The organism is Pseudoalteromonas sp. FUC4, from assembly GCF_008370255.1.
Classification (GTDB): domain Bacteria; phylum Pseudomonadota; class Gammaproteobacteria; order Enterobacterales; family Alteromonadaceae; genus Pseudoalteromonas.
The window spans coordinates 115,343-230,685 of the sequence record NZ_SEUI01000001.1 but is presented as its reverse complement, the minus strand read 5'-3'; the positions used below and the strand labels follow the sequence as shown (position 1 = coordinate 230,685).

Annotated in this window: 91 protein-coding genes, 5 tRNA genes, 1 other RNA gene and 1 pseudogene (2 of these 98 running past the window's edge); 34 read left to right on the top strand and 64 right to left on the bottom strand. The window is 39.8% G+C overall.

Annotation, left to right across the window (positions count from 1 at the left end; genetic code table 11):
- The 3 genes in view from EU510_RS01050 to EU510_RS01040 are tightly spaced (at most 9 nt apart) and all read left to right on the top strand, a layout consistent with a single transcriptional unit that may run on beyond the window.
- Window positions 1-962, top strand: the 3' portion of a protein-coding gene (locus EU510_RS01050) for an ester cyclase (protein ID WP_149591882.1). 1 nt of this gene lie to the left of the window's left edge; the window shows 962 of its 963 coding nt (coding positions 2-963); its start codon straddles the left edge of the window (only 2 of its three bases are visible, at window positions 1-2); its stop codon occupies window positions 960-962.
- A 9-nt stretch (window positions 963-971) separates the two neighbouring features.
- Window positions 972-2,075 carry a nuclear transport factor 2 family protein gene (locus EU510_RS01045; RefSeq protein WP_149591881.1) on the top strand — a complete coding sequence of 368 codons (1,104 nt, stop codon included), beginning with the start codon at window positions 972-974 and terminating at the stop codon, window positions 2,073-2,075.
- Complete coding sequence (locus EU510_RS01040; protein WP_149591880.1) at window positions 2,072-2,926, top strand: nuclear transport factor 2 family protein; 855 nt, start codon at window positions 2,072-2,074, stop codon at window positions 2,924-2,926. Before EU510_RS01045 ends, EU510_RS01040 begins: the two co-directional genes overlap by 4 nt.
- Before the next feature lie 573 nt (window positions 2,927-3,499).
- Here the strand turns inward: EU510_RS01040 and EU510_RS01035 are convergent.
- From EU510_RS01035 to EU510_RS01025, 3 genes are all read right to left on the bottom strand, one after another.
- Entirely contained in the window at window positions 3,500-5,902 is a 2,403-nt protein-coding gene (locus tag EU510_RS01035; protein ID WP_149591879.1) for a TonB-dependent receptor, read from the bottom strand.
- Between the two features lie 339 nt (window positions 5,903-6,241).
- Window positions 6,242-8,596 (bottom strand): TonB-dependent receptor, encoded by a 2,355-nt coding sequence (locus tag EU510_RS01030; protein ID WP_188085385.1) that lies wholly within the window; start codon window positions 8,594-8,596, stop codon window positions 6,242-6,244.
- Window positions 8,597-9,064: 468 nt separating this feature from the next.
- Window positions 9,065-11,263, bottom strand: a complete 2,199-nt coding sequence (locus tag EU510_RS01025) for an exonuclease domain-containing protein (RefSeq protein WP_149591877.1) — start codon at window positions 11,261-11,263, stop codon at window positions 9,065-9,067.
- A gap of 90 nt (window positions 11,264-11,353) precedes the next feature.
- Here EU510_RS01025 and EU510_RS01020 point away from each other — a divergent pair.
- Window positions 11,354-11,563 (top strand): annotated as a pseudogene (locus tag EU510_RS01020) (tyrosine-protein phosphatase); the annotation flags it as partial.
- Window positions 11,564-12,051: 488 nt separating this feature from the next.
- On the opposite strand, the gene EU510_RS01015 reads toward EU510_RS01020, so the two are convergent.
- Window positions 12,052-13,251 (bottom strand): DUF3644 domain-containing protein, encoded by a 1,200-nt coding sequence (locus EU510_RS01015; RefSeq protein WP_188085384.1) that lies wholly within the window; start codon window positions 13,249-13,251, stop codon window positions 12,052-12,054.
- 441 nt (window positions 13,252-13,692) lie between these two features.
- Here EU510_RS01015 and EU510_RS01010 point away from each other — a divergent pair, with 441 nt between their 5' ends.
- The 4 genes from EU510_RS01010 to EU510_RS00995 all read left to right on the top strand — a co-directional run bounded on the left by EU510_RS01010 (window position 13,693) and on the right by EU510_RS00995 (window position 17,259).
- Complete coding sequence (locus tag EU510_RS01010) at window positions 13,693-15,117, top strand: sugar porter family MFS transporter (protein ID WP_149591876.1); 1,425 nt, start codon at window positions 13,693-13,695, stop codon at window positions 15,115-15,117.
- A gap of 131 nt (window positions 15,118-15,248) precedes the next feature.
- Window positions 15,249-15,662 (top strand): YeeE/YedE family protein, encoded by a 414-nt coding sequence (locus EU510_RS01005; RefSeq protein WP_149591875.1) that lies wholly within the window; start codon window positions 15,249-15,251, stop codon window positions 15,660-15,662.
- A 3-nt stretch (window positions 15,663-15,665) separates the two neighbouring features.
- Window positions 15,666-16,067, top strand: coding sequence for a DUF6691 family protein (locus EU510_RS01000; RefSeq protein WP_149591874.1), 402 nt, complete (start codon window positions 15,666-15,668; stop codon window positions 16,065-16,067).
- A 97-nt stretch (window positions 16,068-16,164) separates the two neighbouring features.
- Window positions 16,165-17,259 carry a mechanosensitive ion channel family protein gene (locus EU510_RS00995; protein ID WP_149591873.1) on the top strand — a complete coding sequence of 365 codons (1,095 nt, stop codon included), beginning with the start codon at window positions 16,165-16,167 and terminating at the stop codon, window positions 17,257-17,259.
- Window positions 17,260-17,292: 33 nt separating this feature from the next.
- Here EU510_RS00995 and EU510_RS00990 read toward each other — a convergent pair whose 3' ends face one another.
- Window positions 17,293-19,428, bottom strand: a complete 2,136-nt coding sequence (locus EU510_RS00990) for a TonB-dependent siderophore receptor (RefSeq protein ID WP_149591872.1) — start codon at window positions 19,426-19,428, stop codon at window positions 17,293-17,295.
- A 233-nt stretch (window positions 19,429-19,661) separates the two neighbouring features.
- On the opposite strand from EU510_RS00990, the gene zigA reads away from it, so the two are divergent.
- Together zigA and EU510_RS00980 are read left to right on the top strand one after the other, a co-directional pair.
- Window positions 19,662-20,861 carry a zinc metallochaperone GTPase ZigA gene (gene zigA / locus EU510_RS00985; protein ID WP_149591871.1) on the top strand — a complete coding sequence of 400 codons (1,200 nt, stop codon included), beginning with the start codon at window positions 19,662-19,664 and terminating at the stop codon, window positions 20,859-20,861.
- Entirely contained in the window at window positions 20,861-21,550 is a 690-nt protein-coding gene (locus tag EU510_RS00980; RefSeq protein WP_149591870.1) for a DUF1826 domain-containing protein, read from the top strand. The genes zigA and EU510_RS00980 overlap by 1 nt, the downstream gene beginning before the upstream one ends.
- Window positions 21,551-21,678: 128 nt before the next feature.
- Here EU510_RS00980 and EU510_RS00975 read toward each other — a convergent pair whose 3' ends face one another.
- Window positions 21,679-23,205 (bottom strand): acetyl-CoA hydrolase/transferase family protein, encoded by a 1,527-nt coding sequence (locus EU510_RS00975; RefSeq protein ID WP_149591869.1) that lies wholly within the window; start codon window positions 23,203-23,205, stop codon window positions 21,679-21,681.
- Window positions 23,206-23,757: 552 nt separating this feature from the next.
- Here EU510_RS00975 and EU510_RS00970 point away from each other — a divergent pair.
- Window positions 23,758-23,982 (top strand): hypothetical protein, encoded by a 225-nt coding sequence (locus EU510_RS00970; RefSeq protein ID WP_231614084.1) that lies wholly within the window; start codon window positions 23,758-23,760, stop codon window positions 23,980-23,982.
- A gap of 543 nt (window positions 23,983-24,525) precedes the next feature.
- Here the strand turns inward: EU510_RS00970 and EU510_RS00965 are convergent.
- The 6 genes from EU510_RS00965 to EU510_RS00935 form a co-directional block, all read right to left on the bottom strand.
- The gene (locus EU510_RS00965; protein ID WP_149591868.1) at window positions 24,526-25,296 is read right to left on the bottom strand and encodes an RHS repeat-associated core domain-containing protein; all 771 of its coding nucleotides are present in this window, start codon (window positions 25,294-25,296) and stop codon (window positions 24,526-24,528) included.
- A gap of 158 nt (window positions 25,297-25,454) precedes the next feature.
- Entirely contained in the window at window positions 25,455-25,850 is a 396-nt protein-coding gene (locus EU510_RS00960) for an Imm44 family immunity protein (protein ID WP_149591867.1), read from the bottom strand.
- 8 nt (window positions 25,851-25,858) lie between these two features.
- A complete protein-coding gene (locus EU510_RS00955; protein ID WP_149591866.1) occupies window positions 25,859-29,863 on the bottom strand; it encodes an RHS repeat domain-containing protein in 4,005 nt (1,334 codons plus the stop codon).
- Window positions 29,850-30,380 carry an RHS repeat domain-containing protein gene (locus EU510_RS00950; protein WP_149591865.1) on the bottom strand — a complete coding sequence of 177 codons (531 nt, stop codon included), beginning with the start codon at window positions 30,378-30,380 and terminating at the stop codon, window positions 29,850-29,852. The genes EU510_RS00955 and EU510_RS00950 overlap by 14 nt, the downstream gene beginning before the upstream one ends.
- A gap of 714 nt (window positions 30,381-31,094) precedes the next feature.
- Window positions 31,095-31,191: signal recognition particle sRNA small type (gene ffs, locus EU510_RS00940), an RNA gene on the bottom strand.
- A 139-nt stretch (window positions 31,192-31,330) separates the two neighbouring features.
- Window positions 31,331-32,206: a DUF3014 domain-containing protein gene (locus EU510_RS00935; protein ID WP_149591864.1), complete on the bottom strand. Its 876-nt coding sequence runs from the start codon at window positions 32,204-32,206 to the stop codon at window positions 31,331-31,333.
- Window positions 32,207-32,425: 219 nt separating this feature from the next.
- Here EU510_RS00935 and EU510_RS00930 point away from each other — a divergent pair, with 219 nt between their 5' ends.
- Window positions 32,426-33,571, top strand: coding sequence for a patatin-like phospholipase family protein (locus EU510_RS00930; RefSeq protein WP_149591863.1), 1,146 nt, complete (start codon window positions 32,426-32,428; stop codon window positions 33,569-33,571).
- Between the two features lie 15 nt (window positions 33,572-33,586).
- Here EU510_RS00930 and EU510_RS00925 read toward each other — a convergent pair whose 3' ends face one another.
- A complete protein-coding gene (locus tag EU510_RS00925; RefSeq protein ID WP_149591862.1) occupies window positions 33,587-35,560 on the bottom strand; it encodes a monovalent cation:proton antiporter-2 (CPA2) family protein in 1,974 nt (657 codons plus the stop codon).
- 133 nt (window positions 35,561-35,693) lie between these two features.
- Between EU510_RS00925 and EU510_RS00920 the strand changes: the two genes are divergently transcribed.
- The gene (locus EU510_RS00920) at window positions 35,694-36,590 is read left to right on the top strand and encodes a GGDEF domain-containing protein (RefSeq protein ID WP_149591861.1); all 897 of its coding nucleotides are present in this window, start codon (window positions 35,694-35,696) and stop codon (window positions 36,588-36,590) included.
- Window positions 36,591-36,663: 73 nt separating this feature from the next.
- Here EU510_RS00920 and EU510_RS00915 read toward each other — a convergent pair whose 3' ends face one another.
- The 6 genes from EU510_RS00915 to lpxB all read right to left on the bottom strand — a co-directional run bounded on the left by EU510_RS00915 (window position 36,664) and on the right by lpxB (window position 44,665).
- Window positions 36,664-37,005, bottom strand: coding sequence for a hypothetical protein (locus EU510_RS00915; protein ID WP_149591860.1), 342 nt, complete (start codon window positions 37,003-37,005; stop codon window positions 36,664-36,666).
- Window positions 37,006-38,310 carry a tRNA lysidine(34) synthetase TilS gene (tilS, locus tag EU510_RS00910; RefSeq protein ID WP_149591859.1) on the bottom strand — a complete coding sequence of 435 codons (1,305 nt, stop codon included), beginning with the start codon at window positions 38,308-38,310 and terminating at the stop codon, window positions 37,006-37,008.
- A 138-nt stretch (window positions 38,311-38,448) separates the two neighbouring features.
- Window positions 38,449-39,405: an acetyl-CoA carboxylase carboxyl transferase subunit alpha gene (gene accA, locus EU510_RS00905; protein WP_149591858.1), complete on the bottom strand. Its 957-nt coding sequence runs from the start codon at window positions 39,403-39,405 to the stop codon at window positions 38,449-38,451.
- Between the two features lie 16 nt (window positions 39,406-39,421).
- Window positions 39,422-42,913 carry a DNA polymerase III subunit alpha gene (gene dnaE / locus EU510_RS00900; RefSeq protein ID WP_149591857.1) on the bottom strand — a complete coding sequence of 1,164 codons (3,492 nt, stop codon included), beginning with the start codon at window positions 42,911-42,913 and terminating at the stop codon, window positions 39,422-39,424.
- 2 nt (window positions 42,914-42,915) lie between these two features.
- Window positions 42,916-43,518, bottom strand: a complete 603-nt coding sequence (rnhB, locus tag EU510_RS00895; protein ID WP_149591856.1) for a ribonuclease HII — start codon at window positions 43,516-43,518, stop codon at window positions 42,916-42,918.
- Window positions 43,508-44,665: a lipid-A-disaccharide synthase gene (gene lpxB / locus EU510_RS00890; protein ID WP_149591855.1), complete on the bottom strand. Its 1,158-nt coding sequence runs from the start codon at window positions 44,663-44,665 to the stop codon at window positions 43,508-43,510. Before lpxB ends, rnhB begins: the two co-directional genes overlap by 11 nt.
- A gap of 301 nt (window positions 44,666-44,966) precedes the next feature.
- On the opposite strand from lpxB, the gene EU510_RS00885 reads away from it, so the two are divergent.
- From EU510_RS00885 to cydC, 5 genes are read left to right on the top strand one after another with little or no spacing between them, the layout of a single operon-like run.
- On the top strand, window positions 44,967-46,550 hold the full coding sequence (locus EU510_RS00885; RefSeq protein ID WP_149591854.1) for a cytochrome ubiquinol oxidase subunit I: 1,584 nt from the start codon (window positions 44,967-44,969) through the stop codon (window positions 46,548-46,550).
- The gene (gene cydB / locus EU510_RS00880) at window positions 46,547-47,686 is read left to right on the top strand and encodes a cytochrome d ubiquinol oxidase subunit II (RefSeq protein WP_149591853.1); all 1,140 of its coding nucleotides are present in this window, start codon (window positions 46,547-46,549) and stop codon (window positions 47,684-47,686) included. Before EU510_RS00885 ends, cydB begins: the two co-directional genes overlap by 4 nt.
- 12 nt (window positions 47,687-47,698) lie before the next feature.
- Window positions 47,699-47,863: a cytochrome bd-I oxidase subunit CydX gene (gene cydX / locus EU510_RS00875; protein WP_008133888.1), complete on the top strand. Its 165-nt coding sequence runs from the start codon at window positions 47,699-47,701 to the stop codon at window positions 47,861-47,863.
- On the top strand, window positions 47,853-49,646 hold the full coding sequence (cydD, locus tag EU510_RS00870) for a thiol reductant ABC exporter subunit CydD (RefSeq protein ID WP_149591852.1): 1,794 nt from the start codon (window positions 47,853-47,855) through the stop codon (window positions 49,644-49,646). The genes cydX and cydD overlap by 11 nt, the downstream gene beginning before the upstream one ends.
- Complete coding sequence (gene cydC / locus EU510_RS00865) at window positions 49,639-51,384, top strand: thiol reductant ABC exporter subunit CydC (RefSeq protein WP_149591851.1); 1,746 nt, start codon at window positions 49,639-49,641, stop codon at window positions 51,382-51,384. The genes cydD and cydC overlap by 8 nt, the downstream gene beginning before the upstream one ends.
- Here the strand turns inward: cydC and EU510_RS00860 are convergent.
- The 14 genes from EU510_RS00860 to rpsB all read right to left on the bottom strand — a co-directional run bounded on the left by EU510_RS00860 (window position 51,367) and on the right by rpsB (window position 64,729).
- A complete protein-coding gene (locus EU510_RS00860) occupies window positions 51,367-51,759 on the bottom strand; it encodes a septal ring lytic transglycosylase RlpA family protein (protein WP_149591850.1) in 393 nt (130 codons plus the stop codon). The genes cydC and EU510_RS00860 overlap by 18 nt on opposite strands.
- Before the next feature lie 146 nt (window positions 51,760-51,905).
- On the bottom strand, window positions 51,906-52,676 hold the full coding sequence (gene lpxA, locus EU510_RS00855; RefSeq protein ID WP_149591849.1) for an acyl-ACP--UDP-N-acetylglucosamine O-acyltransferase: 771 nt from the start codon (window positions 52,674-52,676) through the stop codon (window positions 51,906-51,908).
- A 2-nt stretch (window positions 52,677-52,678) separates the two neighbouring features.
- Window positions 52,679-53,131 (bottom strand): 3-hydroxyacyl-ACP dehydratase FabZ, encoded by a 453-nt coding sequence (gene fabZ / locus EU510_RS00850; RefSeq protein WP_002958310.1) that lies wholly within the window; start codon window positions 53,129-53,131, stop codon window positions 52,679-52,681.
- 26 nt (window positions 53,132-53,157) lie between these two features.
- Window positions 53,158-54,180 carry a UDP-3-O-(3-hydroxymyristoyl)glucosamine N-acyltransferase gene (gene lpxD, locus EU510_RS00845; protein WP_149591848.1) on the bottom strand — a complete coding sequence of 341 codons (1,023 nt, stop codon included), beginning with the start codon at window positions 54,178-54,180 and terminating at the stop codon, window positions 53,158-53,160.
- Between the two features lie 7 nt (window positions 54,181-54,187).
- Window positions 54,188-54,706, bottom strand: coding sequence for an OmpH family outer membrane protein (locus EU510_RS00840; protein WP_149591847.1), 519 nt, complete (start codon window positions 54,704-54,706; stop codon window positions 54,188-54,190).
- A gap of 11 nt (window positions 54,707-54,717) precedes the next feature.
- Window positions 54,718-57,189, bottom strand: a complete 2,472-nt coding sequence (bamA, locus tag EU510_RS00835; protein ID WP_149591846.1) for an outer membrane protein assembly factor BamA — start codon at window positions 57,187-57,189, stop codon at window positions 54,718-54,720.
- A gap of 96 nt (window positions 57,190-57,285) precedes the next feature.
- Window positions 57,286-58,638, bottom strand: coding sequence for a sigma E protease regulator RseP (gene rseP / locus EU510_RS00830; protein WP_149591845.1), 1,353 nt, complete (start codon window positions 58,636-58,638; stop codon window positions 57,286-57,288).
- Window position 58,639: 1 nt separating this feature from the next.
- Window positions 58,640-59,845 carry a 1-deoxy-D-xylulose-5-phosphate reductoisomerase gene (ispC, locus tag EU510_RS00825; protein ID WP_149591844.1) on the bottom strand — a complete coding sequence of 402 codons (1,206 nt, stop codon included), beginning with the start codon at window positions 59,843-59,845 and terminating at the stop codon, window positions 58,640-58,642.
- Window positions 59,842-60,708: a phosphatidate cytidylyltransferase gene (locus tag EU510_RS00820; RefSeq protein ID WP_149591843.1), complete on the bottom strand. Its 867-nt coding sequence runs from the start codon at window positions 60,706-60,708 to the stop codon at window positions 59,842-59,844. Before EU510_RS00820 ends, ispC begins: the two co-directional genes overlap by 4 nt.
- 19 nt (window positions 60,709-60,727) lie before the next feature.
- Window positions 60,728-61,489, bottom strand: coding sequence for an isoprenyl transferase (locus tag EU510_RS00815; protein WP_149591842.1), 762 nt, complete (start codon window positions 61,487-61,489; stop codon window positions 60,728-60,730).
- Window positions 61,490-61,565: 76 nt separating this feature from the next.
- Entirely contained in the window at window positions 61,566-62,087 is a 522-nt protein-coding gene (frr, locus tag EU510_RS00810; RefSeq protein WP_410477402.1) for a ribosome recycling factor, read from the bottom strand.
- 49 nt (window positions 62,088-62,136) lie between these two features.
- Entirely contained in the window at window positions 62,137-62,886 is a 750-nt protein-coding gene (gene pyrH, locus EU510_RS00805) for a UMP kinase (RefSeq protein ID WP_024596498.1), read from the bottom strand.
- Window positions 62,887-63,044: 158 nt separating this feature from the next.
- Complete coding sequence (gene tsf / locus EU510_RS00800; RefSeq protein WP_002958320.1) at window positions 63,045-63,896, bottom strand: translation elongation factor Ts; 852 nt, start codon at window positions 63,894-63,896, stop codon at window positions 63,045-63,047.
- A gap of 104 nt (window positions 63,897-64,000) precedes the next feature.
- Window positions 64,001-64,729 carry a 30S ribosomal protein S2 gene (rpsB, locus tag EU510_RS00795; protein ID WP_002958321.1) on the bottom strand — a complete coding sequence of 243 codons (729 nt, stop codon included), beginning with the start codon at window positions 64,727-64,729 and terminating at the stop codon, window positions 64,001-64,003.
- 271 nt (window positions 64,730-65,000) lie between these two features.
- On the opposite strand from rpsB, the gene map reads away from it, so the two are divergent.
- From map to EU510_RS00775, 4 genes are all read left to right on the top strand, one after another.
- Window positions 65,001-65,786 carry a type I methionyl aminopeptidase gene (gene map / locus EU510_RS00790; protein ID WP_149591840.1) on the top strand — a complete coding sequence of 262 codons (786 nt, stop codon included), beginning with the start codon at window positions 65,001-65,003 and terminating at the stop codon, window positions 65,784-65,786.
- A gap of 30 nt (window positions 65,787-65,816) precedes the next feature.
- Window positions 65,817-68,435: a [protein-PII] uridylyltransferase gene (gene glnD / locus EU510_RS00785; protein WP_149591839.1), complete on the top strand. Its 2,619-nt coding sequence runs from the start codon at window positions 65,817-65,819 to the stop codon at window positions 68,433-68,435.
- Window positions 68,436-68,444: 9 nt separating this feature from the next.
- A complete protein-coding gene (gene dapD, locus EU510_RS00780; protein WP_149591838.1) occupies window positions 68,445-69,272 on the top strand; it encodes a 2,3,4,5-tetrahydropyridine-2,6-dicarboxylate N-succinyltransferase in 828 nt (275 codons plus the stop codon).
- Between the two features lie 194 nt (window positions 69,273-69,466).
- Window positions 69,467-70,099, top strand: coding sequence for a hypothetical protein (locus EU510_RS00775; protein WP_149591837.1), 633 nt, complete (start codon window positions 69,467-69,469; stop codon window positions 70,097-70,099).
- Between the two features lie 234 nt (window positions 70,100-70,333).
- On the opposite strand, the gene EU510_RS00770 is transcribed toward EU510_RS00775, so the two are convergent.
- From EU510_RS00770 to pspA, 8 genes are all read right to left on the bottom strand, one after another.
- Window positions 70,334-70,678: a 4a-hydroxytetrahydrobiopterin dehydratase gene (locus EU510_RS00770; protein ID WP_002958326.1), complete on the bottom strand. Its 345-nt coding sequence runs from the start codon at window positions 70,676-70,678 to the stop codon at window positions 70,334-70,336.
- 37 nt (window positions 70,679-70,715) lie between these two features.
- Window positions 70,716-71,513 carry a phenylalanine 4-monooxygenase gene (phhA, locus tag EU510_RS00765; protein ID WP_149591836.1) on the bottom strand — a complete coding sequence of 266 codons (798 nt, stop codon included), beginning with the start codon at window positions 71,511-71,513 and terminating at the stop codon, window positions 70,716-70,718.
- 237 nt (window positions 71,514-71,750) lie between these two features.
- Entirely contained in the window at window positions 71,751-72,932 is a 1,182-nt protein-coding gene (gene megL / locus EU510_RS00760) for a methionine gamma-lyase (protein WP_149591835.1), read from the bottom strand.
- A 417-nt stretch (window positions 72,933-73,349) separates the two neighbouring features.
- Window positions 73,350-74,375 (bottom strand): TIGR01620 family protein, encoded by a 1,026-nt coding sequence (locus tag EU510_RS00755; protein WP_149591834.1) that lies wholly within the window; start codon window positions 74,373-74,375, stop codon window positions 73,350-73,352.
- Window positions 74,372-75,790 carry a YcjX family protein gene (locus EU510_RS00750; protein ID WP_149591833.1) on the bottom strand — a complete coding sequence of 473 codons (1,419 nt, stop codon included), beginning with the start codon at window positions 75,788-75,790 and terminating at the stop codon, window positions 74,372-74,374. The genes EU510_RS00755 and EU510_RS00750 overlap by 4 nt, the downstream gene beginning before the upstream one ends.
- Before the next feature lie 63 nt (window positions 75,791-75,853).
- Window positions 75,854-76,255, bottom strand: a complete 402-nt coding sequence (gene pspC / locus EU510_RS00745) for an envelope stress response membrane protein PspC (protein ID WP_149591832.1) — start codon at window positions 76,253-76,255, stop codon at window positions 75,854-75,856.
- Window positions 76,252-76,485: an envelope stress response membrane protein PspB gene (gene pspB, locus EU510_RS00740; RefSeq protein ID WP_024590985.1), complete on the bottom strand. Its 234-nt coding sequence runs from the start codon at window positions 76,483-76,485 to the stop codon at window positions 76,252-76,254. Before pspB ends, pspC begins: the two co-directional genes overlap by 4 nt.
- Before the next feature lie 72 nt (window positions 76,486-76,557).
- A complete protein-coding gene (gene pspA, locus EU510_RS00735; RefSeq protein ID WP_007376832.1) occupies window positions 76,558-77,217 on the bottom strand; it encodes a phage shock protein PspA in 660 nt (219 codons plus the stop codon).
- A 186-nt stretch (window positions 77,218-77,403) separates the two neighbouring features.
- Between pspA and pspF the strand changes: the two genes are divergently transcribed.
- The 7 genes from pspF (at window position 77,404) to EU510_RS00700 (ending at window position 84,333) form a co-directional block, all read left to right on the top strand.
- Window positions 77,404-78,468, top strand: coding sequence for a phage shock protein operon transcriptional activator (pspF, locus tag EU510_RS00730; RefSeq protein WP_149591831.1), 1,065 nt, complete (start codon window positions 77,404-77,406; stop codon window positions 78,466-78,468).
- A 15-nt stretch (window positions 78,469-78,483) separates the two neighbouring features.
- A complete protein-coding gene (locus EU510_RS00725) occupies window positions 78,484-80,091 on the top strand; it encodes an ABC transporter substrate-binding protein (protein ID WP_149591830.1) in 1,608 nt (535 codons plus the stop codon).
- Window positions 80,091-81,125 carry an ABC transporter permease gene (locus EU510_RS00720; RefSeq protein ID WP_149591829.1) on the top strand — a complete coding sequence of 345 codons (1,035 nt, stop codon included), beginning with the start codon at window positions 80,091-80,093 and terminating at the stop codon, window positions 81,123-81,125. Before EU510_RS00725 ends, EU510_RS00720 begins: the two co-directional genes overlap by 1 nt.
- Window positions 81,112-82,005, top strand: a complete 894-nt coding sequence (locus tag EU510_RS00715) for an ABC transporter permease subunit (protein ID WP_002958337.1) — start codon at window positions 81,112-81,114, stop codon at window positions 82,003-82,005. The genes EU510_RS00720 and EU510_RS00715 overlap by 14 nt, the downstream gene beginning before the upstream one ends.
- Window positions 82,006-82,998, top strand: coding sequence for an oligopeptide/dipeptide ABC transporter ATP-binding protein (locus tag EU510_RS00710; protein ID WP_149591828.1), 993 nt, complete (start codon window positions 82,006-82,008; stop codon window positions 82,996-82,998).
- A complete protein-coding gene (locus EU510_RS00705) occupies window positions 82,998-83,759 on the top strand; it encodes an ATP-binding cassette domain-containing protein (protein ID WP_149591827.1) in 762 nt (253 codons plus the stop codon). The genes EU510_RS00710 and EU510_RS00705 overlap by 1 nt, the downstream gene beginning before the upstream one ends.
- A gap of 88 nt (window positions 83,760-83,847) precedes the next feature.
- On the top strand, window positions 83,848-84,333 hold the full coding sequence (locus tag EU510_RS00700) for a VOC family protein (protein WP_149591826.1): 486 nt from the start codon (window positions 83,848-83,850) through the stop codon (window positions 84,331-84,333).
- Between the two features lie 228 nt (window positions 84,334-84,561).
- On the opposite strand, the gene EU510_RS00695 is transcribed toward EU510_RS00700, so the two are convergent.
- From EU510_RS00695 to EU510_RS00645, 11 genes are all read right to left on the bottom strand, one after another.
- Window positions 84,562-86,463, bottom strand: coding sequence for a SurA N-terminal domain-containing protein (locus EU510_RS00695; RefSeq protein ID WP_149591825.1), 1,902 nt, complete (start codon window positions 86,461-86,463; stop codon window positions 84,562-84,564).
- Between the two features lie 171 nt (window positions 86,464-86,634).
- On the bottom strand, window positions 86,635-86,925 hold the full coding sequence (locus EU510_RS00690) for an HU family DNA-binding protein (protein WP_158000827.1): 291 nt from the start codon (window positions 86,923-86,925) through the stop codon (window positions 86,635-86,637).
- A gap of 183 nt (window positions 86,926-87,108) precedes the next feature.
- A complete protein-coding gene (gene lon / locus EU510_RS00685; RefSeq protein WP_149591824.1) occupies window positions 87,109-89,478 on the bottom strand; it encodes an endopeptidase La in 2,370 nt (789 codons plus the stop codon).
- A gap of 151 nt (window positions 89,479-89,629) precedes the next feature.
- The gene (gene clpX, locus EU510_RS00680) at window positions 89,630-90,913 is read right to left on the bottom strand and encodes an ATP-dependent protease ATP-binding subunit ClpX (RefSeq protein WP_039484425.1); all 1,284 of its coding nucleotides are present in this window, start codon (window positions 90,911-90,913) and stop codon (window positions 89,630-89,632) included.
- Window positions 90,914-91,048: 135 nt separating this feature from the next.
- Entirely contained in the window at window positions 91,049-91,666 is a 618-nt protein-coding gene (gene clpP / locus EU510_RS00675) for an ATP-dependent Clp endopeptidase proteolytic subunit ClpP (protein ID WP_002958346.1), read from the bottom strand.
- A 164-nt stretch (window positions 91,667-91,830) separates the two neighbouring features.
- A complete protein-coding gene (tig, locus tag EU510_RS00670; RefSeq protein ID WP_149591823.1) occupies window positions 91,831-93,135 on the bottom strand; it encodes a trigger factor in 1,305 nt (434 codons plus the stop codon).
- 378 nt (window positions 93,136-93,513) lie between these two features.
- A tRNA-Pro gene (locus EU510_RS00665) sits at window positions 93,514-93,590 on the bottom strand.
- Window positions 93,591-93,660: 70 nt separating this feature from the next.
- Window positions 93,661-93,737 (bottom strand) — tRNA-Pro (locus EU510_RS00660).
- Between the two features lie 14 nt (window positions 93,738-93,751).
- Window positions 93,752-93,827: transfer RNA gene (locus EU510_RS00655), tRNA-His, on the bottom strand.
- Between the two features lie 23 nt (window positions 93,828-93,850).
- Window positions 93,851-93,927: transfer RNA gene (locus EU510_RS00650), tRNA-Arg, on the bottom strand.
- 57 nt (window positions 93,928-93,984) lie between these two features.
- Window positions 93,985-94,061: transfer RNA gene (locus EU510_RS00645), tRNA-Pro, on the bottom strand.
- Between the two features lie 352 nt (window positions 94,062-94,413).
- Between EU510_RS00645 and folD the strand changes: the two genes are divergently transcribed.
- Window positions 94,414-95,268 carry a bifunctional methylenetetrahydrofolate dehydrogenase/methenyltetrahydrofolate cyclohydrolase FolD gene (gene folD / locus EU510_RS00640; RefSeq protein WP_002958348.1) on the top strand — a complete coding sequence of 285 codons (855 nt, stop codon included), beginning with the start codon at window positions 94,414-94,416 and terminating at the stop codon, window positions 95,266-95,268.
- A 72-nt stretch (window positions 95,269-95,340) separates the two neighbouring features.
- Here folD and cysS read toward each other — a convergent pair whose 3' ends face one another.
- Window positions 95,341-96,720, bottom strand: a complete 1,380-nt coding sequence (cysS, locus tag EU510_RS00635) for a cysteine--tRNA ligase (protein WP_149591822.1) — start codon at window positions 96,718-96,720, stop codon at window positions 95,341-95,343.
- Window positions 96,721-96,875: 155 nt separating this feature from the next.
- On the opposite strand from cysS, the gene EU510_RS00630 reads away from it, so the two are divergent.
- The 3 genes from EU510_RS00630 to EU510_RS00620 all read left to right on the top strand — a co-directional run bounded on the left by EU510_RS00630 (window position 96,876) and on the right by EU510_RS00620 (window position 99,034).
- Window positions 96,876-97,367, top strand: coding sequence for a peptidylprolyl isomerase (locus EU510_RS00630; RefSeq protein WP_002958350.1), 492 nt, complete (start codon window positions 96,876-96,878; stop codon window positions 97,365-97,367).
- Between the two features lie 89 nt (window positions 97,368-97,456).
- Window positions 97,457-98,194, top strand: coding sequence for a UDP-2,3-diacylglucosamine diphosphatase (locus EU510_RS00625; protein WP_149591821.1), 738 nt, complete (start codon window positions 97,457-97,459; stop codon window positions 98,192-98,194).
- Between the two features lie 54 nt (window positions 98,195-98,248).
- Window positions 98,249-99,034 carry a transporter substrate-binding domain-containing protein gene (locus EU510_RS00620; RefSeq protein ID WP_149591820.1) on the top strand — a complete coding sequence of 262 codons (786 nt, stop codon included), beginning with the start codon at window positions 98,249-98,251 and terminating at the stop codon, window positions 99,032-99,034.
- Here EU510_RS00620 and miaE read toward each other — a convergent pair.
- Window positions 99,031-99,798, bottom strand: coding sequence for a tRNA isopentenyl-2-thiomethyl-A-37 hydroxylase MiaE (gene miaE, locus EU510_RS00615; RefSeq protein WP_149591819.1), 768 nt, complete (start codon window positions 99,796-99,798; stop codon window positions 99,031-99,033). The two genes, EU510_RS00620 and miaE, sit on opposite strands and share 4 nt — an antisense overlap.
- Window positions 99,799-100,004: 206 nt before the next feature.
- Between miaE and EU510_RS00610 the strand changes: the two genes are divergently transcribed.
- Window positions 100,005-100,604 carry a Yip1 family protein gene (locus tag EU510_RS00610; RefSeq protein WP_149591818.1) on the top strand — a complete coding sequence of 200 codons (600 nt, stop codon included), beginning with the start codon at window positions 100,005-100,007 and terminating at the stop codon, window positions 100,602-100,604.
- Between the two features lie 113 nt (window positions 100,605-100,717).
- Here the strand turns inward: EU510_RS00610 and purF are convergent, their stop codons facing one another.
- From purF to EU510_RS00560, 10 genes are all read right to left on the bottom strand, one after another.
- On the bottom strand, window positions 100,718-102,244 hold the full coding sequence (purF, locus tag EU510_RS00605) for an amidophosphoribosyltransferase (protein WP_024596369.1): 1,527 nt from the start codon (window positions 102,242-102,244) through the stop codon (window positions 100,718-100,720).
- An 18-nt stretch (window positions 102,245-102,262) separates the two neighbouring features.
- Entirely contained in the window at window positions 102,263-102,757 is a 495-nt protein-coding gene (locus tag EU510_RS00600) for a CvpA family protein (protein ID WP_002958356.1), read from the bottom strand.
- 194 nt (window positions 102,758-102,951) lie between these two features.
- The gene (locus EU510_RS00595; RefSeq protein WP_149591817.1) at window positions 102,952-103,593 is read right to left on the bottom strand and encodes an SPOR domain-containing protein; all 642 of its coding nucleotides are present in this window, start codon (window positions 103,591-103,593) and stop codon (window positions 102,952-102,954) included.
- Between the two features lie 11 nt (window positions 103,594-103,604).
- Complete coding sequence (folC, locus tag EU510_RS00590) at window positions 103,605-104,870, bottom strand: bifunctional tetrahydrofolate synthase/dihydrofolate synthase (protein WP_149591816.1); 1,266 nt, start codon at window positions 104,868-104,870, stop codon at window positions 103,605-103,607.
- A gap of 25 nt (window positions 104,871-104,895) precedes the next feature.
- The gene (gene accD / locus EU510_RS00585; RefSeq protein WP_149591815.1) at window positions 104,896-105,771 is read right to left on the bottom strand and encodes an acetyl-CoA carboxylase, carboxyltransferase subunit beta; all 876 of its coding nucleotides are present in this window, start codon (window positions 105,769-105,771) and stop codon (window positions 104,896-104,898) included.
- Window positions 105,772-105,926: 155 nt separating this feature from the next.
- On the bottom strand, window positions 105,927-106,721 hold the full coding sequence (truA, locus tag EU510_RS00580) for a tRNA pseudouridine(38-40) synthase TruA (RefSeq protein WP_149591814.1): 795 nt from the start codon (window positions 106,719-106,721) through the stop codon (window positions 105,927-105,929).
- 279 nt (window positions 106,722-107,000) lie between these two features.
- The gene (locus EU510_RS00575) at window positions 107,001-111,434 is read right to left on the bottom strand and encodes a FimV/HubP family polar landmark protein (RefSeq protein WP_149591813.1); all 4,434 of its coding nucleotides are present in this window, start codon (window positions 111,432-111,434) and stop codon (window positions 107,001-107,003) included.
- Window positions 111,435-111,753: 319 nt separating this feature from the next.
- Complete coding sequence (locus tag EU510_RS00570; protein WP_007586655.1) at window positions 111,754-112,770, bottom strand: aspartate-semialdehyde dehydrogenase; 1,017 nt, start codon at window positions 112,768-112,770, stop codon at window positions 111,754-111,756.
- A 48-nt stretch (window positions 112,771-112,818) separates the two neighbouring features.
- Complete coding sequence (locus EU510_RS00565) at window positions 112,819-113,940, bottom strand: 4-phosphoerythronate dehydrogenase (RefSeq protein ID WP_149591812.1); 1,122 nt, start codon at window positions 113,938-113,940, stop codon at window positions 112,819-112,821.
- 265 nt (window positions 113,941-114,205) lie between these two features.
- Window positions 114,206-115,343: the 3' portion of a TonB-dependent receptor gene (locus EU510_RS00560; RefSeq protein WP_149591811.1), read on the bottom strand. The gene runs 1,085 nt beyond the window's last position; the window shows 1,138 of its 2,223 coding nt (coding positions 1,086-2,223); the start codon falls outside the window, past its right edge; it ends in the stop codon at window positions 114,206-114,208.

The window sequence follows — 115,343 nt, the reverse complement described above, 5'->3', positions numbered from 1 at the left end:
TGAATATTTTAGAACAACTTTTTGAAAACTTCAGCGCTGCAAAATTACCAAACCAAGCATTGCTTGCTGATACCGTTCAATGGCAGGTAAGCCACCCTTTTGAACCAATTACATCTAAACAAAATGTAATTAATAATTACTTTGGTGTGCTTAAAAACTCATTACCCGATATAGAACGTAAACCCTTTATTTCTATTGAGGGCGACTACAAAGGCGAGCAATGGATATGCGCAACAGGCTACTTTACCGGCACATTTACAAAACCGTTATTAGGTATTCCAGCCAGCGGTAAAAGTATTTTTATCCGCTATAGCGAAATGGCTCAAATAGAAAACAATAAAGTAATTAACGTTTATACCTTTTTAGATTTAATCGATGTAATGAACCAAGTGGGTGTAAATCCACTGCGTCCAAGCTTAGGTTATCCGGGTTTAATAATGCCCCCCACTACACTTGATGGTGTGCCTGATACAGCTAAAAACGACAAACTAAGTAAAACCAACGAACAGCTCGTAATTGATATGCTTACTGAGCTTGGCCGCTACGATGGTAAAGACTTGTATAGCATTAATTTAGAAAAATATTGGCACCCAGATTTTATTTGGTATGGCCCAGCCGGTATAGGAACAACCCGAGGCATTAGTGGTTTTAGAGAGCACCACCAAGCTCCATTTTTAAAAGGGTTCCCTGATCGTGGGATCAATAAAACACTCTGTTTAGTAAGCCACGACAATTTTGTAGCCACCGGTGGCTGGCCGCACATGTATGGCACCCATACCGGTGAAGACTGGTTAGGATTGCCGCCTTCTGGCAATAAGCTGTTCCCGCGTGTTATGGATTTTTGGCGCTGTGAAAACGGAGTTTTAAAAGAAAACTGGGTCGCTATCGATATTCCTCACTTATTAGAGGGAATGGGTATTGATATATTCGAACAAATGCAAAATAAAATAGCAGCAAACTAAGAGATACTTATGAGCACACAAAACACAATTACCCAACCTTACTGGCTGCCTTTATCGAGCGTATTAAATCCGCAAAGTAAAAAACAGCAAGCGCTTGTAGGGTTTGACGAAGAGTTTGTTGATATTGTTGATTACATTTTACGTATTACGCACCGCATTTGGGAGCAAAAAAACATTGGTTTATGTTATCGCTATTACGCTGATGTATGTCCTGTTTTTACACTTGGTGCTTACGGCGAAAATATTGAAGATGTTATTCAAGGAACACTTAAAACCATTGCAGCCTTCCCTGATAGAAGCCTAATTGGCGAAAATGTTATTTTTTCAGAAGACGGCAACGAGCATTACTACTCATCACACTTAATTAGCAGTGTAATGAGTAATACCGGTAACTCAGAATTTGGCCCTGCTACAAATAAAACAGGCCGAGTAACCACCATTGCCGACTGCGTTTGTTTTGAAAATAAAATAGTAAAAGAATGGCTAGTACGCGACAACGGCTTTTTAGTTAAGCAACTTGGCCTAAGTATTATCAATGTAGCCAAACACATGGCCAAAGTACCAAGTAAAGAAAAGCATACCCTATGGCTTAATGAAGAGTTTACTCGAGTACAAGCAATTGATCACCGCACGCCAAGCACTCCAATTTTAGACGGTGAACTGGCCGCATTTGCGCATAACTGGCTAGATACATTATTTAACCAAAAGCAATTTGCTAAAATACACGAGTTTTATAGCTTAACGGCCACACAACAATGGCCAAGCGGCAGAATGGCAACCGGCCTTGCACAAATAAATGGCGTATTTATACAATTTTTTGCCAACTGCCCTGATGCCAAATTAACGATTGATCATATAGCTATTACCCCATTTGACGGGACCACGACAGATGTAGCGATACGCTGGTCGCTAGCCGGCCACTTTAATCCGCAAAATAGCGAGCTAAGTGAGCTTAAACAGCAGCCTTACTTCATTTTAGGCGCATCGCATTTGCGTATTAAAAACAAAAAAATCATCGAAGAAATCACCGTTTTTGATGAAGTAGCACTTTATGCAAACTTATTTAAAGCACATGCATTAGTTAACAAATCACAGTTGGAGGAAAATGCATGATCAACGCTATTATCGATTTATACACTAAAGCCGATATTGAAACGCTAAGCAGTAAATTGCTTCGTAGTAGCCGCTGGCAACAGCACCATTTTACAGCCATGGGCGCTTTGCAAGCGCAGCCTTTATGGCTTAGTTTTTTAGCTCAGCATGGTGTGTCTGAGTGTGTATCGCACACACATAATGTTGGCGCAGAACGTGAAACCCTACAGCTGGTTTTACAGCCTAAAAAGCTTAAAAACCCAGTGCGTTTAACGTTTGTAATAAAACACAACGGGACTTTTATTAAGTCAGTAAAATGTGTGGTTGATACGTTGTCGCTAACGAATAACGAGTATGTAAATACAACGGTAAATAACAGCTCGGTTATTCCTAAACTACCAAAAAGTGACCCTATTATTGTTAGCGATTTAGATAACCAACTGCACCCTACTACTTTTCATGCAACCCCCAGCGCTATTTGCGAGCTGCCCTCTCACACTGCTCGTACTTTAGATAACTGGTGGCAAATTTGGCAAAGCAACAACCTGGCTCACTTTAATACCCTTTATACTCCAAGCGCTACAGCCATTCTTGCAGGTAATACAGAGCCACAACCTATCAGCGCACTGCTTGATTGCCACTTAGACTTTACACAGTCATTAAGCAGACGTTACGCCCAGCTAGAAACCGTTGAGTATGACAGCACGCAAAACCAAGCCACCGTATGCTGGACCCTCGATGGCAGCTTTAACGCTAAAAATGTACGTGTACGTCAGCAAATAATTAGCGTTATTAGTATTACCGATAACCAAATAACCCACGAAGTAATGCAATACGACACGCTGGCACTTAACCAGCAATTTGCACTATAGGGTAACCTTTTCCACTTCCCTTCAAGCGCTCACTGAGCGCTTATTTTATAAATGGCCTTTGTACCAATCTGCAATAATACTTAATCAATTTTTGCCTTGTTATCAACAAGGCATTTTACCTAAATATAAATCACTTAATTAAACGAGTTGGTATTACTTATATAAAGAAATAACGATTTAAAATAGTTAAAGGCAGTAAATAAAGTATCAGCCTCGCCTTACAAACCCCGAGTATGCAACCAACAGCCAAGCGCCCAACTTTGCAAGTTACACACTTATGGCTTTTATACACTTAAAGCTTTTATACACTTATATACACTTATGTATTTAGCTAATTTAAATTAAAGGCAGGTAACGAGGTATTTGCATTAGGAAACACGACAAAATAGCAGCCATTTCTATGAGAGGGTTAAGCTTACAATCTAAAGCGAATGAAAACGCACTTAATGAATGAGAGCACAGACTTATTAAGTACGATAGTAACGCTAACGGCGAGCTAATTAACAAGCTAAAAAAGCCAGCTAATAAATAGCTGGCTGAAAGTGATGACCATAGCGGCCATTTTAGGAAACTCTAAAACTGATATTTTAAGCTCGCACCCCACGTACGCGGGTTGCTCCAGTTTGCTTGTACTGAGTTAGCTGGCAAACCATCAACAATTTGTGAATGCACCACGCCACGCGTTAATATGGCTTTATCACCAATGTTTTTAACATACGCTTCTACTTGTACACTGTCGTTTATGTACCACGTTAAGCGTGCATCAGCCATTAAATGTGCATCTACTCTTACCTCTGGAATGTTTGTATCAAACGCGTAGTAATCGTCTAAGTAATTCATTTGAATATACGGTACTAAGTACGAGTCGCCCCCTAAACTAAATTCATAACGCGCCGAAAGCCCCATGCTGTACTCTGGCGCCATTGCAGGTCGCCAGCCTTCAAAACTAAATTGGCTTGAATTATCGTTTATATCTTGACGCCCGCCTTGGTTACCAAGCGCTAGCAACGGGCGAAGTTGCTCGTTACCCACAGCGTAACCATCAGCAAATTCGCTATCCAATAACGATAACGTACCGGTAAGCGTTAAATTCTCAATTGGTACCCACTGAAGGTCGGCTTCAAGGCCTTTTGTTTCTACGTCACCGCCATTTTCGTAATACTCAAATGTTGTGGCTGTACCTGCAGACACACATTCTAAAACGGTATCACCCGTTGTTGTATCGTTACATGACGTTGCAAACAACTGTGCTTTTACGTCTTCGTACTTATTCATAAATACCGACACATTTAAACGCATTGCACCATCTAGCAAGTAGCTTTTCATACCCATTTCGTACGAAATAACATCTTCGTTATCATAAAGTGGGTCTGCACCACGTGCTACCACGCGCGAGTCGTTTGCACCACCCGTTCTGTAACCCGTGGCTACGCTTGCATACACCATTATGTCTTTGTTTATGTCGTACTCTGCAGCCGCTTTATATAACATTGCAGAATCATCCCAATCGGGAATGGTATCACCAGTAAACGCTTTATCGTCTTGGTTAACACGCAAGCCACCTACAACACGTAAGTCTTCACTAATTTGATAACGTAACTGCCCATACGCTGCGATAGATTTAGCCGTATGTGGGTCGTAATCTGGATTCCCCCACGAAGGCACAACAACAGAGTCTGAAACACCGTCGCCTGTTGTATCTGCATGCGATAACCAGCTCCAATCAGCTTCTTGGTCAAAGTAGTAAAGTCCACCAATCCACGAAAAATCACCGTCATCGTTAGATGCAAACTGTAACTCAGACGATAGAGTTTTTTGGTCATCCTCACGGCCAAAACCACCTACAAAATCAATACCGCCATCGCTATAGTCGTTGTCGTAGTATTGCTTGCCGCTAAGGGTTGAATAGTTAGTCGTCCACTTAATATCAGCAAAATCGGTATACCACTCAAGTGCTACCGTGGTCGAAAAGCTTTCTTGTTTATCAAGCGAAAAACTATTGCGATAAACATCATATGGACCAAGATCTTCGTGCTGCGCATCACTTGGCTGATAAATATGCCCAGCTGTAATTGTAGGGTTAGGATCAAATATACCGGAGCCAGGTGACGTTTCGCTTATTTGGTAACCCGCAATTTGCTGATAACCCCAAATAGCTTCTGAGTTTGAGTTTTTACGCGAGTAGTCAAAACGTACCGTTGCGTTAAACTTATCGTTTGGTTGCCACTTAGTGACATTACGCATATAAAACTGATTTTTTTCGCGTAAATCATCCGAAGGTCCTGGAATCACTAAATTATTAATATAGCCATCATGGCGATCAGAGGCCACTACAAAACGAGTCGCGATTGTATCGCTTACAGGAATATTTATAATACCCTCGTAAGCACTGCGGTTATAACTCCCTGTTTCAACTTTTATACTCCCCAGTAAATCGTCAAAAACAGGTTGATTAGTAATTATATTAATACTGCCAGCAAAGGTGTTGCGCCCGTATAGAGTACCTTGTGGGCCACGCAGCACTTCTATGCGCTGCACATCCACCAATGCTCCTAAACCAGATGAGGTAGTAGGTACGTAAATGCCATCTTGAAATATGCCTACAATTTGCTCGGCAATACCGGTACCTGCTACACCCACTTCATTAGTACGTGCGCCGCGCATGGCAGGACGAACCTCACCACCAGATGACCCCATACGCAAACCCGGTACAACCTGCTCAAGACCCGTAACATCAATAATACCGGCACGGGCAATATCAGCCTCCCCGAGTGCAGTGATTGATGATGATACTTCCTGTAGATCTTGTGAGCGACGGTTTGCAGTAACGGCTATGCGTTCAATGGCTGGCTCTTTAATTTGCTGCTGAGTTTGTGTTGATGTTGCTTCTTCGGCGCTGTGAGCATTCATTGTGGTTGCTGCAATAGCAGTTGTTACAGCAAAATGAACGAGAGTCCGAGTAAATTTAGCTTTCATTATAATTATTCTCCCGAGTTTAAAACGTGTCTACTTCTCCCCAACTCTACATTTTCAATTATTACAGTAAACAAATTGTATCAATTGAAAATGCATTGATACAAAATAGACTTCGAAGTCAAAAAGATCAACAACTTTCTGGCCAATAATTAACCTTAATTAATAAAAACTACAAATAACAACAGCTTAAAATTAATACAATCATAATTTCGAAATCTAAAAAATAAAAAGGCCAGCAATACAATATTGCTGGCCTTTTAAATAATATCCAATTTTATTAATAACTTAACTTCAGCTAAACCCTAACTGAGTATAAGGCAGTTAAAAGCAATAACAGTCTTAAAAGTTGTAACCTATTCTTACACCATAAGTGCGAGGATTAGCATAGTCAGCAGCCGCTACGTTACCGCCAAAGCGAACCGTTCTAAGTAAAATAAGCTCATCACCTGCATTTTGAACATATGCGCGTATGGCCCACTCATTATCGGCCGAATACCATGCAATGCTGGCATCGTATTTTTGATAGCTATCTTGCGTACCAAACGAAAAAGGGAGATCGTTGGTCGTATACGAATCCGATAATTGAATACTGGTAGCAGGCACAACACGGCCTTTATCACCTAAATCAAACTCGTAACTCGCCAATAAAGTAATGTTATATTTTGGGCTTAACTGCACTTCGTTACCGTCAAGTTGCAGTAAGTTATCTACGCCATTAATGGTCTCTCCGCCTTCTTCAAATACATTTGGCGTAACAAAGTCGCCATAAGTCGAGTCTGTAAACGCGGCACGTGCCCCTAGGCGCAATGCATCACTTGCCTGCCAATCAATTTCTAACTCAAGACCAGCTGCATCAATTTCGCCCGCATTACCAAAAAACGATACCGCCGTACCGCCTACGTTTTGAAAACGAGTAGAAAGTAAGTCCTCGTATTGGTTGTAATATAAAGAAGCGTTAAATCTTAATGAATTATCAAGCAGCATGCTTTTAAAGCCAACCTCGTAAGCCGTTACTGTTTGCTCGTCGTAGCTATTTTCGCCATTAAAAGCGCCCTGTGCATTACCCGCTAAAAATCCTGTAGAAACAGTAATATAAAGCAATTTAGAATTTGTTAAGTCATGTTCTACGCCTAACTTCCACGTTACTTTACTCCAATCGCCATCTGCGTCTTTAACTTCTAATTCTGAAAAATCTAGCGTGCTTAAATCATTAGTATTTTGACCGTAAATATCCCACTCACGGCTATCATTTGTATACCTTATGCCGGCTATACCGCGTGTATCATCACTAAATGCGTAATTACCTTGAAAGTAAGCCGCCGCTGATCGCGTTTCTAACTGAATTTGGTTTAACCAAGGTGCATATTGAAGCGCTTGAGGCTGCGTTGTATCGGGTACATTATCAACCACGGCTCCATAGCTCGCATTTAAAAAAGCGTTATCTAGGTCCTCTGAAAATAAGTAAATACCAGCCACCCACTCAAAATCACTTTCGTATGTAGAGCTAACTTGTACTTCTAACGAGTTAGTTTTAGATTCAATTGCATTACCATCTACAGTGGCTGCATAAGTCGAAAAATCACCATCGGTAAGGCGCGTTTCTTCGTAATCCATTGAGGCTGCAATTACTTTTAAATCAACCGACTCAAGCGACCAGTTTAACTCGGCGCTAATACTTACATCGCTTACATCGCGTGATGGCTGATAATCAAACTGCTGATTAAATGGGTCTGACGACACACCTTGTGCAGTATCAAGCCCAGGCGTTGCTGTATTATCTAAGCCTGCACCAAAGCGACCACAATCACTGCCACACACATCATCGCGGCCAATTCGCTCAGTTAATGGTGCCGACAAGCTTGTTTTACCTGTCGCTGGGTTTATAGGAACGCCTAAAATATGATAGCCAAATGCACCGCCGCCATTTGACTCGTCCTGCCATGTTTCTACTTTTACATTCAAATTTACATCATCGTTAAACTCAGTAAATATTTGGCCACGTAAAAAATACATATCAGCATCTTTTAATCCTGCTGATTCATTAAACGAATTCTCTACATATGGGTCGCGTATTTCTCGCACCCCAGTAAAGCGTACTGCGGTATCATCGGTTAAGGCGGCATTAAAAAAGCCTTCACCGCGTAAATGACCATAATTACCAAATGTTGTAGCCATACCGCCTTCGGTAATATCAAGCTCTGGCTTTTTAGCTATTACATCAATTGCACCACCAAATGAATTACGACCAAACAGCGTACCTTGAGGCCCGCGAAGTACTTCTACACGCTCTAAATCTACAAAACCAGCAAGTGCTTGTCCATGACGAGGGCGATAAACGCCATTAGAATAAAACGCAATGGCAACATCGTTAGCTTCTACTTGCTCTGTTCTGGCACCGCGCATGGCGGGGCGAGCATCACTGCCCGACACACCCGACTTTAAACCTGGCGCTAGGCTATCAAGGCTTAAAATATCGGTAACGCCATTTTCTAGTAAGTCTTTAGCCGACACAGCAGTAACTGCCAAAGGCACCGATTGAATACTTTTAACCCGCTTAGTAGAGGTAACAGAAATAACCTCCAACTCTTTGTTAGGGTTTAATTTTGCTTCTTGTGAAAATACAGATGCTGAGCCTAATAACGCCGTATTTACAGCAGCAAAAATAAGTGTTTTACGTAAAATATTCGTCGTCATGAGATAAATTCTCCACCTGTTGAAATGAATTTTATTAAGCATCTGTGGGCACTATGCCCCACCATCACATTCTTATTATTTATAATTATTAAAAATGCGACATTTAAATGACTATTTTTTCGACTCATAAAAACTACCGCCTTTTGCATTCGAATGCAATAGAGGTTAATGCAGATTTTACATGTAACTAACATACGCTATAAAAACAAACGCATGAAACACACTCAGGTAACTAATAATAAACAAATTTAATTTTTACAGCTGATTTAAAGCTACTGGTTTGATCAGTTTAATATAGTGGATTTAAACAAAGAAAGGAGGGGAAATACAAACAAAGCGCACCACTTAGACTTCGAAGTCTAAGTGGTATTAAAGACCTACTTTAAACATCAGCACATAATTAATTTTCAATTAAGTGCTGACTATTCATAGCATAACTAGTTAGTGGCTTTTAGTTAACCTGAGGATCTATTCACTACTTTGGGATTCCTGAATAAGTAATAGTAACTCGGCAGTGGCAGTGGCATCAGCCAATGCGCGGTGATGGCTGGTTAAATTTAAATTAAAATGCGATGAGAGATTCCCCAGCGAATACGACTTTAAGCCTTTAAACGCTTTGCGCGATTCAACCACGGTGCACATTTTTGGCATTTTAAAAAAGTGCCCTGCAACCTCACACTCTTTTTTAATAAAGCCGTAGTCAAAGTTCACGTTATGGGCTACAAAAATACTGCCTGCGAGTTTATCTAATAGCGGCTTGGCTATATCGGCAAATACAGGCGCGTTGTAAACCATACTATCGCTAATACCGGTTAATGACGTAATAAAGCCAGGTATATGGCGCTCGGGGTTAACTAAGCTAGTCCAAGTATCAATTACTTTACCGTGCTGTACTTTTACAAGGCCAATTTCGGTAATACGGTTACCGCCTTTTAAGCCGCCTGTGGTTTCTATATCGACCACACTGTAAATACGGTTAGGGTCTACAAACCACTTAACCGCAGCAATATATACCGTTAAGCCCACATTTTTTAAATTATCAATGGTGGTTAATTGGTTGCGCCTAAGCTTATCGCCAGGGGCTTTTACCTCTTCAAAATGTACTTTGCCATTATTTATTACCATTAAGTCGGGGTAGCCGTCTTTTAGCTGTAAATAATGTTTGCTCATAGCCGTTAAATGAGTAATTAATGCCTTAAGTGGGCTGTTTAAAATAAGCGCTTCTAGTGGCTCTAATAAATTGCTGCGCCATCTAAACAAACCGTTAGGTTGCTCAAAGTATTGCGCTGCATTTTTGCATACTAAGTTAAGTAATGCTTGCGACGTTTGGCACTGTGCTAAGCGTTCATTTATCTGCGTTTGCTGCGCTTCATAAAAATTACCAAGCCTTAATACTTGCGGATAAATATCAAACTCATTGCATGGCGGATAAGGCGACTCCACAAATAACTCATGCCAAAATACTAAACCAAACAAACTTTGCCAAAGCGTGTTTTCGGTATTAAATACAGCCATACCTTGGCGAGTATAATAATCGTTTACGCCCTGCTCTACTTCACCTCGGTATAGTTCATCTATTTCTAGCACGCACTGAGTGTCGGCAAGCATGGCACTTAAACGCGAACGTGTTTTTTTATTAAACTTACGCATTAAAAAATCGTCAGCAAAATACAGTAAATCATCAGTAAGGGGATTTTCGATAATGGCTTCTAATCGTGCTTTTACCCACTCTTTATTGCCAAGCCTGTATTGCTCTCTTATTTGAATTTCTTGTGCTTCGCTATCATCCACGCACCCTTCAAGTAAACTAAAAGCAAGTTCGCTATCAACTGTTTTTAGCTGCCTATAAAGCCTAACTAATAGTTTGTTTTTTAATACAACGGCAATTGCACCATGTGCAGCTTGCACTAAAACCTGCGACGCTAAATCGACGTAATCGCTCTCATCTGTAATATTTTTAAATGCTAACCGGTAACGGTTTAATAAATAGTTTGATTGTGCTTCGTCAAGTGTTTCAAAGCGCGACAAGCTCTCGCTGTGGCCTTCGCGCGTAGCGGTTAAGCCTAAGTCTCGCATTACAAAACGGTTTTGATGATTCACATCACCACCACTTAGTTTGCCTGCAAATAAAAACTCAAAATATTCGTAGTAATCACTACGGTTGTTAATTACATACTGGCTATAAAGTGGCGCAAGCTCTTGTGGGCATGCTTTAAAAAACTCTCGCGCAATATCCACCAGCGCGCCTTTAGCGGCGCTTTTTTTAAAGCTTATTTGCTCACTGTAATTACTTAGCAACTCAACCAGAGAAGGCTTAGTTAAGTGCGCTAAAAGCTGCGAATAATGCTGCTCATTTGGCTCAAATAAAATGCCTGCTTTTTTTAGCGTATAAATAGCCTGATGCGGCGATGTTATTTCTTCATAATTAAGCGATTGCGCCTGCACCAAATAAGGCTTGCGCGAGTACACACGCGCCAACATGCACTGGCTTTGCTCATCTAGCTGATTAATTTTACTAATAAATTCACTATGCTTGGGCTCAAGTAAATGCATACATTTACTTGTTACAAACTCAATAAGCTCTTTAAAATGCGCTAAATAGTATTTTGCTGGTAATTCTTTTTTCATAATATCGCCATAACTGTATATAAAAACAGTATCTAGCATTTATGCTTATTATTCAATCTTAAACTTGTAATCAGTAATGCTTATAGTTGCCATATAAAAATAATGTAGAGTCAATAAGCACTAAATGTAAAAAGCGACATATTACAAGCCATACAACACAAACAAACCATTGCCATACATTGCAAAGGCGGCACTGGCCGCACAGGGTTGGTTGCTGCGCTTATTTTAAACTCGGCAGGTTACACAAAAGAAGAGGTATACGACCTAGTACAAGGCATTCGCCCTAAAGCACTGACTATAGAATTGCAAAAAGAGTATTTTAATAACTCTGAAGCGTGAAGCAGGAACTGAGCAAGATTTAGCACTATAAATAGTGCTAAAAATACTTTTAAGCTAGCTATGGATTAGCGATTGATAACGCTTAACTATTTGTTATGTGTTATATCAATAATATTTATCTAGACTTATCGGGTTTTATTAGCAAAGTAACAAATAACGTTGAAAATATAAAAAATATCGAAAAAATACTATAAACAATGTCGAACACATCAGTCTCAATGTCGATTAAAATATAAGCACAAAAATACGTTAAACCAGAAAATACGTAAACTAAAAAATTGTTCCACTTATCACCGGCTTTGATTTGAGCGTAGTAAGTAAGAATCAAAGTTACTATACCAATACATATAAAAGTCAAATTTCACTCCTAAACACGTAAAGCCCGCTTATGGGCAACCAAAACTTAGCGCCAATTTGGTTATAGTTTGGCGAAGCACCAAAACTAAATCGCCACGCAGTTTTGGGGTTCCAGCGAGAAACGAGCAACTTCACCGTTTCTTATATGAATCAACAGCACTCTTTAACCAGTTGTTTTGTTTAACTAGATTATTTACAAACCAGTTTACAAATTTAGCAGAATATCGATGGATATCTGTGTAGTTGTGATATTCAGAGTTGTTATTTGCCTTAATTTTATGCTTAAAAAGTACTGCTTGAAACGAGTAAGACGTAACTTTTAACTCTGACTGATCTCGGTTGATTTGCTCGATTGCAGAATTAGTAGTATACGGGTGAGTAGCATTCAGGTCTTTTGCTGTAGTGATTATCACTGCCTGTTGCCCGTCTACACCTGTACTCAAAGTGAGATCAGCTTCATCCGTTTTTTTAGATAACTTAAGCTTATAATCGATTGATATTGTATATTTATCAGAATCAACATCTTTACTAGTTTCTTCAAACTGTTTTAAAAAAGTTAAAACTTCTTTGGCCGTTAATTCACCATATGATTCTTTTATAACGCCTATTTCAGGTTCTGGTCCATCAATGACTAAACTCAACATTCCCACACTTTGTCCTGATAGTGGGGAATTGCCCATTTGATTTTTATAACGTTCTTGGTAATTTAAAACATTAGCTTGGAAAAGTCGTGATAGTTGAGGTTGTAATTCAGGTATAAGAAGATGAGTAGCATGATCTCTTAGCTGAATTAATGTTTCAATGTTCTTTTTTACGGGGTCATTATTTTGTAATCGCAGCGGTAAAGCATCTGAGATACTAATACTTTTACCATTGGAATAAAAAACCTTCTCATGACCTAAAGAATCTAAAACTTCAGCTTTTAAAAATAACTCCCAAGAATTAACCATCATAATAGCAAAAGCTTCAACTCGATTACTTAAGCTTGGGCGATTATAAACTTCTAAAGCAAGTGTAAATGCATCAAGGCTACGTTTTATTAGCTTTTGATAAATTTTCTCATCTGGCGTTAGTACTTTTGCAGCCGTACTTTGTGACATTAAACGGACAAAATCGTCATTTGATAGCTGAGAACATCCCTCAGAAACCCAGCCACCTTTTTCAGATTTAAATATAAATTTTCCTTTTAGCTTTTCGGATATATATTTATTAACGCTCTTAGGACTATAACCTGTTTTTTCAGCTGCATCTTGAAAAGTAAAAGATCTTCCATCTTTCTCTTTCTCTCGGAAGAAATCTAATAATAGGACCCTTTTATCAACTCTAGGCATTTACACTCCATGTACAATTGCTTACTAACAACTTTATCTACGATATCTGTCGTTTTATAAACCGACAATGTTCCTATATTCAATGCATTTACCTTAACCACCAAATAATCACTTGTAAACAATTACCTAACTTCCTATCAATTTATGTAATTGCAAAAGCACACTTAAAGGTACAGAACAGTAATATTGTTCCAACAGGCACTTCCTATACAAAGCATATTATTTATTAAAATTCAGTCTGTGTTATCTAAAAAGGCAGTAACTTAATTTTAAAGTAACGCCGGTAAGCTAATACCTTTAAATTAAAGCCATTAAGTTGAAACCTTTAAAAACAACATAATTTATACTCGCCAAACCCTTTATACCCGCACAAGCATATTCAACTAGAACGCTTTACGATATTATGCTCCTTTGAATTTAATTTAACTTTCAGGGCATATAATGACAACGCACACACCGCCTTCCCATTCAGCCAACACAGCTGAAAACACCTCTCTTATTTACGTAATATTTATATCGGCCGTTGCTGCTATTGGTGGCTTTTTATTTGGTTTTGATTCGGGCGTTATTAACGGCACAGTGTCGGCGCTCGGTAATGCATTTAATTCTAGCAGTGTGGCTACGGGGTTTAACGTAGCGTCTGTGTTATTAGGGTGCGCCCTAGGTGCGCTTGCTGCGGGGCCGCTGGCTGATAAGTTTGGTCGCCGTTCAATTATGATCGTCACTGCGATTATTTTTGCCATTAGTGCCTTTGGTTCGGGCATTAGCGAAAGCTCTGCGGAGTTTATTTTTTACCGTTTATTTGGTGGTTTAGGTATTGGTGCTGCATCGGTATTAGCGCCAGCTTACATTGCTGAAGTTGCGCCACCAGCACTACGTGGTCGTTTAGCTACATTGCAACAACTCGCTATTGTATTGGGTTTATTTGCTGCTTTTTTAAGTAACTATTTAATAGCTGATGCAGCAGGTAGCGCGCAAAATATTTTAATGCTTGATATAGCCGCTTGGCGCTGGATGTTTTGGGCTGAGCTTGTGCCTGCTGTACTGTTTTTAGTGGGTGTGTTGTTTATTCCTGAGTCGCCTCGTTATTTAGTGGCGCAAGGTAAAGTGGATGATGCAAAAACGGTATTTAGTAAAATTTCGAACGACAACGTTGATGCGCAAATAAGCGATGTTAAACGCTCATTGCATAGCGATAAAAAGCCAAGTATTCGCGATTTATTTATTGATAACAGTAAAAAAGTACACCCAATTGTTTGGGCGGGTGTGGTGCTGAGTGTGTTTCAGCAATTTGTGGGTATTAACGTGGTGTTTTATTACGGCTCTGAGCTGTGGCAAGCAGCTGGATTTGACGAGTCGCAATCGCTATTTATAAATGTACTCGCAGGTACTACTAATATTGTATCGACCTTTATTGCCATTGCCCTAGTTGACAAAATTGGCCGTAAACCACTGCTATTAGTAGGCAGTATTGGTATGTTTATCAGCTTAAGCGCGCTTACTTATATATTTGGCAGTGCAGGCCTTGATGAAGCAGGCAAACTTGCCCTTAGCGATAATATGGGTACATTTGCGCTTATTATGGCTAACTTATTTGTGGTATTTTTTGGCTTAAGTTGGGGCCCTGTTGTATGGGTATTATTAGGCGAGATGTTTAATAACCGCATTCGCGGCGCAGCGCTTGCTGTTGCGGCTAGCGCACAATGGATTGCTAACTTTGCCATTACCATGACCTTCCCTATTATGCTTGCCAATATAGGCCTTGCCGGTGCTTATGGCTTTTATGCGTTATCGGCACTTATAAGCATATTCTTTGTTGTTAAATACATAAAAGAAACACGCGGTAAAACGCTCGAATCTATGTGATTTTTAAAAGCGGTGCTATTAATCGCCAGCAAAAAAGTAACGGGTGCTAACTACTTAGCGCCTAATCAACAATTATCAATAGAAATGAAACAAACCGGTGTAGGCGTTTCTATTGTTTGGGAAATTTAAAAATGGTAACAGAATTCACCCCAGTATCGGCTGCAATAGGCGGGGCATTAATAGGTATAGCGTGTACGTTACTACTGGTTTTATACGGAAAAATTGCGGGCATATCGGGCATTGTTAAGTCTGTATTTGCTAAAGCAAATTCGGGCTCGCGTTGGCAGTTATACTTTATTTTAGGGTTGTTGTTGGCAGGAGTGGCAGTAAAGGTATTTTCGCCCTCTTTATTAGAAGGCGAATTACAGTTGCCGCCTTGGCTTATTGTTGTTGCAGGGCTTTTAGTTGGTGCAGGTACAACGTTAGCTAATGGGTGTACAAGTGGCCATGGCGTGTGTGGCATGTCGCGATTTTCTACTCGCTCTTGGGTTGCAACATGCACATTTATGCTTGTCGCCTTCATTACAGCAAACCTTGTAGGATAAATAATGAAAGCAATTATGATGGTTGTTATAGGCTTTATATTTGGCTTAGGACTTATTATTAGCGGGATGACAAACCCTGCTAAAGTGATTAACTTTCTTACCTATGGAAACCAATGGGACCCAAGCTTAATTATAGTGATGGCTGTTGCCATGCTAATAATGATGCTTACATGGTTATGGGTTGCAAAAAAAGAGAAGCCACTTATTTCAGGAACGTTTAATTTAAGTAATTTAAAAAATATTGATGCGCGCTTAATTATCGGCTCAGTACTTTTTGGTTTAGGCTGGGGTTTAAGTGGTATATGCCCAGGGCCTGGTTTGGTTCAATTGGTGTCTCTTAAAATGGAGTTTTTATTATTTTTTGCAGCCGTGTTAGGCGGTATGTGGTTAGCCAAAAAAGTATAATATTTGCTGCCGACTAAACTCGGCAGCTACTTTTAACCAAACAAAGGTACATAACTTGCTGCAATATATATAAAACTATATTGAACAGGTTTAAGTTATGCTAAATAAAGCGCTGGAATTTTCTAACAGCACACCTTGGTTAAGCGCAGCGTCCTCTCTTTTACTTATAGCTATACTACTGTTTTTAATTCGTTTTTTTGTAATGTACTGGCTAAAAAAATGGACTTCAAAAACCACGTTTATATTCGATACATTACTAATAGAGTCAATATCTAAACCGCTAACACTGTGCACAATTATTGTGCTGCTCACCATTTTAGAGCACGACACCTTCATTATTAGTACTTCTATTTCTCAGCAGATCCCTTTTAATAGCATTAATATTGTATTAGCGCTGCTTGCACTTATTATGTTTTTAGACCGTTTTATTATTGGCACTATTAATTACTATGGTAAACAATCTGCCGTGGTTTTTAATTCAAAAAGCATAATTAAAGGCGTGATACGCGTCACATTATCGTCAGTGGGATTACTGGTATTAATGGGCACGTTAGGTATTTCTATCACACCCATTATTGCCTCGCTAGGTATTACATCACTGGCTGTTGCTCTTGCCTTGCAACCTACCCTTGAAAACTTTTTTTCTGGCGTACAGCTAGTAATAGATAAACCTATAAGGGTGGGTGATTTTATTGAACTTGAATCTAAGGAGCAAGGCTTTGTTGATCATATAGGCTGGCGATCTACATGGGTTAAAATGCTGCCCAACAATATGATTATTATACCAAATAGCCAATTATCTAAATCGCGTATTATTAACTACTTTTACCCTGAAAAAGAGCTAAGCGTGCCTGTTGATATAAGCGTGCATTACGATTCAGATTTAGAATTTGTTGAGCAAGTAACACTTGAGGTAGCTCGTGAAATACTTATTTCACACGAATGGGGCGTTGATGATTACAATACCTTTGTGGTTTTTCATACCTTTGATAGATCAAGCATTAACTTTACGGTAATGCTTAGAGCTAAAGAATACTTTAATCGTTTTTGGGTTAAATCTGCTTTTATAAAAGCCCTGCATAAACGCTATAAAAAAGAAGGTATTGTAATCCCCTTCCCTATTACGGCTATTAACACTACTCAAGAATCCGCTAAATTTAATAATGATAAAAAGGTGCAAGGCGATACTTAAAAAAGCGCGAGTAATTCTCGCGCTAAATAAGTATTAAAACTTGTAGGTTATTTGCCCCACAATTTCACGAGGGCTGCCAGGAAAGTGGCCGTTTCGCTCACTAAATCCACTAACCGCGTATTCTTTATCAAACAGGTTATTAATATTTACACTCAATAACACGTCGTCAAAGCGACTCGTCCAGCTCATATCAAATACGGTAAATGGTTTTACTTTTTGACCACTGGTACTCAGTTGCTCACTTACGTAATTTGCACCAAATGCAATTGATGAGTCAATTGAATCAATAGCGTAGCGAGTCCATAAACCTGCCTGGTGGCGTGGTGCATTAGCAAAGCGCGAACCGTCTCCAAATGTATTTGAAAGCGTATCACCCGTTACGCCGTCTACCACTTGCGTATCGTTGTATGCGTAGTTAGCCGTTACCGTCCAGTGCGCTGATAAATCGCCGACTAAAGTTGTTTCAAAGCCTCGGCTTTCTACTTCACCTATATTTAAAAGTGCAGCAATGCCATCCCCCGCGCCAGTATCATCAGGGTTACTCATTACCACGTTTTCTTTATTAATTTGGTAAACTGCAAAGGTGCTCATTATTTTGCCGTCGAGCCATTGGTTTTTCATACCCAGTTCGGTTTGCTTACCGGTTTCTGGTGCTAAATTACCTTCGCCTTCAACATCTTCTTGGTCGGTTGATGATGTAGGGTTGAAACTCTCTGAGTAGTTAATATATACCGATGTGTTTTCTACTGGTTGATAGGTAACAGCAACGCGCGGCGTTATGTCGTTATCTGAGTAACTAAAACCAGTTTCTTGATTAAACTCTTTAAAATGGTCATAGCGCAAACCTGCAATTATTGTCCACTGCTCGCCTATGCTAATTACGTCTTGTGCGTATACACCAAATCGGTCGGTATCAACACCATCGCGATTCATGTCAGTTAAATTGTATGTACTTGGATCGGTTTCACCGTAGTTTAAATTAAAAATATTTAAATTAGCGACGCCATCAGCCTCATATCGGGCACGAAAGTAGTCATATTCGGTATCAACGGTGTGGTAATCACCACCAAATAAAAACTGATGGGTTAATTGTCCTTGTCCAAAGTTATAAACAAAGTCGGTGGTTAAGCTTGTTTCTTCATTAGCGCGATATTGCTTGCGGTATTCACGCTTAATCGTTTCGTCGTCAATATTAGCAACGCCATCACCGTTTACATCTACCCAGCTTTGCGACTCATGGTAGCCTTGATCGCGTTCGTTATCCATGTAACGCAGTGTGCTACTTACAGAAAAATCATCACTAAAGTAATGACTTATCTCGGCTTGAAGCACCAACGCTTCCATATCTTGATAATCAACCGCTTCATTAGCGTTATAACTTGGGTCAACTAAAAAATTGCCGTTGTCATCTACCGGTACGCCACGTAGGCGATTTCCGCCTAGGTCTTGTTTAATGTAGTCAACACTTGTGGTTAGAGTTGTTGAATCACTTAAATCAAATAACAATCCACCTGTCAGCTCGGTGTTTTTTGAGTCTGCATTGTTACGAAAGCTATCTTGCTCCTCATAGTAACCACCTAATCTATAAGCCATTGTATCGCTTAAACCACCGGTCATGTCGAGTGATGCACCTCGGGTGTTATAGTTACCCAAAGTAAGCTTTAATTCACGCTTTTGTGTGTAGCTTGGCTTTTTGGTTACGTAATTAATCATCCCACCTGGTTCGCCACCACCATACAAAGCAGAGGCAGGCCCCTTTAATACTTCAACACGTTCTACATTAAATAATTGTGGTACACCAAAGCCCGAATATGGGTCGCCGCGCACGCCATCATAAAATACATTGGCATCGTCTCTAAAACCACGAAAAGTTACGCCTGAGTAGCTATATTCACTCACACCCGCAATTGAGCGGTATAAGTCGGTAATGTCACGCGCAGCTTGGTCAATTATAAGTTGTTCGGTTAAAACCTGAGCCGATTGCGGTAGCTTAATAAGGTCTAAATTAGTTTTAGTTCCAATTTTACTTTCTGTTTCTAGATAAAATTGCTGGGCACGGCCAGTTACTTCTATTTTTTCAATATCGTTATTTTGTTCAGCAAGTGCCACATTAGAAAAGGCAGAAAGAGATGCAGCAATACTGAGCGCCAAATTAGTTCGGTTAAACATAAAAGTCCCTAGGAGAATGCAAGAAGACAACAACCAAAATGATAACTCTTATCATTTGCAAAATCAATGGAATCGCTCTGCAATAACCTTCTAAGTTTTAGAACGAATAGCATTTAAAACAATGAGATACTTTATTCTCATCTATTTAGCAGTTAATAAACGGCTAGCATTACTAGAATATAAAATTGATATAATATAACATACCGACAAATGTAATTTAGTAAGATTTAAAAATGATAAATAAACTGCCCGTCACAGTGTTATCAGGTTTTTTAGGGGCTGGTAAAACCACCGTACTTAGTCATATTCTTAACAACAGAGAAGGCAAAAAAGTAGCCGTTATAGTTAACGATATGAGCGATATAAATATTGATGCAGCCACAATTAAAAGTGATGTATCGCTCAGTCACAGCGATGAAAAGCTAGTTGAAATGAGTAACGGCTGTATTTGCTGCACCCTTCGAGAGGACTTGCTTATTGAAGTTGGTAAGCTAGCTAAAGATGGTCAATTTGATTACCTGGTTATTGAATCAACAGGAATATCGGAACCCCTACCGGTTGCCGAAACTTTTACCTTTGCCGATGAAAGCGGTGTTTCACTTGGTGATGTTGCCACCCTTGATACGATGGTAACGGTAGTTGATGCGGTTAACTTTTTAAACGATTACGAGCAAGCAAACGATTTACAAGATACTGGCGAGTCACTTGGTGAAGACGACGAGCGAAGCGTAACCGACTTACTTGTAGACCAAGTTGAATTTGCTGATGTAATTTTAATTAGTAAAATCGATTTAGTAACCGAGGAGCAGTTAAATAAACTCTCTGCCATTTTAAATACACTTAATACTCAAGCCAAAATTATTCCTATATCAAATGGCAGTATTAATATTAATGAAGTACTAAACACCGGTCTGTTTGATTTTGAACGCGCACAACAAGCCCCTGGTTGGCTTAAAGAAATGCGCGGAGAACATATTCCCGAGACCGAAGAGTATGGTATTAGCAGCTTTAACTATACGGCGCGCCGTCCGTTTGATCCTGAAAAGTTTTATAACTTTCTTCACAATACCGAGCAATTTGGCAAACTCATTCGCTCTAAAGGTTATTTTTGGCTGGCTACTCGCCCTTTATTTTGCGCGCAATGGAGCCAAGCTGGTGGCATAGCTCATTACGGATTTGCTGGCATGTTTTATAAAGCAATTCCTAAAAAAGACTGGCCCACAGAGCCCGAACTACTTGCTGATATAAACAGTAAATGGGTAGAGCCCTTTGGTGATATGCGCCAAGAACTGGTGTTTATTGGTCAGTCTTTGAATCAACAAGCGATGATTGAGGCTCTTGATGACTGCCTACTCCCAGAAGATGCCGTACTTAAAGGTAAAGATTTTTGGAGAACCTATAACGACCCATTTCCTATTTGGGAGGAAGAGTAATGAATGCCCTAGCCGCGTTAACAGCGCAAATAAAGCCAGCAGAACCACTTTACCGAAGAGCCGCTAAAGAGTGTGATGCCAATGTATTGCCTCAAATTTATAACCAAGACACTAACATTGTTATTTGGCAAAGAAGCCTTGAGCAAACATTAACAAGTGCAGTTAATACACTCCTTGCCACCAGCGCGTTAAAATCATTAGAACTTGCTGTATCGCCCGATGATGCGTTTGATCAATTAATAAAAGCACTTAAGCCAGAAGATAATAATCGCGATGAAGTTAAAGCGCTGTGTGAAGATATCGCACTGTTGGTTGAAATGTTTTGCTGCCTATTTGATTTAAAACGCGCCGGTTTAAGGCTAAAAATATTAGATAAGCCTATGTGCCCACGCTTTCATGTAGACAAAATTCCGTGCCGATTAGTTACCACTTACCAAGGCGTTGCAACGCAGTGGTTAAATCACAGTGATGTAAATCGCTCAAAACTAGGTACTGGTAATTTAGGTAAATCCGATGAAGAGTCTGGATTATTTAAAAGCTTAAGTAATATTAACCAGCTAACAGAAGGTGATGTTGCCCTGCTTAAAGGCGAGTACTGGGATGACAACGAAGGAGCAGGTTTAGTGCATCGCTCACCACCGGTAGCTGCAAACGAGCAACGCTTATTACTAACCCTCGATTTTATTTAAACGCTTTAGCATCAGGCTTAATCGTCCAATTGATAAAGCCTAATTAATAATTAATATTATTTATTTTCTAAATAAAAACGCTCCTAAATGGAGCGTTTAAAGTATCTATCAGTTAGCCAAAATAAAGCTTAAGCTGATAGCGGTATTTGGGTATCTGTTGCAGATACTTTTTTCATACTGCCTTCTTGCTCCAAGCGAACATGCCAACTAAATGCTTCTTCAAGTAAATGAGGAGTATGCCCGCCACGCTCACAAGCGCGATTGTAATAGTCTAACAATGCTTCGCGATACTCTGGATGCACACAGTGCTTAATAACTTGTACAGCACGCTCACGCGGCGCTAAACCACGTAAATCAGCTAAGCCTTGCTCGGTTACTAAAATATCAACATCGTGTTCGTTATGATCAACATGACTCGCCATAGGCACTACGCTTGAAATAGCCCCATCTTTAGCAATCGATTTAGTTACAAATATTGCTAAATGAGCATTACGTGCAAAATCACCCGAGCCGCCTATACCATTCATCATCCGTGTGCCACACACATGTGTTGAATTTACATTGCCGTACATATCAAACTCAAGCGCAGTATTAATGGCAATAATACCTAAACGGCGTACTATTTCAGGGTGGTTCGAAATTTCTTGAGGGCGTAGCACTAGCTTGTCTTTGTATTTTTCTAAATTATTAAATACTTGCGCGTTACAACGCTCAGACAAAACAATTGAACTGCCTGATGCAAAGCTCATCTTACCTGCATCAATTAAGTCAAACGTCGAATCTTGTAGTACTTCAGAGTACATTGTTAGGTCTTTAAAGTCAGAGTCGAGTAATCCCATCATTACCGCATTTGCAATGTTACCAATGCCAGCTTGTAGCGGACCTAAATTAGCTGGCAATTTATTTTGAACCACTTCTTCTTTAAAAAAGTTAACTAAATGGCGCGCAATTGATGCGGTGTCTTCATCAGGGTCGGTAACGGTCGAAAACGAATCGCTTTGGTTAGTAAAAACAATACCAACAATTTTTGCAGGGTCGATAGGAATAGCAGTGCTACCAATACGGTCGTCTACTTTAACTAACGGCATTGGTTGGCGAGTAGGACGATACGATGGAATGTATATATCGTGCAAACCTTCAAGATTCGGGTTATGCAGCATATTAATTTCAACAATGACTTCTTTTGCAAAAATAGCAAAACTCGCTGAATTACCAACCGATGTAGTAGGCACAATATGCCCTTCTTCGGTAATAGCTACTGCTTCAATAACAGCTACATCAGGCATGGTTAATTGATGATTACGTAAATGCTCAACTGTTTCAGATAAATGCTGATCAATAAACATTACTTCGCCGTTATTAATCGCTTTACGCAAGGTGCTATCTACTTGAAAAGGCATACGACGCGCTAAAATACCCGCTTCCGTTAATAGCTTGTCGAGATCATTACCTAGTGAAGCGCCCGTCATTAAATTTATTTTGATAGGATTTTTTTTGACTTGCTCAATTAATGCCCTGGGTACTGCTTTAGCTTCTCCGGCACGAGTGAAGCCACTCATCCCTACAGTCATTCCATCTTTAATAAACAGACTTGCCTGCTCAGCAGACATAACTTTATTGTGTAGATTACTATTGCGAATACGTTCCAAGTTCATTTTGAGCCCCTTTCTAAATTTCACATTATTCTAATCCTAACTTCGTACTAAACAATCTAGACTTAAGTCGCATTTACGAAGTGGGGATAAGCAATATGCTAAAAAGAGAAACAACCTTACAACTTGTTAATATTAAGACGTGGTTGTTATTAATACTTTCAACAAAAATAAAACAATAACTTGTACTGTAATCCATAAATTAATTGCATTATTTTATGAGATGAAATGTTTTTGAAGAATTAAGCTTATTAATTTAAACACCCAATGTTGTTTGAAGTGTAAGTTGACATAAGAACATATACTTTTACTGAGCTACAGCGTCGTAAGTGAAGCGTAAGTTGACATAGAGTTGAATCATAAAATGGCATAAAGTGACTGGTTTTCTTAAATTAAAAGCTCCTGATACCAAAGCCAGTTTTTTAATGCTAAAAAATTCCGATTAATTTAGTAGAAATAGATATTTCTCATTAAGACTTAAACACCGTTAAGTTTCAATTTTTGATGGTGAAGAAAATGATTGGATAAATTTTATGGGGTATCTGTGTCGATGACATGACGTACCGATTCGCACCAAACGATTACATTAGCACATCAAGAATAGTAGAAATATCACCTAACAATCAGTTAATCAAAACCGCTAGCGGTAGCCTTTATCAAGTTATTGGCGAAGGAAAAAAAGCCGAAGTGCAGATGAGAGATTTCCAACTCCTTCGCCACGGATTCAGTCCTGAGCAAATCACCCAATTGAATTTAGCACCAGACGACTATTTTCATTGAACCCCAAAAAACAAAACCAGCTTCCGCTGGCTTTGGGTTGAGAGCAAATAGATTGGTGGGTTGAACCCTAGCCCCGGCTAGCGAGGCTTTGGATTCAAATAAATCCGAATAAATTTAAGTTGGCCTCTAAGGTTTTAAAGTGCGCTTTACAACTAGCAACAAAATAAAAATCAACACTGGGTAGAAAAATAAATCTACAAAGACACCTATGGGATAAATATCAATATTGCTCGCTAGCCCACTTAAAGTCGCGTGTTTGTTAGTAATTAAATCGAATATTCTTGGTACCTCAGTTTCAAATGGCATGTACCCCAAAACAAATGAAAAACATATTAACAACCATATACCACTTAGTTTTAACGAATGGCAGAGGTAAACAAAATATGTAAATAATACAGAGAAACATATTACATAAACCCACCATATTGGTTTTCATTAAAATAGTAAATCGTTTTGATACTGAATAGCATTAGAACAACAAAATAAACTAATACAGGAACTAAAACTTTTAAGCCTTTATTCAATTTATCCATTTTTTAATTCCTAGCCCCAGATATTATTTTTTTTAGCATTCCTTGTCCAAAACCTTTTTGCCATGCCATCAGCCCCCGGAACTAATTGCTTTAATGAATTACCTTCACCGTAAGTTACTATTTTAAAGCCGCCTTTTCCATTAGGTACAATTTTACGCATTACAAAACCTGACCCTACAGTATGATTTGCTTCTGTAACATTCATTATCCCCTCACCTTTAGTGTAAGATGTCACATTATCGACACCTGAAAATGGTGCAAGAGGGCCTACGTCATTTAAAGCGCCAGATTCAGTTGCAGCATTGCTATCATTAGTAGGACTATTCACTAACTCACTTTTTAATGCTGAGCCATATCCATCTCCACCATTTCCTGCGTCATCTTCAAATGTATAGTCGTGATAATCATTGTCGCCACTGCCAAAATCTTCCCAACCTTCTGGTGTAGGGAAGGTAAAAGGTTCGAAGTCTGAATTTTCAGGTGTACAGGTAGTACTACCATCAGCAGATTCACATTTTTGGCCAGTAGGATCGATACTGTTTATTGGATCATTCCCAACATAAGCATACATGTTCATGCCATCGTCATAACCAATAGGGTCAGTTTGTAAGAAACGACCTAGCTTTGGATGATAAATCCGTGCTTTGTAGTAGTACAGCTCAGTGCCCGGAATTAAGATTTGCCCTGTATATCGAAAACGCGATGAGCTGGTATTAATCGGCTCTCCAAATGGGCCGTATTTATGTGTTGCTATTATTGAACCAGAGCCATTTTTTAACAAATTAAACTAGACAGCCACTCTAATTGAACAAATAAAACTGTGCCTAACTGCAAAAAATTAGGGTGGATGTCTAGTTTATTTTAATTTGAGAGCAAAGTTATTTGATCTCGACATTTTAATCCTAGCCCCGACTAGCGAGGCTCTAGATTCAAAATTGACTAAGAAAGCCACCCATGTAGCTTTCCAATTTTACTTACATCTTTAATAAGGTTACTTAAGTCTGTCGAGCTTCCTATAAATTCTTGAAGTTTCCTAAGGCTACGTAAGCAGATTTCAAATACTTGTTGTTCTTGCTCATTACTATTACCTACTAAAAATCTTTGATAATCAACTCTCAACCGAAAGTCCATATCGTTGTTACGGCTATCGTATGCAAACAACTCTTCAAGCTGCTCATCATCTCGTACTATGGCGATACAATCCCAGCTTTCAACAGGAATATTGTATGTGTTTTGTTCTATGTTTTCGTTAATCGACTTTTCGACTTTTGATCTAGCCTTACGGAAATCATCTTCTATAGAGCTTTCTATTTCACCACCAATCCAAATTCTCAAAGTAACTCCTAATAATCAGTTTTATTCATGGGCGGTCGCTTACCATGTTCTTGCGTATGTTGCCTAATCTTATCTGTTTGAAGCTCATGCATTTCTTTTTTAGTGCCAGAAGCTTCTTTAACATAGTCAACATTATTCGCTTTCAACTCCTTTTTAGAGTACCTCTGTTGTTGTCCTTTTCCAAATTTATCCTCACCTCGTGTAGTCTCGCCATACTTTTTGACATCACCTGTATCCCTGTCTTTTAGAGCATATTGCTCTGCTGGTTGATTGCCTTTCTTATTGTTATGTATTTTCCCTGTTTTGCCAGACATGATATTTGAATATATTCCCTTCATTTTTACAGCATAGCCGTGTTCTGGAGTTCCCTTATCGAAATACGCCTCTGCCGCAGAAGCCACAGCATAGCCAACAGCCGCCCCTCGCATTTGGTTTCTGTTTCGTGTCTCACCAGTAGGATCTGTAAAGTTAACTGGATCATTCCCAACATAGGCATACATATTCATGCCATCGTCATAGCCAATCGGGTCAGTTTGCAAGAACCTGCCTAACTTTGGATGATAAATCCGTGCTTTGTAGTAGTACAGCTCAGTGCCCGGAATTAAGATTTGCCCTGTATATCGAAAACGCGATGAGCTGGTATTAATCGGCTCACCAAATGGGCCATATTTATGCGTAGCGACAATTGAACCTGAGCCATTCGTTTCACTAACAATTGAACCGCGTTCATCTGCGTGTAAATAGCGCTTGTTACCTGTGCCACTACCTTCGTACCACACTAGCGGGTCATCTTCGCCTATACCATGAACATAGCGACGTAATAGACTACCGCTGTTGTTGTATTCCGCAACCAGTTCGTTTGCATCATATGAGAAGGTCGTTTTAACTCTATTTAAAGTAGTATAATTTAAACGCCCTATTGCATCATAACCAAGCGCTAGGCTGCTACCAAGTTTAATTGCTGATTTTAGGCGGTTATGCGCATTGTAGGTATAACCCCAACCATCATAAGTTTTTAGGTTGCCGTTAGTGTCATAAGTTAGGCTTTTACCGCCAACACTTGTATATTGATTTAAATCATTGGTGTAATAATTTTGCTCACCGACTGTAGGGATTTGAATCTGATAATTGTTATTACTAACTGTTTTTGACTTAAGCTGGTTCGCATAGTTATAACCAAAACTAGTATTATTTATACCTGAATGATTAAACGCTGTAACACGTCCTTTTGTGTCGTAACCTACTGAACTTGATGTATCATTCCCTCTGAAAATACTAGTAAGTTGTCCTTTAGAGTTATAGGTATAATTTGCAAGTAAGTTACTGCCGTTTTCTTTTATTGATGTTAATGCCCCTGTCGCATCAAATGCGTAAGTCACATAAAAACCATCTGGGTGAGTTAACCGTGTTTTTCTATCACCAATATCGTATGTGTAAGCTAATGTACGGTTGTTCGTAGTCGTTGTTTTTAATCGACTCAATTCATCATAGGTAAAACTTACCTTGCTTAAGCTGCGTATTACACTTGTGTTTCGCCCTAGACCATCGTGATTAAAATACAGTGTTGATTCACCCGGAACAGTTGTTTGCGTTTTCTTATTAATAGCATCGTAATAGTGTGTAAGTATTTTACCGTCCCTTTTGCGCCACGTTTTTAAATTACTATTTGCATCATAGCTATTTTGCTCATAGGTATTATCTTCAAATGTAGTACGCTTTAAACGGTCAAAACCATCATACGTATAAGACGTGACATTTCCTTCACCATCTTTACGTGTGTAGATTTCACCATTTGCTGTATACGCAATCTCAATATCGTTACCAGCATCAGGTGTGTTATACCCAGAGGTGACTTTTGTCGAACGAGAGAGTCTGTCGTAATAGTTACGGGTAATACGATCTGGGCCATCGACACCTTCTGACGCAAGTGAACATGCAGAGCTTGGTAGGCTATTGAATGTAGAGGCGTTCATGCGAGTAGCAGTACACATTAACCTATTTCGTGTGTCGTAAGTAAACTGTGTAACGGCTTCTTTTTTTGATGGCGAGCTAATTTCTTTTTTAGTCGCTAAATTTCTCGTGTTATAAGCGATTGTTTCGGTATTATAAACACTCAACGACGTGCTTGTAGGTGATGTAAGCGTACCTGTTTCGATGATGCGAAATTGGTCATCTTCGTTACGATACGTGAAACGCTGTGCTACACGATACCCTCGCTGGTTTTTTGCACCAATTTCCCATATTTTTCTACCTGCATTGTCATATCGATAATATATTGCATCATCAGTACCTGCCAGTGGTCCATCTTCAATCGCTACTCTCCCAGCATTATCATAGGTATAGGTTGTTACTTGCTTTAATACCCCTACACCATTGGTTTTAGTCACCGTTTTAGGTAGGTTTGTATTCCCCCAGTATGTATAGTTTGTAACTTGTCTATCAGTTGATGAGCAACTACTTTGAGTACAAACGTTAGTGCTTTTTAAGCGCGTAAAACCATTAATTTCTTGCCAAGTATTTGTTGTTAGGCGACGATTATTGTTTTTATCTGCTGGCTCAAGTTTAGTGAGCATGCCACCATGGCTTGCGAAGGTGTAATCTGTCGTATTGCCCTTAGCATCAGTAATTGAGGTGGGTTTAAAACACTCTACCTTTGTACAATTATAGATATCATAATTAGCTGTAGTAACTATATTGGCTATTCCTGAACCTGATTTTGCTATATTTGTTCTTTTTGTAACATTGCCATGGGCATCAAACTCATATAACTCTTTATTCCCCTCTGGGAAAGTTATTTCTTTAAGCCTACCACCTAAGTATTTATAGAGAGTGCTTTGTCCGTATGCGTTAGTATCTTTGGTAATAAATGAACGTTTATTTGACCCCCCTAGAACATCTAAATCAATAACTCGTCTGTAGCTATCAGGACCAGTAATAGTGACTTTTGTAAACTGTTTATTAGGATCTTTTCCAGTTCCCGATGCGGCTATATAGGTATAATTATATGCAACACCATTTTTAGTAACATTGGTTACAAAGTAATTGTGAGTTGCCGCTCCATGATTTTTATTGTTAGAAGTAACACTTATAGTATTACTTGAATCAGAAGGTAGTCTTAATGAAAAATTTCTACTTGTATCGCTTGAACCAAGCGCATTACTAAACCCTGAATAATTCCAAGTTCTTCCAAGTAAATCGGTAATCGTGTTGCTTGTATAAGTAAATTTCGCTAAAGCCTCACTCGGAGAGTTTGTTTTAACAATTGTAGCTGTTGAAACCTTACTCCATCCCGAAGCTCCAGTTGTTAGGTCATCCGATAGATAAGTAAGTTTTAGCTTGTAACCCAAATTACTTTCAACACTGATAGGTCTATGGAATGTAATAAAGGGGCTGATATTTGGATCAAAAACCTTGTCATAATCAAATGTTATTGTTTCACCATCAGGATAAAAAACTCTAGTTACGTACCAAGTACCTTCTTTGGCTTTATTATTATAAGGGTCATTCCAGCTGAAAAAAGATGAGTTGGAGTCATACTCAACTCTTATTCCTGTTCCACCTTGCCTGTATTCTAATCTTGAATTCTTTGTGTTTATATTCCCAAATAGGCTTGAACCGTAATTATCGGTAGATTCACAGTCATATGATTTACAGTTAAACTGCTCTGAAGTAACACCACCATATGTTAAAGAATAGATTTCAGTCCTTTCAGAACTACCGATATTATTCCAAGTAGTACTTTTGTAAAGTGTTCCCGTTATTTTTGAGTTAAATTTTTGAAGTGTTTCAAACGAAAGTCTTGGAGCTGCAGGAACGCTCAATGAAGGTAACGTTGGATAATACTTACCACTAAGTAGATTTACAGAATTTACATCTTGCTTAACGTTTAAAGGTTTAATTGGGGTGTAATCATCTTCAGCATGTGTATAAGTTGAATACGCTAGAAAGCAAATTGCTATTGCTTTTATTATACTCTTAGTCATTATTTCTTCCTTGATATTAATTAAATCCACCAGGACCTCCAGAGAATGAAATTTTCACTAACTTTCCAACTGCAGCCGAATCATTAGAGCCATGACACTTAATAACAATAGAGGTATTTTCATAAATACGTAACGAAACAGATCCCGAGGTAGCTTCTCGTGGGTGAGAACTGCTATCACCAAACATTGATACTGCACAATAGCTTGTATTGGTTGAAACCCAAGATACTGTAAATGATGAACCTAATCTCACTGAACTTGGAATAGAGTATGACGTTATAGCCGGCTCTAGTTGAGGTGGCGTTGGTGTTGGCGTTGGTGTTGGCGTTGGTGTTGGTGTTGATATGGCAGCATTTGCTGAAGATAAGCGATTACCGGCATCATCATATTCATACGTAATTAATTTGGAATTACTTTCTTTAACTTCAATTAATCTTCCTCTTGCGTCATATTGAAAATTAACTGTAGAAGCTAACAAATTATTTATAGGTAAAACTGAAACAGCAAAGAAAAGCGCAACAGTAAATCCTTTTTTTTGTTGGGACATAATTTTATCTTATAGTTAAAAAGTGCACAAAAGACTCAAACCCGCTCGTTCACTTTAAATTTACATGAGATACAATTGTACCAATATTAAATAACAATAAATATACAAAAAAGCACTGTATCTAATTAACTAAACTAATTTTAAACATAAACCGTTAAAACATTGCGTTTTTAGAAGCGTAATCAAATGGAGTAAACGAAGGCAAGCCACCCCAGAGAATAAAGAAAAACACCCTAGCCATACAAAGCATGATTAAAAAAGTGGATTAAATTAAGGTTATTATCCGACTTTTCAACAAATCGAGCACGAAAGTCTTCGTCAGCAATTTTGCTTTGTGGTTTTACTTCTATAAATTTTTTGCATGCCGTCTGTGTGGGTAAGTATAAAGTCAGTGTGTAACGGCAAGTACGGTTATCAAACTCATATTCGTAACCTAGTGGTTGTGCTTCAAATGCGGCTATTGATGGTGAAAATTCAAAATGGAAACATGCATGAAACTCTAAAGAGGATTCGACTAAATAAGTGATTTATTTTTTTACTAGCAAATTTATGAGGGTTTTTACACGGGAGTGTTTTATTTTATTGAGTGAGCCATTTAACAATTTGATTAATACTAAGCTATGTCACCTTATGCTTCTGTTTTATGCCATCTTTTAGTACAAATATGTCAACTTATACTTCAAACAACACCCAAATGAGGAATTTGGGTGGCAGTCTTACCAGCCACATCTCGGCACACACGTCACAAACTGTGGCTGCTCCCTTCCGGGCCTGACCAGGTTCGCCTGCTAGTGTTGCGAGAGGACCAATAAGACTACCATTGAGGGCCTTGGTTGGCGCGGGAAGGATTATCTCTACTTTTGCTCTGTTATTCAAGGGATAATCTAAAAAGAAAGTGCGATTGCATACTTCATATACAATCGCGGCGTATTTAGCTGTTTTAGTGCGTATTAATTACTCTCTAACTGCGCTTTTATATTACGAAGTGCTGCTTTTACTTTTTTCATATTTTCTGGACCCATACGTAAAAGCTGTTTTTGCGCAGCAGGTAATTGCTCCCACTCCGAAAACGCATACTGATACGTCACTGAGTCGCGAAGTAACGGCAAGTCACCTTCAGGCTCTGGCGTATCAAGTAATAAATCGATTGCATCGGTTAGCGTTTGATTAAACTCATCATCGCCGTAACCAATTTCACTGTATGCATTATTAATAAGTGGTTTATATTCTTCGTACATACGCACAGCTTGCGCTGCACTCATACTGGTAAATATTTTTACATACGGTGTATAACGCTCATAACTATTAGGGTTAATTGTTAAAATATCACCTTCATTTACGCTAAACGTTTCTTCTGGTTGAACAACAGGCGTGTGTTTTTTAGCTACTTTACCTTTAGCTAGGTTATCTACAAAGACAACACCACGGCGAATTACGTCGTCAGTTACCATTAAGCTCATTACTGAATCACTTAGGTACTCGTCCATTTTAGCAACTACAACGGCATCGCTTTCATTAAGCGTTGGTAATGGTTTTACTTCAGGCACAGGCTCACTTGGGCTTTGTGCTGGCACTTCAAGCTCTGCTGGCTTTTCTGGCATAACTGATGGCGCGTCAACTACGGGATCGTTTTCAGGTTTAAGCTCCATCATTGGTTGCTCTTTTGGTGCTTGCTCTACCTCTGTGCGTGTTTGTGGCTCATCACTTGGCTTTAATAGTACAAACGCGGCTGCGCACACAACTATTATTAAAATAATAACGGCGAAAAGAAAATTGTTATTCGGCGGACGTTTTTGAACATCTGACGCTTCTGGTTTATCTGACATACAAACTCCATAAAAATTAAAAGTGCGTTATCACTCAGAGTACCCTGAGTGGAAAAAATTCATTATGAGTAGTAACTATAAATACATAACTATTTTAGCTTACAAATATAAACATAAGCTTACTGTACTTACTATTACTCAGTTATCCTTTGATTCTTCTAGCTTAAAGACTTACAGTTAATAAATAAAGTAAAGACGTTGAACAGTTTAAACACCAATATGAAAATCAAGCAAGTCGATCCAGAAAAACCAAAAATAGCCCTATTATTAACGGGCGGTGGCGCACGAGCTGCTTATCAAGTGGGTGTACTTAAAGCGCTCGCTCATAGCATGCCGCGTACAGCTCCATTACCATTTAGAGTAATAAATGGTACCTCTGCAGGGGCTATTAACTCTGCTGCTTTAGCATGTTACGCCTCTTGTGCTCATTTAGCTGTACGAAAACTTGAATCAGTTTGGAAAAACTTTTCGACCTCTATGGTTTATAAAAGCGACTTTTTAAGTGTATTTGGCCATATTGCGCGTAATATTTTAACCAGCTTTCAGTCAGAGCATATTAATCACCCACCAGCGAGTTTGCTAAATAATCGCCCTCTACGTGGTTTGCTCAATGAGATTTTAGACTTACACCGAATAGAGCGTAACTTACACCGAAATTATTTAGATGCGCTGTCTATTACAGCTTCAAGTTATACAACAGGCGACTCTGTTGCATTTTTTCAATCAAATACACAAACACCATGGCAACGCGCTAAACGCGAAGGCCAAGCCACGCGTATTAACGTTGAGCATTTAATGGCGTCGAGTGCGATTCCTATGGTGTTTCCAAGCGTAAATATTTATAACCATTATTTTGGTGATGGCTCAATACATCAGCTTTCGCCTTTGAGCCCATCCATTCATTTAGGGGCTGAAAAAATATTTATTATTGGGGTCGACCAACCTAAAGAATTACATCCACCGGGTTATTCGCCACACTATCCGGGGCTTTCGGCTGTTGCAGGGCATTTACTTGACAGTGTATTTACCGACACAATGCAGTCCGATTTGGAGCGTTTGGAACGTGTAAATCGCACTTTAGGGCTATTACCTGCACGCGATAAACATCAAGAGCTAAAGCAAATCGATACCTTTGTTATTAACCCTTCGCAAAACTTTAATGTTATTGCTGCGCAGTATTACGACGATATGCCGTGGGCGATTAAAATATTGCTGCGTACAATCGGTGTTAAAAAACATTCACAATCGAGCTTAACCAGTTATTTATTGTTTGAAAAACGCTACACCCAGCATTTAATGCAAATTGGCTATGAAGACGGTATGAAAAAATTACCGGAGATACGCAAGTTTTTAGAACTAGATTAAGCCCAAACAGGCACGTTATTCTATTCCGTCGAGCAGGTAGTGCTCTACCCGCTCTACTCGCCTTGGTTTACCTTGTAGTACTAAAACGTCGTTAGCTAACAAGGTTGTTTGCGCTGATGGCGTGTCTATTTCGCGCCCTTCTCTGCGAAGTGCTTTTACGAATACTCGCCGCTTTTCTAAATTAAGATCTTCAATTGTTTTACTCAGGGCATAAGCTTGCTGAGGTAGCGCAACAACGTGTAAATACTCTAAGCGGTCAGTTGAGGTTTCTTCACTGTCTTTAAAGTAGCCCGCGTAAAAGCTTTGCATTAGCGGATAACGGTTTCGACGCTCTTTACTCACTCGGCGTACAATGCGTGTCATGGGTACGCCCGACATAGATAAAACATGAGAGACAAGCATTAAGCTCGCCTCTAAAGACTCAGGTACTACTTCTGTTACACCTAATTCTTTTAAGTAATCTAGCTGGCTATCGTCACGGGTTCTTATAAGTATTTTAACATTAGGTGCTATTTGCTTTATGGCATCAATCACAATTTGTGCGTGGTCAAGCTCTGTAAAAGTAATAATAACCAAGCGAGCTCGCTCTACTCCTGCGCATTTTAAAATATCTTTTTGCTTAACATAGCCAAATATTACAGGTTCACCCGCCGCTTTGCCTTCTTGTACAAGTATTGGGTTACTTTCAATGGCAACGTAATCTATTGCTTCGGGCTTTAAAAAACGTGCTATGGTTTGCCCAACACGCGAAAAACCACAAATAACAACATGGTCACTATAAAGCGTACTGCTTTGTGGCTCTGCTTCTAGCGCTAAACTTGGACGATCGAGTATGCCCAAACGATTTAAAATAAATGGCGTTTTATCAATTAAAAACGGTGTAAGCGCCATTGAAAGTACACCCAACGCAATTAAAAATGAGGCTTGCTCTGAGTTTAATAACTGATGCTGCCCAGCAAGAGCAATAAGTACAAAACCAAATTCCCCCATTTGCCACAGCATGATGCCACAAGCGAGTGAATCTTGGTTTCGTTCATGCATTAGCCGCGCACTAATTGCGACTACTGTAATTTTCAATACGAGTAAACCAAGCAATGCGCCAACAATTATTACTATATGCGCCAGTACAAATAAAATATCTAACTGCATACCCACAGTTACAAAAAACAACCCCATTAATATATCGCGAAATGGACGTATATCGGCCTCTAACTGGTGTCTGTAATGGCTCTCACCTAACATCATTCCGGCTAAAAAAGCACCCAACGCCATAGACAAGCCAAACATATACGTTAAAAAGCCCGCAAATAGCGCTACTAATATGGTTGTAAGTACAAACAATTCATCGGTTCGTACTTGGGCTATTTCGTTGAATACTTTGGGTAATACCCACTTACCTATGGCCCAAAGTAGCACACATACAAAAGCCCCCTTGCTCAGGGCAAACGCTAGAGTCCAACCAATACTTTGAGAGTCACTTGATGCAAATAAAGGGAGTATTATTAATAGAGGAACAACAGCAATATCTTGAAATAGCAATACACCTACGGCCAATTGCCCTCGGCGCTGATTAAGCTCACCCGTTTCTTTTAATAGCTTAACAACCACAGCAGTTGAAGAAAGCGCCATAATTGTGCCAATGGTAAAGCTGGTGAGTAATGAAAAGTTTAAGCAATATAGAATAATAATGAAGAGTAAACTGGTTATACCTACTTGTAATGAGCCCAAACCAAATACTAGATTTCGCATTGCCATTAGCCGCGAAATAGAAAACTCTAATCCTAAACTAAATAACAAAAACACAATTCCAAGCTCTGCTACAAACTCTATTTCGTGTGATTGCGCTAGCCAGCCAATACCATGGCTACCGGCTAAAACCCCAGTTGCTAAGTACGCTAAAATAGGCGGCAAGCCAATGCGTTTAAAAAACCACACAAACAACACTGCCGCTACTAATAAGCCAAAAATTTGAGCATTAATACTTTGCAAATGCAGCCTCGCGTTTAAATTAAACTAGTAGCTTGTAAGTAAATATAACAACCATCTGTTTTTCATGCAATTTTAAAATATGGCACAAAAATAGCTTGGTTATTGCAAAGTAACACCCTCGGGGGAGATTTTAGTGGAAAACGTCCATATTTTGACGCAGCGTGTGTCTGGTCGCGGTGATTTTTTGCCGTTTTCGGCCGAACATACACAAATAAACGAGTCTGCGGCAACGCATGATCTTGTTACAGAGCTACAAACAAGCCTAGTTATAGAAGATGTTTTAGCTATATATGCAAAATTTGCAAAACAATTGCTAAACTTTTCTGGTTTGCAGTTTCAGTCAACGCTAGGTACTACGCAAACATCAGAAAGTGACACAAATAGTACACCCTATATTTTTGATTTAGCAATTGGTAATGAGCACTTAGGCCAGCTAATTTATTTTAGTAAATTTCCGCTTGGTCAAGCAATTGAGAAAAAACTAAATATTTTACATACTGCGCTGGTTTACCCACTTCGCAATGCGATGATGTATAGCCGCGTACTAAAGCTTGCTACAAAAGATGCATTAACGGGTTTAAACAACCGCAGTCAATTTAATGACTTTTTACTGCAAAAGCTTGAAAACTGTCGTCGTTATCAACGCCCATTTAGTTTAATGTTGCTTGATTTGGATAACTTTAAACAAGTTAACGACAACTTTGGTCATAAAATTGGTGACGATACACTTAAAGAGTTTTCAAAAGTACTGTGTAGCAGCATACGCGGTACTGATTCGGTATTTAGATTTGGTGGGGATGAGTTTGCTCTACTTATTGAAGACCCTGAGTTTACAACTAACAAAGTCGTCGCTGAGCGCATAATGTGCTTAGTCAGAAAATCGCCATTAATGTCTAAATACAAAGTGACGACCAGTATTGGTTTTACTTTAGCAAGCAGCCAAGATTGCGAAACCGAAATTTTTGCTCGAGCCGATAAAGGTTTATATAAAGCAAAAGCATCTGGCAGAAATTGCGCAAAAGCTTATTAATATTTGCTTAAATTAATTAAATAAAAAAGCCTAGCTTCCCCCGCTAGGCTTTTTTATTGCTAAAACTCCAATACTAAGGCTTTACACTCACCAATTTATAAATAAACAAAGCAGCACAAAAGCCAAAAAAGAATCCACTAATTAAATTAAGTAATGCGGTAATAGTAGCAAGTGGTGTAAATAATACTAAAAGTAGTGGCAGGCTCACGCCTGAAATAAAAAACAATCCACCTTTACCTAACCAATAAGCTAATAAAAGCACTGCAGATACAATCCCACCCGCAACTGCATAACCTAGTGTAACTATATTTAGCTCAAGTAAAATATTAGCGATAATAGCTATAACAGCCGTTATTAGCATACCCACTGGCGCTTTTGTTACTAACGACAAACCAACATGCGGCTGTTTACTCATTTATTTACACTCCCAAAAAATACCATTTTCATCGACATGCTTAGCACTTATAAAACAGCCAACCACTTGCACTAATTCATCATCATAAAAAATAAGCGGCACACTGGCGCGCAGCCAAGGCGCTATTTTTGCATCTTTAAACCAATGTTTTACGGTATTGCTACCCGGCTTTTTAAGTGGTTTTATACGTGCGCTATTACAATTAAAGCGCACTGTTACTTGTTCATTAGCTTTTGGAGGTCTTACTCCACAACCGGTGTTTTTAATTAATAAGCGCCCGTCAGCAAGTTTTAGCTGTGAATGATTCAGCTCACTATCTGTTAATTCTGCACTTGGTGTTACAAAGTACAAATAACCTTGATGGCGTCGTATTTGCCCATCGGTTAAATCAATACGCATTTGCGCGTCATTTTTTGCGCTTATTGCTTGATTGATAATTTGCTCTAATTGCTTTTGCGATGGCATCACTTGCGTAAATAGTACAAGCCACGCACGTACTATATTTGCAATACGCGCTGCACTGTATTCGCTTACTTGATTAACGCACAGTGCTTGATACTCGTTAATACACTTATTTAAATCGAGCTGTGTATATTCATCAAGTAGTGTTTGCTGTTGCTGTAGCAACTCAATACTTCGTGCAGTGCACTGTTCAAACCCATTAAAGCGCTCAGCTAAAACAGGCACTATTTTTGAGCGTAGAAAGTTACGGTCAAAACTTTCATCTGTATTAGAGTCATCGGTTATGTGCTTAATGTTAAACTGCGCTGCAAAGGCTTCTATATCGCTTCGCTTGACGTTTAACAATGGCCTAAAACATACACGACCATTTTGCAGCAAACGTGCTTGGTGCATAGCACCAAGCCCTTTTAAACCCGATCCACGCTTTAAGCGCAGTAAAAATGTTTCTACTTGGTCGTTTAAATGTTGGCCCAGTAAAATAATGCTGCCTTGTGGGCTTAGTTCATCAAGTGCTTTGTAACGTGCATCGCGAGCTTGGGCTTCAAGGCTCGTACGCGACTGCTGCTCAATTACAACTTTTGCGGCTTTAAAAGGCACATCAAGATCAATGCACACATTTTTACAAAAGCGTTGCCAGTAATCGCCATACTGGCTCAAGCCATGGTGAACATAAATAGCCGATACATCAATTGCAGGGTTATCGGCTCTTAAAGTACGCATTAAATGCAACAACACCACAGAATCAACGCCACCAGAAAGCGCCACTGTGAAAACGGTTTTACCTTGCTCTATATAACTATTTAGCGATTTTTTTAGTTGCTGGTAAATTGCTGATGTATGCATGTGTCCACACTTTAGGTGAGTTATACCAATTGTATTAAATAAATAAGTAATGATTTAATAATTGGTAGTTATAAAAAACTCTGACTATTTTAAAGCAAAAAAGCCGCATAAGCGGCTTTTTTTTAACATTTAATGAGTTTAGCAGTAGCCAAACGACATCAAACGTTTGTAACGTTGATCAAGCATTTCTTCAAGCGTAAGCGCTTGTAAGTCCGCTAAATCACGCTTAAGGCGTTCTTTTAAGTTACGTGCCATAGCATCGTAATTGCGGTGTGCGCCACCTAAAGGCTCATCAACTAAGTTGTTGATTAAGTCTAGCTCTTTAACGCGCTCTGCGGTTACACCCATTGCTTCTGCTGCAAGCGGTGCTTTGTCAGCGCTTTTCCAAAGAATAGACGCACAACCTTCAGGCGAAATTACAGAATAAGTGCTGTACTGCAACATGTTAACTCTGTCGCCAACACCAATCGCTAATGCACCACCTGAACCGCCTTCACCAATAACTGTACATATTGTCGGCACTTTAAGTGACGCCATTACTTTTAAGTTACGTGCGATTGCTTCAGATTGACCACGTTCTTCAGCGCCAACACCTGGGTATGCACCAGGCGTGTCAATAAAGGTCATGATTGGCATTTTAAAACGCTCAGCCATTTCCATTAAGCGTAATGCTTTACGGTAACCTTCTGGCTTTGGCATACCAAAGTTGCGTTTAATTTTTTCAGCAGTATCACGACCTTTTTGTTGGCCAATAACCATTACTGGTTCGCCATCTAAACGCGCAATGCCACCTAAAATAGCTGGATCGTTAGCAAAAGTGCGATCGCCAGCAAACTCGTCAAATTCCGTGAAAATGCGCTCGATATAATCTCGAGTGTAAGGACGCAACGGATGACGTGCTAACTGTGATACTTGCCAAGCGCCTAAATTAGAAAAAATCTCCTGTTTTTGTTTGGCACTTTTTTCTTTTAATTTGCTGACTTCCTCTTCTAACTCAAGGTCTAATTCGCCAGCGCGGCTGATACTTTGTAATTCTTCAATTTTTGCTTCTAATTCTGCAATTGGAAGCTCAAAATCAAGATAATTGAGGCTCATGCTCTAAACTACCTAATTAGTTAAATTCTAGTTCTACATCTTGCGCAGCCATTAGTGATAACTTATGGATTAAGTCGTCACTTGGCGTAACACACCATTCGATCCCAAGAGTTAATTGCGCCAACGCATCTGGACGTTGGTAATAAACCTTGATCGGACACGTTCCCATTTTATAGGGTTCGAGTACTTTTTGTAATTTATCGAAGAAACCTGCCTCGATTTGCACCATGTTCAGCGTCATTTTAATCGCTTTAATACGCTTTTCACGCGCTTGAGCAATGGTGTTTATTTCTCTGGCGGTCATTGTAATACCACCGGAGAAGTTATCAAAGCTGACCTGTCCAGATATTACCAAGATATTGTTAACTTGGAGCATATCTTGGTACTTTTCAAACTCGTCTGAATACAAGCGTACATCAATCCGTGCACTCTTGTCATCTAAAGTTACTAAGGCCCAACGATTTCCTTTTTTATTAATTAATACCCTAGAAGCAATAACTAAACCAGCTGCCGTTGCAAACACATCACGATTAGTCGGTTGTAAATCTACTATTTTTCCGCTAGTGTAATGCCTAAGCTCACGGCGGTACTGATTTATCGGATGCCCAGTTAAATAAAGGCCTAGCGTCTCTTTTTCGCCATCTAACCACTCGTTATCAGTAAGCCCTGTGGCTTTAATAAAAGCTTGTTCAACTTCATCAGGCTCAGTGGCTAATAAACCAAATAAATCACTTTGTCCTAATTGCTCAGCTTTGTTGTGTTGATCGGCCGCACGCATAGCATCTTTTAAACTGGCTAGTAATGTAGCACGCCCAGATTGGGTTTTCTCTGGCCCTAATTGATCCAAAGCACCTGCGTAAATTAATTTTTCAGTAACACGTTTATTTAAGCGTTTTAAATCAACACGGGCACAAAAATCAAATAAATCTTTAAATGGACCGCCTTTTGCACGCGCTTCTAAAATTGCTTCAACCGGTGCCTCACCCACACCTTTTATCGCGCCAATGCCGTAAACAATTTCACCTTCAAGGTTTACTGTAAACTTAAACTCACCTGCATTTACGTCTGGTGGTAATAAGGTGAGCTTCATGTTTTCACATTCATCCACCAAAATAACTATTTTGTCGGTGTTATCCATATCGGCCGACATTACCGCAGCCATAAACTCTGCAGGATGATGCGTTTTCATCCACAATGTTTGATACGAAACCAGTGCGTAAGCTGCTGAGTGAGATTTGTTAAAACCGTAACCTGCGAACTTTTCTACCAAGTCGAATATTTTTATCGCAAGCTCGCCGTCAATGCCGTTATTTCTTGCGCCATCTTCAAACGTTGAACGCTGCTTTGCCATTTCTTCGGGTTTTTTCTTACCCATAGCACGACGCAGCATGTCGGCGCCACCAAGCGTATAGCCTGCTAGTACTTGCGCAATTTGCATTACTTGTTCTTGATACAAAATAATACCGTAAGTTGGATCAAGTATTGGTTTTAAGCTTTCGTGCTGATACTGCGCATCTGGGTATGAGATTTCTTCGCGGCCCAGTTTTCGGTCAATAAAGTTATCTACCATGCCTGATTGCAGTGGACCTGGTCGGAACAAGGCCACAAGTGCAATCATATCCTCAAAGCAGTCGGGCTTAAGGCGGCGTACTAAGTCTTTCATACCACGCGATTCTAGCTGGAATACAGCAGTCGTTTCGGCGCGAAGTAGCAACTCAATACTTTTTTTATCATCCAGTGGAATGGTGTTTATATCAACGGGGTCTTTACCTTGGCGCTTCATGCGCACATTGGTCATATCGACCGCCCACTGCAATATAGTCAGTGTACGTAAACCCAAGAAATCGAACTTAACAAGCCCTGCTGTTTCTACATCATTTTTATCAAACTGTGTTACTGGAAACTTACCTTCGTCATCACAATAAAGTGCAGCAAAGTCGGTAATAGTGGTTGGCGATATTACTACGCCGCCCGCATGTTTACCGGCGTTACGTGTACACCCTTCAAGAATGCGACACATATCGATTAAGTCTTTTACCTCATTATCGCCATCGTAGGCTTCTTGCAAGCGTGGTTCTACATCAAACGCTTTGGCAAGTGTCATACCGGGGTCACCCGGAATCATTTTAGAAATTCGATCGACAAACCCGTAAGGATGCCCAAGCACTCGCCCTACATCGCGTATTACCGCTTTTGCAGCCATGGTACCAAAGGTAATAATTTGCGAAACCGCATCGCGACCATACAAAGCCGATACGTGATCAATTACCTCGTCTCGTCTATCCATACAAAAATCGACGTCGAAATCGGGCATTGATACACGTTCAGGGTTCAAGAATCGCTCAAAGAGTAAGTCAAACTCAAGTGGATCAAGGTCGGTAATTTTAAGCGCGTACGCAACTAACGAACCCGCACCTGAACCACGACCAGGTCCAACTGGAATATTATTATCTTTACTCCACTGAATAAACTCCATTACGATTAAGAAGTAACCAGGGAATCCCATTTGGTTAATTACACCAAGCTCTATATCAAGACGCTCATCGTATTCAACACGTTTTACTTTTCTATCTTCTTCGTCTGGGAATAAAAACTGTAGTCGTTCTTCAAGGCCGTCTTGTGACACTTTAACTAAAAAGTCTTCAATTTTAAGCGAGCCGGTTGGGTAATCAGGTAAAAAGTAAGTACCTAATTGCACAGTTACATTACAGCGCTTAGCAATTTCTACGGTATTTTGCAGTGCCTCTGGAATATCGCTAAACAACTCAGCCATTTGCTCTGCTGTTTTTAGATATTGCTCTTCAGAGAACCGTTTAGGGCGGCGCTTATCATCGAGCGTGTAACCGTCAAAAATAGCAACACGAATTTCGTGCGCTTCAAAGTTTTCTGGCTTTAAAAACACCACTTCGTTGGTGGCTACAACCGGTAGTTGCTCTTTAGCAGCAAGCTCTACCGCCATGTGCAAGTAATCTTCTTCAAGCGGTCGGTTGGTGCGAACAAGCTCTAGGTAGTAGTTATCGCTAAAATGCTGCTTATAAAAACTAACAACTGATTCAATTACAGTCGGATTATTTTTTAATAACGCTTTACCTAAGTCACCGTCTTTAGCACCCGAGAGAATAATTAAGCCTGCTTTTAGCTCAACTAACCATTCGCGGTCAATAACTGGGCGATGAAACACATGCCCACGCTGATACGCTTTAGATATTAATAAGGTAATATTTTTATAGCCGTCGTTGTCTTTGGCTAATATGGTTAAGCGGCTTGGCTCATCAGGAAACTCTGGGCTACGAACCCAAAAGTCAGCACCCACTATAGGTTTAATACCTGCATTATGCGTGGCGCCATAAAAACGCACTAAACCACAAAAGTTCATTTGATCGGTAATCGCAATGGCTGGCATTTGCAGCTCTTGCGCTTTAGCAACTATCGGCTTTGTTTTAGCAAGGCCATCAACCATCGAAAAGTCTGAATGAACTCTTAAATGCACAAAATCAGGAGCAGCCATGCTTAGCCCTCACCATTGGCTTGCGCCAAAACGCGCTGCACAGGTTTAAAGCTTTTACGATGCTCTTCAATTGCACCGTACTGTTCAAGCGCTGCAAAGTGCGCTTTAGTGGGATACCCTTTGTGCCCTGCAAAACCATATTCTGGGTGGCGTTTATCAAGTTCAAGCATTTCGTCATCGCGTGCTACTTTAGCTAAAATAGACGCCGCTGAAATTTCGGCCACTAAGCTATCACCTTTAACAACAGCTTGTGCTGCCATAGTGAGTTTTGGTAATCGATTACCATCTATAAATACAAATTCAGGTTCTGTGCTTAATGCCTCTACTGCGCGAGACATGGCAAGCATCGTTGCGTGTAGAATATTTAACTCATCAATTTCTGTTGGACTGCAACGTCCATACGCGTAGCACAATGCTTTTTCTTTTATTTCAACTGCAAGTGCTTGGCGTTTTTTATCCGTTAATTTTTTAGAATCAGCTAAGCCTGCAATTGGTTTAGTGGGATCTAAAATGACGGCGGCAGTGACTACATCACCAACAAGTGGGCCGCGCCCTACTTCATCTACACCAGCAATTAAGGATACATTGGGTCTATCAATTTGCATTTATTAACTCCGCCACAGCATTGGCTGCTTGTTCACTGGCATTTAATCTAATTTTTTCGTGAATAGCTAAAAAGCGTGCTTTTAACTCTTTGTTATCTGTGTTGAGCATAGGGGTAAGTGCGTTTGTTAAGTTAGTAACATTACACTCGGTTTGTAAAAACTCAGGCACTAGCTCTTCGTCTGCCAATAAATTAGGCAGCGAAAAGTACTTAATATTAAACGTAAATAAAGTTTTAAAAATCCAATAGCTCAACGGCTTTATTTTATAGCCCACTACCATTGGCTTTTTATAAAGCATGCCTTCAAGTGTTGCAGTGCCCGACGCTAATAAAATAGCATCGGCGGCTTGCATCGCTAATTTTGATTGTCCATCAAGTAGGTTAACATTAAGTTTCGGTGCGGTAGCGTTTAATATATCACTAAACTGCGCTTTGCGTTTTTCGTTAACCAACGGAACCACAATTTTAAGATTGGGATTTTTAGCTTGCAGCTCTGCGGCTGTTTTAATGTAAGTTTCGCTTAGCAAACCAACTTCAGAGCCTCGACTACCAGGTAGCAGCGCCAGTACTTTGTCATCAAGGCTTAAGCCGAGTTCTTCACGCGCTTTAGTATCATCGTGCTCAAGCGCTATATCGTCTGCCAAGGTATGACCCACAAATGTACATGGCACTTGGTGCTTATCATAAAATTCTTTTTCAAACGGTAATAATGCAAGCACTAAGTTAGTGGCTGCACTTATAGTATGAATACGCTTTTCGCGCCACGCCCAAACAGATGGACTTACATACTGTACGGTTTTAATGCCCGCATCTTTAAGTGGCTTTTCTACACGTAAGTTAAAATCGGGTGCATCAATACCTATAAATACATCAGGTGGGTTATCTACAAAATGCTGCACGAGTTGTTTACGTATTTTAAGCAAACGCGGTAAACGGCCGAGTACTTCAACAAGCCCCATTACCGAAAGCTCATCCATGTCGTAAAGTGTTTTACAGCCCCGCTCTTGCATTTTAGGTCCGGCTATTCCTTCAAAAATAGCGTCCGGAAAGTGTTTTTTAAGGGCTTTAATTAACCCTTCACCTAAAATATCGCCCGACAGTTCACCTGCCACAATACCAATTCGTAGTTGTTTTTTATCTTTATTCATTTGATTTTATTTCACAAGTAAACCAGGCGTTCATGCTTATTAGTTTAACGTGTTTTACTGTTTGATTAAACGCTTTAAATAACTGGTTTTTTATCACCGAAGTTAAGCCTTTATGTTGTTTGTTTTTAATACTGATGTAGCATAGGAAATATATATTAAGTTTTACTAATATGTATGTTGACAAAAATTGTACAAAGGTAAATACTATTACAAACTTTCAGTAATTACTGAAAGTTCATTAAACCTTAACTTTGCCAATTAAATGTTGCCCTGTTAATCCGTCACTCTCAAGGAGCCAATAATGATAGATGAAACCTTTGTGGATCTATCGCGATTACAGTTTGCTGTTACCGCTCTCTTTCATTTCTTATTCGTACCGTTAACGATAGGTATGACCTGGATTTTAGTTATTATGGAATCGGTTTATGTTATGACCGGTCGCGAAATTTATCGTGATATGACTAAGTTCTGGGGAAAATTGTTTGGTATTAACTTTGCAATTGGTGTGGCGACAGGCCTTACCATGGAATTTGAGTTTGGTACTAACTGGTCTTACTACTCCCATTACGTAGGTGATGTTTTTGGGGCCCCCCTGGCTATTGAAGGTTTAATGGCATTCTTTTTAGAATCGACCTTTGTAGGTATGTTCTTTTTAGGCTGGGACAGACTCTCTAAGCGCCAACATTTAGGTGCGACTTTTTTAATGGCTATTGGTACTAACATGTCGGCGTTGTGGATTTTGATTGCCAATGGTTGGATGCAAAACCCAGTAGGTGCTGAATTTAATTATCAAACCATGCGCATGGAAATGACCAGCTTTGCAGAGCTTGTATTTAACCCTGTAGCCCAAGTTAAGTTTATTCATACCGTATCGGCAGGTTATGTAGCTGCCTCTATGTTTGTATTGGGTATAAGCAGTTGGTACATATTAAAAGGCCGTGACTTAGCATTTGCTAAACGTTCTTTCTCAGTTGCATCGGGCTTTGGTTTAGCGTCAATTTTATGTGTAATTTTACTCGGTGACGAATCAGGCTACGAAGTAGGTGAAGTTCAAAAAGTAAAACTTGCAACAATTGAAGCTGAATGGCACACAGAAGAAGCTCCGGCTGCGTTTACCGCATTTGGTTTTCCGGACTCAGAAGAGCAAGTAACACATGCTGCGGTTAAAATACCTTACGCACTTGGCTTAATTGCCACGCGTTCACTTGATGAGCAAGTAACGGGTATTAACGACTTAGAGAAACAACACGAAGTACGTATTCGCAACGGTATGATTGCTTATAAATACCTTACAAAGCTCAGAGACGGTGAAGATACGCCAGATAATATTGCTAAATTTAATACTCTAAAAGATGATTTGGGTTATGGCTTGCTACTTAAGCGCTACACACCTGATGTTGTAGATGCTACCGAGGAGCAAATTCAAAAAGCTGTTAAAGACTCTTTTCCTAAAGTAGGCCCTATGTTTTGGTCATTTAGGATTATGGTTGCCTGTGGTGTGGCCATGTTAGGTGTATTTATATTGGCATTTTACTACAACGCACACCGCGTTATTGAGCAAAAACGCTGGTTATTATGGGCTGCTGTATTAAGCATTCCACTACCTTGGATAGCGATTGAATTTGGCTGGATTGTTGCCGAGTATGGTCGTCAACCTTGGGCTATATCTGAAATACTGCCGACCTTTTTAGCCACGTCGTCACTAACTGTAAATGATATTTTAATTAGCTTAACTGGGTTTATTGTTTTCTATACTGGTTTAGCCATTGTGGAAGGCTGGCTGATGATCCGCTTTGTTAAGCAAGGACCAAGCTCGCTACATACTGGTAAGTATCATTTTGAATTACCAAACAAAGCTGAGAAAACTGAAGGAGAGCAATCATGATTTTTGATTATGAAACATTAAAAATGCTTTGGTGGTTGATCATTGGTGTGCTGCTTATTGGTTTTGCTATTACCGATGGTATGGATATGGGCGTTGCTATGTTGCTTCGCCTAGTTGGTAAAACAGATTCAGAGCGCCGCACAGTAATTAACACAATTGGCCCACATTGGGATGGTAACCAAGTATGGTTTATAACTGCGGGCGGCGCGTTATTTGCAGCGTGGCCTATGGTTTATGCAGCTGCATTTTCGGGCTTTTACTTTGCCATGATGCTAGTACTCTTTGCTTTGTTTTTTAGACCACTAGGGTTTGATTACCGCAGTAAAGTAGACTCAAAACGCTGGCGCAATAACTGGGATTGGGGCTTGCTTGCAGGCAGCGCGATTCCAGCATTAGTATTTGGTGTGGCGTTTGGTAATTTATTTTTAGGCGTACCGTTTAATATTGATAACCTTATGCGTGTTAGCTACCAAGGTTCATTTTTTGGCTTACTTAACCCATTTGGATTACTTGCAGGTTTAGTAAGTATTACCATGTTAGTTGCTCATGCTGGTATGTGGTTGCAACTTCGAACAGCAAGTGTGGTCGCAGAGCGTTCGGGTCAATATGGTCGCTATTCGCTTATTATATTTATTGTGTTATTTGCTGCAGCTGGTTTTTGGGTGGCTAATTTAACAGGTTACCAAGTTGTATCTATGGCTGATACACAAAGTCATGCAAACCCTTTAGCTAAAGTAGTCACTACAGTGCAAGGTGCTTGGTTAAGTAATTACAGCACACGTCCGTGGACCATGACCTTCCCTATTTTGGCCTTTGCAATGGCATTAAGTGCACTTGTGTTTTCTAAATTAAATAAACCAGCACTTGGGCTTATTTCAACAAGCTTAATGTTAATTGGTGTGATTATGACGGCGGGTGTTTCACTGTTCCCATTTATTATGCCATCAAGTAATAACCCGAATATTAGCTTAACAATTTGGGATGCGGTATCGAGCCATAAAACGCTCAATATAATGTTTGTTGCAGTGTGTATTTTTGTACCACTAATTTTGTCCTACACTACTTGGTGTTACGTAAAAATGTGGCGCAGAGTAACGGTAGAAGAAATTGAAAACAACACTCATGGTAGCTACTAAGGAGACTAAACAATGTGGTATTTCGCTTGGATTTTAGGTGTACTTTTAGCCTGTACCTTAGGTGTAATAAATGTAATGTGGTACGAGTTTCATCAAAATAAAAACAGCATTGCTGATGATGAACAACCCATGCATGATTTATTAAACGAGGCTAACTCGACTAAAGATGACGACTAACCCCCGACCAGATCGCGCGCAGCAGCAATCACTGCGCGCTTTTTTAAAGCTTCAAAGTAAACCCGCTGCAGTGTGGTTAAAGTTAAGCATTGCACTGGGTACTTTTAACGCATTACTGATGATTGCAGGTGCTTATTTACTGGCTCAAGCTATTCATAATGTAATGTTTGAGGGTAATAGCTTAGCTCAGGTCACTCATTTATTATGGCCCTTAACAGGCGTTATTTTATTGCGCGCGGTGTTTTTAGCGTTAAGTGAGCGCTTAAGTGCATTTGCTGCACTTAGAATAAAATCAGCTATGCGCCAAACACTTCTCCATAAACTCAGCTTACTTGGGCCTAGTTATATAGAACAACACGGCCAAGGCGCTACATTAAACACCCTGCATAATGGCGTTGAAGCACTTCACGACTATTATGCTAAATACTTGCCAGGTGTTGCTTACAGCGCGCTTATTCCGCTGGCAATATTGGTTGTTATTTTTCCGACAGATTATAAAGCTGGGCTGATATTTTTATTAACCGCCCCACTCATTCCTTTTTTCATGATTTTAGTAGGCTCTAAAGCCGAAGCTTTAAATCAAAAACGCTGGAAGCAACTTGCTGTACTGGGCAATTACTTTTTTGACCGCGTACAAGGTTTAACTCAACTCAAGCTATTTAATGCAACACGTACCGAACTTAAGCAAATAGCTAAAATTTCAGACGACTTTAGGCACGCGACACTCGATGTTTTAAAAATCGCGTTTTTATCATCATTTGCACTTGAGTTTTTAGCCACCATTAGCGTGGCACTCGTTGCCGTAATTATTGGTTTTAGACTGTTTTTTGGCACTCTTGATTTTGCCACTGGCTTTGTGGTGCTACTTTTAGCGCCTGAATTTTATTTACCTCTGCGCCAGCTAGGTAGCCATTACCATGCACGCTTACAAGGCATTAGTGCAGCAGCCGATATGGTTGCGATTTTAAATGCACCACTGCCAAGTGACGAAAATACGCCCGTAACTACCAGCGCACCTGAAAACAATTTAACTTTAAATACAATTAATTCAATAAGTATTACCGACCTTAATTTTATATACCCAGGTAGTAACGAAGGGATTAAAAATATAAATTTAACATTGCCAAATAAAGGCTTAATTGCTGTTGTGGGCAGTAGTGGCTCAGGTAAAAGTACGTTGTTTGATTGCTTATTAGGGTTTCACCCTGAGGTGATTAACCACCTATCTATTAATGATCAGAGTTTAAGTGCAACCGATATTACTTACTTGCAAAATAATATTGCATGGATACCACAAAAAGCGACGCTATTTTACGACACCATTGCTGCCAACATTAAATTGGCCAAACCCACTGCCACACAGCAAGAGCTTGAACATGCGGCAAAACAAGCTGGTGTGCTTGAATTTATAAATACCCTACCCGATGGTTTTAACACACTGATAGGTGAGCAAGGCGAAGGACTTTCTGGCGGTCAAAAACAACGTATTGCACTGGCTCGCGCATTTATAAAACAAGCGCCAGTTTTAGTGCTAGATGAACCTACAGCGCATCTTGATAGCCAAACAGAGCTGCTTATTCAAGATGCTATCAATGAATATGCTAAAAACAACTTAGTGTTAGTCATTGCCCATAGATTAAATACCGTTAAACATGCCAACAACATCATTGTTATGCACGATGGGAAAATAGCTGAGCAAGGTGACTTTGAAACACTTGCAGCACAAAATGGTGCATTTACTAACTTACTAAAAACGGCTGAACAAGGGGTAGCGCATGCGTAATTTTATTCGCTTATTAAAGCTTTGTGCTCCTCATTACAAAGCTATGCTATTGGGAACATTTTTAGCGACGATTACGGTATTAGCTAATGTGGGTTTATTGGCTATATCTGGTTGGTTTTTAGCATCAATGGCCGCTGCAGGTATTGCAGGCGTGCAAATGAACTACTTTACCCCTGCTGGTACGATTCGGTTTTTAGCAATTGTGCGAACAGCATCGCGCTATGGCGAACGCCTAGTTACTCACAACGCCACGTTTTTATTACTAAGTGAAATACGTACCAATGTATTTGCAACGTTAAGCAAGCTTAACAATGTTGATTTAGCAATGAGCCGCAGCGCTGATTTAGTTAACCGATTACAAAACGATGTTGACGCACTCGACAAATTTTATTTAAACGTTTTACTGCCTATGCTGGTTGCTCTTTTAAGTGTACCAATCATCATGTTGTTTATGTCGGCCTATAATGGCAACGTCGCACTTATTTGCTTTACTGGCATTATACTTATTGGTGTGGTTATACCTGCCCTACTTAGCGCAAAGCTCACTAAAAACAGCCATAAAGAAACACAACTTAGTGCACAACTCCGCTCTGAGCTTTCAGATACACTCACAGGCCTTAGAGAGCTTAGTATTTACCAAGCCCGTTCGCAGCAACTTAATAAGTGCGACGAATTAAGCGAGCAGTACAATCAGCAATTATTTATTCGCCACAAAGCACTGGCAAACTCAGATGGGTTAAGCTTGTTGGTTGTTCAATTAGCCATGCTTGCTAGCATAGTAATCATAGTGCCACTGGTATACACAAGCAGTATGGTAAATGTAGAACTTGCTATGTTGAGTTTATTTGTACTGGCAAGCTTTGAAAGCGTATTACTACTACCCAATGCGTTTATAGAGCTTCCAAGTGTTTTAAAAGCAGCAGAGCGATTGTTTACACTTGAAGATAAAGCAGCTAGCTCACAAGTTAAAGATACACATGTAGACGATGATGAAAGCTTTAGCGCGCAAAACCACACGTTAGCACTTAACAATATAAGCTACCAATATGGTGAGCAAACAGCGCTTACTAATATCAGTTTTGAGTTAATGCCCCAGCAAAAAGTAGCGATTGTAGGTAGAAGCGGCAGCGGTAAAACAACGCTTGTAAATTTACTCACTGGTTTATGGCCTTTGCAACAAGGCAGCATAACGCTAAACAATCAAAATAACGTTGTTGACTTACATTCGTTAAATAATGATATACGCGCAAGTGTGATAAATATACTCGCCCAGCAGCACCATATCTTTGATGGCACATTAAGTGAAAATTTACGTTATGCCGCGCCAAATGCAACTAAAGAGCAAATGATTGAAGCGCTCGCATTAGCTCAATTGAGCCCATGGTTTAGTGAGCTAAAAGAAGGTTTAAAAACACGATTAGGCACTGGCGGGCGTAGCGTATCGCAAGGCCAGTCTAGACGTATAGCCATTGCCCAAGCATTACTTAAAAACCCTGCTATTTTAGTACTTGATGAACCAACTGAAGGTCTTGATAATCAATCTAAGCAAGGGGTAATGCAAGCAATAATGCACGTTATGAATAACGCCAGCGTGCTGACAATTACGCACGACCCCGCTCTACTTGCTCAAATGGATAATGTTGTATGGCTAGAAGGCGGCAAAGTAGTTGCACAAGGCTCTCATAAAGAGCTAAGTGGCACTCATCCCGACTATGTTGCGCTAACTACCCGGTTTTAAAACCGTTACTGATACATCAATAACGCCGACTTTAGGGTCGGCTATCTTTTTAAACATACTCTTTGATAAATCAATAATACGACCTCGCACATACGGGCCTCTATCGTTAATTTTTACCGTGACTGATTTGTTATTAGCGAGGTTAGTAACAACCACCTTAGTGCCAAAATCGAACTCTAAATGGGCTGCCGTAGCAGCTTGTTGGCTAAAGCGCTCTCCGTTGGCAGTTGTTCTGCCGTGATATTTATCAGCATAAAAAGATGCTTTTCCTACTTGAGTGATTTCCCCTGTAGATGATTTAACAATAGGTTGGCTACTACAAGCGGCTAAAGCTGAAGTTATAAAAAGAGTGACGACTAACTTAGGTAAACGCATAGGATGACTTTTATTATACAAATTAGACGCATACTAACTTGAGTAGCCTGAGTATTAACTGAATTAGCTTAAAAGCAGGACAATAAAAAACCACCTTCGATTTATCATCTAGGGTGGTTTTTTAATGCTTAAAGCAAAGCCTGTAATTATCTTACGATGCCGCGCTCTGAGCTTTTAACAAAGTCGACCATCAATTTCACAGCAGGATACTTTGCAGCATCTTCACTAAGTGACTCAATAGCTTCTTCAGCACCTAAGCTCTTACGGTAAAATGCTTTATATGCACGGCGTACAGCCATAATTTCATCACTTTCGAAACCACGACGTTTCATGCCTTCTTTATTGATAGCAGCAGGACCTGCTGGCATACCAATAGTAGTAACAAATGGCGGCACATCTTTGTTAACACCAGAATACATACCAATAAATGCATGGTCACCAATTTTACAAAACTGGTGAACTCCCGAATTACCACCTAAGATAACCCAGTCACCTACATGTACATGGCCGGCTACACTTGCGTTGTTAGCAAAAATCACGTTATCGCCAATTACCGCGTCATGTGCAACGTGTGTATAAGCCATGAATAAATTATTACTACCAATCTTAGTAACGCCTTGATCTTGAATTGTTCCACGGTGAATTGTGGCGCATTCACGGATAACGTTGTTATCACCCATGATCAATGTAGTTGGCTCGTTATTGTATTTTTTGTCTTGGCAGGCTTCACCCACAGACGCAAACTGAAAAATATGATTGCCAGAGCCAATAGTTGATGGCCCTTTAACAACAACATGAGACTCAATAATACAGTTATCACCGATAACAACATCATTGCCAATATAGCTATACGGACCAACTGAGACATTGTTGCCTAGTTTAGCGCCAGGTTCGATTATTGCTGTAGAATGGATCACTATTAAAACTCTCTTCTCGCACACATAATTTCGGCACTGCACACTACTTTGCCGTCGACTCTAGCTTCTGCTGCAAACTTCCAAATGTTACGACGTTCTTTTAAAAACTCAACATGAAGATGCATTGTATCACCTGGGATCACTGGCTGTTTAAAACGTGCGTTATCAACGGCAGCAAATAAATATAATTCGTTTTCACTACGATTTTCTACTGTTTTAAAACCTAATAAACCCGTAGCTTGCGCCATTGATTCTAATATTAGCACACCAGGAAAAATTGGCTGATTTGGGAAATGGCCAGTAAATATAGGTTCGTTTATAGAAACATTTTTAATAGCATGTAAAGATTTGCCAGGTGTAAAATCAATAACACGATCAATTAATAGCATCGGGTAACGGTGCGGTAATAAACTTAAAATTTCTTGAATATCAAGGCTATTTAATTCGTTTGCCAAAATAGCATCCTTATTAGTGTTCAACGTTATGACTTAGCCAATGCTTCCAGCGCTTTAAGACGTGATTTCATGTCTGAAAGGTTACGCAAGTGAGCTATTGATTTACGCCATTCTTTGTTTGTTGTATGGGGCATACCAGATGAGTAAATACCTGGTTCGGTGATTGATTTTGTCACCATACTCATGCCGGTAATTATAGCACCATCACATACAGACATGTGACCATTAATTGCAACCATGCCACCAATTTGACAGTTTTTGCCAATGGTAACGCTTCCTGCAAGTACGGTGCAGCCCGCGATTGCGGTGCCTGAATTAACTTCAACGTTGTGTGCTATTTGACACTGATTATCGATAATAACATTGCTATGAATAATGGTATTGTCCAGTGCGCCACGATCAATTGTGGTACTTGCACCTATTTCAACTTTATTACCTATGATCACAGAGCCAAGCTGAGGTATTTTTACCCACTGCCCGCGCTCGTTCGCATAGCCAAACCCATCACTACCTACAACACTATTTGCTTGAAACAAGCAATCTGAACCAATTTCAACATCGTGATAAATAGTCACACTAGGCCAAAGCTTAGTGCCAGAACCTATTTTAACATATTCGCCGATAAAACTGTTCGGACCAATTTGCGCGTTGTCACCAATCACTGCATTAGCTTCAATGACTGCGTTAGCACCAATAGCGGCGCTGTCACTAACAATCGCTGTTGAATGAACAGTGGCACTTGGATGTATACCCGTCGAGGCTGAGCGTGGTGTAGTATCCATAAATTGCGCTAATTTTGCGTAACTTACGTACGGATTCGCAACAATAATTTTGCTACCACTAAAGTACTGAGCATCGGCTTGGCTTACTATTACAGCGCTAGCTTGAGTAGTTTCAAGTTGCGAGCGATATTTTGAGTTCGCTAAAAATGCAATATGCCCAGAATGGGCATTTGCAAGTGTCGCTATTTTTTTTATTTCTAAAGCGCCATCACCCTGAAGTTCGGCGCCTAGAAGTTCCGCAATTTGCGAAAGCGTATAATTTTGCATAGAGTGATTATTTCTTACTAACTGCAGCTACAACTTTAGACGAAAGATCAGTTACTTCTTTAGGGTTAAAGTAAATTGTTGTGTCTTTTACCTTAACTTCGTCGAAGTCGCCGTCTTTAGCAATTTCTTCAATTGTTTTGATGATTACACCTTGAACTTTAGCAAGTTCTTGGTTTTGGCGCGCTTTGATTTCTTGCTCTAAAGGACGACCTTGTTCAGCAAGATTTTTTTGCATGCCTTGGATTTTATCACGTAGTGCATCTTTTTGAGCTTGGCTCATAGTGGTACTTTCACGTTTAAATTTTTCAGCTTCAAAACGAATATCGCCTTGTAGCTTTTCAAGCTCTTGACGGCGCTCAGCAAACTCAGTTTGTAAAGACTGTTCAATTTTAGCCATTTGAGGAATTTGCTTGTAGATTTCTTGCATGTCAACAATACCTACTTTATGTGCAAGTGCACTCGCAGAAGTACCCATCATTAAAGTTGCTAAAACTGCTACAGCTGTTGATTTAAATAATTTAGTCATAAAAAACTCCTTTAAAAAGTGTTACTAATGTTAAAGCTGATGGTTTTCGTATCGTCATCTTCTTCTTTTTGCAATGGATACGCAAAACTGATCAGCATTGGACCCATTGGAGAGATCCACTGCAATGAAAGACCGGTTGACACCCTAAAGCGCATAGGGTCTGAATAGTCATCTAATTTAGCACGCTCATCTGGTGCTAGGTTTTGGAAACGGTCTACATTAAACTCTGTATCCCATACGTTAGCAGCATCAACAAAGAAGCTCGTACGTACAGAACTGGTATTTTCTTCGTCTAAGAATGGCGTAGGAACAATTAGCTCCATACCCGCTACTGCTTTAGCATTACCACCAATACGGCCTTGTGGTATTAAAATATCAAAGTCTGATGCACCACCAATGCTACCGGTTGTAGTACCGTCTGCACCAGGCGTACCCGGAATAGACTGCGGTATACGCGATACAGCACGTGGTAAAATTGTATTACGGTCAAACCCACGTAGTTCCATTTCCGTTATACGGAAGTACTCTTGGAACGGAAGTGTTTGCTCATACCCGTTTGTAGAACCATAACCATTACCATAACCAAGTGCTGCACGCGTTGAGAACACCCAGCGGTGATCGTTTGATATAGGCCAGTAAAAACGCGAATCGTAATTCAGTTTAAAGTACTGAAGATCAGAGTTAGGCGTTGTTGCTGTTAAGTTTAGCGTTTGACGCGAACCCGCTGTTGGGAATAAACCACGGTTAACGGTAATACGCGACCAACCAACACTCAGCTCATATTTAGTAAAGTCAAAGCCAGCATCTGGGTTATCTGGATCTAAGAATGTTTCACGAAGTACACGCGTTTGCTCGTACTCTGCAATATCAGAAAGCTCTTCTTTTATCCAACGAGCGCCAAAGTTAACGCGATTTACAGCATCAATTGGGAAACCAATATTTGTGCCTAAACCATAGCTTTTCGATTTATATTCAACAAGACTGAATTTACTTGCATCGTAGTTTGTGTAAAAGATGCTACTACCTTGCGATACACCATCTGGCGTAAAGTATGGGTCTGTATACGATAAGCTTATACTTTCAGAACCTGTAGACGTATTAAGATTTAAACCAATTTGGTTACCTGTGCCTAAAAAGTTAGATTCTGTTACACCAATATTAAACTGCAGACCTAAGTAAGAACCATAAGCAAGGCCAGCATTAAAGCTACCCGCTGATTGCTCTTTTACTGTGAAATCTACATCTACTTGGTCATCCACACCGGGTACAGGCACTACGTTAAAATCAACAGTTTCCATGTAAGGCAAGCGTTGAATTTGCAGTTTTGAACGTTCAAGATTTTGATTAGATAACCATGCACCTTCAAGTTGCGTCATTTCACGACGAAGTACTTCATCAGCGGTGTTTTGGTTACCGCCGACAATAATACGACGAACGTATACACGCTTACCTGGGTTAACCGATAGTGTTAGTTGCACTTCTTGCTTTTCGTCGTCAATTTCTGGAATTGTACGCACTTCAGCATTAGCGTAACCAAAACGGGCTAGGTAACTTTTAATAAATTCTTCAGATGACGTAACTACAGAGCCGTTATAAAGCTCACCCGCTCTAAGTGGGATAACACTTTTAATTAAGTCTTCACGTCCCAGTAAATCACCAATAAAGTCAAAACCTTTAACTTTATACTTTACGCCTTCAGATAAGTTAGCTGTAACGTAAACTGACTCACGCTCAGGGCTTACTGATACTTGCGTTGAATCGATATTAAAACGTAGATAACCACGGTCTAAATAGTAGCTACGGATTTTTTCTAAATCGCCTTCAATGGTTTGCTTTTGGTAGCGATCGCTTCCCATAAACTGCCACCAAGGTAAATCTTGTTGCGACTCAGCAAGCTTTAAAAGCTCTTCATTAGAAAAAAGTTCGTTACCCACTAAGTTAATTTGGCGGATAGAAGCAGCATCACCTTCATCAAACTCTAATTTAAGTTTAACGCGGTTACGTGGCAACTTAGTAATACTGATATCTACTTTAGCGTTGTACTTACCAATACTGTGGAAAAACTCAACCAAACCTTTTTCGATATTATCGATTACGGTTTTATCAAGTGGTTCACCTTGACGAATATCTTGCTGATCAAGAGACTCATTAAGCTGCTCGTCTTTAATATCTTTATTGCCTTCAAACTCAATAAAGCTGATGGTAGGACGTTCCGTTACTTTAAAAATAACGTTGTTGCCATCACGAAGTGCTTTTATGTTGTCAAAGTGCCCAGAACGATAAAGTGACTTTATTGTTTTTGAAATCGTATAGTCATCAACATTATCGCCTACGTTAATAGGAATATGTGTAAGCGCTGCACCGAGTGCTACACGCTGTAAACCTTCAACTTTCAGGTCTTCAACAATAAAGGAGTTTTGGCCTAGGGCTGCAAAACTTGCACCCAATAAACTTGTTATTGCCAAATGTTTTTTTATAGCCATTTTATTATCTTTATCCTTTACAACTGTATTACCGCATAACACCCTACTAATGGTGCTTTACAATCGTGTTCTAATTAGTAATTTGCCACGCTGTAACTACAAACGCGATACATCATTGAACAAAGCGAAACATGTTAGAAAAATGAGTAACAAGGCACCCACTTTAAAACCAAACTCTTGTGTCTTTTCAGAGACCGGCTTTTTACGAAAAAGTTCAATTATGTAATACATTAAGTGTCCGCCATCAAGCACTGGTAAGGGCAATAAATTAAATACACCCAAGTTAACGCTTATTAAGGCTAAAAAGCTTAAAAAGGCCACTAACCCATAGCTTACGCTAGTTCCAGCGCCTACTGCAATGCCCACAGGACCACTTAAATTTTTAACCGAAACCTGGCCTGTAATTAAATTACCAATCATGTCAAAACTGAGTGTAATTAAGCGCCATGTTTCTTTTGTGCCTCGCACGATACTATCGAGCGGGCCGTAATGTCTAGTCTCTACATAACCATCAGGCCATTGCTGCACAACTGGAGCAACACCTAAAAAGCCTTGCTCAATACCGTTATTATCAATGCGCCCTTTAGGGGTTACTGTAATTATTTGTATAGTATCTTGTCTTTTTACACTAAATTGTAAAGATTTGTTAGCTGATTGCGTAATAAGATTAACTAATTGCTGCCAATTGCTTATTGTTTCACCGTTTACAGCCCAAATTGTATCATTAACTTGTAAATTAGCCTGTTCTGCAGCTGAATTTTTAGTCACTGCAGCTATTGTTAAAGTGGCTTGAGGCCTAAATGGCACAATGCCTAACGAACTAAGTGGTGGTACATCTCGCTGCTCAAGTTTCCACCCATCTAAATTAAGTGTTTTAGTACGTGGCTGAAGGTTTTTATCACGCACAATTACCTCAACGCTTTGCTCGCCTAAGTTAGACATAAGCGCAAACGTGGCATCTTGCCATGTCGTTATATTGTCATCGCCAATTTTTATAATATGTTGCGATGGCATAATGCCTGCTTGCTCTGCGCGGCTACCTTCAGTAATGCTTCCTACAACGGGTTTTATCGACTGCACACCCACCATATACATCACAGCAAGGGCAAAAATGGCAAACAAAAAGTTGGCCATTGGACCGGCTGCAACAATAGCAATACGCGCTTGAACAGATTTTGCGTTAAACGATAAATGACGTTGGTTTGCCGGCACTTCATCAACGCGTTCATCAAGCATTTTTACGTAGCCGCCTAACGGAATAGCGGCAATCACGTATTCGGTATTATATTTGTCGTGCCACTTTAAAAGTGGTTTACCAAAACCAATAGAAAAACGCAGCACTTTGACACCCATTTTTCGTGCAACCCAAAAATGGCCGTATTCATGTATGGCCACTAAAATACCAAGCGCTAAAATAAATGAGCCAAGATTCCAAAAAAAATCAAACATATTAATGCGCCACTTTTGTTATAAACTCTGAAGCGCTCATTCGCGCTAATTTATCGCACTCTAAAATTTCATCTAAGCTTTGTACGTTGGTGTACGTTGCAGCTTCAAGCGTTTGTGCATTTATTTTGTATATATCGGTAAAGCCAATCCTACCTTTTAAAAATGCCTCCACGGCTATTTCATTTGCTGCGTTTACTGTTGTGGTAGCACCTTGTCCGGCACTACACGCATCAATCGCTAATTGTAGGTTTGGATAACGAGAAAAATCGGGTTTAGTAAACGAGAAGTCACAAATATCAGAAAAGTTTAATGGTTTAACACCGGCGTTAATACGCTCAGGATACGCAAGCGCATGCGCGATTGGCGTTCGCATGTCCGGATTACCCATTTGCGCTAAAATAGAACCATCGTGATATTGCACCATTGAGTGGATAATACTTTGAGGGTGAATAACCACATCAATATCGCTTGCATCACAATTAAATAACCACTTAGCTTCAATAAACTCTAAGCCTTTATTCATCATAGTTGCAGAATCTACTGATATTTTTTGACCCATAGACCAGTTAGGATGCGCTACGGCTTCGCTAACGGTTACATCTTTAAGCGTATTTATATCGCGCGTTAAAAACGGACCACCAGAACCGGTAAGCAAAATTTTACTTACGCCGTTATCTTGCAGGTTTTTATCGCTTTGTGCATTTTGTAGTGAATGAGGTAAGCATTGAAAAATAGCATTATGTTCGCTATCAATTGGCAACAAAGTGGCTTTATGTTGTTTAACTTTATCGATAAACAACTGACCCGACATAACTAAAGATTCTTTATTGGCAAGCAGTACTTTTTTACCGGCTTCTACAGCGCTAAGCGTAGGCAATAAACCTGCAGCGCCTACAATTGCCGACATAACAATATCAACATCAGGGTGAGCACATAAATCGCTCATTGCTTGCTCGCCGTGCATAACAAGAGTTTGGCACTGTGTATTAGCTAAATATGAAGATAACTGCTCAGCGGCATGCTGTGTTGCCATAATCGCATAAAGTGGTTCGTGTTCAATACACAGTTCAGCCATTTTTTTTGCGTTTTGACCTGCTGCCAAAACAAAAACATCAAATAACTCTTTATTACGCGATATAACATCAAGCGTACTTAAACCAATTGAGCCTGTAGCACCTAAAATAACCAGCAATTGCTTTTGACTCATAAACTAAGAGTCCACGCATAACACATAACAAATATTGGAGCCGCTGCGGTTAAGCTATCAATTCGATCCAAAATACCACCATGCCCAGGTAAACAACTACCACTATCTTTAAGGCCGGCTTCGCGTTTAAACATGCTTTCAAGCAAATCACCCACAGCAGAAAACAACGCAATAAATGCAGCCATTATCGCGTAGATAGGCCAAACACCTAAATCAACATCGGTAAAGTGACAAAATGCTAATACAAAAATAATAGAAGCGACTACGCCGCCCGCTAACCCTTCAATTGTTTTATTAGGGCTTACTTTGGGCATAAGTTTATGTTTACCAAAGCTCTTACCTGAAAAATAAGCACCAACGTCTGCACTCCACACAATGCCAAGTACCACTAAAATAAGTACAGAGCCAAAATGTGTAGATTCAGCATATTGCGCGCTACGTAGTGTATTTAGTGCAAGCCATAATGGCACAAGCGTGAGTAACCCAGCAATGCCGCGCATGACTAACCCTTCATTCCACGCTTTAGACATTTCTGGGTAGCGCCAAATTAAATAGCTAGCAACAATCCACCAAGCAAATGAAAGTGTAAATACGTAATTTGCATCACCTACCAGCTTGCCGTTCTCCCACAATGACTCAATAGGCCAATGCAAATTAAGCAGACCAAGTAAGGCGGCAATGAGTACGACAAAAGCACCTCGCTTAAGCTTGCCGCATAAGCCCATAAATGCTGACCATTCCCATGCACCTAGTAATACAATTGCACCCGCAAAGTAACTAAATAACGTTAGCGGTGTATAAAAAACCAAAGCCAATGCTAATGGAGCTAGCACGAGTGAGGTTAAAATTCGTTGTTTTAACAAAATGTGACCCTTATTCTATTTAGGTTTGAGCGAGTAATTGTTTTATTTGTTCGCCCGTACAACCAAAACGTCGCTCTCTGGCAACGTAACATGCAATGGCCTCAGCAAATGCTGCTTCATTAAAATCAGGCCAAAGTGTCTCGGTAAAGTAAAGTTCTGCATAAGCAACTTGCCATAGTAAAAAATTACTAATACGAACATCGCCACCAGTGCGAATAAGTAAATCAGGCTCTGCCTGATCTGCCATGCTCATATGCTGTGCTAAGCGCTCTTCTGTAATATCTTCTGCGTTAAGTGTGCCCTGCGCAACTTGTAAAGCAAGTTGTTTAGCCGCATTAGCCATATCCCAACGACCACCGTAGTTAGCTGCTACATTTAAACACAGCCCGGTATTATTTTCAGTCAGCTTATGCGCAGCGTCTACCTTGCTACGTAACCCTTCAGAAAATCGTGATAAGTCTCCAATAATGGTCAGTTTTACATTGTTTTTATGAAGCTTTTTAACTTCCTTTGTTAAAACAAATAAGAAAAGCTCCATTAAAGTGTTTACTTCGTCTTCTGGGCGGCGCCAGTTTTCACTACTAAAAGCAAATAAGGTTAGCGATTGTATCCCTAATTTAGTACAAAACTGAACAGATTGACGAACTGCGTCTACGCCTTTTTTATGTCCATACACACGAGGTCTATTTCTAGCTTGTGCCCAACGTCCGTTCCCATCCATTATGATAGCTACATGTTTGGGTAAACTTTGCTGTGAAATTGTATCAGCATCTAGAACCATAAATATTGACTATTCCATAAAAAAACGCCGCCTAGTATACCCCAGACGGCGTTTCAAAACTAATAAAATTAGCTGTTTAGATTTCCATCAATTCTGTTTCTTTAGCCGCTAATAGAGTATCCATTTCTTTAATAAACTTATCAGTAAGCTTTTGAATTGCATCATCTGATTGACGCGCTTCATCCTCAGAAATATCTTTCTCTTTTAGCAAACTTTTTACATCGCCATTCGCATCACGACGAATATTACGAATAGCAACACGGCCGCTTTCTACTTCAGCGCGTACAATTTTAATTAGGTCTTTACGACGTTCTTCTGTCAGTGGAGGAAGTGGTACGCGAATAACAGTACCTGCCGACATAGGGTTTAAACCTAAATCTGACGCCATAATTGCTTTTTCAACAGCTTGCGCTAAAGACTTATCAAATACACCAATAGCTAGTGTACGAGAATCTTCAATTGTTACGTTAGCAACTTGATTTAAAGGCGTTGGTGCACCGTAGTACGACACCATAATGCCATCTAAAATTGCAGGATGTGCACGACCTGTACGAATTTTAGATAATTGGCTACCTAGTGCAGTTACACTTTTTTGCATGCGCGCTTGCGCATCTTTTTGAATATCGTTAATCACGGTTTAATCCTAATTATTTGATTATTTCATCTGAGGCTTGTGAAGAAATAAGTGTTCCTTCTTCTTCACCCATAATTACGCGTTTTAGCGCGCCTGATTTATTCATATTAAATACGCTCAATGGCATATTGTGATCGCGGGCTAGAGTAAATGCCGCTAAATCCATAACTTTTAATTCTTTTTCAATGATTTCATTGTAGCTTAAGTGGCTGTAAAGCGTCGCTTCTGGGTTTTTAACAGGATCATCACTGTACACACCATCCACTTTAGTCGCCTTAATTACTGTATCCGCTTCAATTTCGATACCGCGTAAACACGCTGCAGAATCGGTAGTAAAAAATGGGTTACCAGTGCCCGCTGCAAAAATAACAACGCGGCCAGTTTTTAATAAACTAATTGCTTCAGCCCAGTTATAAGCGTCACATACACCATTTAGCGGAATAGCCGACATTAAACGACAGTTTACAAATGCACGGTGTAGCGCATCACGCATTGCAAGGCCATTCATAACCGTTGCAAGCATACCCATGTGGTCGCCTACTACGCGGTTCATACCTGCTTCTGCAAGTGAACCACCGCGTAAAAAGTTACCTCCACCAATAACTAAACCCACTTCTACGTCAAGCTCTACTAGCTCTTTAATTTCTTGTGCCATACGGTCTAAAACTTTTGGGTCGATGCCGAAGCCTTCGTCTCCCATTAAAGCTTCACCACTTAATTTGAGAAGAACACGTCTAAAAATAGGTTTGCGATTGATAGTCATAGTATAGGGGCCAACTTTTATTGAATTATGGATAAAAAATAACCGCGCTTATGTTAAACATAAAAGCGCGGTTATTTTAAAGAATTTCTAGCTGTGAAGCAAAACCAAATAGTACTTTAATTGCATCTAATTTCCTTTTGCATCACAAATAGTTAATCTTACTGACCTTTAGCAGCTGCAATTTGAGCAGCAACTTCAGCAGCAAAATCTTCTTCTTTCTTCTCGATACCTTCACCAACTTCTACACGTACAAAGCCAGTAACTGTTGCGTTTTTCTCTTTAAGAATATCGCCAACAGATTTTTTAGGTTCCATGATGAAAGCTTGACCAGTAAGAGAAACCTCACCAGTAAATTTTTTCATGCGACCAACAACCATCTTCTCAGCGATTTCAGCAGGCTTGCCTTCATTCATCGCGATTTCGATTTGTACTTGCTTTTCTTTTTCTACAACGTCAGCTGGTACGTCTGAAGGAGTTAAGTACTCTGGACGTGAAGCAGCAACGTGCATTGCAACGTGCTTAAGTGTTTCTTCATCAGCAACACCTGCAACAACAACACCGATACGGTCGCCATGACGGTACTCAACTAGGTTTTCACCAGCAATGTACTGTAGACGACGTACGTTGATGTTTTCGCCAATTTTAGTTACTAGCTCAACACGGTCTTCTTCAAACTTAGCTTGTAAGTCTTCGATAGTAAGAGTGTCAGCAATTGCAGCTTCAGCAACTTTATCAGCAAATGCTAAAAAGCTTACGTCTTTTGCAACGAAATCTGTTTGACAGTTAACTTCTACTAGTACTGCAACACCAGCGTTTTGCTTGATGATGATAGTACCTTCAGCAGCAATGTTACCTGCTTTTTTAGCAGCTTTAGCAGCGCCACTTTTACGCATGTTTTCAATCGCTAACTCGATGTCGCCATCAGTCTCAGTTAACGCTTTTTTACAATCCATCATGCCAGCGCCTGTGCGCTCGCGTAATTCTTTAACTAGGGCAGTAGTTACAGCCATTAGTAAATCCTCAAATCTGAAATCTGGTTTAGATAAGCGGGTTACCCGCTCTACAAGAATAACAAGTCTTCACCTTAAAAAGATGAAGACTTGATGATAGCTAATTACTCAGCTTCAACGAAATCGTCTTTCTCAGCTTGAGCAACGATGTTATTCTCGCGACCTTCAGTGATAGCAGCTGCAACAGCGCTAGTGTAAAGGCTTACAGCACGGATAGCATCATCGTTACCAGGAACGATGTAATCAACGCCGTCTGGGTTAGAGTTAGTATCAACGATTGCAACAACAGGGATACCTAGGTTGTTTGCTTCACGGATAGCAATGTGCTCGTGGTCAGCATCGATAACGAAAAGCGCGTCTGGAAGACCGCCCATGTTTTTGATACCACCAAGGCTCTTTTCAAGCTTTTCCATTTCGCGGTTAAGCATTAACGTTTCTTTCTTAGTTAATTTCTCGAAAGTACCGTCTTGGCTTTGTGCTTCAAGGTCTTTAAGACGCTTGATTGATTGACGTACAGTTTTCCAGTTAGTCAACATACCACCTAACCAACGGTGATTTACGAAGAACTGATCGCTTTCTAAAGCAGCTGCTTTAACTGCGTCGCTTGCTGCGCGCTTAGTACCAACGAAAAGAACTTTACCTTTGTTTGCTGCAGCACTTGATAAAAACTTAAGTGCGTCGTTGAACATTGGTACAGTTTGCTCAAGGTTGATGATATGTACACGGTTACGTGTGCCGAAGATGAAAGGCTTCATCTTAGGGTTCCAGTAACGTGCTTGGTGACCAAAGTGAACACCAGCTTGAAGCATATCGCGCATTGAAACGTTTGCCATTTTATAGATCCTCTATAGTTGTTTAGGGTTAGGCCTCCACATATCCCATAGCACCAACACCGAAGTAATTAAACTTCAAATGCACCCAAGTGTATGTGACGATACGTGTGTGTGTTAAAATAAAATTGTGTTTGCCTTAAATACAAAAAATCATTTAAGAATTTATTTGTAAAAAGACGGCGCGCTTTATACCATATTAAAATTAAATACTCAACGTCGCGTGCAAAATTTGTTCGGCGACAAATGTTAGAAACTCAACTTTGGAGCCTCAATGAGCGCTATTATCAAGACCCCTGAAGAAATAGAGAAAATGCGCGTAGCTGGGCGCTTAGCGGCCGATGTACTTGAAATGATCGGCCCTCATGTAGTGCCGGGTGTTACCACCGATGAGCTAAATACACTTTGTCATGATTATATTGTTAATGTGCAACAAGCAATCCCTGCTCCGTTAAATTATCATGGCTTCCCAAAATCAGTTTGTACGTCAGTTAATCATGTTATTTGTCACGGAATTCCAAATGACAAAGCATTAAAAGAAGGCGACAGCGTAAATATTGACGTCACTGTCATTAAAGATGGCTACCACGGCGATACTTCTAAAATGTTTCACGTTGGTACACCAAACATCCAAGCTAAGCGTCTTGCAGAAGTAACACAAGAAAGCTTATACCTTGCTATTAAAATGGTAAAACCTGGTGTGCGCTTAGGTGATATTGGCTCTGCTATTCAAAAATATGCAGAAAGTTTTAATTACTCTATTGTTCGTGAATATTGCGGCCACGGTATTGGCACAGGATTTCATGAAGAACCACAAGTAATGCATTACGGTAAAGCGGGTACTGGCGAAACTTTAAAAGCGGGCATGTGCTTAACAATTGAGCCAATGGTTAATGCGGGTAAACGCCAATGTAAGCTTCTTAAAGATGATTGGACAGTAGTAACACGCGACCGTAGTTTGTCTGCACAGTGGGAACATACTTTATTAGTGACTGAAAATGGTGTTGAAATTTTAACGCTACGATCAGATGATACTATCGACAGGATCATAGAACACTAATAATAAATAAGAAATTAGGAGCCAGCCCACGTGGCATTACCCAACAAAGTAAAAAAGTTGCTCAGCGATGCTGAGCAACTTAGTGATTATCGCGATTGTTCTAGCTATTTTTATAAATGGTTACATAACGAATTTTCTAAACAACCGGTTGGGAATTTAATTAATGCCCGGGCTGAGTTTATTGACCGCCTACTAATTAAGCTTTTTCATGTTTACGACTTAGCGCGCGAACCTGATTTAGCATTAATAGCAGTAGGCGGATACGGACGAGGGGAGCTACATCCCTACTCCGACATCGACTTTTTATTGCTTGTAACTAAACCGCCAAGCGAAGAAATATGCGAAAAAATAGGCCAGTTTGTCACCATGCTATGGGATCTCAACTTAGAGATTGGTCACAGCGTGCGCACGATAGAACAAGCCATTGAGCAAAAACGTGAAGACGTTACTTTTGCCACCAGCTTACTCGAAAGCCGCCTTATTTTTGGTAATCATATTGAGTTTGAAAAACTCAAAACGCATATTCTAGAAACACCCGTATGGCGCTCCGGTGAGTTTTTTACTGCCAAAGTTCAAGAACAAAACTTACGCCATAAAAAGTGCCACGGCACCGCGTATAATCTTGAGCCAAACATTAAAGAAAACCCCGGTGGCCTGCGCGACTTACAAACCATTATTTGGGTTGCAAAAAAGCACTTTAGAACCGAAACCCTGCAAGAGTTAATAAGTCACGGCTACTTAACCCATGAAGAGTTTCAAGAGCTTTCTGAGTGCCTAGAGAACCTATGGAATATTCGCTTTGCACTGCATCTAGCAGCAGGTCGGGCTGAAAACCGCTTATTGTTTGATCATCAACCCCAAGCCGCCGAAATTTTAGGTTTTGGTAGCGATGGCAAAGCATCGGTTGAGCGTATGATGAAACGCTTATTTAGAATAATGAGCCGCGTTCGCGAGCTTAACCAAATGCTACTTTCATACTTTGAGCAAAGTATCATGCCCGAAAGTAGTGAAAAAACGGTGATAGAGCTCGACAGAAACTTTGAACAAGTGGGCCATCAAATACGCGTAAAAGATCCATCTGTATTTTTTAGACGTGACCAACTTTTTGTATTGTTTGAGCACATAGCAGACAACCCTGCAATAACGCATATTTACCCAAGCACTATTCGTACAATTCGCCAAGTACGCCGCCGTTTATTGGGGGATTTACAAGATTATGCAGCCTGTCGTGAAGCCTTTTTACGCTTAGTTAAACACCCTAATGGTATGGGCCGCGCATTTACGCTTATGCACAAGCACGGCATGCTTGCTGCCTACTTACCGCAGTGGCGTAATATCTTTGGGCAAATGCAGTTTGATTTATTTCACGCCTACACCGTAGATGAGCATACTCACAAATTAATCAAAAATATTTACGAATATTTTGATAAAACAGGCATTAGCGAGTTTCCTATTTGTAGTGAAATAGTCACTCGCATGGATAAACCAGAGTTACTTTATTTAGCCGGTATATTTCACGACATTGCTAAAGGCAGAGGGGGAGATCACTCAGAACTTGGCGCTGTTGATGCTATAGCCTTTGCTAAATTACATGGTTTTTCATCCTCTGATGCAAAATTAGTTGCGTGGCTTGTAAGTAATCATTTACTTATGTCGGTTACCGCGCAGCGTAAAGATATTAACGACCCTGCTGTAATAAAAGACTTTGCAACACGTATTAAAACAGAGCGCCAACTCGATTACCTATATTGTTTAACCGTTGCCGACATACGTGCAACCAACGACAACTTATGGAACGATTGGAAAAACACCCTACTGCGTGAATTATACTTGCACACGCAACGCGCATTACGCCTAGGGCTTGAGAACCCAATGGATCAGCGCGACCAAATTCGCGATAAAAAGCACCAAGCTAAACAACGTCTACTCAACTTAGGTTACCCTGAGAATAAAATTGATTTAATTTGGAGTCGCTTTAAAGCCAACTACTTTACCGCCTTTAGCGAACAACAAATATCGTGGCAAAGTGAGCATTTATTAAGCAGTACCGATTTAAGCCAACCCAGTGTAATTGTATCTAACAAAGCAATGCATGGTGGTACACAAGTATTTGTATACAGCCCTTACTCTGGAGCACTATTTGCAAGATTAGTGAGTGTAATTGGCTCTAAAAAAGCACAAATACAGCACGCGCAAGTACTGACCACCAAAGACGGTTATGTCCTATTCAGCTTTGTAATACTTGAAGTAAGTGGCGACCCTATTGCAAGTGGTCGAGCGCAGTCAATTAAACGCGGGCTTGAGCAAGCACTTAGCGATCCGCGTAAAAAAATTCGCTTTAAAAAGAGCCGCTCTCAACGCTTTAAAGATTTTAATATTAAGCCTAAAATTGTACTGCGCCCACATGCACGTAAAGATCGCAGCTTAATAGAAATTCAAGCCGTCGATATTCAAGGTTTACTAACCAAAATAGCCGAAGTTTTCCAAGCGCATTTACTACACATTCACGCTGCCCGTATTACCACGGTAGGTGAACGTGCCGAGGATTTCTTTGTCGTATCTAATAACGAATACCAAGCGCTGACTGATGAAGAGCAAGCAAAAATTCATCAGGCATTACGTAAAAAATTCAACGCCGAAACAGAATAGAGGACACACATGTCAGATTTAAAAACGATGATCGAAAACGCATGGGACAACCGCGATAGCATTAGCCCAAGCACAGTATCAAGCGACGTAAAACAAGCCATTATTGACGCACTTGATTTACTTGATAGCGGCGCAGCACGCGTTGCTGAAAAAATATCGGGTGAATGGGTTGTACACCAGTGGCTTAAAAAAGCGGTTTTACTGTCGTTTCGTATTCGCGACAACCAACCAATGAACGACGGCGTAAACCAGTTTTACGACAAAGTACCACTTAAATTTAGCGACTACACGCCAGAGCAATTTCAACAAGGTGGTATGCGCGTAGTACCAAACGCAGTAGCGCGTAAAGGCAGCTTTGTAGGTAAAAACGTCGTACTTATGCCATCGTACGTAAATATTGGCGCATATGTTGATGACGGCACCATGGTTGATACATGGGCGACCGTAGGCTCATGTGCACAAATTGGTAAGAACGTACATTTATCAGGTGGCGTAGGCATTGGCGGCGTTTTAGAGCCATTACAAGCCAACCCAACTATCATTGAAGACAACTGCTTTATTGGCGCACGTTCTGAAATTGTTGAAGGCGTAATTGTTGAAGAAGGCGCGGTAATTTCAATGGGCGTTTACATCAGCCAAAGCACCCGTATTTATGACCGCGAAACTGGCGAAATTCACTACGGCCGCGTACCAGCAGGCGCAGTAGTTGTACCAGGCGCACTACCTTCAAAAGATGGCACCCACAGCCTTTACGCTGCAATTATCGTGAAAAAGGTAGATCAACAAACACGTGAAAAGGTAGGCATCAACGCCCTACTTCGCTCGATTGATGATTAAAAAGAAGCTTTTAGCTGATTTTTTTAAACGTAGGTTGGGTTGAGTGAAACGAAACCCAACAACACATAAAAGTTAAGTGTTCTAGCAAAAGTGTAATTGTATATTAAAAGCTCTAGGCTGTTGGTTTGGAGCTTTTATTATATAAATAACTCGATTGAAATATTTACTTATAAAAAACATTAATTAGAGCATGCATGGAAAAACTAACAAAAAGATTAATAATTTTCTTACTAATAGGAATTATTCTAACTGTCGCCCCTTTAATTTATTCTTTTAAACCTCAGCTTTCTAGCAATGTGGAACACTGGGCTTTTATCGCTTCTTATCTTGGTGGAATAATGTCGCCCTATATAGCGGCACTAGCTTTGATTGCTTTACTTTCTACACTGAAACAACAATCAGACCAAATAACCCTATTGAAAAAGCAAACTCAATCTAGTCAAATTGAAACTATGCTTAGCAAAATAGAATGTGACTTTGCAACACCTTTAAAAGAAACTTTATTAAACCTCAAAATTCGTGGAAAAGAGATCAATTACACTTTCTTAGACCCTATCACTGCTTTGGCCTTTCCTGAATGGGAGAAAGTAATTCCAAATATTGATGATTTAGATCCAAGTAAAGAATATGATTATTTGAGTCAGGAAATTATGCAATTAGATTTATATACTTCCGCAAGTTCATATTTGAAGTTAATTAAAGTTTATTCAGAAAAGCATGAAGATATAACTGGCTCTAATATATTATCTGCTTATTATAAAAAAAAGTATAAAATCCCTTACAAAAGGCTTCATCAGAAAGGTTTTTTTAATGAGCCTTGGGAGTAGCAATATAACTATACTCAAGATACTAACGTTATAAACAACGAGCCTTTTACATTACCTTTGAACACAAAGTCTTTCAGATGTCCGTTGGGTTTCGTCTCACTCAGCCCAACCTACGGCAATAAATTTAACTTCGAGCAGCTCGTCACTGATAGCTGACAACTAGAAACTTCCATTAAACCAATAAAAAAGCACTTATAAAAATAAGTGCTTTTGGGTTTGCTCAATTAATTTTTATTACAGCGCGTTAAATACGTCGTCAGTTTTAGCTGCGCAAATAAAGTCGTTTTTGTGTAGGCCTTTAATTGAATGGCTCCACCACGTTACAGTTACTTTTCCCCACTCGGTTAATAAACCAGGGTGGTGGCCTTCATCTTCTGCCATGTCGCCCACTTTGTTAGTAAACGCGATAGCTTGTTTAAAATTTTTAAATTTATAAACACGTTCAAGCTGCATAATGCCGTCGCGTACTTCTGGTACCCAATCTGGGATTTTAGTAATTAATTGTGCTAACTCTTCGTCAGATACTTTTGGCGCATCTACATGACAGGCTTCGCATTTTTGTGCACTTAATGAAGACATTCTAAATCCTTACTTTTAGCTTTTTTAGCATTAATGTTTAACTGGCTAATTTTTCTTTTGGTGGAAATTTTGGGTCGTGCAAACCAAGCTCTTTAGCTCGCTCAACCAAAGTCATAATATCCATTTGTGATATATCAAACAGATCATGAATCGAATTTATGGTGTAGTACTGCGGTTGCATAATATCAATACGGTACGGCGTACGCAGTACATCAAGCACATTCATTGGGCTAATTTCTGGCGTGTTTGAGTATACGTACTGAGTCTCCCCTGGGCTTGATAAAATGCCGCCGCCGTAAATACGCAGACCGTGTTCGGTTTGCATTAAACCAAATTCAACCGTAAACCAGTATATACGCGCAAGGTATACACGGTCTTTTTTCTGCGCAGCGTAAGCTAGCTGCCCGTATTTATGCGTAAACTCAGCAAAGTCAGGATTAGTTAGCATGGCACAGTGGCCAAATATTTCATGAAAAATATCTGGCTCTTGTAGGTAATCAAACTCTTCGCGGCTACGAATAAATGTAGCTACCGGAAACTGCTTGTTTGCCAGTAATCTAAAAAACTCATCAAAGTCGATAAGCGCAGGTACTGGTGCAACTTGCCAACCGGTAGTGGCTAGTAACACTTCATTTAGTTCGCTTAACTGCGGAATACGATCGTGCGGCAGGTTAATTACTTTTAAACCCTCCATGTACTCACTGCAGGCTTTGCCTTCAATGCACGCAAGTTGACGCGCTACAAGCTCAGACCAAATTTTATTTTCTTCATCACTCCAATGTATAACACCATTTTCGTCTGGTGTTTTGGATGTGTATTTACTCGCTTTAGCCATAAGTACCTTCTTGGGTGTGAGCCCTAAATCGGTGTCAGTGTGATACTCAAATCTGTTGAATATCGAATGACCCCATACTATGCAAAAGTGAAGAAAAGTTTAATAGATAGGCTAACATCAGTATTTAGCGCGATCACTTGGATCGTAAAGTTAAAATTACACTCGTGGCACATTAAAAATACAGACCTTTAAATAAAGGTCTGTAGCTTATTTTTATGTGTACACAATTAAATACATCTAACCAATTTTAGTAAAAGCTTGGTCTAAATCACTAATAATGTCGTTAACATCTTCAAGCCCAACCGAGAGTCTGATCAGCCCATCACTTATTCCAGCGGCAGCTCGCTCCTCTGGCGTATAAGGCGAGTGAGTCATAGATGCAGGATGCTGAATCAGTGTTTCAGCGTCGCCGAGGCTTACTGCAAGTGTACAAAGTTTCATACTATCAATAAATTGTGCGCCATCTTGTAGCGTACCTTTTATTTCAAACGCAATAACACCACCAGCGGCTTGCATTTGGTTACCAATAAACTTATAACCAGGGTGCGATTTAAGCCCCGGGTAATATACGGTGCTTACTTGTGGATGCGCTTCTAGATATTGCGCTATTGTTTGTGCGCTTTGACAATGGCGCTCTATTCTAATAGCGAGTGTTTTTAGGCCTCGGTTAATTAGCCATGCGTCGTGCGGGCTTATGGTTGCACCAATGTCTTTTAGTACGGTCATTTTAATGTGTGTTATGTGCTCAAGCGATCCACACACAATACCGGCGACTACGTCTCCGTGGCCGTTTAAGTACTTGGTCGCACTGTGCATTATTATATCAATGCCGTATTTTTTGGGTGATTGCAGTAGCGGCGTTAAAAAGGTGTTGTCGACTACACTAATTAAGTTGTGCTCTTTAGCAACTGTGCCAATGAGTGCCAAATCAATAACCGCCATAGTGGGGTTGATTGGCGTTTCTACAAATATCATTTTTGAATTAGGTTTGATGGCAGCGCGTAGTTCGTCCTCGCAGGTCATATCAACAAAGGTGACTTCGATTCCCCAGCGCGGCAACATGTGCGAGAAAAACGCAAAGGTACAACCATACAAAGCACTTGAGGCAACAAGGTGATCTCCTTGCGATAAAAAGCTCAGTACTGAGGCAGATACGGCCCCCATACCTGTTGCGGTTGCAGCAGCTGCTTCACAGCTCTCTAGTTGAGCAACTTTTTGTTCAAGCTCTGTGGTTGTAGGGTTTCCTAAGCGCGTATAAATATAGCCAGGTTCGTCGCCTGCAAAACGCGCAGCACCTTGAGCGGCATTTTCAAAATGAAAGGTAGAGGTTTGATACAAAGGAGAAGTGAGAGCGCCGTGCGGGTCGTTTGCTTTTTGTGGTCCGTGAATACACTGGGTGTTTATATGATGCTTGCTCATTATAGGCTCATTTTTTTTGATTATTATGTTTTTGCGATTCAACAATCAAAACGTATGCGCTTACAAACAGCAAGCATGCCGGATGCTCAGATGGCTATTTGTGTAAAAACCGTGCAGCGCACGTTTGTACACAAATATTGCCACCAGGGCGTGTTGACCTTTGCGGATTGAAATTTGTTCAATCTAGGGGCGATTAAATCGCGGCGCGAGGTTTGTAACCTAGTGGGCTAAGTAAAAACTGAGCAACAAAGAGTTAATCGTCCCTAGAAAGAACCCAACGGGCAGCGCATGTTTGGCATTTATGCTGCGTTATCGCCTATTTATGGGGAATAACCACACTTCATAGGCTCTGCCTTGCTTAAATACCAAACACACTGCTGCAAATTCAACCATCAAAGTTCAACACGCCCTCGTATTTTACTGTGTTGGTTCCGCCTTTTTGCGGCTCATAATTTTACCTGCGATGCTTTGCACAGTGCCTTTTAACAAGCTCCGCTTGTTTTCAAGCCTTGGTAATGGGCGACTAAGCTCCATTGCTTTGTAACCAATACGCGCTGTAAAAATACCAGCACTGACCCCTTGAGCTGCCCGTCCCGAAAGCTTACCTAAAAGCTCAGCACTTAGTGCAGTTGCAGCAAGGTCAGATACAAGTTCAGCACTGCCTACAAACATTACTTGTTTTATCAGCATACGGTATAACTTTATACGGCTCGCGTAGCCAAAACCAATGCCGTAAATTTTACCAATTTGTTCTATTAACTTAGTACCGCGCCAAAGCACGGCCATCATATCCACCAGCGCAAGTGGGCTTAGGGCAACTAGCAGTGCAGATTCAGTCGCAAAACGATTTATAAGCTTTTTAGCTTTGGTGTCTTGGGTTATTAATAAACTGTTGGCGTACAGCGTCATTATTTCTTTGTCGCTGTGATGCATCGCTACTTGGTTTTTAAAGGTTTCAAAGTTATCAAGCTCTTGGTGTTTATTAAGCTTTTCGAGCCAAGGTAATGCACCGCCTACTTGCTCGCTGTTTAAAAGCCTGTCGGCTTCAACTCGGTGCAGTTGGTTACGCTTTAAACTTCGCAGCATTCTGTACTCTCGCCACAATAAGCGCCCAATTAGCAGCACGCCACTTATAACTGCGGTTAAATAAACACTGCCTAAAATAATTGACTGCTCGAAAGCAAATAATAACGAATATGCAAACTCTAAAAGCACCAGTACTATAAAACTAATGGCAAAAACACCTTTGAGCGTTTGCCACTTTGACTTTTTATAAACAGGTTCTAGATCTATTTCTGGCTCTAGTGCTTCATCTTCAAGTTCTTCGTAATCACTTTGCCCGTGCTGAATAATTTTTGCAGGTGCTAAAACGGGTTCGTTTTGCTCAATGCTTTGCGTATCTATACGACGCCCTGCTTGAAATGGTTGGTTTGACTCACTCATGTTAATTTGTCTCCTAGCAGGTACTGCATGACATGATCTAATCGAATATGTTTTAGTTGCTTATCGGGGCTCGGCATTGGAGAGAACGATAAAAACTCAAATCCCTGTGCTGGCCACTCATTTTTATTAAGCATCCGCGAGGGAGGTTGCGGCGGTAAATACGTAAGCCAATCAGGCTCGTGTAATGGTTTACCGTAAATGCAGTCAAGCGTTTGGCCTTTGTCGGTAATTTGGCGCGGTTGCGTTGCTGTAATTGACGACATGGCCATGGTTTCTATTTTTACACCATCAAACTTTAAATGATTACTTTGCTCATGCACGAGCGAATCAAGTAACAATGCTAAATCTTTATGGTGTTTAGCACTTATGTGATCTGACTTATTAGCTGCAAATAATATTTTGTCTATGTTGGGCTTAAATAAGCGTTTAAAAAAGCCTGACTCACCATAGTTAAAGTGTGCGAGTAGTTGGTTTATTACACTGCTTTGCTCTTGGAGTGTTTCGTGCCCTTCATTTAGCGCACTAAGTACATCTACAAGTACGATTTGGCGATCGAAGTGTCTAAAATGCTCATTATAAAATGGTTTTACAACTTCTTTTATATAGGCGTTAAAACGCTTAATTAAATGCGCTAAATTAGAACCCGCAACGACATCGTCACTGTTTATTTCACCCGATACCGGAAAAAACAATAACAATGGCGCGCCTTGTAAGTCTCCAGGCATAAGCATGCGCCCAGGTTGTAACATGGCAAGTTTGGTGTCTTTTTTAAGCCCTACCAACATGCTTTGATAAAGCTGAGCAATATGAGCAAGTGCGTTTTCATCAACGGGAGCGTTTAAGTCAAGTTGCTCAACGGCCATTAAAAAATCACTTGATGTGTTTACGCGCGAAGCCTGAGTTAATAACGGATATTGCTGCTCGCACCACTGAGCATAGCTTTGCTCAAGCATAGGTAGATCGAGGAGCCACTCACCCGGGTAGTCAATAATATCTAAATAAAGCGTTGATTGCGGCGAAAAGTGGCCGCGCAGCCCTGCATTACTTTGATACTTTATTGCCAAGCGTAGCGTATTAATACGCTCGGTAGATGCAGGCCATGTAGGCACCCCATCGCTTGGTAATAATGAATTTAGCGCGCGCGTATAATTAAACGTAGGGACTTTTAACGCCTCTTGCGGCACAACTTTAGTAGCCACATGACGGTGCTCGCGCATTACATCAAAAAAAGGTAAATTTTTATCGTCCGCTTGGGTTGTTAAGTGTTTAACAAGCGCGGTAATAAAGGCAGTTTTACCACTACCACTTAGGCCAGTTACGGCAAGCTTTACGTGTTGGTCTAAACTGCGATGAAGGGCTTTTTGTGCTTTGCCTTTAATGCTTTTAAAGGTCTTTTTTGCAAATGATTGGCTCATAAAGTGTCTTGCACCTAATTTGCCGTAATTTATCACGCTGCAAATAAGGTGCTATTAAATCCTTTAAAGTTTGTTAATTTCACGGCTCACCGTAAACTCGCTTGAAGTAACATGGCGCTCCATATCTTGAAGGCGAGTATCTACACGCGTTAAACGCTCTTTTAAATCTTGCAATGCGCGGCGCGGTGGCTCGCCTTTTTGCCATACTTTAAATTTTACTTCTAGCGGATCGTCAGTTTTAGTTGAGCTATTAGTTTGCGCTGTTGCAGGCTCTTTTTTATCTAAAATGAACCAAGCTGCAATATACGCTACCACAAATAATGGGCCACCCGTTAGCAGTACCGCACTAACAAATATAATGCGAACTAACCATAACTCCATATTAAAGTAGTCACTTAATCCCGCACATACACCGGCTATTTTACCGCGTTGTGGGTCTCTTAATAATTCGCGTTTGGCACTCATACTTTGCGTCTCCATTGTGGTGACTCTTGATCAAGCAATGCTTCAAGTGTTTCTAATCGGTCCGCCATTTTTTCAGCTTTTTGTGCAAGCTCAAGTAATTGGCGATGTTCGTGCTCACTTAAACCTTGGCTTACTTGTTTTTTGCTACGGTAGTGCAAAATTAGCCACAGCGGAGCAACAAAAATCATAAACAAGATAAATGGTGCAACTAATATCTCTGGATCAAACATAATCCTCTCCTGACAATCCGTTTTGATGTTTTTAAGCTGGGGCACATGGGCCCCATATATTTTTATATGTAATTATTTATCAGCTAACTTCTTTTTAAGTTCGGCTAGCTCATCATCTATCTTTTCATTTTTTTGTAGGTTAGCAATTTCGTCCGCTAACGTCTTTTTACCTAAATCGTACGACTCAATTTGAGATTCTAGTCCATCAATTTTGGTTTCGTAACGTTCAAAGCGATTAAGTGCTTCTTCTACTTTTGAGCTATCAAGTGTCTTTTTCACTTCAAGGCGCGACTCAGCCGAACGTTGGCGAAGTATAATCGCTTTTTGACGAGATTTAGCATCTGCTAGCTTTTCTTGTAGCGTCGTGACTTCTTGCTGTAATTTCTCAATATGAGACTCTACATGTTCAAGCTCACTCGCAACTGATGCAACGGCATCTGCCGACTTTTGCTTTTCAAGTAAGGCTGAACGCGCTAAATCGTCGCGGTCTTTACTTAAAGCCAGTTCGGCTTTATCTTGCCAATCACTTACCTGCGCTTTAAGTGTATCTAAGCGGCGTACAATTTCTTTTTTCTCAGCCAATGTTTTAGCCGATGTAGAACGTACTTCAACAAGCGTATCTTCCATTTCTTGAATAATCAGACGAACCATTTTTTCTGGGTCTTCTGCTTTATCTAAAATGGCGTTGATATTAGAATTAACAATATCTGCAAAACGTGAAAAAATTCCCATAACATTTACCTCTGTAATTAAAACTTAGTTAGTCTGCTATAACTAGTATCAATATGCTTGCCAACTTTTTAAAAGTTAAAATACACTTTATTTTCATTACGTTAAACTAAATATACAAATTTCTTTAGTTATCCCTAATTATGAAATACACTAACTGTTAGTAAAAATGACCAAGAGTTAGGAAATATGAGCCAATATCGCCAACAGGATAATTTACTCGGCCAATCAGATAGCTTTCTGTCTGTATTAGATCAGGTATCGCAACTGGCTAATTTAGATAAACCGGTACTTATTATTGGTGAACGCGGCACAGGTAAAGAGCTAATAGCAGCACGCTTACACTTTTTATCAAAACGCTGGGATCAAAACTACGTAAAGCTTAACTGTGCAGCGCTTAACGAAAACCTACTCGAAAGTGAGTTATTTGGCCACGAAAGCGGTGCTTTTACGGGGGCAAGTAAACGTCACGAAGGTCGTTTTGAACGCGCTAACAGCGGCACACTGTTTTTAGACGAATTAGCTAATACCTCAGCTATGGTACAAGAAAAACTGCTGCGCGTTATAGAATACGGTGAGTTTGAACGTGTTGGCGGCAAACAAACTGTAAAAGTAGATACCCGCTTAGTGTGTGCCACAAACGAAGATCTTCCTTATTTGGCCGAGCAAGGTGAATTTAGAAGTGATTTACTCGATCGCCTTGCCTTTGATGTAATTACCCTTCCACCACTGCGCGAACGCCAAGACGATATTATGCTTCTTGCTGAGCAGTTTGCGATGAACATGGCGCGCGATTTAGAGTGGGAACTGTTTAGCGGTTTTACCCGAAGCGCAACAGAAACACTGCTTAGTTATGATTGGCCTGGTAATATTCGTGAACTTAAAAATGTGGTTGAACGCAGTTTGTATCGCCACGGTAGTGAACATATTCCCGTTCACCAGATTATTTTAGACCCATTCGATAGCCCATTTAGACCAAAAGCGCGTATTAAAGCACCTATGGCAGCTCAAACTGTTAATGCAGAGCCTATTGTTGTTGCGCCGCCGATTACTCAAACAAGCAATGATTCAGCCATTGATATTCAATTTCCGTGCAGCTTAAAAGAGCGTTCAAACGACTTTGAAATAAACATGATTAATAAAGCACTCGAACATAGCCAATTTAATCAAAAGAAAACTGCAGAAGTACTTGGTTTAACGTATCATCAATTACGTGGTTATCTTAAAAAATACAACTTGTTGGATCAACAATAGTCAGAGGTTATGCGGGTGCATAAATTATTACTTGTTTTGCTTACCACCACTTTAGCTGGTTGCCTTGATAGCAAAGAAGAAATCATAGAAGAAAAAAACCAAGGCTTAGTTTATTGCGCTGAAGCTAACCCTGTGTCGTTTAATCCGCAAGTCACGACCACCGGTTCAACTATTGATATAATTGCTAACCAATTATACGACCGCTTAATTAGCATTGACCCTGTTACGGCAGAGTTTCAAAGTGAGCTGGCGACCGATTGGAAAATTAGCAAAGATGGTAAATCGGTTACCTTTACCCTGCGTAAAGATGTAAAGTTTCATACAACGTCTTATTTTACCCCATCGCGAGATTTTAACGCCGACGACGTTATATTCACCTTTAGCCGATTATTTGATGTCTATAATCCATATCACTTTGTGGGCGATGCCGATTACCCTTATTTTCAAAGTGTAGGAATTGATCAACTTATTCGTAAAATTGTGCGCGTGTCTGACTACCAAGTCCGTTTTGAATTATTTAATCCTGAAAGCAGTTTTTTAGCTAATATGGCTACCGACTTTGCCGTGGTGCTTTCAGAAGAATACGCCATGAAACTTAAGAAAAATAATCAAAAAAACTTATTTGATCAGTACCCTATTGGCACCGGCCCGTATATTTATAAAGAATACCGCCGAGATCACCTTGTACGCTTTTACCGTAACCCACTTTATTGGAAGCATGACGTTGCACTTGAACAATTGGTTTACGATATAACCCCTAACGGCACTACGCGCATAGCAAAAATGCTGACTAAAGAATGCGATGTAACGGCTCATCCAAGTAGTGCACAATTGAGCATTTTAGCGCAACGTGATGATATAAACGTCGAAAAAGAAACAAACTTAAACATAGGTTATTGGGCATTTAATACAGAGCGTGCCCCGTTTGACGACTTACGCGTACGCCAAGCGCTTGCGCACGCAATAGATGTAGATAAAATAATGCAGGCGGTTTATTACGGTAACGGTACCCGCGCACAATCTATTTTGCCGCCTACCTCTTGGGCATTTGAGCCACAAGAAGATATACCTACGTTTGATCCAGAACTTGCTAAAAAGTTACTTATTGAAGCTGGCTTACCTAATGGCTTTGATATGACGATATGGGCTATGCCTGTAAGTCGTATTTATAACCCCAACGCACGTAAAATGGCTGAGCTTATGCAAAGTGATTTACGCAAAGTAGGCGTTAACGTCAGTATTGTAGAATATGAGTGGAATACGTTTATTCAACGTATTGGCGAGCATAGGCACGACAGTGTATTACTTGGTTGGGCCGCTGATACACCCGACCCTGATAACTTTTTTAGCCCGCTGCTGAGTTGCACCGCTACTTTTAGTGGCAAAAACCCAGCAAACTGGTGTAATCCCCAATTTGATTTATTGCTTACTAAAGCACTAGACACCACTGATTTAAACAAACGTAAAAAATACTATGAAGACGCACAAAGCTTAATTATTAAAGAGTTGCCGTTATTACCTATTGCTCATGGCCTGCGCTTTCAAGCAAGTAGCGCTGATGTGGAAGGCATAACACTTGGCCCGTTTGGTGCTATTTCGCTTGCTAATGCGAGGAAGAAATAATGATCGTAGATTATATTTTACGTCGCCTTGGTTTGTTCTTTTTTATGATACTAATGCTCAGCGTATTTACGTTTTCACTGGCGTATTTATTTCCCGGTGATCCGCTAAGTAATTTAAGTGGCATACCAAGTGGAAACTTCGCTCAGCATAGTGAGCTTGAGGATAAATATTTATACAACAGCAATTACTTTATGCAATACATTGCCTTTTTAGGAAGAATATTTCAAGGCGATTGGGGGCTTTCGTTTGCCTCTGGTAACAGCGTGTTTAGCCATATTATTGACTTACTACCGGCTACTTTAGAGCTAAGCGTATATGCATTAATTGTATCGGTTGTTATTGGTGTACCTACTGGTATTTTAGGCTCTGGCTATCATAAACGCTGGCCCGATAAACTTATAAACTCTGTCACTATGGTAGGTTATTCAATGCCTGTGTTTTGGCTCGCATTGTTGTTAATAATGGTTTTTTCATTAAAGCTTGGCTGGTTTCCTATGTCGGGCAGAATGGGCCTCCTTTACGAAATACCCGCCAGTACAGGGTTTATATTAATTGATATTGCTCTCGCTGGATTTCCATATAAAGGGATGGCCTTTGTTGATGCGCTGCGCCATTTAACACTTCCTACTGTTGTACTGGCCATGTATCCAACCACGGTTTTAGTGCGCTTTACACGCGAGTCTATGCTTAAAGTAATGGATCAAAACTTTATTAAAACAGCTAGGGCAAAAGGCCTTAACCGCCGACAACTTATCATGCACCATGCACTGCGTAATGCACTACTACCGGTAATTAAGCAAATTGGTTTGCAATTTAGCACCTTGATAACGCTTGCGATGATTACCGAAGTTATTTTTTCTTGGCCGGGTATTGGCCGTTGGTTAATCGATAGTATTTATCAGCGCGACTTTCCTGCAATTCAAGGTGGATTAATGGCGGTATCTTTATTTGTTATTTTAGCCACCATCATAACTGAGCTTACTTACACTTTATTCGATCCACTCTCGCGGAATCAGGCCCATGGCAAAGTTTAATTTATTTTCTGAAGAGTCGAATAAATCGCCACTTGCGCGATTTTGGCGCAAATTTAAAAACAATCACCCTGCTTTGGTTGGTTTATGGATATTTATGGCGTTTGCATTATTGGCCGCCACCGCTCCTTTTTTAGCGCCCTATGGCGTAAACCAACAGCATAGTGATGCACTACTCATACCGCCCTCATGGCGAGAAATGGGCGATGTACGCTTTATTTTAGGCACCGATGATTTAGGCCGTGATGTACTTTCGCGCTTAATGAATGGTGCAACATATACGTTTGGACTTTCTGTTGTAGCTGCCCTAATCACGACCCTGTTTGGTGTATTAGTGGGAACTTTTGCAGGGATTAGTAAAGGGTTGCGTTCAAGCTTTTTAAATCACTTACTTGATATAACGCTTTCTATTCCTTCTTTGTTATTGGCCATAATAATAATCGCCATACTCGGCCCTGGTTTAATGAATACCGTATGGGCAATTATTTTAGCGTTACTACCGCAGTTTATTCACTCGGTGCGCAACCTAATTGTTGATGAATTAAGTAAAGATTACATTACTGCGTTTAGACTCGATGGCGCATCTAATTGGCATATTATATCGCGCGGTATTTTTCCTAATATTTATGAGCATATTGTGGTTATATTCACGATGGCGCTTTCTACTGCGATATTAGATATTTCAGCACTGGGATTTTTAAAATTAGGGGCTCAGCCACCAACGACCGAATGGGGCGCAATATTAGCCGAAAATCTAGGCCTTATTTATTTAGCGCCGTGGACTGTAGCGCTACCTGGTGTACTGTTATTTTTAGCCGTGTTATCTACTAATTTAGTAGGCGATGGCCTGCGACAAGTGCTAAAAGCACGTAAGGCTGATTAAATGCAATTACTCGATGTTCGTAACTTAACAATTGAACTACGTACCTCTGAAACTGTAATTAGAGCCGTAGACAGAGTGAGCTTTAGCTTAAAAGAAGGCGAAGTACATGCGCTTGTAGGCGAGTCTGGCTCTGGCAAAAGCTTAATAGCAAAAGCGATTATTGGTGTATTAAACGAGCGCTGGGACATTACTGCCGACCGAATTCATTGGCGCGGCGTAGACTTAATGCGTTTAAGCCCAGAGAAACGCCGTAAAATAGTAAGCCAAGATATAGCGATGATCTATCAAGACCCAAGTCGCTGTCTTGACCCAACCGCTAAAATATTTGACCAAATAGCCGAAACACTCCCAGAGTTAGCCACTAAAGGTTTCTTTTTAAAACGTAACCGAGAGAGAAAAGACAGAGTAAAAGCGCTTATTCATAAAGTGGGTATTAAAAACCACGAAGCGGTACTAAGTAGTTACCCTCATGAGCTCTCTGAAGGCGTATGTCAAAAGGTAATGATTGCGATGGCCATCGCTCGCACGCCTAAATTATTAATAGCTGATGAGCCAACTACAGCGCTTGAAAGCACCACCCGCGCACAAGTATTTAGGTTACTAAAAAGCTTAAACCAACTTAAAAACATGTCTATTTTGATGATCTCTCATGAACTGGAAGAGATTGCACATTGGTCGCATGGCATTCATGTTTTGTATTGCGGGCAAATGGTTGAAGCAGGCCCAACGCATGAAATATTTAAACAGCCTCGCCATCCATACACGCAAGCATTATTAAAAAGCCTGCCAGACTACGAACAAGGCTTAGCACATAAAGAACCTTTTTATGCGCTTAAAGGGACTATCCCTACTCTGCAACATTTGCCTATTGGCTGTCGCCTTGGGCCGCGTTGTCCACAAGCGCAAAAAGCCTGTGTGGTTACACCAGCCCTGACTAAGCATCATGGGCATAGTTATGCGTGTCACTTTCCGTTAATTAAGGACATGAAGTAATGCAGCCACTGTTAAAAGTACAAGCGCTTAGTAAAACCTTTAATGTGCGAGCTGGGCTTTTTTCACGTAAAAAGTTTGAAGTTCTTAGAAACATTTCATTTTGCGTAGGTAGAGGTGAAAGCATTGCCATAATTGGCGAAACAGGCGCAGGTAAAAGTACGTTGGCAAAACTACTTTCAGGAGCTGATAGCGCCGATAGCGGGCAAATTTTACTCGAGAATAATATTATCGAAGATAATGGCGTACGTGATAATCAATGTCGCCATATTCGTATGATTTTTCAAGATTCAGCTGCATCGCTCAACCCGGGGTTAACCATTGGCGAAATGCTTGATGATTGCCTGCAATATAATACTGAGCTTGATGCTAGTGAACGCACTGAAAAGATTGATGCAACGCTTTCTAAGGTAGGTTTGCTAATCGATCATAAACACTACTACCCGCATATGTTTAGTGTGGGGCAGCTACAGCGTGTAGCGTTTTCTCGTGCATTAATTTTAGATCCTAAGGTGATTGTACTTGATGAAGCTGTTTCGTCTTTAGATCCATCTATAAGGGCGCAAATAGTAAATTTGTTACTTAAACTTCAGCGCGATACAGGCCTTACATATGTAATGATCACTCATCATTTAAGTTTAGTACGCCATATTAGTGATTTTGTTGTTGTACTTGATAAAGGCGAAGTGGTTGAATACGGTCCTACTGAAGATGTTTTTCAAAACCCTCAATCAAAAGTAACGCAGCGTTTATTAAGCTGCTAAAACAGATTATAAATACCTAACTTTTTTGTAAGGTAACCGTATTTAGATGGGTCTTCTTATTAATTGTATTTAATTAATAAGAGATCTCATGCTTAAACAAAAGTTACTACTTAGCCTTTCCCCCCTACTCTTTCTATCAGCTTCAGCTATTGCTGATACACCAAAAAAGATTAAAAACTGGGTTGGTGGCGTTGATCATTTAGGTTTAACTGTATCAAACTTAGATGCATCCAAAGCATTTTTTTCTGATGTACTTGGCTTTAAAACGCTAGGAAATGACCCTGCCTACCCTGCTTATTTTTTATCAAACAATAAAATAACCATTACATTATGGCGCGTGAAAAACGATGCAAAACGTGTGGAGTTTAATCGAGCAGAAAATGTGGGCTTACACCATTTAGCACTCAGTGTTGAAAGTATCAAAAAGTTAAGCGAGCTACATGAACACTTAAAAATGCAAAATAATATTATTATAGAGTTTGCACCCGAAAACTTAGGTAGCGGCCCAACCCAACATATGATGATAAGAGAGCCTAGCGGCAATCGAATTGAGTTTATTGCCAGAGGTAATTAATACCAACCTGTATAAATCTTTGATCGATTTAACGAATTAAATTGCACTATAACGTCGTTAAAAAATTTTTATTTAGATCACTAGATACAAAAACTTTTGCCTACTTCTAGCGTAATTTTCTTAACGTTAAATAGACCCCATATATGAGCAGATTGGTATAGTATCAACTTTATTTAAGACAATAAAAAAGGCGCTTTAAAAGCGCCTTTCTTTATGAGCTAAAATTAATTACTCAACAGTTTGTGTAGCCGCTGGTAAGTTAAGCTCAGCATTGGCTTTAAGCGCTTCAATAAATACCATGTAGTTTTTATTAGCTTGCGCCATAGTAATGCTTTGTTTTGCTTGAGGGTCAATATTAGCTGCAACTTGTGCATCTGTTACCGACTTAAGCGCAACAATTGCTGCATCACCATTATTTAAATTAACGAGGTCGACTACCGCAGAATCCGCTGGGTGAGCCATTTTAAAAGCTTGAGTCACAATAGCAGGTGAAACAGTGTAGCTTTGACGTGTTAACTGCGCTTCTTGGCGAAGTGTTAAGCTCTGCTCATTAGCAACATCGTTTAAGCTCTTACCTGCTTGTACTTCTGCAAATAAGCTACGTGCCTTTTCTTTAGCAAGCTCAGATGATTTTTCATTAACTAAACGCGCTTTAATTTCCTCGTTTACTTCATCTAACGGCTTAGTAGCAGCAGCTTTGTGCTCGTTAATACGAACAATGATTGCATGCTCATCGCCAAGCTCAATAACTTCAGAATTTACTTTATCTTCAAGTAAATCAACTGATGTTAATGCTGTAACAACTGCAGGGCTGTTTAACGGCTCTGGTAGAGCATTAAGTGCTAAAAGAGGTGTAGATTTAACTTCCACTTCAGCAACTTCTGCAGCATCATCTAAGCGGTCTGAAATTTCAAATGCAAGTGCACCCATTTCAGTTTGCTTTTCATAAAATGCATCTATTTTTTCAGCTTGCTCTAATTCAGCACGTAAGTCAGCTTTAACATCGTCAAACGCTTTAACTTGTTGTGGTTGAATATCAGTAAGTTTAATTATGTGATAACCAAACTCAGAAGTAACAACGTCAGAAATATCACCTTTATTTTCAAGCGCGAAAGCCGCGTCTTCAAATGCAGGGTCCATTACGTCACGCTCAATCCACTCAAGATCGCCGCCCATTTCACCACTAACGATATCGTCAGACGATGACTCAGCAAGCTCTGCAAAATCTGCACCTTGCTCAAGTTGAGCGTGTAGCGCGTTAGCTTTTTCTTTAGCTGCATCGTCGTCTTCACTGTTATCAATTAAGATATGCGATACGCGACGCTTTTCTGGCTCAACGTATTGTGCTTTGTTTTGCTCATAATACGCTTTAACGTCATCCTCGGTCACCGATTCAACATTAATATCTGCGGCTTTAAGCTCAATGTAACTTACTGAGATAAGCTCTGGAGATAAAAATTGAGATGCGTTTAGGTCGTAGTAATCAGATACTTCTTGATCTGATACTTCAACATTCGCGGCAAGTGCCTCTTTGTTTACAACTACGTAATCAATACTACGAGTTTGCTGCTGAAGAGCAATTGCACTTTTCAGCTCGCTCTCTAGGGCAAAGTCTGTACCGGCAACAGCAGATACTACCTGGCTACGTGTCATATCTTTACGTAAATATTCACGAAAAGCATCTGGTTGAAAATTCATTTGACGAATTACTTGTAGGTAACGGTCGTTATTGAATTTTTCACCAATTTGAAAGTACGGTAATTCTAAAATTGTTTTACGTACACTTTCGTCGCTTACGCGAAGGCCTAAATCAGCCGCTAGCTGTGATTGCAATTCTTGTTGTACTAAGCGGTCAATTACACCTTGACGAATTTGTGCCATGTAATTTGGATCAGCTGCAATTTGTGTAAAGTATTCACCAAATTGTTGCTCTAAACGGCTACGTTCATTTTGGTAAGCACGGTTAAAATCGGTTTGACTAATTTTAATTCCATTTACTTCAGCAACGGGTTGTTCTGTGGTTTGACCTAAGTAACTACCGATCCCTGCTAAGGCAAAAGATAAAATCACCGCGCCTAAAATTATTTTGGCTACAGGTCCTTGCGAACCTTCTCTGATTTTCTCAAGCATTTGTTTATCTCTTTTTGATCAAGGTATTTTACCTTGTCACATGTAAAAAAAGCGTATCTTACCAGATACGCTTTTTCACTTGAAGTAACTGGCGGAAAAGTTACTTAACTCATCTGTTGTGGTGAATCAGTAACTCTACACTCGCCATAACTAATGTGTTTAAAACAGTGATTAGTTTACTGCGTCTTTAAGCGCTTTACCGGCTTTGAAAGCTGGAATAGTTGCAGCAGCAATTTGGATAGTTTCACCAGTTTGCGGGTTACGGCCTGAACGTGCAGCACGTTCACGTACTGAGAAAGTACCAAAACCTACAAGTGCAACTGAGTCGCCATCTTTTAGCGCGCCAGAAACAGATTCGATGAATGAATCTAGTGCACGACCTGCAGCCGCTTTAGAAATGTCAGCATCAGCTGCGATTTGATCGATTAATTGAGATTTATTCACAATATCATCCTCTTTCATTGTTATTATCAAGAGCGATGGTTTTTTAAACTAACATCACTTTTTTGAAAATTTTAGAGCAAACTTTTAATGCCCACATGATTATATTTTTCTTAAGCCTAGGCCCCATAAGGGCTAGGCTTGAAAACCAGTGCTTAACTTATCATACCGTTTAGATTTGAAAAGCCCTAAAAAGCACTTTTTTTATGTTTTTTCTTGGTTTTTAGGTGTTTCGACCGAAAAACTCTCAACAGGATGCACTAAAGCAAGCTTTAACACCTCGTCAATCCAAGTAACTGGGTGAATATCAAGACCTGCCAGCACATTGTCTGGTATCTCTTTTAAGTCACGTTCGTTAATTTTTGGAATGATCACTGTTTTAATTCCACCACGATGCGCCGCTAATAACTTCTCTTTTAAACCACCAATAGGAAGTACTTCACCGCGTAGCGTAATTTCACCAGTCATAGCAACATCTGCTCGAACAGGATTACCCGTTAAGCTAGATACAAGACCCGTTACCATAGCTGCGCCCGCACTTGGACCATCTTTTGGTGTTGCGCCTTCAGGTACATGTACATGAATATCACGTTTTTCGTAAAAGTCGCTGTTAATACGGAAAGTATCAGCGCGATTACGCACAACCGTCATTGCCGCTTGAATCGACTCTTGCATTACATCGCCAAGAGAGCCGGTGTAACTTAACTTGCCTTTACCTGGCACTGCCGCACATTCAATTGTTAGCAAATCGCCGCCAACTTCTGTCCATGCTAAACCTGTAACTTGACCAATACGGTCGCCATCTTCAGCTTTACCATAATCAAAGCGCTGCACACCTAAAAAGTCTTCTAGGTTATCTTGATTGATAGTCACTATTTTAGTGTCTTTTTCAAGTAAGATATTTTTAACTGCTTTACGACATAGTTTCGAAATTTCGCGCTCTAAGTTACGTACACCCGCTTCACGTGTGTAATAACGAATAATGCCAATAATTGCGCTGTCTTCGATAACTATTTCAGACTCTTTTAAGCCGTTACGTTTAACTTGTTTAGTAATTAAGTGCTCTTTTGCAATGTTTAGCTTTTCATCTTCGGTGTAACCCGACAAGCGAATAACTTCCATACGGTCCAACAATGGACCAGGAATGTTAAAGCTGTTTGATGTTGCTACAAACATAACGTCAGATAAATCATAATCTACTTCAAGATAGTGATCGGCAAAATGACTGTTTTGCTCGGGATCAAGCACCTCTAACAATGCTGATGCTGGGTCACCGCGCATGTCTGATGACATCTTATCGATTTCGTCTAACAAGAATAATGGGTTTTTAACGCCCACTTTAGACATGTTTTGAATTAGCTTGCCTGGCATAGAACCAATGTAAGTACGACGATGACCGCGAATTTCAGCCTCATCACGTACGCCGCCAAGTGCCATACGCACATATTTACGACCAGTAGAACGCGCTATAGATTGCCCAAGTGATGTTTTACCAACACCAGGTGGTCCAACTAAACATAAAATTGGCCCTTTGAGCTTATTAGTACGCTGTTGCACCGCGAGGTACTCAATAATGCGTTCTTTTACTTTATCTAAGCCGTGGTGATCGCTATCAAGAATTTTTTGGGCGCCTGCTAAGTCTTTTTTCACTTTAGAGCGTTTTTTCCATGGCACATTAATTAATGTATCTATGTATGAACGCACTACAGTCGCTTCGGCAGACATTGGCGACATCATTTTAAGCTTATTGAGCTCTGTAGTTGCCTTTTCTTTAGCTTCATCAGGCATGCCAGAATCTTCAATACGCTTTTTGAGCGCTTCAAATTCGTCAGGCACATCATCAAGCTCACCAAGTTCTTTTTGAATGGCTTTCATTTGCTCATTGAGGTAATACTCGCGCTGAGATTTTTCCATCTGCTTTTTAACACGGGTACGAATTTTCTTCTCAACTTGCAGTAAGTCTATTTCACCTTCCATTAGTGCCATTAAATATTCAAGACGTTCTGTAACACTTGAAATTTCGAGCACTTTTTGTTTTTCAGGTACTTTAAGCGGCATATGCGCTGCCATTGTGTCGGCAAGACGTGCTGGCTCATCAATACCTGAAACCGAAGTTAGTACTTCAGGTGGAATTTTTTTATTTAGCTTTACATAGCCTTCAAACTGGCTAATTGCGCTTCGGATAAAAATATCTTGCTCTTGTTCATCTACAGAATCAGATTCAATAAATTGAGCATTAGCGACAAAAAAATCATCGTTATCAACAAACTCTTCAATTTGTGCGCGCTGTGTACCTTCGACTAAAACTTTAACTGTACCATCTGGTAATTTTAATAACTGAAGTACAGTGGCAATAGTACCGATACGATAAATATCATCTTGCTCTGGTTCATCTACAGTTGCATCTTTTTGTGCAACTAAGAAAATTTGTTTGTCTTTGTCCATTGCCGCTTCTAGGCATTTTATTGATTTTTCACGGCCAACAAAAAGCGGGATCACCATGTGCGGATATACCACAACATCGCGCAGTGCAAGGACTGGGATTTCGACTCGGTCGGTTCTCTCAAGCGTCATTATAGTTTCTCTTCGCACTTCATTTATTTTAAAGATTACTCAAGTATATGGGGATAACCTAATTAAAGTTCAACAATTTTCCCTAACTCGATTAAATTAATTATAAAAAAAGGAGCCTAAGGCTCCTTTTTCCATTCAAATAGCTTAAAAACTATTCTGATGAAGCTTTATCTTGCTTATTATTTTCATAAATCAAGATTGGGTCTGACTCACCTTTAATAACGGTTTCATCAATAACCACTTTGCTTACATCATCCATTGAAGGAAGTTCGTACATAGTATCAAGTAATACGCCTTCAACAATTGAACGAAGACCACGTGCACCTGTTTTACGCTCCATTGCTTTGTGAGCAATTGCAGCTAAGGCATCATCGCGAAACTCGAGTTCAACATCTTCCATACCAAACAATACTGAAAACTGTTTAGTAATCGCGTTTTTAGGTTCACTCAATATTTGCACAAGAGCTGCTTCATCAAGCTCTGTTAATGTAGCCACTACCGGCAAACGGCCTATAAACTCAGGAATTAAGCCATATTTAACTAAATCTTCTGGTTCTACGTCTTTAAATGTTTCACTTAAAGAACGACTCGCCGCAGACTCTTTTACGCTAACGCCAAAACCGATACCGGTGTTTTTATGGCTACGTTGCTCAATTACTTTATCTAGGCCTGAAAATGCACCACCACAAATAAACAAGATTTTAGATGTATCTACTTGTAAAAACTCTTGCTGTGGATGTTTACGACCACCTTGCGGTGGAACAGAAGCAACGGTGCCTTCAATCAGTTTAAGTAGCGCCTGTTGAACGCCCTCGCCTGATACATCACGCGTAATTGAAGGATTATCAGATTTACGAGAAATCTTGTCAATTTCATCGATGTAGACAATACCGCGCTGTGCTTTTTCGACATCGTAATCGCACTTTTGTAAAAGCTTTTGAATGATGTTTTCAACATCTTCACCTACATAACCTGCTTCGGTTAATGTAGTGGCATCGGCCATAGTAAACGGCACATCAAGTAGGCGCGCTAATGTTTCTGCAAGTAATGTTTTACCACTACCTGTTGGGCCAATAAGCAAAATATTACTTTTACTTAATTCAATGTCTTGCTTAGTCGATTGGTTACGTAGGCGTTTATAATGGTTATAAACGGCAACAGACAATACTTTTTTAGCATGATCTTGACCAATAACATAATCGTCTAAGTGGTTACGAATTTCTTTTGGTACAGGTAGTTTGTCAGACGTATCATGCTTAGGAGCAATGTCTTTAATCTCTTCCCTGATAATATCGTTACACAACTCTACACATTCATCACAAACGTATACTGAAGGGCCTGCAATTAATTTACGCACTTCATGTTGGCTTTTGCCACAAAAAGAGCAGTATAACAATTTATTACTTTTGTCGCCGTCTGTAGGAGTGTCAGACATTCAGCTACCTCATTTTATTACGTTGGCCACCAAACCTGTTGGCGGCTATTTCAATACGCTTTAACTATACCAAAATTTATTGGTTTTCGCATAGTAACTCAAAGTGGCAAACAGGCAGTCCTGCTTACCAAGCGCTTACTTTTTGTCGCGATTTGTAAACACAGAGTCTACCAAGCCGTAATCTACAGCTTGCGAAGCACTCATGAAGTTATCACGATCTGTGTCTTTAGAGATAATATCCAATGGTTGGCCTGTATGCTCAGCCATTAAGCGGTTAAGCTTATCTTTAATAGACAGAATTTCTTTAGCGTGTATTTCAAAGTCAGATGCTTGACCTTGGAAACCACCTAATGGTTGGTGAATCATCACACGTGAGTTTGGTAGGCAAAAACGCTTACCTTTAGCACCAGCAGTAAGTAAAAAAGCACCCATGCTTGCAGCTTGTCCTACACATATTGTACTTACATCTGGTTTGATGAAGTTCATTGTGTCGTAAATAGCCATACCCGCAGTTACTGAACCACCTGGTGAGTTGATATATAAAAAGATATCTTTATCAGGGTTTTCTGATTCTAAAAATAGCATTTGCGCTAAGATCAGATTTGCCATGTTGTCTTCAACTTGACCTGTTAAAAAGATAATACGCTCTTTTAATAATCTCGAATAAATATCATACGAGCGCTCGCCTTTCGGTGTTTGTTCAACAACCATTGGGACCAATGCATTTAGGGGATCTGTAATACCAGTATTCATACTTATTTAATTCCTTATGCGCTTATACTTATCCTTATTATAAGGAAGCATAGTTATCGTTTTTCGCAAATTTAGAGCCAAAAACTAAAATGGCCCGGGCACGCTGTATAAACAGAGTAACACGAGCCATTTAATCGTTAGCGAGAGCTTAAGTCAATGACTTATTAAGCACCTTGCTGTGGATTCATGATGTCATCAAATGCTTTTTCAACATCAGTAACAACTGCTTTAGCTAAAATAGCTTCAACAGCTTGCTCTTCCATTGCTACATTACGCATTTGCTGCATAAGTTGATCATTACCTTTGTAGTATTCTACTACTTCAGTTGGATCTTCGTATGCAGAAGCTACTGTTGCAATTAATGCTTCAACTTTAGCGTCATCAACTTTGATGTCGTTAGCTTTAATCACTTCACCTAATAAAAGGCCAGTTTTAACACGTGTTACAGCTTGCTCGTGGAACAATTCAGCTGGAAGCTCTGGCATGTTTTGAGCGTCGCCGCCAAAACGTTGAGCCGCTTGCTGACGTAGAGCATCAACTTCTTGATCAACAAGTGCTTTAGGTACTTCAATTTCGTTGTTAGCTAAAAGACCTTTGATTGCTTGGTCTTTAACGCTTGCTTTAACCGCTTGGTCTAGCTCACGTGTCATGTTCTTTTTAACTTCTTCTTTAAGCGCGTCTACGCCGCCTTCGGTAACACCGAATTTAGTTGCAAACTCTTCGCTTAATTCTGGTAACTCTTGCGCTTCAACTTTTTTCACTGTGATAGTGAATTGAGCCGCTTTACCTTTTAAGTTTTCAGCGTGGTAATCATCAGGGAAAGTCACATCAGCAACTACTTCTTCGCCTGCTTTTTTACCTACGATGTTATCTTCAAAACCTGGGATCATACGACCTTGGCCAAGTTCTAATGGGAAGTCTTCAGCTTTGCCGCCTTCAAATACTTCACCGTCGATAGTACCTACGAAATCAACTGTTACACGGTCGTTTTCGCCAGCAGCTGCATCAACATCAGTCCACTCTGCGTGTTGCTTACGAAGTGTTTCTAGCATGTTAGCTAAATCTTCGTCAGTTACTGTTACTGCTGGTTTTTCAACAGTAATTTTATCTAAACCTTGAACTTCAACTTCAGGGTAAACTTCAAACGTTGCTGAGAATTCTAAATCTTTACCTGCTTCAAGTGATTTAGGAGCGAATGTAGGCGCGCCAGCTGGATTGATTTTTTCAGAAACGATTGCTTCAATGTAATTACGTTGCATTACTTCGCCAGCAACTTCTTGACGAACTGCAGGGCCAAAACGCTTGTTAATTACAGATACTGGAACTTTACCAGCACGGAAACCATCTATACGCTGTGTTTTTGACAGTTGTTGTAGGCGTTTTTTTACTTCGGTCTCAACGTTCTCTGAAGGAACGGTGATAGTTATACGGCGCTCAAGGCCTTGGGTCGTCTCAACAGAAACTTGCATGATTTACCTCAATATTCAATTTTGGCGACTGTTCGCCTTCCTTTACAAACAAAGTGTTCTGCATGAGTCTTGATAAAGTTTAAGCGGTTTTTCACACTTAAAAGCATCCGTCGCTACCATGAGACACCATTGCTGCTTTGCCCTTCGGGCACTATGTTAAACAATAGACGCGGCATTATAACCTAATATTTATGATAGTCGAGTATAGGGGGCAATTATTTGGACTAGATAAGGGACTATAAAGACTAACTGAATAAAAAACAGGCTAACTACGGACTAAATAGAATAAAATAGAAATTATTTAATAGAATTATAGGCTAACAGATTTAGATTTATAACTTAGAGGAATTTATTTATTGTTCTTATTAGATAAGAAAATGGTCGGCGATGCAGGATTTGAACCTGCGACCCCTTGGACCCAAACCAAGTGCGCTACCAAACTGCGCTAATCGCCGACATTGAAGAATTAACTTCTTTTTTCATACTGAACACTTAAACTGAGAGTTTAAGACCATTTTAAGAAAATGGTCGGCGATGCAGGATTTGAACCTGCGACCCCTTGGACCCAAACCAAGTGCGCTACCAAACTGCGCTAATCGCCGATATTCGTTGTAAATGGGGTGACTGATGGGGCTCGAACCCACGACAACCGGAATCACAATCCGGGGCTCTACCAACTGAGCTACAATCACCGCTATATTTACATGTTTTCAAATGGTGCACCCAGAAGGATTCGAACCTTCGACCGACGCCTTAGAAGGGCGTTGCTCTATCCAGCTGAGCTATGGGCGCATCGAAAACTTCATATTTTACCAATAAGCTATTCGATTATAAAAAATTATAAAAAAATGGTCGGCGATGCAGGATTTGAACCTGCGACCCCTTGGACCCAAACCAAGTGCGCTACCAAACTGCGCTAATCGCCGAAACTTATTATTGATAGCGAGTGACCTCGTTGACAACGGGGTGCATAATAGTGATTTGACGGGGTTAGGTCAAACGTTTTTTTAAGAAAACCAATCAAGTGCTCATTTTTAGTGCACAATGGTTAAATATTATAATAGTCGGCTGAATTTTAAACTATTTAACAGCTCAAACGTTATATACCTTAAAAGCAACTTGGCGCTGCTATGCTTTTCTGCGAAAATAGTAAGCACATTATAAAACGAGTCAAATAAAGAGTATGTTTTCTTTATTAGCATTTTAACCCCTATTTTATTATGCATTCGTTTTTAGAGTATCGGTATCTAGTTAATTAACCCCAATTAAAGGTCACCCATGACGGCAAACATCATTGATGGTAAGGCAATCGCAAAACAAGTACGTAGCGCTGTAGCAGAACGCGTAAGTGAACGTGTAGCAAATGGTTTACGTGCACCAGGACTTGCAGTAGTACTTGTAGGACTTGATCCAGCAAGCCAAGTTTATGTTGGTTCAAAACGTAAAGCATGTGAAGAAGTAGGTTTTATTTCTAAATCATTTGATTTACCTGCGGACACACAAGAGCAAACTCTTTTAGATTTAATTGACGAGCTAAATAATGATGCCGAAGTTGATGGAATTTTAGTGCAGTTACCACTGCCAAAAGGTCTTGATGCTGAAAAGATTTTAGAACGTATTACCCCACATAAAGATGTTGATGGATTTCATCCATATAACATTGGTCGATTAGCACAGCGTATGCCTGCCCTTCGCCCATGTACGCCTAAAGGTATAATTACATTACTTGATTCAACGGGTGTACGTTATAAAGGTATGCATGCAGTTGTCGTTGGCGCGTCAAATATTGTTGGTCGTCCAATGTCGTTAGAGCTTTTATTAGCAGGTTGTACTACCACTGTTTGTCATAAGTTTACTCAAGACTTAGAAACACATGTTCGCCGCGCTGACTTATTAGTTGTGGCTGTCGGTAAACCTGAATTTATACCGGGAGATTGGATAAAAGAAGGCGCTATTGTTATCGATGTGGGCATTAACCGCTTAGATACGGGTAAACTAGTCGGTGATGTTCAATACAGTGTGGCCGAACAAAAAGCGCATTTTATTACACCTGTACCAGGTGGTGTTGGCCCGATGACTGTCGCAAGCTTAATTGAAAACACACTTGAAGCGTGTGAAAAATATCACAGCTAAGCTGTTAAAAAATCAAAAAAGGGTTGCCATTTGGCAACCCTTTTTTAGTTTGACCTGAATTACTTTAAACGCTTACGCTTTACGCCACGTTGTTTTACCAGCTGAATCTTCAAGTATTACACCTAATGCATTAAGTGCATCGCGAGCTTCATCAGCAGCAGCCCAGTCCTTACTAGCACGTGCTTCATTACGTTTTACAATTAATGCTTCAATTGTCGCAACTTCGTCGTCATCTTGCCCACCTTGTAAAAAAGCTTCCGGTGCTTGTTGAGCAACGCCTAACACTTCACCAAGGCTACGCAGTATAAACGCTAATTTGCCAGCTTGACCTGCGTCACTTTCTTTTACGCGGTTTAATTCTTTAGCAAGTTCGAACAACACAGGTAGTGCCTCTGGTGTATTAAAGTCGTCATTCATTGCCTTTCTAAATTTAGCAACAAACTCATTGCCTTCTAAATCGCATTCTACCGGTTCAACATCACGAAGCGCTGTATAAATGCGTTCAAGTGATGAACGCGCTTGGTCTAAATTTTCTTGTGAGTAATTTAATTGGCTGCGGTAATGCCCTGAAATTAAAAAATAACGAACAGATTCGGCATCGTATGCTTTTAAAACTTCACGCACAGTAAAAAAGTTATCTAACGACTTAGACATTTTTTCTTTATTTACTTGCACCATACCAGTATGTATCCATGTATTTACATACTTGCCGTTGTTTGCACAGCACGACTGGGCAATTTCGTTTTCATGATGTGGAAACTGTAAATCAGACCCCCCACCGTGAATATCAAAATGCTCACCTAAGTGTTTTGAGCTCATTGCCGAACATTCAATATGCCAACCAGGACGCCCTTCACCCCACGGTGATGACCATGAAGGCTCACCTGCTTTTGCTTTTTTCCATAACACAAAATCAAGTGGATCGTCTTTATCTTGAGCCACTTCAACGCGAGAACCTGATTGAAGCATTGTTAAATCTTGCTGAGATAGCGCGCCGTATTGCTCAAACGTTGAAACATCAAATAATACATCGCCATCAGCTGCAACATAGGCATGGCCTTTTTCAATCAAGCGCTTAACCATAACGATGATTTCATCCATATGGCTTGTAACTGTTGGCTCAATATCTGGGCGTAGCATATTCAGGCTATCAAAATCTTCATGCATCGCTTTAGTCATGCGCACAGTTAAGTCGTTTATAGACTCACCATTTTCATTTGCACGTTTAATTATTTTATCGTCAACATCGGTAATATTGCGTACATATTTTAAATCATAACCAATATGACGTAAGTAGCGCACAATAACGTCAAACCCTACAAAAGTACGAGCGTGTCCAATATGGCAGTAATCATAAATGGTGATACCACACACATACATGTCGATTTTGCCTTCGACCATAGGTTTAAATTGCTCTTTTTGTCGCGTGAGTGTGTTGTATATATTTACCATTTACTTTGAGTCCTTGACTATTTACTTGAACAGTCATGTTACCACTTGAAAAGCCCCTGCTCTAGCGCTTTATAACAAACCAAACATCTACTTTGTTAATCTTAGCCAACTACGATAAAATAGCGCCAATATTTAAACCGGATATAGGAAAACACATGGTTGTTCTACACACCAATTTTGGTGACATCACCATTAAAATGTTTGAGCAAGAAGCTCCAAACACAGTTAAAAACTTTTTAGAGTATGCAAATGCTGATTTTTTCAACGGCACTATCTTTCATCGTGTAATCGATGGTTTTATGGTTCAAGGCGGTGGTTTTGTACCAGGTATGGAACAAAAAGAAGTTAACGACCCAATTAAAAATGAAGCTAATAATGGCCTATCTAATAAAATAGGTACTTTAGCAATGGCGCGTACGCCTGATCCTCATTCAGCTACAGCGCAGTTTTTCATTAACGTGAACAACAATGACTTTTTAAACCACAGCAGCGAAACATCGCAAGGCTGGGGTTACTGTGTTTTTGCTGAAGTAGTAGAAGGCATGGACGTAGTAAATAAAATAAAAGGCGTAGCAACAGGTAGTACTGGTTTTCACCAAGACGTACCTCTTGAAGACGTGATCATCGAAAGCGTTACTGTTAGCTAATAGTAAGTTTACCCACGTAATGTGGAGTATCAGCGGGCATTTACGCAATGTGTATACGCCCGCTTTATTTATATCGAAAAGACTGACCTATGACTCGCCAAACTTACTTTATTGCAGATTTACACCTAAGCGAAAACCGCCCCGACATTAGTGCTGCATTTTTTGACTTTTTAAATACGCATATACTAAATAAAGATGTAGATGCACTTTATATTTTGGGTGATTTTTTTGAAGTATGGGTTGGAGATGACTACATAACAGAGCTGAGTGCCGATGTAGCAAAGCATTTAAGCGCCGTTAATGATGGCGGAACACCTGTTTATTTTATACATGGCAACCGTGATTTCATCATGCGCAAGCAATATGCAGACATGGCCGCAATGACATTACTCGATGAACAAACAGTCATTGATTTATATGGTACGCCTACCGTTATTTTACATGGCGACGAAATGTGTACTCAAGACACTGAGTATCAAAAATTTCGTAAAAAAAGCCGTGGTTGGTGGTGGCCAAAATTAATGCTTGCAATGCCACTTTGGTATCGTAAAAAAATAGCACGTAATGCCCGTGAAAAAAGTAAGTTGAGCCAAGCTGATAAACCTATCGAAATTTTAGACGTTGTAGATGAAGCCGTGCTTGCCACCTTTGCCAAACATAACGTTACTAATATGATTCATGGTCATACTCATCGCCCTAATGTTCATACCTATAAAGTTAATGAACAAACGCTTACTCGCACAGTGCTAGGTGACTGGTATACCCAAGGCTCTTATTTAGTCGTTACCCCTAAATCACAAGAATTAATTAGCACGCCTTTCGCATAATTTAAAATCCTGACTATTATTTAACTATATATTTGAATAATAGTGAGAGGTTTAATGATTAAGCTGTTAATTTTCATAGTAGTAATTGCCATTCCTACCAAAGTATTTAGCGAGCAAACATGGCAAATTGTTACTGAAGACTACCCTCCCTATTTTAGCGAAAACCTTCCTGATAACGGTTGGTTATACGAAATAACTCAATCAGCCCTTAAAACTCAAGGCATTAATAGCGAAGCCGAGTTTACGACATGGGACCGCGCCCTAAAGCTATTAGAAAAAAAAAGAAAAACAGCTATTTTAGGCGCTTTTTACTCATTAAAAAGAAATGAAGTTTTTTACTACTCTCGCCCACTTGCAGTTGCTCACTCAGGAATTTTTAAACGCAAAGAGAGTGCTATTAATTTCGATGGTACAGTTCAATCATTAACACCTTATAGTATTGGTACAGAAGACAATGCCTTTGTAAGCCAAGAGTTTACTAGAAACACTGAGCTGGCAATAACATCTACTAAAAGCCTTCCTACAAGTTTATACCTGCTACAACAAGGACGTATTGATTTGGTCGCAGGCACTAAAGAAGTAGGGAAGTATTGGCTAGAGCACAATAACGAAGTTGATTTAGATAAGAATAAAATTGAGTACTTATTGCCAGATCTTGCTTCTCATAAACTATATTTAGTTGTCTCTAAATCAAATTACAGGGCAAAAGAGTACTTACAAAAATTTAATAGAGGGATTGATATAATAATTGAAAACGGAAGCATTGCTGAAATCATGAAAAAACATAATTTCAGCAATCAAAAAAGAGCCGAATACATTAATTTTTTAAAAGAAAATTAGCTTTGTGCTATTGGCAGGCCACTATGAAACTTAAAATCTTCATCCTGTGAAGTAATTAATTGTGCTTCAATTTCGCCAAATTCTTTAACTCGTTCGGTAATATCAAAATCAGCAATTTCTTGCGCTAAAGTTAGATAATCTTGGTAATGACGGGCTTCAGAGCGCAGTAGCGAAATATAAAAATCACCTAAACGTTTGTCAACATGCGGCGCGAGCTTTGCAAAACGCTCACACGAACGCGCCTCAATGTAAGCGCCTACAATTAATTTATCAACAAGGGCGTTTGGCTCAAACGTTTTAACATGACGAAGCATGCCTTTTGCATAACGACATGGTGTAATGCTTTGGTACTCTACACCGCACTCGTCCATAATTTCGAGCACTTGGTAAAAATGATGCAACTCTTCTTTTATCAACAATACCATTTTATCAATTAAATCTTGTCCATATGGCGAATTAGATTTAGGAATTATTGATTTGGTTAGCTTATTTTTAGCCGCGAGATCACGCCAATTTCCTTCACGCTTATAAATGAGCGTTTCAAATGGCTTTAGCCACTCGAGTAAGGCATCACTGCCCTCTTTATCAACAGCGTATTTACGTATTAAAAACATCGCACTTTGAGCCGCTTTTAACTCACAAATTAAGTGATCGATTAAGATTACTGATAAGTTTTCTTTTTTAATTGCCTGCTCCACCCACTGCTGTGGGGTTGTACACACTAAAAAGTTATTGATCGGCTCTAAAAGTTGGCTATGTGGCACGTTGGCTGCTCATTACTAAATAAATTTGATATGCCGTTATTTTAACACGAAATTTTGGTTGGGATAAATCAAAGCCCTAACCTGCGTAAAAATGTTAATAGTGAGTTAACTTGACTTTGCAAAATAAGTGAACCATAACTGTACATAGACTGTATAAAAATAAACCAACCAAAACAGTAATACGTTCCTTTTATGGAGTAAGCACTATGATACTAAATCACCTCTGGGGCATTTATGCTCACCCTCTTGAAGAATGGCAAACAATAGATAATCGCCATGAAAGTTTAACCTATAGCTTATCGCATATTTTACTAATTGCTTTGTTTCCGTCAATAATGGGTTATTACTCATCTGTTTATTTAGGATGGAGTATAGGTGCAGGCGACCCTGTATTTTTAACGCACGACAGTGCGTTATTAATTGCAGGTGCAATGTATTTTGCTTTAATAGCGGGTGTTTTTGCATTGGCATATTTAGCTCATTGGATGGCCGTTACATTTGGCTCTAAGCCTACATTTACACAAACACTTGAACTTGCAGCTTATACTGCAACGCCTGTGTTTATGTCGGCACTTGCCGCCTTTTGGCCTGTACTTTGGTTTGTAGTGTGTATTGGAATTATTGCACTAGCTTACTCGGTCTACTTACTTTATACCGGCGTACCAATCCTTATGCATATTCCACAAGAGCGTGGCTTTATTTACGCCAGCTCGGTTGTAACGTGTGGATTAATATTACTGGTTATTATTTTAGCTGTAACAGCGATGCTTTGGACAAATGGGATTGTTAGCCCTATGTTTACTTAATAAAGTTTAGCTAATAAAGAGTCGTGTTTGATAGAAATGTTCCCTTTCTTTCCTTCGCAAAAAAGGAGCTATTAGCTCCTTTTTTTATATTTAATAGTTTTTATCAATAACCATCAATCAGCTTCATTTTCGTCTTGGTTGTGAATCTCTAAACTAGAAGACATCGCACTTTCGCGGGTGCTTTTTGCTGAATCGTTACGTAGCTCATCAATACGGTTTAAATAGTTTTGATCAATATCGCCTGTAATATATTGCCCATCAAATACTGAGGTTTCGAACTTAGTAATTTCAGGATTTTCTTGGCTAACCGCAGCAATTAAATCTTTTAACGATTGAAAGATTAAACCATCAGAGCCAATACTTGCGTTAATATCTTCTACTTCACGGCCGTGAGCAATAAGCTCAGCTGCTGAAGGCATATCAATACCGTACACATTAGGGAAGCGTATTTCAGGCGCTGCGGATGCAAAGTAAACGTTTTTAGCACCAGATTCTCGAGCCATTTCAACAATTTGTGCTGATGTTGTACCACGAACAATTGAGTCATCGACCAATAATACGTTTTTACCTTTAAACTCGCGATCAATTGCGTTTAGCTTTTGACGCACTGATTTTTTACGCATCTCTTGGCCAGGCATGATAAATGTACGACCAATATAGCGGTTTTTAACAAAACCTTGGCGATACGGTAAATCAAGCACTCGTGCAATTTCCAGTGCTACATCGCATGAAGTTTCTGGGATTGGGATAACTACATCAATATCTTTGTCAGCCCATTCGCGTGCAATTTTTTCACCTAACTTAGTCCCCATGTTTACGCGTGTTGCGTACACAGACATACGGTCTATTGTTGAATCAGGTCGAGCAAAGTAAACAAATTCAAAAATACACGGCGAGTAAGATGCTTTATCTGCACAACTAAGTGAATGAAATTCACCTTCTTCTGTAACATATATAGCTTCGCCAGGGGCAACATCACGCACAAACTCAAAGCCGTCCGGTTTTAAAGCAACGCTTTCTGAGGCGAACATGTACTCAGTGCCTTTTGCAGTCTCACGTTTACCAAATACAAGTGGACGGATACCATTCGGGTCGCGAAAAGCAACAATACCGTGACCAATGATCATAGCAATTGTTGCATAACCACCGCTTACTTTATTATTTACCTCGGTTACCGCAGTAAATATATCTTCAGGGTCTAAATGCAACTTATCAGATTTACTTAGTTCATGTGCCATGATGTTGAGTAAGATTTCTGAATCAGATGTTGTATTTACATGACGACGTGCTTCTGAGAATAACTGCTCTTTTAAAGCCTCTGCATTAGTAAGGTTACCATTATGGGCAAGCGCTATACCAAACGGTGAGTTGACATAAAAAGGCTGTGCTTCAGATGAGCTTGAAGACCCTGCTGTAGGATAGCGAACGTGGCCAAGACCAATCGTACCTTGTAGTCGTTTCATATGACGAGTGTGAAAAGCGTCTTTCACTAAGCCATTTGCTTTGCGTAAGCTGAACGTATTATTCTCAATGGTAATGATACCCGCGGCATCTTGACCACGGTGCTGCAAAACAGTTAAGCCATCATAAATCGCCTGATTGACAGGGGATGTTCCGACTATTCCAACGATACCACACATGTAATTTATCCTCGCCGATTAACGGTTTACTGAATTTAAAAAGCTCGAGTTGTTTTCTAGGTACGAAAAAAACCATTCAACAACAAAGCCAAACTCTGGAATCAAAATAGAATTGCCCCACCAGTGCGTATTGGGTGCACCAGTAAAAGCATCAAGAAAGAAGAGTAACGCGCTCACGACCAACACGCCTCGTAGAGCACCAAACACTATGCCAAAGACACGGTCGGTACCCGATAAACCAGTACGATGTACAAGTTCACCTAAAATGTAGTTTAGTAAACCGCCTAACAGTAGCGTCGCAAAGAATAATATGGCAATGGCCGCCGCATTTCTTAAAAGGGGTTCAGAAATGGTTGTTAGGAAGGAAGCTAAATATTGGTAAAATAAGCTAGAGATGATAAAGGCGCCAGCCCATACCGCTAATGACATTGCTTCTTTTACAAAGCCGCGTATTAAACCGATGATGGTAGACAATACAATGATGCCAATAATGGCGTAATCAACCCAGATCATAAGAACCAATTAGTCGCTAATTTGGGGCGCATTCTATACCCAAACATCGTTAGTATGCAAGTTTAAACGGGAGATTACTGGGTAGTGGTTAATACAAAAAATTAACATTTTAGTCTAGGTATTGTGAGATAAAGATAATGATAAAAAAAATATAAATAAATAAAAAAAGGCTTGTTATACAAGCCTTTTTAAAATTATTTTGTTACTTCGTACTGCGTAACTTTACCATTTAATTTAGTAAGCTCTTTGAGCTGGGGGAGCTGTTTTTGTAGTTCACTTTTATCAAGCGAAGGACCAACAAATACTTTGGTTAATGTCCCATTTGGGGTTTTAATCGGTTTAGTAAACGTTTTAAACCCTTCAGCCTTCAATTTAGCCTGTAATGCTTTAACATTTGCAACATGTGAAAAACTACCTAATTGAATAACATAAGCCATACTCGTTAGGTTTTTATCACTTTTACGTGGTGCAATAGGCTCTGGTTTAGCTTGAACAGGCGCTTTTGTAATTGGTGTAGTTTTGGGTTCTATAGTTGCTTCAACAACTTTATCCTCTACAGCGTAATCACTCTCATCCATCGCGCTTTGCTGCTCAAAAGCTTCGTCGTCAGCTTGAATGTCTTCAATTTCATCTTGCTTTAGTGGCTCAGCATTAGCCATATTTTCATCAATTGACTCTTGAAGATCGATTGTTTTGAACTCAGGGCGGTCTGGGATCGCTTTAAAGCCTTCTTTATAATGCACTTTTTCGCCATCGAGTATATTAGGGATAAACACAATTGCTGCGATCACCACTATACTTGTTCCGACTAAGCGATTAATAAAACTTGAGTTCACCGACATCCTCTCTATTTTTTAAAATAATTAATAGCGCCAGCAACTGTAAAAAATGAACCAAATATAATCAACATAGTATCACTTTGTTGTTCTGGTAAAATTACATTCAGTGCCTGTGCCACACTATCATAGCTATTAATAGTATTATGATGAGACAATTCCTGCAGTGCATTTTGTAAATTACTTGCAGTATCGCCTCGCGGGCCACTTAAGCTCGCTAATGACCACTCATCGACCAAGTGACTTACTTCTTTAAGTACACCCGCTTTATCTTTATCAGCAAGCATAGCGGCTAATGCATGAATTTTAAAGCCTTTATCTTTATAGCTTGATAACTTATTGGCTAAATAACGTGCCGACTCAGGGTTGTGTGCCACGTCGGTAAAGACTAACGGCTCAATACTTAACTGTTGAAATCGCCCTTCGACAACTAAATTAGCTAAACAACTTCGTATAGTTGATTCACTAGGTAATAAGTTTAAAACACTTAACGTAGTTAATGCAGTTGCTGCATTTTGACTCGGTATTGCAAGCTTATCTATTTCAAGATTATGTTCTTTATATTGCCAATTAAAGCTCTCAACATTTTCTTTAAAAATAAAGTCACTGCCAGACAACGTCATGTTGGCATTAATTTCTTTACCATAATCAGTCATAGTGTGAGGAATATTTAAATCCCCGATAATAGCGGGCGTATTTTCACGAAAAATACCGGCTTTATCATAAGCCACTAGCTCACGTGTATCACCTAAGTACTCTTTATGGTCTAAGTCTATAGTAGTGATCACGCTTGCAAAGGGAGTGACTATATTTGTAGCGTCAAAGCGCCCACCTAAACCCACCTCTAGTAATACATAGTCGACGTTACAGCGTTTAAAAATTGCCAATGCCCCCAAAGTACCATATTCAAAATAAGTCAGAGGAGTGTCTTTACGGCCTTGCTCAAGCTGGTGAAAAGCATTTATATGAAATTGGTCTGCCAATTCTTCCCCATTAACTCGTACACGCTCGTTATAACGAATTAAATGTGGAGATGCGTAAGTACCCACACTGAAACCTTGCGCTAGCAATAGCGACTCTAAGCAGCGTGCTGTGGTGCCCTTACCGTTTGTACCGGCAATAAGAATAATTTTACTTGGAGTGTTTAAAAGGCCAATATTGTTAGCAACATTAGCAACTCGTTCTAAGCCCATGGCAATGTTAGCTGGGTGAACACTTTCTAAATAAAAAAGCCAATCATCAAGGCTTGATGATTGGCTAGGAATTGTTTTTGTCATAGCGTGTAATCAGTAAAGCTGAAATTTACGCTACTCTATGCTCTTGTTCCGTAGAAGGCAAGTTCATAAATTTAGCTAAAATGCGTGCAAGGGTATCGCGCATTTCACGGCGGTCAATAATCATGTCAATTGCACCATGTTCTAGCAAAAATTCACTACGCTGAAAACCTTCAGGTAATGTTTCGCGAACAGTCTGCTCAATAACACGAGGACCTGCAAAACCAATTAACGCTTTAGGTTCAGCAACATTAATATCGCCTAGCATAGCAAGTGATGCAGATACACCACCCATAGTTGGATCAGTCATGACTGAAATAAACGGAAGACCTTTTTCAGTCATTTTTGCAAGTGCAGCACTTGTTTTAGCCATTTGCATAAGAGACATAAGCGCTTCTTGCATACGTGCACCGCCTGATGCAGAAAAACAAATAAGCGGCATGTTATGCTCTAAACATTGATCAACAGCATCAACAAAGCGAGCGCCAACAACAGAAGCCATTGAGCCACCCATAAATGAGAACTCAAATGCTACCGCTGCCACTGGAATACCTTTTAATCGGCCTTTCATAGCTACAAGTGCATCTTTTTCACCACTTGCTTTTTGGGCTGCACTGATACGGTCAGAGTACTTTTTAGAATCTTTAAATTTAAGAATGTCTTTAGGCTCATGTTGTGTACCAAGCTCTAGACGATCGCCTTCATCTAAGAAGTGCTCTAGGCGCTTACGACCACTAACACGCATGTGATGATCACACTTAGGACATACGTTTAATGATTTTTCTAATTCAGCTTTATATAAAATTGAATCACACGATGTACACTTAGCCCAAACACCTTCTGGGATTTCTTTACGACCTGATGATTTTGTCGTTTTAGGTAAGATTTTTTCTAGCCAACTCATTTGCAACTCTCTTAATGCTGTTCTGTGTCGCGAGCCTGCCAATAGCAATTAGCAGACAAATTTTTTCAATTAAAACATGAATTACACTAACGCGGTATAAAAAACTGGTCTTAGTAGTTAAAAGTGTTCATGAAAAACACTAACAACAACCATAACTAAATCTCAGCATCAGGTAAAAACAATGGACCTAAAGGCATTTTAGGTATATTAAATTCTTCAGGATAATCGACATCAACCAAGTATAAACCTGCAGCTTTAGCTGTAGCGCTTGCTTTAGCACGCTCTTTACAATCAAGTAATTCTTTCAACCAAATTGGCTGCTGCTTGTGTATGCCAATATCCATCAAGCTCCCCGTTATATTGCGTACCATATGATGTAAAAACGCATTCGCTTTAATATCAATAATAACGTAAGTACCTTGGCGCTTTACCGACAGGTGATGAATGGTTCTTGTCGGTGTATTAGCTTGGCAATGTATCGCTCTAAAAGAGGTGAAATCGTGTTTACCTATTAAGTACTGACACGCCTCTTGCATCTTTGTTTCATCAAGGTGGTGATGAAAATGCGTAACACCCTCGTTTAATACTGCTCCTCGTAAGGGAGAGTTATAAATAACATAGCGATAACGACGAGCTGTAGCACTAAAACGGGCATGAAAGTCATCAGCAACCGGTTGTGCAAAGCGAATAGCAATATCTTTAGGCATTAAAGTATTCATACCTAGCGTAAATGCGACCATATCGCGATCGGCTTCAGTGTCAAAGTGTATTACTTGGCCTGTACCGTGTACACCCGCATCTGTACGACCTGCACATATAACTTCAACTGGATGATTACAAATGCGCGACAGCGCTTTTTCTACTTCCTGTTGTACGCTATTTACATGTGATTGACGTTGCCACCCACTATAGCGTACGCCGTTGTATTCAACTCCAAGTGCTACTCGCATAATTACTGCTTTACCTACTGTGCTAATGAACACGGCATTTTATGCTATCTCTCGACGCAATAAAAGGAGGTGTGCTGTAATACCCTTTTTATTAAAAACATGATCATTTTAATGAATCAAATAACTTAATGATTCCGATGTGAATTATTCTTTTATAACAATTACATACTATAAATTTCATTTTATTAATACGTTGTTTTTCCTTGTTTTAATTAAACTAACTTCCATAAAAAAACCCTTAATTAGAATAACCAATTAAGGGGTTTTTAAAACAATTTGTTATTTTAGTTTCGCTTTTAAACTAAGTGCCTCTTCTTGAACTTCTTCAGGGCCTTTGTTGATTACATCCTCAATGACCTTGAGCGCAGAATCAAAATCATCAATTTCAATATAAGCACGCGCTAAGTCTAGTTTAGCTGAGTAGCCACCACTTTCAGCATCAACATCGGTTGGGTTATCACCAGCAAGTAGTGCATCAAACTCACTCAAGCCGACATCCATATTAACGTCGTTGTAAGGTTCGTGTTCAAGTTCAGCCTCTTCACTTTCTTCTAATAATGAATCTATGTCTACAAATTCATCATCAAGTTGCTCAACATCACTGCTTTCAACAAGTGGCTCTTTTGTAGTTAATGAGTCATCTTCCTCTAAGTCTTCTTTTAGCAAGCTGTCAAAATCGACATCAAACTCACTGCTATCCTCAGTACTTAATTCTTCTGGCTCTGCTAACTCACTAAGTAATGAATCAAAATCAGTTTGCGTCAAATTTGACATAAACTCTTCATCAAGTTCATCGTCAGAGCTAATATCAGTGCTGCCTACTTCATCTGAGTTTGTTAACTGTGCTTCGCGCTCTGCATTTGTTTGCTCTTGCAGCTCGTCTGATAACTCATCAGTTAGCGCTTGTTCTAAAATATCTTCGTCAAACTCAACATCCAAGTCAGAAAAATCATTTTCAATTAAAATTTCATCATCAAAATCATCTTCTAGACTATCTAAATCAATATTTTCAGAAAGCGCATTTGATAAATCCTGCTCAGCTTGACTAGAAGCTACTCTAGGTGCCTCACCATCTAAATCATCCCCTTGTAATTCTTCAGGGGTAAATGGCAACTCACTTTCTAATGTTTCTTGAACTTCATCAAGGTCAAGAGGCTTAATGTCCTCTTCTATACTTGGTGATTCAACAGATTCAACCTTGTCATTAATCTCTTGCAGTAAAACATCATCATTAAGCAACTCATCTTCTGCTTCTAATTCAGAAAAGTCATTACCAATTAATAGTTCATCATCAAAATCATCTTCTAAGCTATCTAAGTTAGCATTTTCAGAAAGCGCATTTGCGAGATCTTTCTCTGTTTGACTAAGTGCTACTGCATTTTCATCACCCGGTGCATTTTCTTTGGGGTCTTGCAGCTCAAACGAAGGTTCATTCTCTAATAATGAATGTTCATCGTCTAATTCAAGTTCAGGGTATTCATCTAACTCTTCACTTGGCGTTATAAGATCGCTATCAAGCTGCTCTTCGATTTCGATAAGATCTGAGTCATCGTCGCCCGCCAACGGATCGTCACCAAGATCTACTTCTATTTCTTCAAGATCGTCGTCGAGCTCATCTAAAGACCAATCAGGTGTTTCTATATAGTCATCATCCGTCGCTTGTTGAAGTTCATTTAAAAGCTCATCAACACTCTTTAACGTATCATCTGTATATTCTTCAAGGGCATCTTCAGGATCTAAAAGCGTTTCTGATGTATCTGAAAAATCATCAACGGTTACATCTTCAAGCTCGGATTCATCTACAAGCTCAGGCTCTTCTGCAAGTTCAGGTTCTTCTACAAGCTCAGGCTCATCGTCAAGCTCGGGTTCTTCTAMAAGTTCAGGCTCTTCTTCAAGCTCAGGCTCATCGTCAAGCTCAGGCTCATCKTCAAGCTCTCGTTCTTCTTCAAGCTCAGGCTCTTCKTCAAGCTCAGGCTCTTCTTCAAGCTCTSGTTCTTCTTCAAGCTCAGGCTCTTCTTCAAGCTCAGGCTCTTCTTCAAGCTCAGGTTCTTCTTCAAGCTCAGGTTCTTCTACAAGCTCAGGCTCTTCTTCAAGCTCGGGTTCTTCTTCAAGYTCAGGTTCTTCTACAAGCTCAGGCTCWTCKTCAAGCTCTGGTTCTTCTACAAGCTCAGGCTCTTCTTCAAGCTCGGGTTCTTCTTCAAGYTCAGGTTCTTCTACAAGCTCGGGTTCTTCTACAAGCTCGGGTTCTTCTACAAGCTCAGGCTCWTCKTCAAGCTCAGGCTCWTCKTCAAGCTCGGGTTCTTCTACAAGCTCGGGTTCTTCTACAAGCTCGGGTTCTTCTACAAGCTCGGGTTCTTCTACAAGCTCAGGCTCATCGTCAAGCTCGGGTTCTTCTACAAGCTCAGGCTCAGGCTCATCTTCAAGCTCGGGCTCTTCATTTAATGATGAAGCAAGCGACTCAATATCATCAACATTTAATTCTTCTTGAGCATCTGCTAAATCCTCAACTGAGTCTGCCAATGCATTATCAATTTCTGAATCTCTAACATCTGAATTTTTTACTTCATCATCAATTAGGTTATCTATATCGTCTAAATCAAAGTCGTCACTTTCCTCAACTAATGAGTCATCTGCAGTATCAACTGCTGCCTCATCAATTAAGCTATCTATGTCGTCTAAATCAAAGTCGTCACTTTCCTCAACTAAAGAGTCATCTGCAGTATCTACTGCTGCCTCATCAATTAGGCTATCTATGTCATCTAAATCAAAGTCGTCACTTTCCTCAACTAATGAGTCATCTGCAGTATCAACTGCTGCCTCATCAATTAAGCTATCTATGTCGTCTAAATCAAAGTCGTCACTTTCCTCAACCAAAGAGTCATCTGCAGTATCTACTGCTGCCTCATCAATTAGGCTATCTATGTCATCTAAATCAAAGTCGTCACTTTCCTCACCTAAAGAGTCATTCTCAGTATCAACTGCAGTCTCATCAATTAAACTATCTATGTCATCTAAATCAAAGTCGTCACTTTCCTCAACTAATGAGTCATCTGCAGTATCAACTGCTGCCTCATCAATTAAGCTATCTATGTCGTCTAAATCAAAGTCGTCGCTTTCTTCTAGAAGTTCATCTTCGTCGAGTAACTCTGCATCAAGTGAATCATCTACCACATCACTTTTTGGGTCATTCGCCTCATCAATTAAGCTATCTATATCGTCTAAATCAAAATCGTCGCTTGTATCGAGTTCAGCTGAAGTGCTATTTGAGGTATCTAGTTCTGTTGATGTTTGATCTAATAATTCATCTATATCAAAATTATCTTCATCTGCAAGCTCCTCACTTAAAGCCGCCATTTCATCATGAGATTCTAAGCTATCATCTTCTAAAGCTTCGCTTGTTTGCGGTGCATCAAACTCAGGTAGACCATCGTCTTCATCAAACAAACTATCTAAATCGTCATTAGATAGAATTTCATCATTGTTTATTGAGTCGTCAGATAATTCTAAATCTATATCTTCAGCGTTTTCATCTGAAGGTTGATCAAATCCTTGCTGCATAAAAATATCGAGTTCGTCATCGGTATTTTCATCATCAAAAACAATGTCATCACTTAATAAGCTTTCGAGCTCATCCTGATCAAGTAAATTTTCGTCGCCAGAAAAATCATCTAAGCCGTCGTCTAAATCATCATTAGGCAACATATCACTTTCGAGACTATCATCTAATTGAACACTTAAATCATCTAGAGGGTCAGGTACAATTGGATCGTCATTTAAGCTTGGGCCTAAATCATCATCGCCAGTATAAGTTGGGGTTTGTGGTAAAAAGTCATCATCGTTTTGTGGCTCTTCTTGATTACTTCCTCGTTTGCGTAAAAACATAACAATTGCAAAAATAATCAGTAACCCAGGAATAAACATTAATAAACCCAACACTATGGGATTTGAAAATAATGATCCAAAATCAAATGACTCCTTTGGTATTACTTCTTGTTTTTTTTGCTCAGCAATAATCTCATTTTGTTTAACAATCAGTTCTTTTAACTGATTTTGAATTTCGCTGTCTTGCCCTAGTTGCAAACGTAAATTTTCGAGCTCTTTTGATATGCCTGATAACTGTTTTTTAAGATTATTATTTTCAACTAAAATCTCTTCTACATTACTAACTGAACTTTTAAACTGTTGTTGTAACTCAACAAGCTTAGTACCTTGTTCTGTTTTTATTTCATTTAATTCTTTCTGTATCTCTTTTTTAGCATCGTCTACATCAATTTTACGTGCTTGAGTTACTTTGGTTTGCGCTGAGTTAATTTCGCTTTGTGTAAGCGTGCCATTTTTTTTCTTTTCCCATAATGCATCATCTTGCTCAGAGCGTTGCTTTGCAAGCTGCGTATTTACAGCTTTTATTTCGGCTAAGGTAGGGATTTTTAAATAGGCACCATTTTGAATGTGGTTAAGATTTTGTTCTAAAAATGAATCGGGATTTTTGTTATACAAAGCCTGCATAACTTGATAAATACTGACAGAATTGTCTGGGCGCACTTTAGCTGCTATACGCCAAAGCGTATCAGTTGGTTTAATTGGCCCAATAGATCGCCCTTGCGCACCATAGTCAACGCCTTTAGGCCCCTTTAATTGGGTACTGTCCTGAGAGTAAACTGGCGTTACTATCAATGCAGACGCTAATATAATAAGTGTAGCTAAACCGCGCATGCTGATCCTTTAGTATTTAAATGTTGTTAGTTAATACTCTTATCAGCCAAATGACTGACTCGCATTTATTATTACAATCTATTTTTATTGCAAACTCTATTCCAATTGCAAACTATAAACCAGTTAGGACTTAATATCCATTGCAACACCTTGAAAATAAATGCCTTAAAACATCTTTATAAATATTAATTTATTGAGTGTTATCAATTAGTTTTTATATTTTTAAAATTAAACGGCAAAAATTTGACAAGCTATATAAACAAAAAGCGGCAAACAACTAATGTTTACCGCTTCTAAAGTCTGTTAGTGCAATTAACTATTACATGTAATTAGCGATAAGCTCTTCTGCAATTTGAATACTGTTAGTTGCAGCGCCTTTACGGGTGTTATCACTTACAACCCACATATTTAATCCATGAGGGTGAGAAATGTCGGCGCGTAACCGGCCGATATACACGGTGTCGTTACCACTTGCATCAGACACGGCTGTTGGGTAATCACCTTCGTCATCAATTAGTTCAACACCAGGTGCGTCTTTTAAAAGTTGCTTAACGTGTTCAAAATCATAAGGCATGCGCGTTTCAATATTAATTGATTCTGAGTGACCAAAAAATACCGGAACACGTACACATGTAGGATTTACTGCAATGGTGGTATCACCCAAAATTTTATGAGTTTCGTTTACCATTTTCATTTCTTCGCGTGTATAGCCATTATCTTCAAAGCTATCAATTTGAGGTATAACGTTAAATGCAATTTGCTTTGGAAATACTTTATTATCCATAGGGCGTGCATTCATCAAATTAGCTGTTTGCTTTGCAAGCTCATCAACCGCTTCTTTACCTGCACCCGATACAGCTTGGTAAGTAGATACATTTATACGGTCTATTCCGTACGCATCATAAATTGGCTTAAGTGCTAACATCATCTGAATAGTTGAACAGTTAGGGTTAGCAATAATATTACGGTTTCTAAAATCAGCTAGGCTTGAAGCATTAACTTCTGGCACGACTAAAGGAATTTCGAAGTCATTTCTAAAGTGCGATGTATTATCAATTACAATACAGCCTGCATCAGCGGCAATAGGTGCATATTTTTCAGACACACTACCACCAGCAGAAAACAAACCTATATGCGCTTGGCTAAAATCAAAGCCTTCAACGTCAAGTACTTCAATGGTCTCACCACGAAACTTTATGTCTTCACCTGCGCTGCGGCTGCTCGCAAGTAAAAAAAGCTGATCTACAGGAAACTTACGATCTGCTAGTGTTTCAATGATTTGACGGCCTACTAAACCAGTAGCGCCAAGTACGGCAACGTTATATTTTTGCGACATATTTCTTCCTCTATAAACGACATTAAAACAACATCGTTAGTTAAATAATTATTCAGCTATGCTAAAACCAAGCTGGCTAAGTGCTGCTAGTTGTGGGCTATCACCTTGTAGAAATAAGGTGCTAAATTCTCGCCTTATAGGATAGTTTTTACGTAAACTATCAAAGCCGTCGCTCTCTAAGCGACGAAGTAAAATTCCGTCATCGCGGCGAACGTCATAAATCAAATGCACTAAACGAGCAATATCTTGCTCATTGAGGCTTTGCGTAACCGTTGCATTTGTAACGGCTGGTGTTGGTAAAAAATCATCCAACGATTTAATCGCCTCAACACGTTTGAGCTGACACAGTTTTTGATACAACATTTGTGTTCCACGAGCTTTCCCCTCAAGTGTATGCCCTGCAATGTGCACACTAGCGTAACGAACATGCTCTAGTAATTCAGTTAAAATATTGGGTTCTTTCTCCCATACATCAAGTACTAAATCTAAATCAGCCCCAGCTTCCATTACCTCAAGCAATGCGTGGTTATCAATTACATCGCCACGGCTTGCATTAATTAGCGTGGTTCCTGGCTTTAGTGCTTTTAAACGCTCTTTACCCATCATGTGCAGCGTTTTATGCTCGCCACTTTTAACAAGAGGAACGTGAAAAGTAACAACATCTGACTGCGCCAATAACTCATCAAGTGCTACATGCTCTTGTAATAAGCCTTGTTCATGCTTAATCGGATCGCACTGCAGTACAACTACGTTTAATGCTTTTAATTTTTGCGCCAAACATGCACCAATGTTGCCCACCCCTACAATACCAATTGTTTGACCACACAAGGGGCGCGCATTTTCTTGGCTTAATGCAAATAAGCTACTAATTACATATTCAGCTACAGCAACAGCATTACAACCAGGTGCACTTGTAAAAGCAATATTTCTATCATGCAGTAATTGCGTATCAATATGGTCAATGCCGATTGTGGCAGTACCTACAAAGCTCAACTTGTTAGCTTGTACTAAAAGTTCATGATTAACATTTGTCACCGAACGAGTAAGAAGAACATCTACATTTATTAATTGTTCAGACGTTAATTTACGACCATCAAAACGCTCAACCTCACCAAAGTCTGCAAAGTACTGCTCAACTAAAGGCATATTTTGATCGGCAAGAATTTTCATTACAGAGTCCATTTGGCAATTAAGAGGCGCCATTGTAGCGAACAACCTAGCCTTTACACAAACTAAAAAGGTGCATTTTAGTTAATACAAACACTCAAAAATGGGGATGTGGATTGTTTTAAATCAGCAATTTAAATTAGGAATTTAAACGATGCGAATGATAACTTTACTATTGAATACACAAAGGCCGAATCACAGTATGATTCGGCCTTTATTATGCAAAATAAACTTCAATTGCAATGCTTTTTATTTAGTTGATTTTAGTTTATAACTCAAAATCTTTTTTGAATTTCAAACCAAATTCACTTCGATCATTACTACGCATTACGCCAACAAAACCTGATTGTTGCAGACGACCAACATCGTAAACTTCGTTTAGAACGTTTTCACCGTATAACGTAACCTCCATATCGCCATATGGATTAGTGTAGGAAATATTAAAACCAACTAACTCACGTGAGTCTATAGTTTCACTTTGGTTGTAAACTGATTGCCCTTGCATTTCGCTTCGGTACGAATAGTTAGCATTAAATGCAAGTGTTGCACCGCTATCTAAATCCATAAAGTAAGAAGGTGCAACCATTACAGTCCAGCGTGGTGTAAGTGCTGGTGAATCGCCTTTACCTATGCCTTGTACGCCCTCAGCCACTTCTGTTATTTCAGAATCTAAATAACCCACTGCACTACGAATAGTAAAGTCATCAGTAATAGCAACGGTTGTTTCAAGCTCAATACCTTGCGCTTTAGACTGACCCGCATTTTCTACAATTGTTACAAAGCCACCACCTGCTGTTGGATCTGAAAACGGTAATGCTAAATCGGTGTAATCAGTCACAAATACCGCAAGCATCATAGATACATTTTCGTGTACTTGGCCTTTTAAGCCCATTTCGTAGTTAATCGCTTTTGTTTCGTCAAACGATACAAATTGATCTGGTCCACCAAATGGACGTGGTGGAAAACCACCTGTTTGATAGCCTTTTTGAATCTGGCCATACACATTCATATTATTGCTAAGCTGATAAGATGCATTTACATCCCATGTAACCGCATCAAAATCTGCACTTACATATTTACGAGTTGGAAATGATGGGAATATAGCATTTGCATCTTTCTTATCTTTTGAATAACGAAGACCACCACCAACCGTTAAATCGTCAGTTAAATCGTAGCTGGCATTTATATATGCTGCATACGAATTAGTTTCTTGGTTAATTTCAAATCCACCGTAACCGCCAAATGATTCTGTTACACCATCATTCAACAAGCCATTAGGTGTATTAAATGGGCTAAATACAAACGGGCCTGAACGTGTAAAGCCATCTTCATTAAAAAAGTAAAGACCTGATACAAAGTCCATATTATCGAATGTCGCATTTAACTGAACTTCAAAAGAGTATTGA

Coding starts and splice junctions, on each gene's coding strand:
- cydC (WP_149591851.1), top strand. CDS start 49,639: ATGCGTAATTTTATTCGCTTATTAAAGCTTTGTGCTCCTCATTACAAA.
- EU510_RS01040 (WP_149591880.1), top strand. CDS start 2,072: ATGATCAACGCTATTATCGATTTATACACTAAAGCCGATATTGAAACG.
- EU510_RS00970 (WP_231614084.1), top strand. CDS start 23,758: ATGACGTACCGATTCGCACCAAACGATTACATTAGCACATCAAGAATA.
- EU510_RS00630 (WP_002958350.1), top strand. CDS start 96,876: ATGGTTGTTCTACACACCAATTTTGGTGACATCACCATTAAAATGTTT.
- folC (WP_149591816.1), bottom strand. CDS start 104,870: ATGACAAAAACAATTCCTAGCCAATCATCAAGCCTTGATGATTGGCTT.
- EU510_RS00755 (WP_149591834.1), bottom strand. CDS start 74,375: ATGAGTGAGTCAAACCAACCATTTCAAGCAGGGCGTCGTATAGATACG.
- EU510_RS01035 (WP_149591879.1), bottom strand. CDS start 5,902: ATGAAAGCTAAATTTACTCGGACTCTCGTTCATTTTGCTGTAACAACT.
- pspA (WP_007376832.1), bottom strand. CDS start 77,217: ATGGGAATTTTTTCACGTTTTGCAGATATTGTTAATTCTAATATCAAC.
- clpX (WP_039484425.1), bottom strand. CDS start 90,913: ATGTCTGACACTCCTACAGACGGCGACAAAAGTAATAAATTGTTATAC.
- EU510_RS01005 (WP_149591875.1), top strand. CDS start 15,249: ATGGTAACAGAATTCACCCCAGTATCGGCTGCAATAGGCGGGGCATTA.
- EU510_RS00930 (WP_149591863.1), top strand. CDS start 32,426: ATGAAAATCAAGCAAGTCGATCCAGAAAAACCAAAAATAGCCCTATTA.
- rpsB (WP_002958321.1), bottom strand. CDS start 64,729: ATGGCAAACGTTTCAATGCGCGATATGCTTCAAGCTGGTGTTCACTTT.
- tsf (WP_002958320.1), bottom strand. CDS start 63,896: ATGGCTGTAACTACTGCCCTAGTTAAAGAATTACGCGAGCGCACAGGC.
- truA (WP_149591814.1), bottom strand. CDS start 106,721: ATGCGAGTAGCACTTGGAGTTGAATACAACGGCGTACGCTATAGTGGG.
- pspC (WP_149591832.1), bottom strand. CDS start 76,255: ATGAGTGCCAAACGCGAATTATTAAGAGACCCACAACGCGGTAAAATA.
- accD (WP_149591815.1), bottom strand. CDS start 105,771: ATGAGTTGGCTAGAAAAAATCTTACCTAAAACGACAAAATCATCAGGT.
- pspF (WP_149591831.1), top strand. CDS start 77,404: ATGAGCCAATATCGCCAACAGGATAATTTACTCGGCCAATCAGATAGC.
- EU510_RS00565 (WP_149591812.1), bottom strand. CDS start 113,940: ATGAAAATTCTTGCCGATCAAAATATGCCTTTAGTTGAGCAGTACTTT.
- EU510_RS01015 (WP_188085384.1), bottom strand. CDS start 13,251: ATGCCTAGAGTTGATAAAAGGGTCCTATTATTAGATTTCTTCCGAGAG.
- EU510_RS00600 (WP_002958356.1), bottom strand. CDS start 102,757: ATGATCTGGGTTGATTACGCCATTATTGGCATCATTGTATTGTCTACC.
- lpxD (WP_149591848.1), bottom strand. CDS start 54,180: ATGCAAAATTATACGCTTTCGCAAATTGCGGAACTTCTAGGCGCCGAA.
- EU510_RS00915 (WP_149591860.1), bottom strand. CDS start 37,005: ATGAGTAAACAGCCGCATGTTGGTTTGTCGTTAGTAACAAAAGCGCCA.
- map (WP_149591840.1), top strand. CDS start 65,001: ATGAGCGCTATTATCAAGACCCCTGAAGAAATAGAGAAAATGCGCGTA.
- cysS (WP_149591822.1), bottom strand. CDS start 96,720: ATGGTAAATATATACAACACACTCACGCGACAAAAAGAGCAATTTAAA.
- EU510_RS00570 (WP_007586655.1), bottom strand. CDS start 112,770: ATGTCGCAAAAATATAACGTTGCCGTACTTGGCGCTACTGGTTTAGTA.
- EU510_RS00815 (WP_149591842.1), bottom strand. CDS start 61,489: ATGGTTCTAGATGCTGATACAATTTCACAGCAAAGTTTACCCAAACAT.
- EU510_RS00610 (WP_149591818.1), top strand. CDS start 100,005: ATGATACTAAATCACCTCTGGGGCATTTATGCTCACCCTCTTGAAGAA.
- pspB (WP_024590985.1), bottom strand. CDS start 76,485: ATGTTTGATCCAGAGATATTAGTTGCACCATTTATCTTGTTTATGATT.
- EU510_RS00695 (WP_149591825.1), bottom strand. CDS start 86,463: ATGCTTGAGAAAATCAGAGAAGGTTCGCAAGGACCTGTAGCCAAAATA.
- EU510_RS00975 (WP_149591869.1), bottom strand. CDS start 23,205: ATGAACTTGGAACGTATTCGCAATAGTAATCTACACAATAAAGTTATG.
- EU510_RS00840 (WP_149591847.1), bottom strand. CDS start 54,706: ATGACTAAATTATTTAAATCAACAGCTGTAGCAGTTTTAGCAACTTTA.
- EU510_RS00885 (WP_149591854.1), top strand. CDS start 44,967: ATGATAGATGAAACCTTTGTGGATCTATCGCGATTACAGTTTGCTGTT.
- EU510_RS00690 (WP_158000827.1), bottom strand. CDS start 86,925: ATGAAAGAGGATGATATTGTGAATAAATCTCAATTAATCGATCAAATC.
- EU510_RS00995 (WP_149591873.1), top strand. CDS start 16,165: ATGCTAAATAAAGCGCTGGAATTTTCTAACAGCACACCTTGGTTAAGC.
- EU510_RS00620 (WP_149591820.1), top strand. CDS start 98,249: ATGATTAAGCTGTTAATTTTCATAGTAGTAATTGCCATTCCTACCAAA.
- accA (WP_149591858.1), bottom strand. CDS start 39,405: ATGAGCCTCAATTATCTTGATTTTGAGCTTCCAATTGCAGAATTAGAA.
- purF (WP_024596369.1), bottom strand. CDS start 102,244: ATGTGTGGTATCGTTGGAATAGTCGGAACATCCCCTGTCAATCAGGCG.
- folD (WP_002958348.1), top strand. CDS start 94,414: ATGACGGCAAACATCATTGATGGTAAGGCAATCGCAAAACAAGTACGT.
- lpxB (WP_149591855.1), bottom strand. CDS start 44,665: ATGAATAAAGATAAAAAACAACTACGAATTGGTATTGTGGCAGGTGAA.
- dnaE (WP_149591857.1), bottom strand. CDS start 42,913: ATGGCTGCTCCTGATTTTGTGCATTTAAGAGTTCATTCAGACTTTTCG.
- phhA (WP_149591836.1), bottom strand. CDS start 71,513: ATGGCTAAAGCGAGTAAATACACATCCAAAACACCAGACGAAAATGGT.
- ispC (WP_149591844.1), bottom strand. CDS start 59,845: ATGAGTCAAAAGCAATTGCTGGTTATTTTAGGTGCTACAGGCTCAATT.
- EU510_RS01010 (WP_149591876.1), top strand. CDS start 13,693: ATGACAACGCACACACCGCCTTCCCATTCAGCCAACACAGCTGAAAAC.
- rseP (WP_149591845.1), bottom strand. CDS start 58,638: ATGTTTGATTTTTTTTGGAATCTTGGCTCATTTATTTTAGCGCTTGGT.
- EU510_RS00990 (WP_149591872.1), bottom strand. CDS start 19,428: ATGTTTAACCGAACTAATTTGGCGCTCAGTATTGCTGCATCTCTTTCT.
- EU510_RS00720 (WP_149591829.1), top strand. CDS start 80,091: ATGATCGTAGATTATATTTTACGTCGCCTTGGTTTGTTCTTTTTTATG.
- cydX (WP_008133888.1), top strand. CDS start 47,699: ATGTGGTATTTCGCTTGGATTTTAGGTGTACTTTTAGCCTGTACCTTA.
- tilS (WP_149591859.1), bottom strand. CDS start 38,310: ATGCATACATCAGCAATTTACCAGCAACTAAAAAAATCGCTAAATAGT.
- EU510_RS00750 (WP_149591833.1), bottom strand. CDS start 75,790: ATGAGCCAATCATTTGCAAAAAAGACCTTTAAAAGCATTAAAGGCAAA.
- tig (WP_149591823.1), bottom strand. CDS start 93,135: ATGCAAGTTTCTGTTGAGACGACCCAAGGCCTTGAGCGCCGTATAACT.
- EU510_RS00715 (WP_002958337.1), top strand. CDS start 81,112: ATGGCAAAGTTTAATTTATTTTCTGAAGAGTCGAATAAATCGCCACTT.
- dapD (WP_149591838.1), top strand. CDS start 68,445: ATGTCAGATTTAAAAACGATGATCGAAAACGCATGGGACAACCGCGAT.
- EU510_RS00950 (WP_149591865.1), bottom strand. CDS start 30,380: ATGTCCCAACAAAAAAAAGGATTTACTGTTGCGCTTTTCTTTGCTGTT.
- EU510_RS01030 (WP_188085385.1), bottom strand. CDS start 8,596: ATGACGACGAATATTTTACGTAAAACACTTATTTTTGCTGCTGTAAAT.
- clpP (WP_002958346.1), bottom strand. CDS start 91,666: ATGAATACTGGTATTACAGATCCCCTAAATGCATTGGTCCCAATGGTT.
- EU510_RS01025 (WP_149591877.1), bottom strand. CDS start 11,263: ATGCTAGATACTGTTTTTATATACAGTTATGGCGATATTATGAAAAAA.
- EU510_RS01045 (WP_149591881.1), top strand. CDS start 972: ATGAGCACACAAAACACAATTACCCAACCTTACTGGCTGCCTTTATCG.
- EU510_RS00705 (WP_149591827.1), top strand. CDS start 82,998: ATGCAGCCACTGTTAAAAGTACAAGCGCTTAGTAAAACCTTTAATGTG.
- EU510_RS00710 (WP_149591828.1), top strand. CDS start 82,006: ATGCAATTACTCGATGTTCGTAACTTAACAATTGAACTACGTACCTCT.
- EU510_RS00980 (WP_149591870.1), top strand. CDS start 20,861: ATGAATGCCCTAGCCGCGTTAACAGCGCAAATAAAGCCAGCAGAACCA.
- EU510_RS00700 (WP_149591826.1), top strand. CDS start 83,848: ATGCTTAAACAAAAGTTACTACTTAGCCTTTCCCCCCTACTCTTTCTA.
- cydD (WP_149591852.1), top strand. CDS start 47,853: ATGACGACTAACCCCCGACCAGATCGCGCGCAGCAGCAATCACTGCGC.
- EU510_RS01000 (WP_149591874.1), top strand. CDS start 15,666: ATGAAAGCAATTATGATGGTTGTTATAGGCTTTATATTTGGCTTAGGA.
- rnhB (WP_149591856.1), bottom strand. CDS start 43,518: ATGCAAATTGATAGACCCAATGTATCCTTAATTGCTGGTGTAGATGAA.
- EU510_RS00770 (WP_002958326.1), bottom strand. CDS start 70,678: ATGTCTTCATTAAGTGCACAAAAATGCGAAGCCTGTCATGTAGATGCG.
- zigA (WP_149591871.1), top strand. CDS start 19,662: ATGATAAATAAACTGCCCGTCACAGTGTTATCAGGTTTTTTAGGGGCT.
- lon (WP_149591824.1), bottom strand. CDS start 89,478: ATGACGCTTGAGAGAACCGACCGAGTCGAAATCCCAGTCCTTGCACTG.
- pyrH (WP_024596498.1), bottom strand. CDS start 62,886: ATGACTATCAATCGCAAACCTATTTTTAGACGTGTTCTTCTCAAATTA.
- EU510_RS00775 (WP_149591837.1), top strand. CDS start 69,467: ATGGAAAAACTAACAAAAAGATTAATAATTTTCTTACTAATAGGAATT.
- cydB (WP_149591853.1), top strand. CDS start 46,547: ATGATTTTTGATTATGAAACATTAAAAATGCTTTGGTGGTTGATCATT.
- megL (WP_149591835.1), bottom strand. CDS start 72,932: ATGAGCAAGCATCATATAAACACCCAGTGTATTCACGGACCACAAAAA.
- frr (WP_410477402.1), bottom strand. CDS start 62,087: ATGCAAAAAAGTGTAACTGCACTAGGTAGCCAATTATCTAAAATTCGT.
- EU510_RS00625 (WP_149591821.1), top strand. CDS start 97,457: ATGACTCGCCAAACTTACTTTATTGCAGATTTACACCTAAGCGAAAAC.
- bamA (WP_149591846.1), bottom strand. CDS start 57,189: ATGGCTATAAAAAAACATTTGGCAATAACAAGTTTATTGGGTGCAAGT.
- EU510_RS00935 (WP_149591864.1), bottom strand. CDS start 32,206: ATGTCAGATAAACCAGAAGCGTCAGATGTTCAAAAACGTCCGCCGAAT.
- EU510_RS00860 (WP_149591850.1), bottom strand. CDS start 51,759: ATGCGTTTACCTAAGTTAGTCGTCACTCTTTTTATAACTTCAGCTTTA.